Source organism: Streptomyces sp. NPDC020489, assembly GCF_044386545.1.
Taxonomy (GTDB): domain Bacteria; phylum Actinomycetota; class Actinomycetes; order Streptomycetales; family Streptomycetaceae; genus Streptomyces.
The window spans coordinates 56,946-172,288 of record NZ_JBIRUZ010000005.1 but is presented as its reverse complement, the minus strand read 5'-3'; the positions used below and the strand labels follow the sequence as shown (position 1 = coordinate 172,288).

The 115,343-nt window shown below is 70.8% G+C and carries 82 protein-coding genes and 1 pseudogene (2 of these 83 cut by a window edge); 49 read left to right on the top strand and 34 right to left on the bottom strand.

Annotated elements, in window-relative coordinates:
* The 3 genes in view from ACH41F_RS14715 to ACH41F_RS14705 are tightly spaced (at most 37 nt apart) and all read left to right on the top strand, a layout consistent with a single transcriptional unit that may run on beyond the window.
* A protein-coding gene (locus tag ACH41F_RS14715; protein WP_398835616.1) for an amino acid adenylation domain-containing protein crosses the window boundary here: on the top strand, positions 1 to 2,965 show its 3' portion. 4,292 nt of this gene lie to the left of the window's left edge; only the last 2,965 of its 7,257 coding nucleotides appear in the window; its start codon lies beyond the left edge, outside the window; its stop codon occupies positions 2,963 to 2,965.
* Positions 2,962 to 4,191, top strand: coding sequence for a cytochrome P450 (locus tag ACH41F_RS14710; protein ID WP_391231170.1), 1,230 nt, complete (start codon positions 2,962 to 2,964; stop codon positions 4,189 to 4,191). Before ACH41F_RS14715 ends, ACH41F_RS14710 begins: the two co-directional genes overlap by 4 nt.
* Before the next feature lie 37 nt (positions 4,192 to 4,228).
* Positions 4,229 to 5,476 (top strand): MFS transporter, encoded by a 1,248-nt coding sequence (locus ACH41F_RS14705; protein WP_398835611.1) that lies wholly within the window; start codon positions 4,229 to 4,231, stop codon positions 5,474 to 5,476.
* Between the two features lie 14 nt (positions 5,477 to 5,490).
* Here the strand turns inward: ACH41F_RS14705 and ACH41F_RS14700 are convergent, their stop codons facing one another.
* The 3 genes from ACH41F_RS14700 to ACH41F_RS14690 all read right to left on the bottom strand — a co-directional run bounded on the left by ACH41F_RS14700 (position 5,491) and on the right by ACH41F_RS14690 (position 11,949).
* Positions 5,491 to 8,406: an AAA family ATPase gene (locus ACH41F_RS14700; protein WP_391231175.1), complete on the bottom strand. Its 2,916-nt coding sequence runs from the start codon at positions 8,404 to 8,406 to the stop codon at positions 5,491 to 5,493.
* Between the two features lie 190 nt (positions 8,407 to 8,596).
* Positions 8,597 to 8,812: a hypothetical protein gene (locus ACH41F_RS14695; protein WP_391231176.1), complete on the bottom strand. Its 216-nt coding sequence runs from the start codon at positions 8,810 to 8,812 to the stop codon at positions 8,597 to 8,599.
* A 68-nt stretch (positions 8,813 to 8,880) separates the two neighbouring features.
* Positions 8,881 to 11,949 carry a type 2 lanthipeptide synthetase LanM family protein gene (locus tag ACH41F_RS14690; RefSeq protein ID WP_398835608.1) on the bottom strand — a complete coding sequence of 1,023 codons (3,069 nt, stop codon included), beginning with the start codon at positions 11,947 to 11,949 and terminating at the stop codon, positions 8,881 to 8,883.
* Between the two features lie 427 nt (positions 11,950 to 12,376).
* On the opposite strand from ACH41F_RS14690, the gene ACH41F_RS14685 reads away from it, so the two are divergent.
* Both ACH41F_RS14685 and ACH41F_RS14680 read left to right on the top strand, forming a co-directional pair.
* Positions 12,377 to 12,988 carry a LuxR C-terminal-related transcriptional regulator gene (locus tag ACH41F_RS14685; protein ID WP_391231178.1) on the top strand — a complete coding sequence of 204 codons (612 nt, stop codon included), beginning with the start codon at positions 12,377 to 12,379 and terminating at the stop codon, positions 12,986 to 12,988.
* A gap of 47 nt (positions 12,989 to 13,035) precedes the next feature.
* Positions 13,036 to 13,635: a response regulator transcription factor gene (locus ACH41F_RS14680; protein WP_398835605.1), complete on the top strand. Its 600-nt coding sequence runs from the start codon at positions 13,036 to 13,038 to the stop codon at positions 13,633 to 13,635.
* Positions 13,636 to 13,840: 205 nt separating this feature from the next.
* Here the strand turns inward: ACH41F_RS14680 and ACH41F_RS14675 are convergent, their stop codons facing one another.
* From ACH41F_RS14675 to ACH41F_RS14665, 3 genes are all read right to left on the bottom strand, one after another.
* Entirely contained in the window at positions 13,841 to 14,575 is a 735-nt protein-coding gene (locus tag ACH41F_RS14675; protein ID WP_398835603.1) for a Type 1 glutamine amidotransferase-like domain-containing protein, read from the bottom strand.
* A 145-nt stretch (positions 14,576 to 14,720) separates the two neighbouring features.
* Entirely contained in the window at positions 14,721 to 15,539 is an 819-nt protein-coding gene (locus ACH41F_RS14670; protein ID WP_398835601.1) for a 4'-phosphopantetheinyl transferase family protein, read from the bottom strand.
* The gene (locus tag ACH41F_RS14665) at positions 15,532 to 15,729 is read right to left on the bottom strand and encodes an MbtH family NRPS accessory protein (protein ID WP_391231546.1); all 198 of its coding nucleotides are present in this window, start codon (positions 15,727 to 15,729) and stop codon (positions 15,532 to 15,534) included. Before ACH41F_RS14665 ends, ACH41F_RS14670 begins: the two co-directional genes overlap by 8 nt.
* Positions 15,730 to 16,040: 311 nt before the next feature.
* On the opposite strand from ACH41F_RS14665, the gene ACH41F_RS14660 reads away from it, so the two are divergent.
* The 5 genes from ACH41F_RS14660 to ACH41F_RS14640 all read left to right on the top strand — a co-directional run bounded on the left by ACH41F_RS14660 (position 16,041) and on the right by ACH41F_RS14640 (position 23,549).
* Positions 16,041 to 18,362, top strand: a complete 2,322-nt coding sequence (locus tag ACH41F_RS14660; RefSeq protein ID WP_398835599.1) for a lantibiotic dehydratase — start codon at positions 16,041 to 16,043, stop codon at positions 18,360 to 18,362.
* Entirely contained in the window at positions 18,362 to 19,855 is a 1,494-nt protein-coding gene (locus tag ACH41F_RS14655) for an amino acid adenylation domain-containing protein (RefSeq protein WP_398835596.1), read from the top strand. The genes ACH41F_RS14660 and ACH41F_RS14655 overlap by 1 nt, the downstream gene beginning before the upstream one ends.
* Entirely contained in the window at positions 19,852 to 20,862 is a 1,011-nt protein-coding gene (locus ACH41F_RS14650) for a pyridoxal-phosphate dependent enzyme (protein WP_391231185.1), read from the top strand. The genes ACH41F_RS14655 and ACH41F_RS14650 overlap by 4 nt, the downstream gene beginning before the upstream one ends.
* Positions 20,859 to 21,116 carry a phosphopantetheine-binding protein gene (locus tag ACH41F_RS14645; protein ID WP_391231186.1) on the top strand — a complete coding sequence of 86 codons (258 nt, stop codon included), beginning with the start codon at positions 20,859 to 20,861 and terminating at the stop codon, positions 21,114 to 21,116. Before ACH41F_RS14650 ends, ACH41F_RS14645 begins: the two co-directional genes overlap by 4 nt.
* A gap of 150 nt (positions 21,117 to 21,266) precedes the next feature.
* Positions 21,267 to 23,549, top strand: coding sequence for a lantibiotic dehydratase (locus ACH41F_RS14640; protein WP_398835593.1), 2,283 nt, complete (start codon positions 21,267 to 21,269; stop codon positions 23,547 to 23,549).
* 120 nt (positions 23,550 to 23,669) lie between these two features.
* Here ACH41F_RS14640 and ACH41F_RS14635 read toward each other — a convergent pair whose 3' ends face one another.
* The gene (locus tag ACH41F_RS14635; protein ID WP_398835590.1) at positions 23,670 to 25,136 is read right to left on the bottom strand and encodes a non-reducing end alpha-L-arabinofuranosidase family hydrolase; all 1,467 of its coding nucleotides are present in this window, start codon (positions 25,134 to 25,136) and stop codon (positions 23,670 to 23,672) included.
* Positions 25,137 to 25,962: 826 nt separating this feature from the next.
* Between ACH41F_RS14635 and ACH41F_RS14630 the strand changes: the two genes are divergently transcribed.
* The 5 genes from ACH41F_RS14630 to ACH41F_RS14610 all read left to right on the top strand — a co-directional run bounded on the left by ACH41F_RS14630 (position 25,963) and on the right by ACH41F_RS14610 (position 33,539).
* A complete protein-coding gene (locus tag ACH41F_RS14630) occupies positions 25,963 to 27,393 on the top strand; it encodes an endo-1,4-beta-xylanase (protein WP_391231190.1) in 1,431 nt (476 codons plus the stop codon).
* Positions 27,394 to 27,492: 99 nt separating this feature from the next.
* Entirely contained in the window at positions 27,493 to 28,800 is a 1,308-nt protein-coding gene (locus tag ACH41F_RS14625) for an RICIN domain-containing protein (protein WP_398836371.1), read from the top strand.
* Between the two features lie 140 nt (positions 28,801 to 28,940).
* Positions 28,941 to 29,993, top strand: coding sequence for a hypothetical protein (locus tag ACH41F_RS14620; RefSeq protein WP_398835587.1), 1,053 nt, complete (start codon positions 28,941 to 28,943; stop codon positions 29,991 to 29,993).
* A gap of 186 nt (positions 29,994 to 30,179) precedes the next feature.
* Positions 30,180 to 31,703 carry an ABC transporter substrate-binding protein gene (locus tag ACH41F_RS14615; protein WP_398835585.1) on the top strand — a complete coding sequence of 508 codons (1,524 nt, stop codon included), beginning with the start codon at positions 30,180 to 30,182 and terminating at the stop codon, positions 31,701 to 31,703.
* A 6-nt stretch (positions 31,704 to 31,709) separates the two neighbouring features.
* Positions 31,710 to 33,539, top strand: coding sequence for an ABC transporter permease subunit (locus tag ACH41F_RS14610; protein WP_398835582.1), 1,830 nt, complete (start codon positions 31,710 to 31,712; stop codon positions 33,537 to 33,539).
* A gap of 127 nt (positions 33,540 to 33,666) precedes the next feature.
* Here the strand turns inward: ACH41F_RS14610 and ACH41F_RS14605 are convergent, their stop codons facing one another.
* From ACH41F_RS14605 to ACH41F_RS14595, 3 genes are all read right to left on the bottom strand, one after another.
* A complete protein-coding gene (locus ACH41F_RS14605) occupies positions 33,667 to 34,773 on the bottom strand; it encodes a ricin-type beta-trefoil lectin domain protein (protein ID WP_398835579.1) in 1,107 nt (368 codons plus the stop codon).
* 64 nt (positions 34,774 to 34,837) lie between these two features.
* The gene (locus ACH41F_RS14600; protein WP_398835576.1) at positions 34,838 to 36,484 is read right to left on the bottom strand and encodes a glycoside hydrolase family 27 protein; all 1,647 of its coding nucleotides are present in this window, start codon (positions 36,482 to 36,484) and stop codon (positions 34,838 to 34,840) included.
* An 86-nt stretch (positions 36,485 to 36,570) separates the two neighbouring features.
* Complete coding sequence (locus tag ACH41F_RS14595) at positions 36,571 to 37,986, bottom strand: non-reducing end alpha-L-arabinofuranosidase family hydrolase (protein ID WP_398835574.1); 1,416 nt, start codon at positions 37,984 to 37,986, stop codon at positions 36,571 to 36,573.
* A 590-nt stretch (positions 37,987 to 38,576) separates the two neighbouring features.
* Between ACH41F_RS14595 and ACH41F_RS14590 the strand changes: the two genes are divergently transcribed.
* The 5 genes and pseudogenes from ACH41F_RS14590 (at position 38,577) to ACH41F_RS14570 (ending at position 47,262) form a co-directional block, all read left to right on the top strand.
* Positions 38,577 to 40,766 (top strand): WD40/YVTN/BNR-like repeat-containing protein, encoded by a 2,190-nt coding sequence (locus ACH41F_RS14590; protein ID WP_398835571.1) that lies wholly within the window; start codon positions 38,577 to 38,579, stop codon positions 40,764 to 40,766.
* Positions 40,767 to 40,985: 219 nt separating this feature from the next.
* Positions 40,986 to 41,453 (top strand): MarR family transcriptional regulator, encoded by a 468-nt coding sequence (locus tag ACH41F_RS14585; protein ID WP_398835568.1) that lies wholly within the window; start codon positions 40,986 to 40,988, stop codon positions 41,451 to 41,453.
* Between the two features lie 236 nt (positions 41,454 to 41,689).
* Positions 41,690 to 42,186, top strand: a pseudogene (locus tag ACH41F_RS14580) (hypothetical protein); the annotation flags it as partial.
* 493 nt (positions 42,187 to 42,679) lie between these two features.
* Positions 42,680 to 45,520, top strand: coding sequence for a carbohydrate-binding protein (locus ACH41F_RS14575; protein ID WP_398835566.1), 2,841 nt, complete (start codon positions 42,680 to 42,682; stop codon positions 45,518 to 45,520).
* Positions 45,521 to 45,549: 29 nt separating this feature from the next.
* Positions 45,550 to 47,262, top strand: a complete 1,713-nt coding sequence (locus tag ACH41F_RS14570; RefSeq protein WP_398835563.1) for a ThuA domain-containing protein — start codon at positions 45,550 to 45,552, stop codon at positions 47,260 to 47,262.
* Positions 47,263 to 47,363: 101 nt separating this feature from the next.
* Here the strand turns inward: ACH41F_RS14570 and ACH41F_RS14565 are convergent, their stop codons facing one another.
* The 3 genes from ACH41F_RS14565 to ACH41F_RS14555 form a co-directional block, all read right to left on the bottom strand.
* Positions 47,364 to 48,695, bottom strand: coding sequence for a ricin-type beta-trefoil lectin domain protein (locus tag ACH41F_RS14565; RefSeq protein WP_398835561.1), 1,332 nt, complete (start codon positions 48,693 to 48,695; stop codon positions 47,364 to 47,366).
* Positions 48,696 to 48,725: 30 nt separating this feature from the next.
* A complete protein-coding gene (locus ACH41F_RS14560) occupies positions 48,726 to 50,213 on the bottom strand; it encodes an arabinofuranosidase catalytic domain-containing protein (RefSeq protein ID WP_398835558.1) in 1,488 nt (495 codons plus the stop codon).
* 71 nt (positions 50,214 to 50,284) lie between these two features.
* Positions 50,285 to 53,836, bottom strand: a complete 3,552-nt coding sequence (locus ACH41F_RS14555; protein ID WP_398835555.1) for a ThuA domain-containing protein — start codon at positions 53,834 to 53,836, stop codon at positions 50,285 to 50,287.
* A 659-nt stretch (positions 53,837 to 54,495) separates the two neighbouring features.
* On the opposite strand from ACH41F_RS14555, the gene ACH41F_RS14550 reads away from it, so the two are divergent.
* The 6 genes from ACH41F_RS14550 to ACH41F_RS14525 all read left to right on the top strand — a co-directional run bounded on the left by ACH41F_RS14550 (position 54,496) and on the right by ACH41F_RS14525 (position 62,473).
* Positions 54,496 to 56,007, top strand: coding sequence for a sugar ABC transporter ATP-binding protein (locus ACH41F_RS14550; protein WP_398835553.1), 1,512 nt, complete (start codon positions 54,496 to 54,498; stop codon positions 56,005 to 56,007).
* Positions 56,004 to 56,975, top strand: a complete 972-nt coding sequence (locus tag ACH41F_RS14545; protein WP_398835551.1) for an ABC transporter permease — start codon at positions 56,004 to 56,006, stop codon at positions 56,973 to 56,975. Before ACH41F_RS14550 ends, ACH41F_RS14545 begins: the two co-directional genes overlap by 4 nt.
* 1 nt (position 56,976) lies before the next feature.
* The gene (locus tag ACH41F_RS14540; RefSeq protein WP_398835549.1) at positions 56,977 to 57,948 is read left to right on the top strand and encodes an ABC transporter permease; all 972 of its coding nucleotides are present in this window, start codon (positions 56,977 to 56,979) and stop codon (positions 57,946 to 57,948) included.
* A gap of 22 nt (positions 57,949 to 57,970) precedes the next feature.
* Entirely contained in the window at positions 57,971 to 59,143 is a 1,173-nt protein-coding gene (locus tag ACH41F_RS14535) for a substrate-binding domain-containing protein (RefSeq protein ID WP_391231548.1), read from the top strand.
* Between the two features lie 4 nt (positions 59,144 to 59,147).
* Entirely contained in the window at positions 59,148 to 60,053 is a 906-nt protein-coding gene (locus ACH41F_RS14530; RefSeq protein ID WP_398835546.1) for a sugar phosphate isomerase/epimerase family protein, read from the top strand.
* Positions 60,054 to 60,178: 125 nt separating this feature from the next.
* Positions 60,179 to 62,473 carry a ricin-type beta-trefoil lectin domain protein gene (locus tag ACH41F_RS14525; RefSeq protein ID WP_398836368.1) on the top strand — a complete coding sequence of 765 codons (2,295 nt, stop codon included), beginning with the start codon at positions 60,179 to 60,181 and terminating at the stop codon, positions 62,471 to 62,473.
* Between the two features lie 226 nt (positions 62,474 to 62,699).
* On the opposite strand, the gene ACH41F_RS14520 is transcribed toward ACH41F_RS14525, so the two are convergent.
* Positions 62,700 to 63,470 carry a FadR/GntR family transcriptional regulator gene (locus ACH41F_RS14520; protein WP_398835543.1) on the bottom strand — a complete coding sequence of 257 codons (771 nt, stop codon included), beginning with the start codon at positions 63,468 to 63,470 and terminating at the stop codon, positions 62,700 to 62,702.
* Between the two features lie 146 nt (positions 63,471 to 63,616).
* Between ACH41F_RS14520 and ACH41F_RS14515 the strand changes: the two genes are divergently transcribed.
* From ACH41F_RS14515 to ACH41F_RS14485, 7 genes are all read left to right on the top strand, one after another.
* Positions 63,617 to 64,888 carry an ABC transporter substrate-binding protein gene (locus ACH41F_RS14515; protein ID WP_398835540.1) on the top strand — a complete coding sequence of 424 codons (1,272 nt, stop codon included), beginning with the start codon at positions 63,617 to 63,619 and terminating at the stop codon, positions 64,886 to 64,888.
* A gap of 13 nt (positions 64,889 to 64,901) precedes the next feature.
* Positions 64,902 to 65,873 carry a carbohydrate ABC transporter permease gene (locus tag ACH41F_RS14510; RefSeq protein ID WP_398835537.1) on the top strand — a complete coding sequence of 324 codons (972 nt, stop codon included), beginning with the start codon at positions 64,902 to 64,904 and terminating at the stop codon, positions 65,871 to 65,873.
* Complete coding sequence (locus tag ACH41F_RS14505) at positions 65,873 to 66,700, top strand: ABC transporter permease subunit (RefSeq protein ID WP_391231216.1); 828 nt, start codon at positions 65,873 to 65,875, stop codon at positions 66,698 to 66,700. The genes ACH41F_RS14510 and ACH41F_RS14505 overlap by 1 nt, the downstream gene beginning before the upstream one ends.
* 3 nt (positions 66,701 to 66,703) lie before the next feature.
* The gene (locus ACH41F_RS14500; protein WP_391231217.1) at positions 66,704 to 67,906 is read left to right on the top strand and encodes an enolase C-terminal domain-like protein; all 1,203 of its coding nucleotides are present in this window, start codon (positions 66,704 to 66,706) and stop codon (positions 67,904 to 67,906) included.
* A 301-nt stretch (positions 67,907 to 68,207) separates the two neighbouring features.
* On the top strand, positions 68,208 to 69,302 hold the full coding sequence (locus tag ACH41F_RS14495) for an RNA polymerase sigma factor (protein WP_398835533.1): 1,095 nt from the start codon (positions 68,208 to 68,210) through the stop codon (positions 69,300 to 69,302).
* 524 nt (positions 69,303 to 69,826) lie between these two features.
* Positions 69,827 to 71,308, top strand: coding sequence for an RICIN domain-containing protein (locus ACH41F_RS14490; RefSeq protein ID WP_398835531.1), 1,482 nt, complete (start codon positions 69,827 to 69,829; stop codon positions 71,306 to 71,308).
* A 117-nt stretch (positions 71,309 to 71,425) separates the two neighbouring features.
* Positions 71,426 to 74,278 (top strand): glycosyl hydrolase family 95 catalytic domain-containing protein, encoded by a 2,853-nt coding sequence (locus tag ACH41F_RS14485; RefSeq protein ID WP_398835528.1) that lies wholly within the window; start codon positions 71,426 to 71,428, stop codon positions 74,276 to 74,278.
* Positions 74,279 to 74,412: 134 nt separating this feature from the next.
* Here ACH41F_RS14485 and ACH41F_RS14480 read toward each other — a convergent pair whose 3' ends face one another.
* From ACH41F_RS14480 to ACH41F_RS14460, 5 genes are all read right to left on the bottom strand, one after another.
* On the bottom strand, positions 74,413 to 74,943 hold the full coding sequence (locus tag ACH41F_RS14480) for a S1 RNA-binding domain-containing protein (protein WP_398835525.1): 531 nt from the start codon (positions 74,941 to 74,943) through the stop codon (positions 74,413 to 74,415).
* A gap of 185 nt (positions 74,944 to 75,128) precedes the next feature.
* On the bottom strand, positions 75,129 to 76,067 hold the full coding sequence (locus ACH41F_RS14475; protein WP_398835522.1) for a serine protein kinase RIO: 939 nt from the start codon (positions 76,065 to 76,067) through the stop codon (positions 75,129 to 75,131).
* Positions 76,068 to 76,375: 308 nt separating this feature from the next.
* The gene (gene vanX, locus ACH41F_RS14470; RefSeq protein ID WP_398836366.1) at positions 76,376 to 76,984 is read right to left on the bottom strand and encodes a D-Ala-D-Ala dipeptidase VanX; all 609 of its coding nucleotides are present in this window, start codon (positions 76,982 to 76,984) and stop codon (positions 76,376 to 76,378) included.
* A 5-nt stretch (positions 76,985 to 76,989) separates the two neighbouring features.
* Positions 76,990 to 78,030, bottom strand: a complete 1,041-nt coding sequence (gene vanA-Sc / locus ACH41F_RS14465) for a D-alanine--(R)-lactate ligase VanA-Sc (RefSeq protein ID WP_398835519.1) — start codon at positions 78,028 to 78,030, stop codon at positions 76,990 to 76,992.
* A complete protein-coding gene (locus ACH41F_RS14460) occupies positions 78,023 to 79,012 on the bottom strand; it encodes an NAD(P)-dependent oxidoreductase (protein WP_391231225.1) in 990 nt (329 codons plus the stop codon). The genes vanA-Sc and ACH41F_RS14460 overlap by 8 nt, the downstream gene beginning before the upstream one ends.
* A gap of 160 nt (positions 79,013 to 79,172) precedes the next feature.
* On the opposite strand from ACH41F_RS14460, the gene murF reads away from it, so the two are divergent.
* Positions 79,173 to 80,516, top strand: a complete 1,344-nt coding sequence (murF, locus tag ACH41F_RS14455) for a UDP-N-acetylmuramoyl-tripeptide--D-alanyl-D-alanine ligase (RefSeq protein WP_398836363.1) — start codon at positions 79,173 to 79,175, stop codon at positions 80,514 to 80,516.
* 1 nt (position 80,517) lies between these two features.
* Here murF and ACH41F_RS14450 read toward each other — a convergent pair whose 3' ends face one another.
* Complete coding sequence (locus tag ACH41F_RS14450) at positions 80,518 to 81,675, bottom strand: lipid II:glycine glycyltransferase FemX (RefSeq protein ID WP_398835516.1); 1,158 nt, start codon at positions 81,673 to 81,675, stop codon at positions 80,518 to 80,520.
* Positions 81,676 to 82,062: 387 nt separating this feature from the next.
* On the opposite strand from ACH41F_RS14450, the gene ACH41F_RS14445 reads away from it, so the two are divergent.
* Together ACH41F_RS14445 and ACH41F_RS14440 are read left to right on the top strand one after the other, a co-directional pair.
* Positions 82,063 to 83,823, top strand: a complete 1,761-nt coding sequence (locus ACH41F_RS14445; RefSeq protein WP_391231227.1) for a S8 family serine peptidase — start codon at positions 82,063 to 82,065, stop codon at positions 83,821 to 83,823.
* Positions 83,824 to 84,010: 187 nt separating this feature from the next.
* Positions 84,011 to 84,418 (top strand): DUF3224 domain-containing protein, encoded by a 408-nt coding sequence (locus ACH41F_RS14440; RefSeq protein WP_398835513.1) that lies wholly within the window; start codon positions 84,011 to 84,013, stop codon positions 84,416 to 84,418.
* A gap of 66 nt (positions 84,419 to 84,484) precedes the next feature.
* On the opposite strand, the gene ACH41F_RS14435 is transcribed toward ACH41F_RS14440, so the two are convergent.
* The 6 genes from ACH41F_RS14435 to ACH41F_RS14410 form a co-directional block, all read right to left on the bottom strand.
* Positions 84,485 to 86,332: an ABC transporter ATP-binding protein gene (locus ACH41F_RS14435; RefSeq protein ID WP_398835511.1), complete on the bottom strand. Its 1,848-nt coding sequence runs from the start codon at positions 86,330 to 86,332 to the stop codon at positions 84,485 to 84,487.
* Entirely contained in the window at positions 86,329 to 86,772 is a 444-nt protein-coding gene (locus tag ACH41F_RS14430; RefSeq protein WP_391231231.1) for a lasso peptide biosynthesis B2 protein, read from the bottom strand. The genes ACH41F_RS14435 and ACH41F_RS14430 overlap by 4 nt, the downstream gene beginning before the upstream one ends.
* Positions 86,769 to 87,023 (bottom strand): lasso peptide biosynthesis PqqD family chaperone, encoded by a 255-nt coding sequence (locus ACH41F_RS14425; protein ID WP_391231233.1) that lies wholly within the window; start codon positions 87,021 to 87,023, stop codon positions 86,769 to 86,771. The genes ACH41F_RS14430 and ACH41F_RS14425 overlap by 4 nt, the downstream gene beginning before the upstream one ends.
* A gap of 27 nt (positions 87,024 to 87,050) precedes the next feature.
* Entirely contained in the window at positions 87,051 to 88,889 is a 1,839-nt protein-coding gene (locus tag ACH41F_RS14420) for a lasso peptide isopeptide bond-forming cyclase (RefSeq protein WP_391231235.1), read from the bottom strand.
* Positions 88,890 to 88,915: 26 nt separating this feature from the next.
* Entirely contained in the window at positions 88,916 to 89,026 is a 111-nt protein-coding gene (locus ACH41F_RS14415; protein WP_383316586.1) for a keywimysin-related RiPP, read from the bottom strand.
* A 259-nt stretch (positions 89,027 to 89,285) separates the two neighbouring features.
* Positions 89,286 to 89,594: a hypothetical protein gene (locus ACH41F_RS14410; RefSeq protein ID WP_391231236.1), complete on the bottom strand. Its 309-nt coding sequence runs from the start codon at positions 89,592 to 89,594 to the stop codon at positions 89,286 to 89,288.
* 101 nt (positions 89,595 to 89,695) lie between these two features.
* Between ACH41F_RS14410 and ACH41F_RS14405 the strand changes: the two genes are divergently transcribed.
* On the top strand, positions 89,696 to 90,205 hold the full coding sequence (locus ACH41F_RS14405) for a hypothetical protein (RefSeq protein WP_391231237.1): 510 nt from the start codon (positions 89,696 to 89,698) through the stop codon (positions 90,203 to 90,205).
* A 156-nt stretch (positions 90,206 to 90,361) separates the two neighbouring features.
* On the opposite strand, the gene ACH41F_RS14400 is transcribed toward ACH41F_RS14405, so the two are convergent.
* On the bottom strand, positions 90,362 to 91,279 hold the full coding sequence (locus ACH41F_RS14400) for a Scr1 family TA system antitoxin-like transcriptional regulator (RefSeq protein ID WP_391231238.1): 918 nt from the start codon (positions 91,277 to 91,279) through the stop codon (positions 90,362 to 90,364).
* An 848-nt stretch (positions 91,280 to 92,127) separates the two neighbouring features.
* On the opposite strand from ACH41F_RS14400, the gene ACH41F_RS14395 reads away from it, so the two are divergent.
* The 3 genes from ACH41F_RS14395 (at position 92,128) to ACH41F_RS14385 (ending at position 95,366) form a co-directional block, all read left to right on the top strand.
* Positions 92,128 to 93,459, top strand: a complete 1,332-nt coding sequence (locus ACH41F_RS14395; RefSeq protein ID WP_398835505.1) for an ice-binding family protein — start codon at positions 92,128 to 92,130, stop codon at positions 93,457 to 93,459.
* Positions 93,460 to 93,649: 190 nt separating this feature from the next.
* Entirely contained in the window at positions 93,650 to 94,261 is a 612-nt protein-coding gene (locus ACH41F_RS14390) for a DUF5819 family protein (protein WP_398836360.1), read from the top strand.
* Entirely contained in the window at positions 94,251 to 95,366 is a 1,116-nt protein-coding gene (locus ACH41F_RS14385; RefSeq protein WP_398835502.1) for an HTTM domain-containing protein, read from the top strand. Before ACH41F_RS14390 ends, ACH41F_RS14385 begins: the two co-directional genes overlap by 11 nt.
* Positions 95,367 to 95,625: 259 nt before the next feature.
* Here the strand turns inward: ACH41F_RS14385 and ACH41F_RS14380 are convergent, their stop codons facing one another.
* The 5 genes from ACH41F_RS14380 to ACH41F_RS14360 are packed head-to-tail and all read right to left on the bottom strand — an operon-like array spanning position 95,626 to position 101,495.
* Entirely contained in the window at positions 95,626 to 97,032 is a 1,407-nt protein-coding gene (locus ACH41F_RS14380) for an MATE family efflux transporter (protein ID WP_398835499.1), read from the bottom strand.
* Positions 97,033 to 97,038: 6 nt separating this feature from the next.
* Complete coding sequence (locus ACH41F_RS14375; protein WP_398835497.1) at positions 97,039 to 98,067, bottom strand: cysteine synthase family protein; 1,029 nt, start codon at positions 98,065 to 98,067, stop codon at positions 97,039 to 97,041.
* Positions 98,068 to 98,096: 29 nt separating this feature from the next.
* Entirely contained in the window at positions 98,097 to 99,449 is a 1,353-nt protein-coding gene (locus ACH41F_RS14370) for a Y4yA family PLP-dependent enzyme (protein WP_398835495.1), read from the bottom strand.
* Positions 99,440 to 100,471, bottom strand: a complete 1,032-nt coding sequence (locus tag ACH41F_RS14365; RefSeq protein ID WP_398835492.1) for an ornithine cyclodeaminase family protein — start codon at positions 100,469 to 100,471, stop codon at positions 99,440 to 99,442. Before ACH41F_RS14365 ends, ACH41F_RS14370 begins: the two co-directional genes overlap by 10 nt.
* A gap of 34 nt (positions 100,472 to 100,505) precedes the next feature.
* Positions 100,506 to 101,495: a TauD/TfdA family dioxygenase gene (locus tag ACH41F_RS14360; RefSeq protein WP_398835489.1), complete on the bottom strand. Its 990-nt coding sequence runs from the start codon at positions 101,493 to 101,495 to the stop codon at positions 100,506 to 100,508.
* 303 nt (positions 101,496 to 101,798) lie between these two features.
* Between ACH41F_RS14360 and ACH41F_RS14355 the strand changes: the two genes are divergently transcribed.
* From ACH41F_RS14355 to ACH41F_RS14340, 4 genes are read left to right on the top strand one after another with little or no spacing between them, the layout of a single operon-like run.
* Positions 101,799 to 103,352, top strand: coding sequence for an ABC transporter substrate-binding protein (locus tag ACH41F_RS14355; protein WP_398835486.1), 1,554 nt, complete (start codon positions 101,799 to 101,801; stop codon positions 103,350 to 103,352).
* Positions 103,337 to 104,350: an ABC transporter permease subunit gene (locus ACH41F_RS14350; RefSeq protein WP_391231250.1), complete on the top strand. Its 1,014-nt coding sequence runs from the start codon at positions 103,337 to 103,339 to the stop codon at positions 104,348 to 104,350. Before ACH41F_RS14355 ends, ACH41F_RS14350 begins: the two co-directional genes overlap by 16 nt.
* On the top strand, positions 104,347 to 105,174 hold the full coding sequence (locus tag ACH41F_RS14345; protein ID WP_398835484.1) for an ABC transporter permease: 828 nt from the start codon (positions 104,347 to 104,349) through the stop codon (positions 105,172 to 105,174). Before ACH41F_RS14350 ends, ACH41F_RS14345 begins: the two co-directional genes overlap by 4 nt.
* A complete protein-coding gene (locus ACH41F_RS14340) occupies positions 105,171 to 106,727 on the top strand; it encodes an ABC transporter ATP-binding protein (RefSeq protein WP_398835481.1) in 1,557 nt (518 codons plus the stop codon). Before ACH41F_RS14345 ends, ACH41F_RS14340 begins: the two co-directional genes overlap by 4 nt.
* 398 nt (positions 106,728 to 107,125) lie before the next feature.
* Here the strand turns inward: ACH41F_RS14340 and ACH41F_RS14335 are convergent, their stop codons facing one another.
* Together ACH41F_RS14335 and ACH41F_RS14330 are read right to left on the bottom strand one after the other, a co-directional pair.
* Entirely contained in the window at positions 107,126 to 108,262 is a 1,137-nt protein-coding gene (locus tag ACH41F_RS14335; protein ID WP_398835478.1) for a 4-hydroxy-3-methylbut-2-enyl diphosphate reductase, read from the bottom strand.
* A gap of 87 nt (positions 108,263 to 108,349) precedes the next feature.
* Positions 108,350 to 109,717, bottom strand: a complete 1,368-nt coding sequence (locus tag ACH41F_RS14330; protein WP_398835475.1) for a hypothetical protein — start codon at positions 109,715 to 109,717, stop codon at positions 108,350 to 108,352.
* A 222-nt stretch (positions 109,718 to 109,939) separates the two neighbouring features.
* Here ACH41F_RS14330 and ACH41F_RS14325 point away from each other — a divergent pair, with 222 nt between their 5' ends.
* The 5 genes in view from ACH41F_RS14325 to ACH41F_RS14305 are tightly spaced (at most 29 nt apart) and all read left to right on the top strand, a layout consistent with a single transcriptional unit that may run on beyond the window.
* On the top strand, positions 109,940 to 110,920 hold the full coding sequence (locus tag ACH41F_RS14325) for an acyltransferase domain-containing protein (protein ID WP_398835473.1): 981 nt from the start codon (positions 109,940 to 109,942) through the stop codon (positions 110,918 to 110,920).
* Between the two features lie 29 nt (positions 110,921 to 110,949).
* Positions 110,950 to 112,773: an acyl-CoA dehydrogenase gene (locus ACH41F_RS14320; RefSeq protein WP_398835471.1), complete on the top strand. Its 1,824-nt coding sequence runs from the start codon at positions 110,950 to 110,952 to the stop codon at positions 112,771 to 112,773.
* Complete coding sequence (locus ACH41F_RS14315) at positions 112,770 to 113,825, top strand: beta-ketoacyl-ACP synthase 3 (protein ID WP_391231257.1); 1,056 nt, start codon at positions 112,770 to 112,772, stop codon at positions 113,823 to 113,825. Before ACH41F_RS14320 ends, ACH41F_RS14315 begins: the two co-directional genes overlap by 4 nt.
* Positions 113,822 to 114,664 carry an SDR family oxidoreductase gene (locus tag ACH41F_RS14310; protein ID WP_391231258.1) on the top strand — a complete coding sequence of 281 codons (843 nt, stop codon included), beginning with the start codon at positions 113,822 to 113,824 and terminating at the stop codon, positions 114,662 to 114,664. Before ACH41F_RS14315 ends, ACH41F_RS14310 begins: the two co-directional genes overlap by 4 nt.
* Positions 114,661 to 115,343: the 5' portion of a beta-ketoacyl-ACP synthase III gene (locus tag ACH41F_RS14305; RefSeq protein ID WP_398835469.1), read on the top strand. The gene runs 427 nt beyond the window's last position; the window shows 683 of its 1,110 coding nt (coding positions 1-683); the start codon lies at positions 114,661 to 114,663; its stop codon lies beyond the right edge, outside the window. The genes ACH41F_RS14310 and ACH41F_RS14305 overlap by 4 nt, the downstream gene beginning before the upstream one ends.

The following is a 115,343-nucleotide window of genomic DNA, read 5'->3' as shown; positions in this document are numbered from 1 at the left end:
CTACCTGCGGGACGTGTTCGGCGCCGAGCAGGAGATGCTCCCGCACCGCCGGGTGCCACTGGTCCGCATCGCCCAACTGCGCCCCACCGAACCCAACCTGACCGACACCGTCTTCAACTACGTCAACTTCCACCGCCTGGCGCACGACTCCTGGGACGACTCCCTGGAGATCGCCCGCACCATGTTCCCGCTGCTGGTGAACGCCAGCGTCAACGCCTTCACCCTGGACGCCGACCCGGACTACGTCGCCCCCGCCACCGCCGAACAGGTCGCCGACGTGTTCGTGGCGCAACTGGAGGCGATGACGGCCGACCCGTCCGCCCGAGTGAGCCGGCCCGCGGCCGTCGGCGCCGCCCGCTCGACCGTCCTGGGCTGGGCCGCGGGACCGAACCTGCCCTCCTCCCCGCTGCTGTTCCACGAGCACGTCGCCGAACAGGCCGCCCGCACCCCGCACGCGGTCGCCGTCGAACACCGCGGACAGCCGCTGACCTACGCCGAACTGCACGAGCAGGCCGAACAGGTGGCCCGCCGGCTGAGGCTGCTCGGCGTCGGACCGGAGACCGTGGTCGGCATCTGCGTCGACCGGGGCCCGGACTGGGTCCGCGCCGCCCTCGGCGTGCTGCGCTCCGGCGGCGCCTTCGTCCCGCTGGACCCCCAACACCCCACCGAGCGGCTGGCGTTCATGGCCCAGGACAGCGGCATGCGGGTGCTGCTGACCCAGCGGGCCCTGGACGGCGCCGTCCCCTTCGACGGCCCGACCATCCACCTGGACGTGCCCGCCGAGCCGGTCGGACCGGTGCCCGGCCGCGCACCCGACGCCGACACCTTCGCCTACCTGATCTACACCTCCGGCTCCACCGGGGTCCCCAAGGGCGTCGCCATCGCCCACCGCGGCCTGTCCAACATGCTCGAAGGACAGCGCGACCTGGTGAACCCCACCCCCGAGGACCGGATCCTGCAGTTCGCGTCCTTCGGCTTCGACGCCTCCATCCTGGAACTGACCTGGTCCCTCGCCAACGGCGGCTGCCTCGTCACCGCGCCCAAGGAGGACCTGCGGCCCGGACCCGACCTGGCCCGCACCCTGAGCCAGGCGCGGATCACCGGCGGCATGCTGCCGCCCAGCGCCCTGGCCGTCCTCGGCGAGGACACCTTCCCCGACCTGCGCGTGCTCCAGGTGGCCGGTGAGGCCTGCCCCGCCGAACTCGCCGACCGCTGGTCATCCGGCCGCCGCTTCCAGAACGTCTACGGCCTCACCGAGACCACCGTGTGGTCCGTCGCCGCCGACCTCGCCCCCGGCCAGGGCAGGCCGCCCATCGGCACCCCGATCCGCAACACCCGCATCCACGTCCTCGACGACGACCTCCAGCCCGTCCCGGTCGGTGTGCCCGGCGAGATCTACCTCGGTGGTCAGGCCGTCGGCCGCGGCTACCTCGGCCGCCCCACCCTGACCGCCGCCACCTACGTCCCCGACCCCTACGGCGAGCCCGGCGAACGGCTGTGCCGCACCGGCGACCTCGGCGCCTACCGGCCCGACGGCACCGTGGAATGGCTCGGCCGCCGCGACGCCCAGGTGAAACTGCGCGGCTTCCGCATCGAACTCGGCGAGATCGAGCACGCGCTCAGGCAACTGCCGGGCATCCGCCAGGCGGTCGTCCTGCACCGCACCGACCTGCCCGGCGGCGAACCCGCCCTGGTCGCCTACCTCGTCACCGCCGACACCGACCGCCCCACCCCCGAGGACCTGCGGGGCGCGCTGCGGACCAGCCTCCCCGCGTACATGCTGCCCTCACGGTTCGTCGTCCTGGACGAGATGCCCGTCAACCGCAGCGGAAAGATCGACAAGCGGGCGCTGCCCCTGCCGCCGGCCGAACTCGACCAGGACGACACCGAGTACGTCGCGCCCGCCACCCCGGCCGAGCGGATCCTCGCCGAGATCTGGCGCGAGGTGCTGGGCCTGTCCCGCATCGGCGTCCACGACGACTTCTTCTGCATCGGCGGCAGCTCCCTGTCCACCGTCCGGGTGTCGTTGCTGGCCGCCGGACGCGGACTGCCGGTGACGGTGGGCGACTTGATCGAACACCCCACCCTCGCCCGGCTCGCCGCCCACGCCACCCGCGCGGTGGGCGCCGGCCTCCCCGAGACCGTCACCTCCGAGGTGCGGCTGCGCGAGGGCGAGGGAGAACCGCTGTGGTGCGTGCACCCCACCGGGGGCAGCGCCGCCTGGTTCGTACCGCTGGCCCGCGCCCTGCCGCCAGGGCGGCCCGTCCACGCCTTCCAGGCCCGCGGCCTGCTCGGCGGCGTCGACCCCAGCACCGTGACCGGCATCGCCGCCAACTACGCCGCCGAGATCACCGACCGCGGCGTGCCGGGCCCGCACGCCCTGCTCGGCTGGTCCATGGGCGCCAACATCGCCCTGGAGATGGCCACCCAGCTCCACCAGGCCGGACACCCGGTCGCCCCGCTCGTCCTCATCGAGCCGTACCTGCCCAACCCCGCCGCCCGCGCCCGCCTCGAAGGCGTCACTCGCGACCTGCGCGAAGCCCTGCGCCTGCGGGACCGGCTGCGCGAACTGCCCGCCTCCCCACAGCGGGACCAGGCCACCGCCGAACTCACCGCGACCCTCCTGGGCGCCGGGATGAGCCCCGCCGAGGCGGCCCTCGTCGAGGGCGCCCCCATCGAGGTCTGGCACTCCCTGCTCGCGGCGCTGGCCGGGTACGAGGTCCGGCCCTACCCGGGCCACATCCACCTGGTGGTCGGCAGCGAGGCCGCCGGCCTGCCCCGCGGCGTCACGATGCCCGGACTCGACGTCGACTACGACACCTACGTCGCCCGCTGGCGTGCGACCGCACAGGGCGGGCTGACGCTGCACATCAGCGACGGCGATCACATGTCGATGATGGCCGAGCCCCAGGTCACCGGCATCGCCGACCTGCTCGCCGCCCTGGAGAGGGGAGAGTCCCGATGACCACGTACGCCCCCGCCCCCACCGAGCGCTACCTGCTCGCCCCCGACCTCGTCGCCGACCCCTACGGCCACCTCGACGCCTTGCGCGAGAGCGCGCCGGTGAGGTGGAGCCCGCTGCACCGTGCCTGGCTGGTCACCGGCTACGACGAGGTCATGCGCTGCCTGCGCGACCGGGCCGTCTCCGCCGACCGGGTCCGGCCCCTGATGGACGCCGTCCCGCAAGGAGCCCGGGAGGACGCCGAGCGTGCCTTCGGCATCCTGTCGCGCTGGATGGTCTTCAACGACCCGCCCCAGCACCGGCGGCTGCGGCAGGTCTTCCAGGAGGCGTTCGCCGCCCGCGCCGTCGCCCGCTACAGCGCTTTCACCGAGAAGGTGACCCGTGCCGTGCTCGCCCGCAAGGCCGCCCCCGGCCGCACCGGCGACCTCATGGCCGACCTCGCCAAGCCGCTGCCGGCCCTGGTCTTCGCCCGCTGGCTCGGCATCCCGCCCACCGACGGGCCCTCCTTCTGGTACTGGAACACCCGCGTGGCCGATCTCGTGCTCGGCACCGCCCAGGAGGAGAGCGAGTACCGCGCCTCGTTGCAGGCCCTGGTCAGTCTGGAGGACTACCTCGGCGCCCTCGTCGCCCGGCGGCGCGCGGAGCCCGGCGACGACCTGATCAGCCAGGTGCTGGGGGAGGGCCGGGTCGGTGACTCGGTGAGCGAGGAGGAGTTCGTCGGGATGCTCACCCAGATGGCGTTCGCCGGCGGGGAGACCACCAGCAACCTCATCGCCAACACGGTCCTGGCCCTGCACACCCGCCCCGACCAGCTGGCCGCCGTGCGCGCCGAACCGGGGCTGGCCCAGGGCGCGGTGGAGGAGACGCTGCGCCTGGACGGTCCGTCGAAGATGTCGATCCGCACCGCCGCCCAGGACCTCGAACTCGGCGGACAGACGGTACGCGCCGGGGACCGGATCTTCCTGGTGACCGCCGCCGCCAACCGGGACCCCGCCCGCTTCCCCGACCCGGGCCGCTTCGACGTCACCCGCAGCGGCGCGACCCACCTCGGGTTCGGCTTCGGCGCCCACTTCTGCATCGGTGCCGCGCTCGCCCGCCTGGTGGCCGTCTGCGCGGTGCGCACGCTGGTGTGCGAGCGGCCCGGCCTGACGCTGGTCGACCCGGAGCGGCTCACCTGGCAGCCGTCCCTGCTCAACCGCAGCCTCACCGCCCTGCCCGTCCACTACTGACCGGACCGCACACCTCCCTTCGAAGAGAGGCACCCCCATGGCCACCACCCTCGCCGCGGAACGCCCGCGGCTGTGGGCGCCCGCCCGGCACCGTTCCTTCCGCCTGCTGTGGACGGGGCAGGCGCTCTCCCTGCTCGGCGACGGGTTCAGCGTCGTCGCCTTCTCCTGGATCACGCTGAGCCTGACCGGCTCCACCCTCACCCTCGGCTACGTCCTGGCGTTCCAGGCGGTGCCCCGGGCTTTGCTCACCCTGGTGGGCGGAACCCTCGGCGACACCTGGTCCACCCGCACCCTGATGGTGGCCTCCAGCTGGACCCGCGCCGCGCTGATGGCCACGGTCGGCGCCGCCGGGCTCACCGGGCACCTGACGGTGTGGATGCTGTGCGCGGCGGCCGCCGCCTTCGGTGCCGTCGACGCCTTCTTCCAGCCTGCCCGGGTCTCCATCCTGCCGTCGGTGGTCGAGGAGGACCTGCTCGCCCCGGCCAACGCCCTGCTGGGGGCCGGCGCGCGGACGGCGGCCGTCGTGGGTCCGGCCATCGGCGGTGTCGTGATCGCCCTGACGCAGGCGCCGGTCGCTTTCCTCGTCGACGCGGTCTGCTTCGCCCTGTGCGGCGTGTGCGTGGCCCGCATCCGCACCCGGCCGCGGCCCGGCGCCCCCAAGAGCGGCTCCGCCGCGCCGGGTCCGTCCCTCGGCGCCCGCATCCGGGAGGGCGTCACCTTCACCCTGCGCGACCCGCGCCTGCGCACCATCGTCGCCCTCGACACGGCGGTGAACTTCTGTTATGCGGGCCCCTTCACGGTCGGTTTCGCCACGCTCGCCGACCAGGTGCTGCGCGGCGGCTCGGCCACCCTCGGTGTCCTCAACGGAGCCCTGGCCGGGGGAGCGGTGCTCGGGACCCTCGTCGGCGGCGCCGTCGGCGGACGGCCCCGCGTCGGCCTCCTGGTGGCCGCCCTCGCCGGCTGGCTGGGCGCCGGCATGGCCGTGCTCGGCCTGGCACAGAGCACCGCGGTCGTGGTCGCGACCGTACTGGCCATGGGGTTCGCCATCGGTTACCAGGGCGTGTTCGGACTGAGCTGGATCCAGCGCAACATCCCGCAGGACGTCCTGACCCGCGTGGTCTCCGTCGACATGGTCCTCGGCTACGCCGCCGCCCCGCTGTCGCTGATCCTGTGCGGCTTCCTGGCCGGCACGGGGCACCTCGCCCTGTTCGGTGTGGTGGCCGTGGTCCTCGCGGGCACGGGACTGGCGGTGCTCGCCTCACGGGCGGTGCGGGAGATGCGCTGACCCGGTCGAGAGGCTCAGCCGGAGCGCAGAGCGGCCGATCGCGCGCACAGGTCCGCGCGGTTGGCCGCTCCCGTCTTGGTGATGAGACTGGCGATGTGCTTCTCCGCGGTTCGGGGCGAGATGAACAGCCGGTCGGCTATGTCCTTGTTGCTCAGGCGCTCCGCGAGCAGCCGGAACACGTCGAACTCCCGCACGGTCACCCCTTGGGTGCGCAGCTGCTCCGGAATGCCGCTGGTGCCGCTGCGGTGCTGGTGCACCGGGGCACCCAGGCGGCGCAGCCCCGCCCGGCAGGCGCCGGTGACGGCGGCGATGTCCCGTTCGTGGAAGTAGTGCTCGGCGCGCCGCAGCCAGCCCACCGGATCACCCCAGCCGTCCTGCTGCGCGGCGTCCGCGATCAGCCGCAGCCCCAGATGCTGGGCCACCGGATAGGGTTCGGCCACCACCAGGGCCGCCTCCACGGCGGCCGCCGCGTCCGTCCGCGCCCCCTCCCGGCCCAGTAGGACGGCCTCGGCCAGGTGCACGAACTGCCGGTTCCACCGCATGCGGGCCATGGCGGTCGCGGCGACCTCCGCGTGCCGGGCCCGGTGGGCGTCCCCGCCCAGCACGTCCAGCAGGAGCATCAGGCCATGGGTGCCGCTGAGGTGGTACGTGGAGGGGTTGTCCGCCTCCAGGGCCCGCACCGCCGCCAACTCCGCGCGGGCCAGGTCCCGGTTCTCCTCCAGCAGCGCGCAGAAGGCCCGCGCGAGACCCAGGCAGAGCGGCTCCTCCTGCGAACCGGCGCCGTCCCACTCGGTGAAGGCCGCGAGCGCCGCCTCCATCGCGGGCCGGTCCCCTCGGTGGGCCTCCAACGTCGCCTGCGCCATGAGCACATAGCGCACGGCGGGGGCCAGGCGCAGCCGGCGGACGACGGCCAGGCACTCCGCGGCGGCCGAGCGTGCGGCGGCGTCCTCGCCGCGCAGCACGGCATCGAGGACGAGGATGCCGTCGACGGTGTGCACGATGTTCACCGAGCCCAGGCGCAGCGCCTCCTGGCGGGCCGTCAGCAGTCCCGAGGTGTCGCCCTCGGCGAGCCAGGCGTTGCCGCCCATCCGGGTGGCCGCGTACATGCGCTGCAACGGCAGCCGGTGGCGTTCGGCGGCGGACATGGCCTGTCCGAGCATGGCCGCCGACTCCTGCGGGTCCCGCTCGCGTGCCACGGTGGCGAGCAGTTCCCAGGCCTGGCAGGCGACGACGGGCAGTTGGTGCCGCTCGGCGGTGTCGGCGGCGGAGCGTGCCAGCTTCTCGGCGTGCTGGGTGCGGTCCGGGCCGGGCGTGTCCAGGGCGAGATAGGCCGCGGTGACGTCCACGGCGGCCGCGGCGGCTTCGTCGGGAGCGGCGGCCAGCACCTCGCGGGCGCGCAGGATCTGCCGGTTGCCGTCGCTCCACCGGCCCGCGGTGTGGGCCACCTTGGCCAGCCGTGCGTGCAGTGTCGCCAGACGTGCGGCGCTCAGGCCGGCACCGCCGAGCGCGTGCAGGTCGTCCACCAGGTCGAAGGCGCGTGCGAAGTCGCCGGCTTCGGCGAGGGCGGGGAGCAGGTTCTCCAGGACCGCGGCCCGTGCCTGCGGATCGTCCGCGTCGTCGAACAGGGACTCGGCACGGCTGAGGAGGGTCACGGCGGAGTTCAGCGCGCCTGCGGCCAGGGCGCGTCCGCCCGCGTCGGCGTACAGGAGCCCGGCCTCGACCCGGTCCCCGGCCTCGCGGCGCAGGCCTGCGGCCAGGGCGCACCAGTCGCCCTCCAGGGCGGGGTGGAGTTCTTCCACCGCCTGGGCCCCCCGCCGTGCCAGGTCCGCTCGCTGGCCCGGCGTCAGCTGCGTGAACAGGGCTTCGAGGGTGGGGGAGTGGCGGAAGGAGTACCAGTCGGGGGCGGGTTCGTCGGGTACGACGAGCCGGGCGGCGACACCGGCGTGGAGGTGGCCGAGCAGGGTCCGGTCGTCGACGTCGGTCATGCGTTGCAGGACGGAGAGCGGGAAGCGGCGGCCCAGCACCGCCGCGGCGGACAGCAGGGTCAGGCCCTGGGCGCCGAGCCGGTCGATGCGGCGCAGGATGCCGCGGGCCAGCGTTGAGGAAACGTCACGGCGCAGGTCGCCGACGGCGCGCCAGCCACCGGGGCCCTGCACCAGGGTGCCCGAGCCGATCATCGACTGCAGCAGCTCCTCGACGAGGTAGGGGCTGCCCGCGCTGTCCTCCCACAGCTTGCTCAGCACCTCGGCGGGCACGTCGTCAGGGCTGTCCACGCCCAGCTGGGCGGCGATCATCTGGTGCACCTGCGGCTGGGACAGCGGCGCCAGTTCGACCACGGTGGCGGCGCCGCGGCGGCGCGCGGACTGCGCGAGGTCGAGGGCGTCACTGATGTCGGTGCGCACGGTGGCCACCAGCAGGACGGGTGTGTACGCCAGGTTGTCGACCAGGTACTCCAGGACGCCGAGCGTCTCGGGGTCGGCGTCGTGCAGATCCTCCAGGAGCAGCAACTGGCCCTGGCCGCGGCCGGCGGCGATGAGCAGGCGCAGCACGGCCTCGCCGAGGATGACCATGGAACTGCTGTCGCGTTCCCCGGTGTCCCAGTCGGGGATCAGGCGGCCCAGGACCGGACGGTAGGGACCGAGCGGGAGGTCGTCCATGGGCTCGCCGCTGCGGAACAGCGACATCAGCGCCTCGGTGAGCGGCCGGAACGGTACGGCGGGGCCCGTGGTGCTGCTGCGGCCGCGCAGTACGCGCATGCCGGAGCCCAGGGCTCCGCCCACGGCCTCCGCCGCGAGACGGGACTTGCCGACCCCGGCCTCGCCGACCAGGAAGACGACGCTGCCCATGCCCTGCCTCGCGTCGGCCATGGCGCGTTCGAGCTGGGTGAGTTGGGGGTCTCGCCCGACGAGGGAAGGCGTGTGGGAACGCATGAACGCTGATGATAGGCGGCAGATTGCGCCGGGGGCAGGTCGCGCCCTGGTCGAGATCACCTGCGGTCGTCCCGGCGGGAAGGGCACAACGCCCGGCTCCTGGCCGCGAGATGCCGCGCGAACGCGGCGGCGCGGGCCCGCCGCTGCGGGCCCGCGCCATCACGCGGAACGTCCGGGTTCGCCGGTCGGTTCAGTTGGGGGCGGAGACCGAGGTGTCCAGGCTGCTCAGCGTGATGACGATGCCGCTGGTGAGGACCATGCCGGCCAGCACGCGGGCGCGGGCGCAGGCACGGTTGCGGCCGGAGAGGGTGATGCCGCCCGCGGCGTCCTGCTCGGTCTGCGCGGTCTCGGCGGAGTCGGTGGCGGTGAACTCGGCGGAGTCGGCGGCGAAGAGGTGCTTGTCCATGACGGTGGTCCCTTCTGGTGTCCGATGCGAGGCGCTCGGGGTGGGAGGTGGGAGGAGACGCGGGCGGGTCAGTGGTCGGTGTGGTCCAGGAGCAGGATCGACGGGACGGATCCCGGGTCGGCCAGGCGGAGCAGTCCGTAGCCGATGCCGGCCAGGCCGGTCATCAGCGCGGGCGTGGGAACGTGGTCGGGGGTGGCGCACCGGTGGGCCTGGGCCTCGACGAGGGCTAGGACGTGACCGCTGTGCCGTCGCAGGGCCGACCGGGCGGTGGTGTCGCCCTGTTCGGCGAGAGCGGCCAGAGCCTCCAGTCGGCCGAGGGCGCCCTGGTCGAGACTGAGGTCGGGACTGGTGGGGGCGTCCGCGAGGCGGGCGGTGGCCCCCGCGAGTCCGGTGGCGGCCCTTCCGGCCAGCCCCTGCGACCAGGACAGGTCCGCTTCGTCGCCCAGGTGCGGCGTGGCGTCGAGCAGGGCGCGGGCGGCCTTTTCGACACCGGCGGCACGCTCGGGCCGGTGGCCGGCCCAGCGTCGCAGCGCCCACACGATTCCGGCGGTGCCGTCGGCGAGACCGGCGGTGGACGGCAGGTGGCCGTCTGCCGGTGCGGTCGGCAGCAGCTCCGCGATCCGGTCCGCCAGGCCCAGGGCCGCCGGATCTCCGGTGGCCTCGTACGCGGCGACCGCGGCGGCCAGTGCCCCGGCTCGGCCCTGGGCCAGCCCGGGGTCGGGACACGCCACGGTGGCGTGGCCGAGTGCGGTCAGCGCGTCCGGCAGACAGGCCCGCAGGTCCTCGTCGAGGATCTGAGCCAGGCGGACCAGGGCGTACACGATCCCGCCGAGTCCGTCGTAGGCGCCGGGGCCGGCCGCCGCGCTCAGTTCGGGGTCCCCGGCGAGCGCCTTGAGGAGGGCTGGGAGCGGGCGGACCGCCTCCCGGGCTGCCGCGCCGTAGCGCCCGGACCCGGTGAGTGCCTCGGTGTGGGCGAGGAACAGCGCGACCCCGCAGTAGCCCTGGGCCAGGCCCGCCCCCATGGGCAGAACGGCCCAGTGCGCTCCCGACACCCGTTCCAGACCGATCCAGTTGGTGCGCGAGCCGTCCCGCACCGCGCGGGCGGTGATCTCGTCGGCGATCCCGCACGCGGCGGCCAGCAGGCGCGACGGCTCGGGCGCCACCGGCGGCACGGGGGCCGGGGTCAGTTCGGAGCGGGGGCGGTCGAGCGGTGAACTCGCGCCGCGTACCGCGAGGGTGGCCGAGATGATCCATTCCTGGTCGTGGCAGTCGACCTCGTCCATCCGGCCGAGCTTGTCGCGCACCGCTGTCGCGGCGGCCACCGGCAGCACGCCGGGCAGCGAGGTGCCGTCGTCGGCCTGGACCGCGGTGTCGGTGGGGCAGTGGGTGAAGAAGGGGATGTCGCCGCGCCACAGGGCCGCGGTCTCGTGCTCGGTGAGCCGCTGGCGCGCCGTGTCGTGCGCGGACTCCGTCCACAGCACCGCGAACACCCCTTCCCGTGCCAACGCGTCGCCCAGCAGCGCGGGGTGGGTGGACTCCTCCAGGAGCGTGGCGTACAGCCGGGTCGCGCGGGCGATCAGTCGGGCCGGGCGCTTCGCCCAGGGCGCCAACAGGCCGTCGGCGTCGAGCAGTTCGCGGCGGTGCGCGGTGATGGCCGTGTAGGCGGTGCGGAATCCTCCGAGCAGGGCCGCCGTGTGGTCGGCGCCGGCGAGGGAAGTGCCGTGGGGCAGCGGGTGGTTCTGGGCGGCGGGGCTGGGCAGCGGGCCGCGTACCGCCCGCATGGTGTCCTGTCCGCTGTCCTCCCAGCGCAGGCCCTCGCTGGGGAAGGTGCCGTCGGTGTCCCGGCCGAGTGCGGAGATGTCCAGGGCGCCGTGCTCACCGATGAGGAGGTGAGGGAGCAGGCAGGTGCGGTGCACGGAGGCGGCCAGGGCGTCCGCGGCAGGGTCGGCGCCGGCCGTGAGGGCCTGTCCGAGACCGGTGTGCAGCAGTGTCTCGGCGTCCACCAGGACCGGCTGGTCGCCGTGGGCGATGACGTTCTCGTAGTGCATGTCGGCGCCGTCCACCGCGTAGAGCAGGGCCAGCAGGGCGCCCTGGCGGCGGTAGAAGGCGTCGGTCTCGGTGACCGAGGTGCACCAGCGGTGCTCGATGAACTCCAGCCAGCCGTAGGTGTCGCGGCGCAGGGTGCGCGGCGTGCGCAGTCCCAGTCCGGGCACCTTGGCGTTGAGCCAGGCGACCAGGTGGTCGAGGAGGGCGTGCTGGTCGAGCGGGCGGGGCTTGTGGACGATCCGGCTGCCGTCGGCGAAGTGCAGGATCGCCACGGACCGGTTGCCCTGGTGCGCGTCGCCGCGGCCGAGATCGACACGGACGAGCCTGCCCGGCGTACGGCCGTCGAGAAGGGTGGCGGCCAGGGCGGAGCGGTCGGACTGGAAGCGGGCGGCCAGCTCGGCGGCGGCCTGCGTGGCGTCCAGGGCGGTCCGGGTGAGCATCCGGGCCAGCACGGGGTAGGTGGCGAACAGGTCCGCCAGTCCGCGGCGGGTGCCGGCGGCCGCGGCGAAGGAGACGAACCGCTCGCGCGGACCGGCCCCCGTCAGACGCCCGGCGCGGCGGGCGGCGTGCAGTTCCTGGACCAGGGTGCGGGCGGCCTGCCGGACCAGCTGGTGGGTCAGGCGCTGGACGAATCCGTCCCGCCACACGGTGGCCTCCGTGTCCGGGATGCCGGTCATCAGGTCCGCGAGGCGGGCGGCGGCCGTGGCGACCAGCGGCCTGACGACCGGGGCGAACACGTCCGGGCCGTCGCCGCCGACCTCGACCTCGGCGAGGCCCTCGGGCGCGGTGGCCAGCACCTCTTCCGCGAAGGACGCCCAGTCGGGCTTGGCGGTCCGCCGAGCCAGGTGCTCGGCGGGCTCGGCGGCCAGGGCCGCCGCGGTGTCGCCGTCCACGCCCAGGCGGTCCAGCCGCAGTGCGAAGCCCTCCGCGTCCCCGACGGCCCAGGGCATCGGCTCGCGGGCGCCGGTCGCGGCGGCCGGTCCGGGGAGCCCGGGGGCGGCGAGCCGCTCCGTGAGGGTCAGCGCCGGGGCCCACCAGGTGGCGGGGAGTTCGGCGCTCCGGGGAGTCGGGAGGCTGGCGGTGTCGGTCACGAGAAGAAGGTCGCAGACCCCCTGCGGCCCCCACATGGGTAACCGTCCCCCATATTCTCGCCGACCCCCTCCCCATGGGTGGGGGTATGGAGGACGGGAGTGGAGAACCGCAGGTGGGAGGCGTGTGCGTGCGGTGTGTGCGGCGGCCGGACGGAGGGGTGCGGTCGGCCGCATCGGGGTGGGGTGGGTAGCGGATGGGTGCGCATCCCCCATGGCTCCGCGTATGGGGTCGCGTCCGGCCCTTTTCCGGGTTGCCCGGCATGGGCTGCGCCTCCGCCTGCGGGGAGGCACCGGGGGCCGGGGCGCAAATGTGGGGTCCCGCTACCGATGCCGCGCCGGTCGTACCGACGGCACGGTGTTCCCAGTCCCCATGCCAGACCGCCCGCGGACTCTCAGGCCGGGCGCACGATCTTCCAAGGAGCAGCAGATGGGAGCACCCGTACCTGTCAGTGTGGTCGCACTCGACCCGGTGCTGGAGGCAGGCATCCGCGCGACCCTGCTCGTCCGGCCCGAACTGACCGTGTGCGAGCCCGCCGACGCGCGGGTCGCCGTCCTCACCGTGGACCGGCTCGGTCCGGCCGAGCTCGACATGGTGCGTGCCACCCGCACCCAGCCCCACCGTCCCGCTGTCGTCCTGGTGGCGGGCGTCCTCGCCTCCGGGGACGTCCTGCACGCTCTCGCCGCGGGCGCCCGCGGCCTGCTGCTGCGCCGCGAGGCGGACGCCGCCCGCCTGGCCCACGCGGTGCTGGCAGCCGCACGGGACGACTGCACTCTGCCGCCCGGCCTGCTGGAGGAGCTCCTGGACCAACCGGAGGCGTCCGTGCGCGGTTCCGGAGGCTGGAGCGAGGGCATGCTGTCCGACCGGGAGCGTTCCGTGCTGCGCCTGGTGGCCGAGGGGCACGAGACGGCCGAGATCGCCCAGCGGCTCGCCTACTCGCCTCGCACCGTGACCACCGTCGTGCACGACATCACCCAGCGCTTCAGGCTGCGCAACCGCGCCCACGCGGTCGCCTACGCACTGCGGGCGGGCCTGCTGTGACCGCCACGTTGACAGCGCCTCCCGCCGCCCCCGCTGTGACCGCCACGTTGACGGCACCCCCCGCCACCCCCACCGTCGCGGTGCGCCTCGTGCCGGGCCCGGGCGCGGAACGGGTCCGGGTGCTGGCCGAGCGAGCCGGGCTCCGCTGCGGCGGGGACGAGATCGGGCCGGCCGCGACGGTCACGGTGATCGTCGCCGCCGATGCGGACCAGGCGCTCCGGGCGCAACGCACGCGTGGGCCCCTGCTGTTCGTCTGCGACACCGTCAGCCCGGAGGGCCGGCGGCGGGCCCTGCGGGCCGGAGCGGTCGTCGTCGGCGCCGCCGAACTGACCGAGGCCGGTCTCCTGGAGGCCGTCCTTCGGGCAGCGCACCCGCATCCGAGCATCCCCTACCCGGAGTTGTCCGGCGTGCTGAGCACCGGCACCCGCCCGGGCGGGCCGCCCGCCGCCTGCACCCCGGCCCTGACCGCACGGCAGACACAGGTCCTGCGCCTGATGGCCGAGGGGCACGCCAACGCCGACATCGCCCTGCTGCTGGGGTGTTCCGAACACACCGTCAAGAACGTCATCTACGAACTCATGACCCGACTGCAGGCTCGCAACCGCGCTCACGCGGTCGCCCACGCCGTACGCCACGGCCTGGTCTGAGTTCCGGACACACCCGTCCACGACGCGGGGCACGGGAATGCACGGACCTGGTGCCGACCGGCATCAAGGACCGCCCGTCGCCCCGCGCGGTCGTGTGCGTGAAGCCAGGGGCTGACGGGGACGGTCAAGCCGGCCGCAGAAGCCGGCGCGAGCGAGGGGGAGGGTCAGGCCGACGGCAGCAGCCCAGGCGAGTGAGGGGTGACGCTCAGGCCGGCGGCAGCAGCCGTGGCTCGATCCGCTCCTCCACGGCCCGGTCGCCCTCCCGCCGTACCACGTACGCCGCCTTGTGCGGCAACTCCGCGACCGCCTCGACGAGTTCGGTGCCGCGGTAGACCAGGCCCACTCCGTCGTCGGTGCAGTGGGCCTCGCCGAAGGTGCCGTCGGCGACCAGGCGGTGGATCAGCGGGCGGCGGCCCTCGTCGGAGTCGTAGTGCACGCCGTTGCCGTAGGGAAGCAGCGCGAGCCCGTCGGTGACCGCGCGCAGTTCGGGTCCGTAGGAGTCGGTGGCGCCGCCCTGGAACCAGCAGATCGAGCCCGCGCTCACGCCGGCGAGGACCACTCCGGCCCGCCAGGCGCGCCGCATGATCTCGTCCACGCCGTGCACCCGCCACACGGCGAGCAGGTTGGCCACCGATCCGCCTCCCACCCACACCACGTCGTGGTCGAGCACCGTGGCCTCGATGTCCTCGACGTTGGGCATGGGGAACAACTGCAGCGGAGTGAGGTCGTAGCCCGCCACCCGGGCGGCTTCGGAGACCCGCGCCGTGACGAGTTCGGCGTCTCCCGCGGCGGTGGCGACGTGGAGGATGCGCGGGCGTCTGCCGTGCGCGCCGGAGAGGTCGACCGCGTGGTGGACCAGGGCGTCGAAGAGCACCCGTGTGCGTCTGCCGGGTCGGGCACCGCCTGAGGTGGCGACGATGGTGGGTTCGGGTGCGGTCACGCGCGTGATCGTATACCGGTCGTCGCGGGGGGAGGCGTGGGCGATCGGTGAAGGCGGCGCGTGGGTCGGACCTCTCGGGACGCAACGCCTCAGCGCGGCGGGGACCGGTGTCGAACCGGTCCTCGCCGCGCTGTGGTGGTGCGGGTCAGCAGGTACGCAGGCCCACGGCGGCCGCGTAGCCGGACGGGACCAGCACGTCGCGCACCGTCCAGCCCGGTGCCGGATCGGTGGGCGCCGGGCCGGTGCCCAGGTAGTCGAGCGCGGGGTCGCGGACCAGACCCGTGCCCAGCCCTTTGAGGTAGGCCTCCTTGCGTACCCAGGCGCGGGTGAAGGCCGCGGGACGGCTGTAGGCGGGCAGCTGCGCCAACTCGTCCGCCTCCGCACGGTGCAGCGCCGACTGCGCGCTGAGCATGACCTTCACCGTGGCCAGTTCCTCCACGTCGACCCCGACCGGCGCCGGCGCGAGCGCCACCAGCACCAGCCCGCCGCTGTGCGACAGCGAGAAGTGCACTCCTGGCGTGGGCAGCACGGGCCGCCCGTGCGGCCCGCCGCAGCCGGCGCAGGGTTCTCGGGTCAGCGGCAGGGCGTCGGCGCGCACCCCCGTCACGACACTGAGCACACCCCGCAACGCCGCGTGGGCGACCACGTAGGCGTCCCGGTCCCGGTCGTGCCGGAAGGCGCGGGCGCGGGCCCGTTCCTCCCCGTCGAGCACCTCGCGGGCGTGCCGGAGGGTCTGTGCGTCCTGCTCCGCCACCCGCGCCAGGTACAGCTCCAGCGGGGCGCGCAGAGCACGGGGGCCTTGCGCGGGCGGTCCGTCGCGCAGCCCCGACAGGTCCAGCACGGCCGGGCACAGCCGCTGCGGCAGCGCCGGAGCCGGCGCGGGAACGGTCGGCGGCGAGGTACTGGTGGCCGGCGGGTCGTGGGCCGAGGGACCCGGGAGCCTGCCCGGGAGTCCCTCAGGCATCTGCCTCGGCCAGCCGTCGACGCAGGCTCAGCGGACGCATGTCCGTCCAGATCACGCCGATGTGGTCCAGGCACGCCTGCCGGGGGCCGCGCAGCCCCTCCGGGTGCCAGCCCGCGGGCAGTTCGCGGTCCGCCCGCCAGATCGAGTACTGCTCCTCGTCGTTGCGCACCACGAGGTACTCCTCGTCGATGCCCGGGCCCGCCTCCTCGGCGTCCGCGCTCTTGGCGAAGTCGGGTTGCGTCACGGTGAACCTCCCGCGGGTGTTGGGGCCGACCGCAGGTCACGGCCGACGCCGACAGCGTGCCCGGGCCACGAAGGCCGGGGTCAGGGACGAACACGCCGACCCCGTGGCACGTGTTGCTGCCGGATCTTCTCTGTCGGCACGGCCCCGCCGCGCGGGACGGTGCTCTCCGGCCGGAGAACCCGGCGAACCCGGGGCGGACCACCGTCCGCCCCGGGGCCGGTCGCCTCCCCGCACCCCCTTTCCGGAAGGAGCACGCGATGTCGGACGAGCACGCACCTGTCCTGCTGCCGGGCGGAGGCTGGCGGCTGTGGGAACAGTTCGCGCTGCGCGGCCCGGGCTTCCCCGCCGACGGCGTGCTGCGCCTGGCCCCGCCTGGACTGGCCGAGGCCGCCGACAAGTTCGGCCCCGACACCCCCCTGTCCGGCCCCGAGTGGGACGGCTTCACCGAGGAGCTCGCCGCCGCGGCCGTGCACACCGCCCGCCGGTTGCAGGAGGTCGCCGCCCGGCCCCGCTTTCAGGCGGCCCTGGCCTGGCAGAACCCCGCCGTGCTGCGCACCGGCATCGCCCCGTTCCTGCGCTGGAACCCGGACACCGACGCGCGCAGCAGCATGCCCCGTCAGCGGGAGGAGCTCGTCGCGCACTACTGGCAGCGGTTCTGCGTGAAGAACGACACCATCGGCTTTTTCGGACCGGTCGGCTGGGGCCGCTGGGACCTGACCGCGACGGACGCCGTCTCCAGCCGTGCCGGGAACACCTTCCTGGCCGCGAGCGAGGTCTATTTCTCCGGCTGGGCGATCGACGCGCTGGCGAAGGTGCTGGCCGAGGACGGCGCGCTGATGCGCTGGATCCCGCCGCGCCGGGTCTCCATCGTCCGTGTCGCCGGCACCACCGTCCGGGTGCCCGGCCGGCCCGCACAACCGGTGGGCGAGCGTGAAGCGGCGGTGCTCCAGCTGTGCGACGGGACCCTGCCCGTGGCAGGGATCGCCGCCGCAGTCGACCTGCCCGAGGACGACGTCACCGACGTCGTGCGGGAGCTGGCACGCAAGCGCTGGGTGCACTGGCGCCTGGAGGTACCGGCGGCCACCCACCCCGACCGCGCCCTGCGCGCCATCGTGGAGCGGGTCCCCGACGCCGCCGCACGCGACCGTGCGCTGGCCAAGCTCGCCGTCCTGGAGGGCGGGCGCGACGCCGTGCGCGACGCCGGCGACGACGCCGACGCGCTCACCGCCGCGATCAGCGCGCTGGAGGCCGACTTCGCCGCCCTCACCGACACCGAGGCCCAGCGCGCCAAGGGCGCCCGCACCGCGCCCTGCCGCGGCCTGGTCTACTCCGACACCCGCCGGGCGGCCACCGCCACCGCGGGCGCGGGTCTGCTCGCCCACCTCGAACCCCTCCAGCTGTGCCTGACCGCCGCGCGCTGGATGACCAACCGCTTCGCCGACGGCATCCGCGCCCGGCTGCGCACCGTGTACGACCGGCTCGCCGCCGAAGGCCCCGTCGACCTCGCCACCCTGTGGCTGCACACCCTGCCCTCCCCGCACCCCGAGGCAGGCGACCTCATCGACACCGTCCAGGGCGAACTGCGCGCCAAGTGGGCCCGCCTGCTCGACATCCCGCACGGCGCGCGCCACGTCCGGCGGACCACCGCCGACCTCGCCGCCCGGGTCCGCGAGGAGTTCGACGAGCCCGGGGACGGCTGGTCCCTGGCCCGCTACATCAGCCCCGACGTCCTCGTCGTCGCCGAGGACGAGGCGGCGCTGGCACGCGGGGACGTGGAACTGGTCCTGGGCGAGATGCACTGCGCCCTGAACACCATGGGCGCCTCCCTCTTCGTGCACCAGCACCCCGACCGCGACGAACTGATCGCCGAGACCAGCCGCGACTTCCCCGGCCCGCGGCTGCTGCCCATGCTCGCCAAGGAACTGCCGCTGAAGTGGTCCACCCGCAGCCGCCCCTCGCTCGACCGGGACCAGGACCACTACGTGGCGCTGGTCGACCAGACCGGGGACCCGTACCGTCCGCGCACCGCGATGAGCGCCGACGTCCTGGTGGAGGACATCGACGGCCGGCTGACCGCGGTGCTCCCCGACGGCACCCGCTACGACCTCCTCGACGCCTACGCCAACACCCTCACCCAGCGCGTGATGGACCGCTTCACCCTGCGCCCCGAGGGCGACCACACCCCGCGCATCAGCGTCGACCGTATGATCCTGGCCCGTGAGACCTGGCAACTGCCGGTCGCGGACGTCGATTTCGCCGACGAGAAGTCGGAGGCGGCGCGCTTCGTCCGGGCCCGCCACTGGCAGCGCCGCCACGAGCTGCCGCGCTTCGTGTTCGTCGTCTCCCCGACCGAACCCCGCCCGTTCTACGTCGACTTCGACAGCCCCGTCTACACCACCATCCTCGCCAAGGCCGCCCGCCGCCTCGCCCGCAAGGACCCCGGCGCCCGGCTGAAGGTCAGCGAGATGCTGCCCACCCCGGAGCAGGCCTGGCTCGCCGACGCCGACGGCCGGCGCTACACCTCCGAACTGCGCTTCGTCGCCGTCGACCAGACCGTCACCGGTGAGGGGGAGCACTGATGCGCACGCTCGCCGACGACATCGCCGAGCACGCCGCCCGGCACCCGCAGCGGATCGCCCTGGACACCCCGGACGGCCCGGTGACCTACCGGCAACTCCACGACCGGGTCCAGGAGATGACCCGCCTGCTGCGGGCCCACGGTGTGCGGCCGGAGACCGTCTGCGCCGTCGCCGTGGAACACGGCCTGGACGCCGTCGCGGCCATGACGGCCGTCCTGCGCTGCGGCGCGGCCTTCCTCACCCTGGACGTGAGTCAGCCCCGCGACCGGCTGGCGTCCTTCGTCCGCAGCGCCCACGCCCGCCTGCTGCTGACCACCACGGCGCACGCCGCCGCCCTCGACCTCGGCGTCCCCGTCGTCCACCTGGACGCACCCGACGCCGCGGATCCCGCCGACGACCCGCCCCTCCCACCCGTCGACCCCCGTGCCCTGGCCTACGTCAGCCACACCTCCGGCAGCACCGGCGCCCCCAGTCCCGTCCTCGTCGAGCACCACGCTCTCGACGGCTACCTGCGCGACACCGCCCGGGCCTTCGCCCTCGGCCCGGACACGGTCGCCCTGCAGATGGCTCCGCTGGGCTACGACGCCTCGATCCGCGACACCTTCGCGCCCCTGCTGGCCGGCGCCCGCCTCGTCCTCGTGGAGCGCGCCCGGCTGCTGCGCCCGGCCGAGTTCGCCCGCACCGTGCGCGAGCACCGGGTCACCGCCCTGCTCAGCGTCACCCCGTCCTTCCTCGCCCACCTCGCCGGGCAGCGCGACCTCGCCGACCCGCTGGCCGGCGTCACGCTCGTCGCGTCCAGCGGCGAGTCCCTGCGTCCCTTCCTCACCGCGGGCGGTCGTTCCCTCGTCCCCGGCCGCCTCGTCAACCAGTACGGCCCGACCGAGTGCACCATGACGACCACCCGCCACGATGTCGCGCCCGACCCCGACCCGGCCGACGACGTCGTCGGCCCGCCCAGGCCCGGCACCACGATCCGCGTCCTCGGCCCCGACCTCGCACCCGTGCCCGACGGCGTGGTGGGCGAGGTGTACATCGGCGGCACGGGCCTCGCCCGCGGCTACGGCGGACTTCCGGCCCGCACGGCCGCCTCCTTCGTCCCCGACCCCTTCGGACCGCCCGGGTCCCGCATGTACCGCACCGGTGACCTCGGCCGGTGGACGGCCCAGGGGCTGCGCTACGAGGGCCGCGGCGACCGGCAGATCAAGATCCGCGGCTACCGGGTGGACCCTGCCGAGATCGAGGGAGCCCTGCTCGCCCACCCCGCCGTCAGCGGGGCCGTCATCACCCCGCACACCGACGACCGCGGCCGCGTCTACCTGGCGGCGCACGTCACCGGAGACCACACCACCCCGGACGCCGCCCTGCGCGCCCACCTGGCCCGCACCCTGCCACCCCATCTGATGCCGCGCCGCTTCCACCGCCACACCGCCCTGCCCACCACCCGCGGCGGCAAGGCCGACCGCGGCCGCCTGGTCGGCGGGAGCACCGCATGAGCACGACGACCGCCACCAGCCACCCGACCGCGCTCGACACACGGCCCGTGACGCGCTCCATGGGCCCTTTCGGCCCCGCCGGCCTCGCCGTCGCCGCCGACCGCATCGCCCCGTACATCGTGCGCACCCCCTTGCTGCCCGGCCCGCCGACTGCCGCCTGCGGCCCGCACCTGCTGCTCAAGGCCGAACACCGTCAGATCGGCGGCTCGTTCAAGACCCGCGGTGCCGCCAACGCCGTTCTCGCCCTGGGCGCCGACCGCGTCGTCACCGGCTCCTCCGGCAACCACGGCATCGCCCTCGCCCGCATCGCCCGTACCCTCGGCCTGGAACTGACCGTCGTGCTCGCCGCCGGCGCGTCCCCCGCCAAAGCCGCCGCCATCCGCGCCCTGGGCGCGCACACCGTCCAGGTCGGCGGGGGAGTGGCCGAGCGCGAGGACCGCGCCCGGGCTCTCGCCGAGACGACCGGCGCCGTCCTCGTCCCGTCGTCCGACCATCCCCTGGTGATCGCCGGTCAGGGCACGGTCGGCACCGAGGTCCTGACCGACGCCCCCGACACCGAGACGGTGTACGTCCCGGTCGGCGGCGGCGGTCTCCTGGCGGGCGTCTGTCTCGCCGCCGCCGCACACCCCGTCCGGGTCGTCGGTGTCGAACCCGCCCTCACCCCGCGCTACGCCCGCTCCCTGGCCGCCGGACACCCCGTGCAGCTGCCGCCGAGCAACACCGTCGCCGACGGCCTGCGCGGGCAGCGGCCCGGGCACCTCACCTACCCGGTCATCCGCGACCGGGTCGACGACCTCATCGCCGTCGGCGAGGCCGAGATCCTCGCCGCGGCAGCCCTGCTGCGCCGCCACGGCGTCGACGCCGAACCCAGCGGTGCCGTCGCCCTGGCCGGGGCCCTGCGCGCCGGCCGCCGCGAAGCCGCCGTGGCCGTCGTCTCCGGCGGCAACACCGCCGCCCGCCTGCACACCCGCACCGCACCCACCACCCTTCAGGAGGACATGCCATGACCGAGAACACCGCCACCGCCGTCAGCACCCTCGACCTGCTCGTCGACGTCTTCCGCGACGTCCTGGACTACGCCGACCTCACTGCGGACACCGACTTCTACGAGGCGGGGGGCGACTCACTGACCGCCTTCCAGATCACCGGCCGCCTCCAGGAGATCCTCGGTTCCGACGACATCCCGGTCTCCCTGGTCTTCGCCTACCCGACCCCGCGCGACCTCGCCGAGGTCGTCGACGCCGACTTCGGGCGCAGCTGACCCACGGTGCCGTGGCCACGACCGGCTTTCCCCGACGCCCGCGCACCGTGACCCGTGCGCGGGCCGGGGCCACCGGCACGTCGCCGTGGTACCGCGCACCCCTGTCCCACCTCACCTCGTCTCCTCCCGCGCGCGTCAAGGAGTGCCGTCATGCCCGAAGACCTCGTCCCGTTCCTCGGCCGCTGGCGCCTGTGGAACCAGTTCGCGCTGCGCGGCCCGGGCTTCCCGGCCGACGGCGTGCTGCGCCTGGCCCCGCCCGGACTGGCCGAGGCCGCCGACAAGTTCGGCCCCGACACCCCGCTGTCCGGCCCCGACTGGGAGGCTTTCACCGACGAACTGGGCGCGGCGGCCGTGGAGACCGCGCACGTGTTGCAGGACATCGCCCGCACCCCGGCGTTCCGGCAGGCGCTGGCCTGGCAGAACCGGCCCGTGCTGACCACCGGCATTGCCCCGTTTCTGCGCTGGAACCCGGACACCGACGCGCGCAGCAGCATGCCCCGTCAGCGGGAGGAGCTGGTCGCGCACTACTGGCAGCGTTTCTGCGTGAAGAACGACACCATCGGTTTCTTCGGACCGGTCGGCTGGGGCCGCTGGGACACCGCGGCGTCCGGGGCGCAGGTAGACCCCGGGACCGGGCTGACCGCCGACTCCACTGTCTACTGGGCCAGTTGGGGCATCGACGCGCTCGCCAGGATCTTGGACACGGACCCGGCGATGCGCGGTTGGCTGGCCCCGAGGCGGGTGCCGTTCGTCGTGGTGCACGGTGACGAGGTGCGCGTGCCCGGCCGGCGCCCGGCGACATTGTCCGCGGCGGCCGCGGCGGTTCTCGCCCGCTGCGACGGTGTCCGCAGGGCCCGCGACATCGCCGCCGACCTGCCCGGCACCGACGTCGAGGCGACGCTGCACGACCTGGTGACCCGCCGCTATGTGACCTGGCGGGTGGAGGTGCCGGCCGACACCCACCCCGAACGCGCCCTGCGCGCCTGGCTGCTGACCATCGGCGACCCCGGCCTCAGACGACGTGGGCTGGCCGCCCTGGACCTGCTGGAGTCAGGGAAGGAGAAGGTGGCCGCCGCCACCGGCGAGGACGAACTCCTGTCCGCGCTGGCGGAGTTGGAGCGCGACTTCACCGACCTCACCGACACGGCCGCGGTGCGTGAGAAGTCGGCCTCCACCGCGCCCTGCCGCGCTCTGGTGTACAGCGACACCCGCCGCTCGGCCACCGCCCGCCTCGGCCCGGCCGTCGTGGAGGCGCTGTCGCCCCTGCGCATCCTGATGGACAGCGCCGGTTGGCTCACCGCACAACTGGCCGCCACCGTGCGGGCCGAGATCCGCGGCATTCATCACCGGCTCGCCGCGGACGGACCGGTCGACCTGGCGTCCTTCTGGTTCGCGTGCCTGCCGGTCCTGCACGGCACCGCCCGCACGGCGGCCGGGGAGCTTCAGCGGGAGTTCGCCGCACGCTGGCAGCGCATCCTGGCCGTCCCCGACGGGGCCCGCAGGGTCGACCGGCGTGCCTGCGACATCGAGGCAGCGGCGCGGCGGGAGTTCGACGGCGGCGGAGGCTGGACCGCCGCCCGCTATCTCAGCCCGGACGTCATGATCGCCGCCGAGGGTCCCGAGGCAGCCGCCCGCGGCGACTTCACCCTCGTCCTCGGCGAACTCCACCTCGCCGCCAACACCCTGGGTGCCTCGCTCTTCACCCACCAGCACACCGACATCGACGAACTGTTCGCCCTCACCGACCAGGACCACCCCGGCCCGCGACTGCTGCCGCTGATCCCCAAGGAGCATCGGGCTCGCCTCTCCGCCCGAGTCCGCCAGACACTGGTGCGGCCCCAGGACTACCAGGTGGCCCTCACCGACTTCACCGCCGACCCCGCTCGCCCGCGGGCTGTCCGCAGTGCCGACGCCGTCGTCGAGGAGTGCGGCGACGACCTGGTCGTCCGCCTGCCGGACGGTGCGGTCTTCCCCGCGATCGACGTCTTCTCGCACGTCCTGACCACGCTGTCCATGGACCTCTTCCAGCTGCTGCCACCGGCCGACCACACCCCCCGCGTCACCGTCGACCGGATGGTGGTCGCGCGCGAGACCTGGCAACTGCCCGCAGCGGAGGCCGACTTCGCCGACGACAAGGACGAAGCCCGGCGCTTCGTACGGGCCCGCCAGTGGCGCGCCCGACTCGGTCTGCCCCGCTACGTCTTCGTGGTCTCCCCGACGGAGTCCCGCCCCTTCTACGTCGACTTCGACAGTCCGGTCTACGTCACGATCCTCGCCAAGGCCCTGCGCCGCCTGGCCCGCAAGGACCCGAACGGCACCGCCACGTTCACGGAGATGCTCCCGACGCCGGAACAGACCTGGCTCACCGACGACGAAGGGCGGCGCTACACATCGGAGTTGAGGTTCGTCGCCTTCGACACCCAGGAGGAGTGACGGGGGTGGGGAGGCGTACACGCGGGTGGCGTGTCCGCGTCCGACGGCAGAAGGCGGGCTCGACCTCTCGTCGAGCCCGCCGCGCCGGCTCCGTGGCGGAGCCGGAACCACCGTCTGGTGTCAGCGCTGGAGCGTCAGCAGACCCGGGCGGTAGGGCAGGAGGCCGTAGTCCCCGCCGGAGTTGGGGCTGCGCCCCTGGTACAGCAACTGCAGGTTGCAGGGATCGACGGTCATGGTCTGGTCGGGGCTGGTGCGGATCAGCTCGCCGTGGCTGATGTCGTTCGTCCAGGTGGCCCCGCTGTTGGCCTTGCCGGCGAAGGGGTTGCTCTCGGTCGCGGCCTGGGGCGTCCAGGTGCCGTTGAGGCTGGTGGCCGTGAACGAGCGGAAGTAGCGGCCCTGCGAGCCGATCGCCTCGACGATCATGAGGTAGCGGTTCTGGCCCTGCAGTTTGTAGACCTGCGGGGCTTCGAACAGGTTGTTCGTCGTGTCGCTCATGATCGTCGTGTACGACGAGCCGAAGTTGCCCGGGAAGTTCCCTATCGGCATGCTGGCCCGGTAGATCTTGCCGTTGTCACCGGCGAAGAACAGGTACATGTTCGTGCCGTCGGCGATGAGCGTCTGGTCGATGGGTCCGGTTCCGGAGCCGGAGATGCTTCCGGTGAAGAGCGTCTGCTGGGCTGACCAGCCATTGGGGTTGGTGGGGTCGCTCGAGGTCCGGTAGGAGAAGGCGGTCCCGCCCCACTGGTAGGCGAGCACCCAGATGTTCTTCGGCGCGAAGTAGAACAGCGTCGGCGCGACGGTGGAGGTCGACATCGCGTTCTGGCTGGCCGAGGCCATCTCCGACCAGTTGGTGAACAGACCGAAGTTCATCGAGCCCCAGCGCGTCCCCGTGTCGTGCGTCGTCGCGTAGACGAGTTGTTTGCCGTTGTAGGGGACGACGGTGAAGTCCTTGAGCGAGACCCACCCAGCCTTCGGTTGCGCCAGCGCACCCGTGGACGACCAGCGGTATGTCGACGGAAGATCGCACACCCCGGGCGTGCCGCCGCCGACCTTGACGAGCTGCCACTGCTGGTTGGTGCCGCCCCAGTCGTCGTACTGGACGATGTTCGCGTTGTCGGCCGTGGACGCGCCCTGCACTTCGAGGGCCTTGTTGCTGTGCCGCGAGATGAGCCGTACGTAGCCGTCCGAGCTGTCGGCCAGCCGCCACTGCTGGTTGGTGGCGCTCTGGTCGGCCCACTGGACGATCGAACCGCCGTTCGCGGTGGACCAGTTGTAGAGGTCCAGCACCTTGCCCGAGTGGCGGGACTTGATGCGGTAGTAGCCGCCCCCGGAGTCGACGAACTGCCACTGCTGCTGGGCCTGATCGTTTCTGGTCCACTGGGTGATGCGGGCGCCGTCGTTGGTCGCCTGGTTGTAGACGTCCAGCGCTTTGCCGCTGTTTCGGTTGATGAGCACATACGAGGCGTTGGGGTCCACGGTCGCCGCGGCGGCCGGCTGGGCGCCGAGGAACGTGGCCACGAGCAGCAGGGGCGCCAGAGCGGCGAGTAAGCGTCTCAGACTGACCGGGAAGGGGTGGCGAAACCGCATCAGAGAGCCTCCTTGGGGGCGGGTGAGGTGACGCCGATGACCGCAGAGCGGCGCTATCCAGGCAGGAGCATTTCCGAAACATTCGAAGTAGTTCCCGAACCTGTGACGCCACAAGCTAGGAATGCGGAGCCCTCGGGTCAAGGTCTGCTGCCGATCTGTCTACAACGAGTTCCAGCTCAACGGGCCGGACGGAGGGTGAAGTTGGGTGCCATATCCGCGCATACCCCCAGGTCCCGAGTTGTGAGCCATGCCGACTGCGGCGGCGGAAGGTTACGTACCCGGAACGGCCCGACGTCGAAAGTTGCGAGCGAATAACAGAAACTTTCCCTGTGATGTGTATTGACGATCCACCGTCAAGCCCGCACCATCCGTCTCTGGGTGGCCGGACGCAGTTCGAGATATCGAACTGTGGTGGCCCTGGTACACCCGTGCTTCACGGCAGTTCCACGCACACCGCAGATCGGCGCAGCACAACACCGGCGCCACCCCGCTCTGTTCCGGTGAGGCCCACACCAGCGCATCCGTCTCTTCGTGCAGTTGGAGAGGCGCGCGGCGCCGCGTGACGGCCCCCCGGTCGAACCGCGATGGAGTACCCCGTGCCCGTGTCGAAACAGTTCGCCGCCCGCCCTGAGTCACCCGACCGCCGACCGGGCGCCGCCCCGTGACCGCGGGGTCCCGTGCAGCGGGCTGCCTGGCTTTCCGGCGTCCTGCCGGGCGAACTGCTCCCAGGTCTGCTCGGGCGGCTGGCCCGTCCGGCGGGCGGAAGCGGCCGGCACCGTCCCCTGACCTTCCGTCGTTCCGTGATGTCTACCTTGGAGGAACAGCCATGGGCTCGTACGCCCTTCCCAGACCTGTAGCCCGCCGGAGGATCCGCGGCCTGCTGTTGGCGCTGCTCGCCTGCGTACTCGGCGCGGCCGCCGCACTGGCCGCGCCCCCGACGGCACACGCCGCCGAGAGCACGCTCGGCGCCGCGGCGGCGCAGAGCGGCCGTTACTTCGGTACCGCCATCGCCTCCGGCAGGCTGGGCGACTCGGCGTACACGGGGATCGCCGGCCGTGAGTTCAACTCGGTGACGGCCGAGAACGAGATGAAGATCGACGCCACTGAACCGCAGCGCGGCCAGTTCAACTTCACCGCCGGTGACCGTGTCTACAACTGGGCGGTGCAGAACGGCAAGCAGGTGCGCGGGCACACCCTCGCCTGGCACTCGCAGCAGCCCGCCTGGATGCAGAGCCTCAGCGGCAGCACGCTGCGCCAGGCGATGATCAACCACATCAACGGCGTGATGGCCCACTACAAGGGCAAGATCGCCCAGTGGGACGTCGTGAACGAGGCCTTCGCCGACGGCAGTTCGGGAGCCCGGCGGGACTCCAACCTCCAACGCACCGGAAACGACTGGATCGAGGTCGCCTTCCGGACCGCGCGCGCCGCCGACCCGGCCGCCAAGCTCTGCTACAACGACTACAACGTGGAGAACTGGACCTGGGCCAAGACCCAGGCCATGTACGCCATGGTCCGGGACTTCAAGCAGCGTGGCGTGCCGATCGACTGCGTCGGCTTCCAGTCGCACTTCAACAGCGGCAGCCCCTACAACAGCAACTTCCGCACGACGCTCCAGAACTTCGCCGCCCTCGGCGTGGACGTGGCCATCACCGAGCTGGACATCCAGGGCGCCTCGGCCTCGACCTATGCCGCTGTGACCAACGACTGCCTGGCCGTACCGCGCTGCCTCGGCATCACCGTCTGGGGTGTGCGCGACACCGACTCCTGGCGCGCGCAGGACACGCCGCTGCTGTTCAACGGCGACGGCAGCAAGAAGCCCGCGTACACCGCCGTCCTCAACGCACTCAACGGCGGCACCACCACGCCCCCCGGTGACGGAGGAACGATCAAGGGCGTCGGTTCGGGCCGCTGCCTGGACGTGCCCAACGCCAGTACCACCGACGGCACCCAGGTCCAGCTGTGGGACTGCCACAGCGGCACCAACCAGCAGTGGACGGCCACCTCAGCCGGCGAACTCCGGGTCTACGGCAACAAGTGCCTGGACGCCGCGGGCACCGGCAACGGCACCAAAGTCCAGATCTACAGCTGCTGGGGCGGCGACAACCAGAAGTGGCGCCTCAACTCCGACGGATCCATCGTCGGCGTCCAGTCCGGCCTCTGCCTGGACGCCGCCTCGAGCGGCACCGCCAACGGCACCCTGATCCAGCTCTACTCCTGCTCGGGCGGCAGCAACCAACGCTGGACCCGCGCCTAGGGGCTCGGTCACAGACGAAAGGGTGAATCGATGACGACCTACGGTGCGGATTCCCACGCTCCGCCGCGAAGGCCACGCTGGTGGTCCCGCGTCGCCGCCGTGGTGGCGGCGACCCTCGCGATCGGCATGCTCACCGCGGTGGACCCGGTGCCCGCCGAAGCGGCGACGGTGGACACCAACGCCTGGTACGTCCTGGTCAATCGCGGCAGCGGCAAGGCGCTGGACGTCTCCGGCGCGTCCACCGCCGACGGCGCGCGAGTCAACCAGTGGACGCGCGGCGACGGAACCAACCAGCAGTGGCAGTTCGTGGACTCCGGCGGCGGCTTCTACCGCCTCAAGGCCCGGCATTCGAGCAAAGTGCTCGACGTGGCCGGCGCCTCGACCGCCGACGGTGCCGCGATCCAGCAGTGGGCCGACCACAACGGGGCCAACCAGCAGTTCCGCCTGGCCGACTCCGACGCGGGCCACGTCCGGCTGATCAACCGCGGCAGCAACAAGGCGGTGGAGGTGCAGGGCGCCTCGACCGCGGACGGCGCCAACGTCGTCCAGTACAACGACTGGGGCGGCACCAACCAGCAGTGGCAGATGGTGAAGCTGTCGTCCGATGGCGGCGGCACTGGCGCGTGCGGCAGCGCACCGACGCTGACGAGCGGGACGCACACCATCCAGAGCGGCGGCAAGAGCCGCAGCTTCATCCTCCGGGTTCCCGCCAACTACGACAACAGCCACCGCTACCGGCTGATCTTCGCGTTCCACTGGAGGGGCGGCACCGCCGGCGACGTGGCCTCGGGCGGCACGAGCGGTAGCGCCTGGTCCTACTACGGCCAACAGGAACAGTCGAACAACAGCGCCATCCTCGTAGCCCCCCAGGGCCTCGGCAACGGCTGGGCCAACTCGGGCGGCGAGGACATCACCTTCGTCGACGACATGATCCGGCGCATCGAAAGCGGCCTCTGTGTCAACCCGGCACAGCGTTTCGCCACGGGATTCAGCTGGGGCGGCGGCATGAGCTACGCCCTCGCATGCAGTCGGGCGAACGTCTTCAGGGCCGTCGCCGTCATGTCCGGTGCCGAAATCAGCGGATGCAGCGGGGGTACCCAACCCATCGCCTACTTCGGAATCCACGGCATCAGCGACAACGTCCTCAACATCGCACAAGGACGGTCCCTGCGCGACAGGTTCGTCCGCAACAACGGTTGCGCCTCCCAGAGCCCGCGCGAGCCCGCGCCGGGCAGCCGGACGCACGTCACCACCACCTACTCGGGCTGCCGTGCCGGCTACCCGGTCCAGTGGGCCGCGTTCGACGGAGGCCACATCCCCGGTCCGGTCGAGGGCTCCTCCGGTGAAAGCGGCGTCACCACCTGGACCAAGGCAGAGATCTGGAGGTTCTTCGCACAGTTCCAATGACAGGCCCGCACCAAGGAGTGGAGCCGGGATGATCCCGGCTCCACTCGGTCTCTGGTCCGCGTGCCGACCTGGGCCGGCTGAGCGGTGTCGCTGACGTGGATCGGTACGCATTGTCAGACGCTGCTGGCAGCATCCCTGCCATGAATGCCGTCTTCACCACCCCGCCGCGGCCCTTCGACGTCACCGCGCTCTTCCCTCAACTGGCCCCGCTGGCACGCCCGGCGACCCGGCTGCACCCGCGGCCGGGGTCGCCGACCGTGCACGACAGTTCCGTCGGCGGGCCGCTCCTGTGGCCCGCCGACGAGCCGTGGCCGCACTGCGTGGAGCCGCACGACCGTGAGGCGGCAGACGAGATGCACTCCCCGGACGAGATCCGGACCCTGCGTCGCATCCGCTCGGCAGCGGCCCAGCGGCGGCTCCGCGACCCCCAGGCACCCGAGATCACGCCCGAGGAACGGGAGATCGCGCAGCGGCTGCGCCAGGGCCACCCGTGGTTCGACGGCCCGATTCCCATGATCCCCGTGGCCCAGCTCTACGCCCGTGACGTCCCTCTCCCGGTCTGCCCTCCCGGCGCCGACCTGCTCCAGGTCCTGTGGTGCCCTTGTGACCACGAGGAGTTCGCACACCCCCGAACCGCCCTCTTCTGGCGCTCCTCGGCCTCCGTCGCCGATGTCCTCGAGGCCCCGCCCGAGCCGCCCGTGATCCAGTTCGACTGGTACCTGCCGGAACCGTGCCTGCTCGCACCGGAGCAGATCATCGAATACCCCGACCCCCTGGAGCTGAGCAAGGAAGTGCAGCAGCGGTTGGGCGACGTGAGCCTGTGGGAGGCGGCCGGATGTGCGTGGGACAGCACCGGCGCGTTGGACCCGCAGGAGTTCTACTTCCGCAACCTGTGCCACGCCCCTGGGTGGAAGACCGGCGGCTGGACCCGCTGGGGCCTGACCGACCCCATGCCCCGCCCGTGCCCCGCATGCGGCACCGAGACGACTCCGCTGCTCACCATCGCGTCCTCGGAATGGAACGCCGGCAGCAAGAGCTGGATGCCCGAGGAGGAACGGACGAACCCGACTCCGCTCCTCCTCGGCACCCCGCCCTCGAACTTCACTCTCCTCGACATCGCCGGCGCCTACAGCCTGCAACTCCACGTCTGCCCTGCGTCCCCGGAGCATCCCCACATCGAACTGGTCCAGTGAGCCCTCGCGAATGTCCTCCGCGCGTCGACCCGTACCGACCAGGGGAGTCCTCGGACTCGGCGCTCATTGGTTGAGAATTCACTTATCCAGGTAGATCAAGTTAGGCTTGCCTTATATGCTCGCTGAGCCCCCCGCCCCCTTCCGGCATGCCCGGGCTCAGGCCACACCTCGCACGACAGGACCCCCATGCGCACGACGTCCCGCGGTCTCCTCTTGACGCTTGCTCTCACCCCGTTGCTGGCCGGATGTTTCGCGGCGAGCGAGCAGGGCTCTGGTTCGGGCGCCGGGGGCGGCACGGCCGGGCGGCTGAGGGTCGCTCTCGCGGTGCCGCCGGTGCAGGCGCTGTCGCCGTACAGCAACGACGCCACCGTGCTGAGCAAGCTCTCCGTGGCCGAGGGCCTCACCGCCCTGGACAAGAACGGCGCCCCCGCGCCCGCGCTGGCCACGTCCTGGAAGCAGACCGACCCCACCCACTGGACCTTCGAGCTGCGCAAGGCCACCTTCCAGGACGGCACCAAGGTCACCGCCGACTCCGTGGTCAACGCCCTGAACCACGCGGGCGCCGCCGAGCCCAAGCCCCGCGTCCTCAGCGACGTCACCCTCACCGCGAAGGCCGCCGACGCCGACACCGTCACCATCGCCACCAAGACCGCGGACCCGGTGCTCCCGCTGCGCCTGGCCAGCCCGGCGCTGGCCATCCTCTCGGCCAAGGCGTACGGCAAGGACGGCGCCGCCAGCCCGATCGGCACCGGAACCGGCCCCTTCAGGATCACGAAGCTCACCGGCAAGTCCGCGGCTGTCCTGGACCGCTATGACGGCTACTGGGGCGGCAAGGCGAAGGCGCCCGGCATCGACGTGACCTGGATAGCCGACGGCACGGCCCGCGCGAACGCCCTGCGGGGCGGCGAGGTCGACATCGCCGAGTGGATCCCCACCTCCCAGGCGAAGCTGCTGGACGCGAAGACCCGTCACGAGGTGCCGTCCGTGCGGACGGACAGCCTCGTCCTCAACACCGGCAGCGGCCTGTTCACCGATCCGGCGCTGCGCGCGGCCGCCCGTGAGGCTGTCGACGGTTCGGCACTCGTGGACTCGGTCTTCGGCGGCTACGCCGACCCCGCGCAGGGTCTGTTCGGTCCCGCCGTGCCCTGGGCGGCCGACCACCGCGTCCAGGTCACCGGCCGCGCCCGGGCCGCGACCGCGCCGCAGGTCAAGGCCGACACGAAGGGCAAGACCCTGCGCCTGGCCACCTACACCAACCGCGCCGAACTTCCCGAGGCCGCCACGGTCCTGCAGCAGCAGCTGGAGAAGGCCGGGTTCACCGTGAAGCAGGACGTACGCGAGTACACGCAGATGGAGGGCGACCTCCTCGCCGGCAAGTACGACGCCCTCGTCTTCTCCCGGGTCACCCTCCTCGACACCGGTGACGCGGTCGCCTACCTGGCCAGCGACTACACGAGCGACGGCGTGTACAACATCGCCCGTCTGAAGGACTCCAAGGTGGACCGGGCCATCGAGTCCGCCGCGGAGGAGGGCGACACGACGAAGCGCCGACAGAAGATCATGGCCGCCGAGGCGGAGATCCTGCGCACCGACGCCGTCGTGCCGCTGGTGCACGAGAGGGTCGTCCAGGGCATCGCCACCGATGTCGAGGGCGTGCTGCTCGACCCGCGTGAGCGCTCCCTGATCGACGTCGACACGCACCTGAAGTAACGGCCGATGAGCGTCACATCGGCCGCCACCGGGTCCGGCCCGTCGCGATGGCGGGCCGGCCTCGGCCGCCTCGCCGCGGGAGCCGCGCTGATCACGGCCGTGGCCTCGCTGCCCTGGCTGTCCGGCAACGACCCCGCGCTGACGGTCCTGCGGGCCCGTTCCGCCGATCAGGATCCGACGCCTGAGCAACTGACCGCAGTGCGAGAGCAACTGGGGCTGGACGAGGGGCCGTTCGCGCATCTCGCCCACTGGCTGGGCGGGCTGCCGCGGGGCGACGCGGGCACGTCCTGGGTGTCCGGCGACGCTGTGCTGCCCCAGGTGACCGGTGCCTTCGCGGTCTCCCTCACGCTGATGCTCGGGGCGCTCGCGGTCACGGTCGCGGTCGCCGCCCTGGCCTGCGTCCGCACCCTGTACCTCGGCTCCCGGCGACGGTTGCAGCGGGGGAGGGGCGCCATCGGGGTCGCGGTTCTCGCCGCGTTGCCCAAGTTCCTGCTCGCCTCGCTCCTCGCCACCGTGTACGGGGTGTGGCTCGGCTGGTTGCCGTCCAGCGGGTGGCAGGGGCCGGCGTCGATGGTGCTGCCCTCGCTCGCCCTGGGCGTTCCGTCCGGGGCGGTGATCGGCGGTCTTCTCCAGCAGTCGCTCCCCGCGGCCTTCAACGAGCCGTGGGCCCGGACCTGGCACGCGTACGGGTTCGCGCGCGGCCGTGTCGCCCGCCATGCGCTGCGGCGCGCGCTGGCCGGGGTGCTGCCACAGCTCCTGCCGACCGTCGTGGGCCTGGTCGGCGGTGCCGTCGCGGTGGAGAAGATCTTCAACGTTCCCGGCCTCGGCCGCCTCGCCCTGGACGCCGCCATCGCCCAGGACCTCCCACCCCTGCAGACGGCCACCCTGTCCCTCATCCTGCTCGGCGTCGCGGCCGGTCTCCTTATCCAGGCCCTGCGTCGCGCCCTGCTCGGTCCGGCCCTGCGGGACGGTGCCCTGCCCGCGCTGCACGCACCGGCCGCCGCCCGAGGGCGCTTCACCCGCTGGGTCGTGGCGGTGTGCGCGCTGGCCCTGCTCGCCGTGATCACCGCCGGGCTGCTGCGCGATCCGCTCCACGTGGACACCGCGGCCCGGCTGCTCCCGCCCTCGGCAGCCCATCCGCTGGGCACGGACGCGCTCGGCCGTGACCTGCTGGCCCGGCTGGGACACGGCGCGTCCCGCACGGTGGCCCTGGCCCTCGTGGTCACCGCGGTGTGTGCGCTCACCGGGCTGCTGCTCGGCATGACGGCGCAGATCGGCGCGGGGCTCACGGAAGTGGTGTCGACGATGCCCGCGGTCCTGGCCGGGCTGCTGACCACCGCGGTGACCGGCCCGTCGGCCTGGGGCGCCGCGCTGGCGGTCTGCCTGGTCGGCTGGACCCCTTACGCCGCCCAGGCCGCGGCGTTGCTGGAACAGGAGCGCGCCAGCGGCCACATGCTCGCGTCCCTCTCCTTCGGCGCCGGCCCCGGATACCTGCTCCGCCACCACCTGCTGCCCGCCGTGCTGCCCGGCGTCCTGCGCAATGCCCTGCTGCGCCTGCCCACGACGGTCCTCGTCCTGGCCTCCCTCGGCTTCCTCGGTCTGGGCGAGCAACCGCCCACCGCCGAATGGGGCCGCCTGCTCTCGGAGAACCAGCCGTACGTGGAACTGGCGCCCTGGACCGTTCTCGGGCCGGCCTGCGCCCTGGTCCTCCTCTCCGTTCTCGCCCTCAACGGCGCGGACGCCGTGGCCGTGCGCCGCCGCCCCGCGTCGGCCCGCACGCGCCCGTGGTCGCGGGGGACGGGCCTGCGGGTGAAGAGCGGGGTCAGCGCTGGGTGATCGCGTTCCGCTGTCGACATCGAGGCACGGCCGCGCGAGAGCGGCCGTGCCTGTGGCGGCCGGAGCCGTCTGATGCTTGTCCGTCCCGCCCGGGCGTCTGAGTTCGGCTCAGACCTCCGGGCGGAGTTCATCCGGCTGCCAGAGCAGTCCACTTCTGGTTGGAGCCTGAGTGGCAGTCCCACAGCTGGAGCTGGGTGCCGTCCGCTGTGGAGGAGCCCGGAACATCGAGGCAGCGGCCGGAGGCCGGGTTGCGGTAGCCGCCGTTGTAGGGCTGCCAGACCTGGTTGGCACCGCCGTGGCAGGCCCAGAGCTGCACCTTGGTGCCATTGGCGGTGGCCCCGCCGACGGCGTCGAGGCACTTGCCCATGGATCGCAGGGTGCCGTCGGTGTAGGCGGACCAGTACTGGTTGGCGCCGCCACCGCAGCTCCACGTCTGGACGGCGGTCCCGTTGGCGGTGCCGGAGCCGTTGACGTCTATGCACTTGCCGGCGATGCCGGACTGGACGCGCGCGGGAGCGGGGGCGGGGTTCTTCAGCCAGCCGGCGCTGTCCGCGGTCTGGACGCCGCGGTGGAAGGCGTCGGCCATCTTCTGGTAGCCCGCGTCGTTGGGATGCAGGGTGTCGACCAGGTCGGCCGTGGTCAGACTGCTCATGTCGATGAAGCCGACGTGTTTGCCCGCGGCCTGGGCGTCGCTCACGATCTGGCGGGTGGCCTGGTTGTACGCGGCCCGGTACCGCTCCTCCGAGCCGCTGGTGGACACGACCAGGGAGGCGACGAGGACGGTGGCGTCGGGGGCGGCGGCGACGACCTGGTTGACCAGCGACCTCAGTCGGTCGGCGGCGGTGGAGGGCTGGTAATTCCCGTTGAGGTCGTTGGTGCCGATGTGCAGCGTCACCACGTTGGGCCGGTAGCGGGTGAGCGAGGCGTCGGTGAGTGCGGCGATCTGGTCGATGCGGTACCCGGAGTGGCCCTCGTTGTCGGGGTCGGACATCGACCCGCCCCGCACCGTGCCGACGAAGTCCAGCGGGTGGCCGTCCGCTGCGAGCCGGTTCCACAGGGCACCCCGGTAACCGTTGCCCGTGCTGCTGCCCACACCCCACGTGATCGAGTCGCCCAACGGCATGACCCGCAACGGGGTGGTGGGAGCGGCGGAGGCGGGGATCTCAGCTGCCGCGGTGACCCCGAACGTGGTGGCGACCAGGGTGAGCAGGGGCAGGATCCAGGACTTTCTCATGCGGATGTCCTCTTCTGCGAGTCGTGGCTGAGGCAGCGGCCTGATCGCCGCGGGGAACGCGCCGTCACGGCAGTGCTGTCCACTTCTGGTTGCTCTGGCCGTTGCAGCTCCACAGCACCAGCGGGGTGCCGTTGGCGGTGCCGGCTCCGTTGGCGTCGAGGCACAGCCCGGCATTGACGTTGCGGATCGACCCGTCGGCCTGTGTGGTCCACTTCTGGTTGTTCTGACCGTTGCAGGGCCAGATGATGACCCGGGTGCCGTTGGTGGTGCCTTGGTTGTAGGCGTCCAGGCACTTGTCGCCGTAGACGCGGATCTCGCCGCCGGCCCAGGTGGTCCACAGCTGGTTGGCGGCGGTGTGGCAGTCCCAGAGCAGCGCCGCGGACCCGGCCGCGGTGGCGGCGTTGTCGACGTCCAGGCAGCGGCCCGAGGCGTTGCCGCGCAGGCGTGAGGTGGTGGCGGCCAGTGGGGTGCCGCCGCTCACCTTGAACACGGCGACACCGTGCGCGGGGACGCTCGCCGAGATCTGTCCGGACGTACTGGACGTGCCGCCGGTCCACAGGTCCGTGAGGGTGAACGACCCGCCGGACAGGCCCACTTGAGCGGCCGTGGTGGAGACGGTCGCGGTGCCGCCGCCCCGGTTGAACAGTCCTACGGCGACCGAGCCGTCCTTGAGGGGCTTGGCGAACACCTCGGTGTTGCCGTCGTCGCGCACTCGGCGTCCGCCCGCGCCGAGCGAGTCCTGGTTGACGGCCAGCAGGCGGGGGTTGCGCAGGATGGCGCTCACGTCGGCGGACATGGTGCGGATGTCGTTGCCGGCCATGAGCGGGGCACCCATGAGCGCCCACAGGGCGAAGTGGGAGCGCGACTCGGTCAGCGTCAGGCCGGGGCGGCCCACGACGAGCATGTCGGGGTCGTTCCAGTGGCCGGGGCCGGACTGCGCGGCCAGCGGTGCGGTGACGTCCAGGACGTTGCCCACACCCATCGGGTAGCTGTTGGTGTTGCCGTTCTGCCAGATGTCGAGCAGGTCCTCGGTGGTCCGCCAGAGGTCGGCGACCTGCCCCCAGTTGTACTTGTCGCCGGTGGGGGAGTGGAAGCTGTTGGGGTTGATGCTGTAGACGATCGGCCGGCCGGTGGCGCGCAGGGCGTCACGCATGAGGGTGAACTGTGCGATCTGCTCGTTGAGGGTGCCGTTGCCGGAGCACCAGTCGTACTTGAGGTAGTCCACGCCCCAGGAGGCGAACGTGGTGGCGTCCTGCCTCTCGTGGCCCTTGCTGCCGGTGGAGCCGGGGTAGGTGCCCACGCCCTGGGCGCACGTCTTCTCGTTGGGGGCCTGGTAGATGCCGAACTTCAGGCCCTTGCCGTGGATGTAGTCGCCGAGCGCCTTCATCCCGCTGGGGAACTTGGTGGGGTTGGCCCGCAGGTTGCCCGCCGCGTCGCGCTGCGGGTCGAACCAGCAGTCGTCGACCACCACGTACTGGTAGCCGGCGTCCCGCATGCCCGAGGACACCATCGTGTCGGCGGCCTGGCGGACCTGGGCCTCGGTGATCCCGCACCCGAAGCTGTTCCAGCTGTTCCAGCCCAGCGGAGGGGTGAGGGCGGGGCTGCCGGGAGCCGCTTCGGCCGTCGTGGTGGCGGAGGCGGTGACGCAGGCGGTGAGTGTCAGCGCGGTGGCCGCGAGGAGACGCAGCAGTCGTCTGGGGAGGGGGAGCATGGGTTCCTTCCTGGGAGACGAGCCGGAGGCCGCTCGTGACCGTGCCTGTCAGCACGGTCACGAGCTGGTGGTGGCGTGCGTGCGGGTCAGCGCTGGAGGGTGAGCAGGCCCGGTCGGTACGGCAGTTGGATGTAGGGGGTGTTCGACGGTGTGTTGGGGGACAGGCCCTGGTACAGGAATTGAAGGTTGCAGGGGTCGATGGTCATGGTCTGGTCGGGGTTGTTGCGGACCAGGTCGCCGTGGCTGATGTCGTTGGTCCAGGTGGCGCCGCTGTTGGCCTTGCCCGCGAAGGGGGTGGACTCGGTGGCGGCCTGCGGGGTCCACGGACCGTTCAGGCTGGTGGCCGTGAACGAGCGGAAGAAGCGCTGCTCGGTCGCGCCCCGAGCCTCGACGATCATCAGGTACTGGTTCTGGCCCTGGACCTTGTATACCTCGGGCGCCTCGAACAGGTTCTTCACCGTGTCGCTCATGACCGTCGTGTACGACGAGCCGAAGCTGGCCGGGAAGTTGCCTATCGGCATGGTCGACTTGTAGATCTTGCCGTTGTCACCGGCGAAGAACATGTGCATGTTCTGGCCGTCCGCGATCATGGTCGGGTCGATGGCGCTGCCGTCGGGGAGGCTGCCGGTGAACAGCGGTTGCGCCGCCGACCAGCCGTTGGGGTTGGTGGGGTCGCTCGACGTGCGGTAGACGAAGGGCCATTGGGTGCCCCACCCGTTCGAGGTGAGCACCCAGATGTTCTTGGGCGCGAAGTAGAAGAGCTTGGGAGCCACCGCGCCCTGGCTCATCTGGGTCTGGCCGGCCGACGCCATGTCGGACCAGTTCGTGAAGGGGCTGAACCCCATCGACTTCCATGACGATCCGTCGGAGGCGGTCGCGTAGACGAGGTGCTTGCCCTGGTACGTCACGGTGGTGAAGTCCTTCAGCGAGGCCCACCCGCTCCTGGGCTGTGCCAGCGGACCGGTCGAACTCCACCGGTACGTCGAGGGAAGGGTGCAGGTGCCGCCTGGCGGCGTGGACAGGCCGCTCCACTTCTGGTTGCTGCTGCCGGTGCAGTTCCAGAGCTGCACCGCCGTGCCGTTGGCCGTGGCGCCGCCGCTGACGTCCAGACACAGCCCGGACTCCACGGCGACGACGGTGCCGTCGGCGTTGACCCGCCACTGCTGGTTGGTGCCGCCGTTGCAGGACCAGATCACCGGCCGGGTGCCGGCCGTGGTGGCGTGGCCCGGTACATCCAGACACTTGTTGCCGTACACGCTCAGCTGGTTGTCGTCCGTCAGCGTCCACTGCTGGTTGGTTCCGCCCCAGCAGTCGTAGATCTGCAGGTTCGTGCCGTCGGTCTGGGCGGCGCCCGACACGTCGAGACACCGGCCGGAAGCAGTGCCGCGCAGGGCGCCGCTGGTGGCCGCCTGTGCCGGGTTCGCGACGAGTGTCGCCGCCGAGGCGAGCACGGCCGCGAGCACGACGGGCAGGTGTCTGCGGCTGAACGTACGTTTGAGCATGGGGACCTCGTTCCTTGGGAAGAGCGGCTCTGGTCGGCGTCGTCGGGGCTGTGCGGACGGTGGGGCTGCACCTCGGCTCACATGTGCGATATATCGAACGTTGGTCGGAGAGTCGGGCAAGGGAAGGGGTGGAGAAAATCCCCTGGGTCGGGTCCTGACGCCGATTCAGCTCGGACGGGGCTCATCCGGCAAAACCGCCTGGGTGAGGAGGCCGGGCATCCATGGGGACGTCGGCCCCTTCGTTCCTCTCCGTTGATACATGGGATGGATTAAGAGGCATGAATGTTGCCGCTGTCTAGCCTTGCGGCACGAGTTACCGTCTGGTTCAGGTCTTCTGACGGATCATCACCCTGCTGTCAAGTCAGACATTGGATGTTCTGAGAGGCGGATTCCCGCCATGTGGGTGTGAGGGGCAGTCCCCCTGATTGCAGGGTGCCGTGCGGGACGTCGGCCGCACACCGAAAAAAGTTCCCGGATCAAGGCAACCCTGTGAGGGGTCTGTGGCGACAAAGGAGCGGATCTGGCCAGTGCCCCTGCGGGCCGGGATCCGGCTTTCTCTCATGAACACCATGCAAGGAGCTCCTCGCCCCATGAACAACCCCACGAACGGCGGACGCCGCGGGCGTCATCGCCGCCGCTGGACCGCCACCGCCGTACTGCTCGGTGTGCCCGCCGCCGTTGTGCCGTACCTGGTGTTCACACAGGACGACTCGCAGGCCAGCGGTGCGCAGGCCACGGCCGCGGCCGAGCCGTACAGGTGGAAGAACGCCCAGGTGGTGGGCGGCGGTTATGTCACCGGGCTGGTGTTCAACCCGCGGGAGAAGGGGCTGCTGTACGCGCGTACTGACATGGGTGGCGCCTACCGCTGGGACGCCGCGGCCGAGCGGTGGGTCCCGTTGACCGACTGGATCGGTGAGAAGGACTGGAACCTGCTGGGGATCGACTCGGTGGCCACCGACCCCGTCGACCCCAAGCGCCTCTACCTCGGGGCCGGCACCTACACCAACGAGTGGGCCGGCAACGGCGCGATCCTGCGTTCCACTGACAAGGGCCGCACCTTCAAGCGCACCAACCTGCCCTTCAAGCTGGGTGGCAACGAGGACGGCCGCGGGGCGGGCGAGCGGTTGGTGGTCGACCCCGCGGACAACGGCACCCTCCTGCTGGGCAGCCGTAAGAACGGCCTGTGGCGCAGCACCGACCACGGTGTGACATGGCGTCAGGTCTCGTCGTTCCCCGTCAAGGACGGGGCGAGCAGCGGCGCGGGCATCTCCTTCGTGACGTACGGCCCGGCCGGCAGCAAGACGATCTACGTCGGCGTCAACGACAGGTCCACCTCCCTGTACCGCTCCACCGACGGCGGCGCCACCTGGCAGGCCGTCTCCGGGCAACCCACCGGTCAGCTGCCGCAGCACGGCGTGGTCTCCGGCGACGGCTCGCTGTACCTGACGTACACCGACAACCTCGGGCCCAACGGGGTGACGGGGGGCTCGGTGTGGAAGTACACGCCGGCCGGCGGGGCGTGGAAGAACATCTCCCCGTCCCAGGGCAGTTACGGGTTCTCCGGGCTGGCCGTCGACCCGCGCAAGCCGTCCACGGTGATGGTCACCACCCTCGGGCGCTGGTGGCCCGAGGACGAGATCTACCGGACCACCAATGGCGGCAGGACCTGGAAGGCGCTGGCCGACAAGTCGGTGCGCAACGCCTCCGCCGCTCCTTACGTCGGCACGCACACCGGGCACTGGATGACCGCCCTGGCCATCGACCCCTTCAACTCCGGGCACGTGCTGTACGGCACCGGCAACGGCATCCTGCGCAGCGAGGACGCCAATGCCTCCGACAGCGGCGGCACCAGCCACTGGAGCATGGGTGCCCGAGGGCTGGAGGAGACCGCGCTGATGGACGCGATCGCCCCGCCCGGCGGCGCCACCGTCGTCACCGCCATGGGCGACCAGGGCGGTTTCCGGCACGACTCCCTGACCAAGGTGCCCTCCGGGCGGCTGAAGAACCCGCTCATGACCAACAGCACCGACATCGACTTCGCGCAGTCCAAGCCCGCGCTGATGGTCCGCGTCGGCCGTGGCGGTGAGCAGGACGGCGCCTACTCCACCGACGGCGGCCGCACATGGAAGGGCTTCAGGACGGAGCCGGTGGCCAGTGCCCAAGACGGTCACGTCGCGCTCTCGGCGGACGGTTCCGCCATCGTCTGGACCCAGGCCGGTCAGGCCCCGTACCGCTCGACCGACAACGGGTCGAGCTGGTCGAGGGTCAACGGCCTGGGCAACGAGGCCGTGGTCGTCGCCGACCGCGCCTCGGCCAAGACGTTCTACTCGCTGTCCGGCGGCACGCTCCACGCCAGCACCGACGGCGGCGCGACCTTCACCGCCCGCGCCGGCAACCTGCCCGCCGGAAAGCTCACCGCCGTCCCCGGGATCGCCGGTGACCTGTGGATCGCCGGAGGCGGAAAGGGCCTGCTGCACTCCACCGACGGCGGCCGCACCTTCACCACGCTCAGCTCGGTGCAGTCCGCCTCCGCCCTCGGCTTCGGCAAGGCCAAGCCGGGCGCCAACTACCAGGCCCTGTACCTGATCGGCACCGTCAAGAACGTCACCGGAGTCTTCCGCTCCACGGACAAGGGCGCCACCTGGCTCCGCGTCAACGACAACGCCCACCAGTGGGGCGCCATCGGCGGCGTCGGCGTCATCACCGGCGACCCCGACACCTACGGCCGCGTCTACGTCGGCACCAACGGACGCGGCCTCCAGTACGGCGACCCGTCCTGACCCCAGAGCCCGTGCGGAGCCGCAGCCACCATGGCCTGCGGCTCCGCCCAGGCAGAGGGCCATGCGCCGCCGAGAAGTCACAGCAGGGCGCCTCGTCGTCGTGCCGATGTTCGCCGGGGTGCCTCAACTGCTTGCCCTCAACTGCACTTGAGCTTCTACGTTGTTGTCATGACCCGCACGGTGTGCGGGTCCGCCCGAAGTGCTTGGAGGGGGCAACCCATGACGACACAGCAGGTCTCCGACGCCGAACTCGCCGGACAGCCGGCCGCCTACTGGACCGGAGTCGCCTACGAGGCGCTCATCGCGTACACCCGGGCCCAACAGGCTGAAAAGGGCTACACCCAGCCCCAGTTCTGGCTGCTGCGCAATCTGTCCGTGAACGACGTCTCGCCCGACGGCGAGGGAATGACCCTGCTCGAGCTGCGCCGGGCCATGGCCTCCTACATCCGGCCCGAGGACGACCTGGCGGCAGAGGCCGAGGCGCTCCTGCGGCGCGGCTGGCTGGCTCGGGACGCCGAGGGCAAGCTGTGGCTCACGACAGAGGGGGAACAGGCCCGCGTCGACATGGCCCGCAACGCCCCCGCAATCCGCAGCGCCCTCCATGAGGGTATCGACGACGCCGACTACGTCACCACGGTGAAGGTGCTCCAGCGGCTGATCCGCAATGCGGGCGGGACGGTCGGCTGACGGCCCATGAGGGGCGGGGCGCAGCGCCCCGCCCCCTCATGGGCCCGCGGCAGGTCGGACGCCTGTGTGTCACGCCGACTGCCACATGCGGGCGAGCGTCGAGGCGGTGAGCAGCTGATCGGGGTCGCCCTGTCCCAGCAGGCGTCCGTCGTGGAGCAGAAGGCAGGTGTCCGCCGAGCGTGCGCCGTCCAGGTTGACGCCGGTTTCCGGTCTTCAGCGCCGCCGAGCAGACCTTCACCGGCGTCGAGTACAAGGGCAGCAAGCCCGGGCACGTCGTCCTGCACGCCGGCAAGACGGTGCTGTTCACCGACGGCACCGGCGAGGTCAACGTCTTCGACCCCGAGGACCTCGACGGCGGCAAGAAGCCGCAGGGCCGCACTTACACCTCCGCCGAGCCGCACCGCGGCGTCGCCATCGAGCTGAGCGACGGCCACCTCCTCAGCACCCTCGGCACCGAGGAGAAGCGCACCGGCGCCCTCGTCCTGGACAAGAACAACAAGGAGATCAAGCGCAACGAGAAGTGCCCCGGCGTCCACGGCGAGGCCGCGGCCAAGGGCGAGGCCATCGGAATCGGCTGCGAGGACGGCCTGCTGATCTACAAGGACGGCAAGTTCACCAAGGTCGACGCCCCCGACGACTACGGCCGTATCGGCAACCAGCGCGGCAGCGACGCCTCGCCCATCCTCCTCGGTGACTACAGGACGACCCGGAGGCCGAACTAGAGCGACCGAGTGGCCTGCCTGGTGCGCACTGCCGGCAGTGCCGGGATGGTGGGAGGCCTGCGGCGGGCATCCGGAGGCTACGGCCACCGGCAGATGATCGACGCCGTGCGCTGCCCGTCGACAACGGCAGGGAGTGGAGGGCGATGCCTTCGGACTTCGCTCCCTGCCCGCGCGTATGCCGTCTTCTTCGTCGCTTCCTCCGCAAGAGACCGGAAGTCCGGCTGATCCGGAAGGACGTATGGACACATCGGGCCGAGGCCTTCTAGCCTTGTCGGTGGACCGTCATGGTCGTCGATGTGACCCGACAGCGCGGTAGCCATCGACATGTCATGTTTCCGAGCGGTTGCCCCCGCTCGGCGTAGTGGCCCTGCTGAAGCAAACCCAGCACACCCCCGCACACCCAGCGGGCCGAAAGGGCGACCACCACATCCCGCTACGGCATCGGCGCGGCAGCGCGCGCCCCAAGCCTGGCAGCCACCTGTTCAGGAAGGGGATCGCATTGTCATGCTCATGAAAATCAAGAGGGCTCCCGCGCGTTGGCCGGCCATCGCTTCGGCTCTGATCCTGATCGCGGCCGCGCTCAGCGCGGTCTTGTCCGGTGCGACACCGGCGTCGGCACACGCGATCAACCCCGCCGACTTCCAGCAGGTCCAACTGGCGCGCGGGGTGGCGGAGGTCGGTGAGCCGATGTCGCTGGCCGTACTCGCCGACCGGTCGGTGCTGCACACCGCTCGCAACGGGACCGTGCGCCGCACGGACGCGAGCGGCACCACCACGGTGATCGGCAACATCCCCGTGTACACGCACGACGAGGACGGCTTGCAGGGCATCGGCATCGACCCGGGTTTCGCCACCAACCGGCACATCTACCTCTACTACGCCCCGCCGCTGTCCACACCAGGAGGCGACGCCCCGACCACCGGCGGCAACTGGTCGGCGTGGCAGGGCGTCAACCGGCTCTCCCGGTTCACGCTCAACGCCGACTTCACGCTCAACCAGTCCAGCAGAGTGGACATCCTCGACGTGCCGGCCGACCGAGGCATCTGCTGCCACGCCGGCGGAGACATCGACTTCGACGCGGCAGGCAACCTGTACCTGTCCACCGGCGACGACACCAACCCGTTCGAGTCCGCCGGATACGCCCCGCTCGACGAACGGACCAACCGCAACCCGGCGTTCGACGCGCAACGCTCCGCCGCCAACACCAACGACCTGCGCGGCAAGATCCTGCGCATCAAGGTGAACGATAACGGGTCGTACTCGATCCCGGCAGGCAACCTGTTCGCGCCCGGCACGGCAAGGACCAGGCCGGAGATCTACGCGATGGGCCTGCGCAACCCGTTCCGGATGAGCGTCGACAAGGCCACCGGCATCGTCTACGTCGGCGACTACGGCCCCGACGCCGGCGCCACCACGACGCGCGGGCCGCAAGGTCAGGTCGAGTTCAACCGCGTCACCGGCCCGGGCTTCTACGGCTGGCCCTACTGCACCGGCACGAACACCAGCTCCGAGACGTACGCCGAGTGGGACTTCGCCACCAACACGGCAGGCGCGAAGTACAACTGCTCGGGCGGACCGACGAACAACTCGCCCCGCAACACCGGCTTGAGCACACTGCCCCCCGCCAAGGCCGCCTGGATCCGCTACGGCGGCGAGGCCGGCAGCCCGTCGGCGTTCGGCAGCGGCTCGGAGTCGCCGATGGCAGGCCCGGTGTACCGGTACGACCCCGACGTCAGCTCGCCCACGAAGTTCCCCCAGTCGTTCGACGGGCAGTTCTTCGCCACGGAGTTCGGCCGCGGCTGGATCAAGCCGATCCACCTCAACGCCGACGGCTCCCCGGGGACCATCGACAGCTTCCCCTGGAGCGGCAAGCAGGTGATCGACTCGGCGTTCGGCCCGGACGGCTCCTACTACGTGCTGGACTACGGCTCCGGGTTCTACCAGGGCGACCAGTACTCCGCCCTGTACCGCTTCGACCACGTCGGCGCCGGCAACCGGGCGCCCACGGCGGTGGCCTCCGCCAACCGGACCTCCGGCGCGGCGCCGTTGACCGTGACCTTCTCCTCGGCAGGCTCGTCCGACCCCGAGGGCGGGGCATTGACCTACGCCTGGAGCTTCGGTGACGGCACCACCTCCACCGCCGCCAACCCGACGAAGACGTACAGCACGAACGGCGAGTACACGGCCAGGCTGACCGTGCGTGACCCGCAGGGTGCCACCGGCACCGCCGACGTGCGGATCACGGTCGGCAACACCGCGCCGACCGTGACCATCAACAGTCCCGCCGCGGGGGAGATCTTCGCCTTCGGCGACACCGTGCCCTACAGCCTCACCGTCACGGACCCGGAGGACGGCACGGTCGACTGCGCCAAGGTCAAGCTGACGTACATCGTCGGTCACGACAGCCACGGCCATCCGGTCACGTCGAAGACCGGCTGCTCCGGCACGATCACCATCCCGGTCGACGGCGAGCACGACGACGCCGCGAACATCTTCGGGGTCTTCGACGCCGAGTACACCGACAGCGCCGGGCTCACCACGCACACCCAGCACATCCTTCAGCCGAAGCACCGGCAGGCCGAGCACTACAAGACCTCGTCCGGCATCACCATCTACGACAAGTCGACCGCCGAGGGCGGCAAGTCGGTCGGTGACATCGAGAACGGCGACTGGATCGCCTTCGAGCCGTACAAGCTGAGCAACGCCACGTCGTTCAGCGCCCGGGTGTCGTCAGCCGGCGCGGGCGGCACGGTGCAGATCCGGGCCGGCTCGCCGACCGGCACGGTCCTCGGCTCCGCCACCGTCCCGGTCACCGGATCGTGGACGACTTTCGCCACCGTCAGCGGATCAATCTCCGGTGCGCCGGCCGGCACCACCACGCTCTACCTGACCTTCAGCGGCGGCTCCGGATTCCTCTTCGACGTCGACGCGTTCACCTTCAATCCCGGCGCCGGCCCGACACCCGGCACGGGTCCGGTCGTGGGGCTCGCGGGCAAGTGTCTGGATGTCCGTGACGGCAGTTCGGCGGACGGGGCGGCGGTGCAGATCTCGTCGTGCACGGGCTCGGCGCGGCAGCAGTGGACGGTGACGCCGGGCTCGACGGTCAAGGCGCTGGGCAAGTGCCTGGATGTCAGCGGCAACAGCACGGCGGACGGGGCGAAGGTCCAGTTGTGGTCCTGCAACGGCGGCGGCAACCAGAACTGGCAGGCGAACGCGGACGGTTCGCTGCGCAGTCCGCAGTCGGGCAAGTGCCTGGACGTGTCGGGCGCCAACTCCGCGGACGGCACCCTCGTGCACCTGTGGACCTGCAACGGCGGAGCCAACCAGAAATGGACCCTGCCCTGATACCTGTCACCAGGAAGAGAGCGACGGACATGCGCAGACAACCCCGAACCCTGCTCGGTGGGGCGATCGCGACACTCGCCGCACTGGCCCTCCTCGGGCAGCCCAGCCCCGTCAGTGCCGCGGACACGTCCTACGACGTCCTCGTGTTCTCCAAGACCGCCGGATTCCGGCACGACTCGATCCCGGCGGGGATCCAGGCCATCCGCGACCTCGGCGCCGCGAACAGTTTCACGGTGACGGCCACGGAGGACGGCAACCACTTCACCACCGGCAACCTGAGCCGTTACGAGGCGGTGATCTTCCTCAACACCACCGGTGACGTCCTGAACGACACCCAGCAGTCGGCCTTCCAGTCGTACATCGGCTCAGGCGGCGGCTTCGTCGGCGTCCACTCGGCCGCGGACACGGAGTACAACTGGCCGTTCTACGGCGATCTGGTCGGCGCCTACTTCGCCTCTCACCCCGCCGTCCAGCAGGCCAACGTCAAGGTGGAGGGGCGGGCGCACGCGGCGACCGCCCACCTGCCGCAGACCTGGACCCGCACCGACGAGTGGTACAACTTCCGGACCAACCCCCGTACCACCGCGCGCGTGCTCACCACGCTGGACGAGTCCTCGTACTCGGGTGGCTCGATGGGCGCCGACCACCCGCACTCCTGGTGCAAGACCCACTCGGGCGGCCGGGCCTTCTACACCGGCGGCGGGCACAGCCAGGCGTCGTACACGGAGCCGGCGTTCCGGGCGCACCTGCTCGGCGGCATCCGGTACGCGGCAGGCCGGACCAAGGCCGACTGCCGGCCCGAGACCGGCTACACGACCCTCTACAACGGCTCCACCACCGGCTGGTCGCAGGCCGGCCCGGGTGGCTTCACCAACTCGGACGCCACCCTCGCCTCCTACGGCGGCATGGGCATGCTCTGGTACAACGCCCGGCAGTTCACCAACTACTCGCTGAAGCTGGACTGGAGGATGCCCGGCGACGACAACTCCGGCGTGATCGTGGGCTTTCCACCGTCGAGCGACCCACAGTCGGCACTGGACGACGGCTACGAGGTCCAGATCGACGCCACCGACGCGCCCGACCGCACGACCGGGTCGATCTACGCCGTGAAGGCCCCGGACACGGCTGCCCGGGACGCGGCGCTCAACCCACCGGGCGAGTGGAACACCTTCGAGTTGCGGGTGGAGGGCGAGCGGCTTCAGGTCTGGCTCAACGGCGTGAAGATCAATGACTTCACCAACACCGACCCCGCCCGCTCGCTCGCCGGCCACGTCGGCATCCAGAACCACGGCACGGGTGACGAGGTGTCGTTCCGCAACGTCCGGATCAAGGACCTGGGCGGCGGCCCGACGCCCACACCCGGCACGGGTCCGGTCGTGGGGCTCGCGGGCAAGTGTCTTGATGTCCGTGACGGCAGTTCGGCGGACGGGACCGCTGTGCAGATCTCGTCGTGCACGGGATCTGCGCGGCAGCAGTGGACGGTGACACCGGGCTCGACGGTCAAGGCCCTGGGCAAGTGCCTGGATGTCAGCGGTAACAGCACGGCCGACGGGGCGAAGGTCCAGTTGTGGTCCTGCAACGGCGGCGGCAACCAGAACTGGCAGGCGAACGCGGACGGTTCGCTGCGCAGTCCGCAGTCGGGCAAGTGCCTGGACGTGTCGGGCGCCAACTCCGCGGACGGCACCCTCGTGCACCTGTGGACCTGCAACGGCGGCGCCAACCAGAAATGGACCCTGCCCTGAGCTGACGCGGACACGCTGGAAGGGCCACCAGCCCCACGGGGCGGTGGCCCTTCCGGAGTGAGGGCGGTACGTGATGTCACGTACCGCCCTATCTCATGCACTTATGCGCGCGTCCAGCGCTGGTTGGCGCCGTCGTGGCAGGTCCACACGATGACCGCGGAGCCGTTGGCGGTGCTCGCGCCGCTGACATCCAGGCACAGCCCGTTCTGGCCGTTGCGGATCGTGCCGTTGCTGTTGAGAACCCAACTCTGGTTGGCGCCACCGTTGCAGTCCTGGATCTGCACCCGTGTGCCGGCGGCGGCGTCGGCCGGGACGTGCACGCACTTGCCCAGCACCTGCAGCGCCGCACCGTTCTGGGTGAACCGCTGGTTGGCGTTGCTGTGGCAGTCCCAGATGATCATCGGTGTGCCGTTGGCCGCGTTCTCGCCGTTGACGTCCAGGCACCGGCCCGAACCCTGGTTGGTCAGCCGGAACGTGGTCGGGTTCGGCGGGTTGGGCGTCGTGCCGTCGAACTGTGTGAAGAAGTTCCAGACCACCGCCCGGGTCCACGACCTCTCACCCGGTTCGTAGTCGCCGGCCGATCCGTCGACAGGATTGGGGGTGTGCCCGGCGTCGAAGGCGGCCCAGGCCACGGGGTAGCCGGCGCGGCACCCCGAGTAGGTCGTGACGACGTGCGTGAGGCTGCCCCGCGCCGGCTCCGGCGGGTTCTGGGGAGTGCAGCCGTTGTTCCGCACGAACCTGTCCCGCAGCGAACGTCCTGTGGCGATCGGGAGCACCGGGTCCCGCAGGCCGTGCAGTCCGATGTACGCGACCGGCTGGGTGCCGCCGTTGCACCCGCTCAACTGTCCGCCCGCGTAGACGGCGACCGCGCGGAACACTGTCGGCCGGGCGCACGCGAGGGCGAAACTCATGCCGCCTCCGTAGCTGAAACCCGCGGCGAAGCGCCGGTCCGTGTCGACACACAGGCCCGCGTCGATCTGCCTGATCATGTCGTCCACGAAGGTCAGGTCCTCGCCATTGGAGTTGGCCCAGCCGTTCCCGAGGCCCTGGGGTGCGACGAAGATCGCGCTGTCGTTCGAGATCGCCCGCAGGCCGTAGTACGACCAGGGGTATCCGCTGGTTCCGCCCGAGTCGACGTCGCCCGCGGTGCCGCCGTTCCAGTGGAAGCCGAAGACCAGTCGGTACGGGCGGTTGTTGTCGTAGCTGGCGGGCAACCGCAGGATGTAGTTCCGCGTCTTGCCGCTGCTCTGGATCGAGTGCGGACCACTCGACAGCGCGGGCGGTTTGCCACATCCGGCGCTCGCGGTGAGGGAGGCGGCCTCGGCGGCGGCAGACGTGCTCGTGATGCCGCCGATGCCGGCCGCGGCGAGGAGGAGCGTGATGAGCACGGCTATCTGCGCGCGCCATCGGTGACGATCGGTGCCTTGTCGCATCCTGTTTTCTCCGTTCATGGGTGTAGCGACTCAGCGGTAGCCGGCGGCGACGATGTTTGCCTGCACCGCGCTCTCGGTCGCGTCGGAGGGGTATCCGGACACCATCGCGCCCTCGTAGAAGGTGCCGGCGCTGAGGTTCGCGCCGCCGCCGGGCTTGCAGCAGTCACCACCGCTGCCGAGGATGATGGCGCCCTGCTTCTTCATGGGGCTGTAGCCGGGCGGAAGCGCGCCGTCCCAGAGCGTGGTCAGGCTTCCGGTCTGGCCGTTGCCGCCCTTGAGCGCGAAACGGCTCGTCCCGTTGTTCTTCAACATCGCTGTCACGAACTTGCTGGTGAAGGCCCGCTGGTTCGGGTTCCAGGTCTGGCTGCCACCGGAGTAGAGGCCCCATTCGAGGTCGGCCTGGACCCATGGGCCGGAGCCGGCGCAGCCGCCGAACCAGCACTGGGTGCTGAAGTTGATCGCGTCCATCGCCCCGGCCGCGTCGGCCGCTCGGGTCGTCTCACTGTTGCCGTAGTCGAAGCAGCAGCCGCCGTTGACATGGGTGCCGCTGGTCACCATGTACATGCCTTCGGGGGCGCTGCCGGTCGGTACGCCGGTCAGGTGGCCGTCCCGCCAGTAGCTGTTGCCGGGGTTGATGTAGAGCGAGTAGGCCTTGCTGCCGCCGACCGCCAGCGACTCCGACGTCGCGACCGCCGGGCGGCTCTGGCTGGATCCGGGAACGACACTCGATCCCTGGTACCAGAGGTCGTTCCCGCGGCCGGACTGGTCGTAGACGACGGTGACGACACAGGTGGTCCCCGCGCAGAACGAGTCCTGCGTCGCCGCGTCGGCGGTGCCGCCCGCGCTGCGGACGCCGATGTTCCGGGTCGTGCTGTCGGAGGAGCGCCGGACCTGGTAGAGGTTGCCGGTGTAGGTGCCGTAGAGCGCTCGTGCGGTGCTGTGGGCGGCGATGCAGGGGGTGCCGCCCGAGGCGTAGATGTCGCACGTGCCCGCACCGCCCGGCACCGGCGGGTCCGGCGGCGGGGTCGGCGAGTTCCACTGCTGGTTGGTGCCGCCGTGGCAGCTCCAGAGGGTGATTCTGGTGCCGTTGGCGGTGCCTGCGGCGTTGGCGTCGAGGCAGAGTCCGGAGTGGACGCCGGTGATGGTGCCGTTGGGGTTGACGTTCCACTGCTGGTTGTTCTGGCCGTTGCAGTCCCAGACGATGACCGGGGTGCCGCTGGTGGTGCCGCGTCCGCTGGCGTCGAGGCACTTGTTGCCGGAGACGGTCAGTTGTCTGCTCGCGGTGTAGGTCCAGGTCTGGCCGGTCGTGCCGGTGCAGTCCCAGAGGTGGGTCTGGGTGCCGTTGGCGGTGCCGGGGACGGTCAGGCAGCGGCCGGACTGCGCGCCCACGAGGGGTGCGCTCTGCCCGGGCTCGATCGGTGCCGCCACCGCGGTGGCGCCGACCGCGACGAGCACCAGGACGGCACCCAGCGCGGACAGACGCCGGTACCAGCGGGACCGGGGTAGGCGAAACAGCATGGCGGTTCCTCACCTGGTCGTAGGGAGGGATGCCCGGCGCGCAACCGCGCCGGGCATCCCGTCCGGACGGGCTATACGGCGGTGAACCGCCACTGTTGGTTGGTGCCGCCGTGGCAGCTCCACTGCAGGAGTCGTGCGCCGTCAGCCGTAGAGGCGCCGTTGACGTCGACGCACAGACCACTGGGGAGGCTCTTCATCGTGTACACGCCCGCCGTGGTGGTGGGTGTGACGACGAACTTCTGCGGGTTTCCGTTGTCGCAGGTGGACTGTTGCAGGAACGCGCCCTGGGCGGTGGACCCGCCCGCGACGGCGAGGCACTTGCCGCTGTGCACCGCCTTCAGGTGGACGGCGCCGCCACCGGCGTCGATGGCCTGCCACTTCTGGTTGTCCGCGCCGGTGGCCGGCCACTGGACGATCTGGGCGCCGTCAGCAGTCGAGGCGCTGTTGACGTCCATGGATTTGCCGCTGTGCTGCGCCGCGACTGTCCAGGTGCGACCGGCGACGCCACCGCCGCCGCTGCCCGGTTCGCCGACCCCGTTGCCGCCGAAGGTGAGCGAGTCGAGGTCGAACCAGTTGCTCGAGGTGCCCTTGAACACCAGGTAGAGCGAGTGCGAGCCGGCGAGATCGGCCGTGTTCACCGCCGGCGTGGACTGGTAGGTGTTCCAGCCGCCGGTGCTTGGCACGGGTGTCGTGGCCAGGAGCGTGCCGGTCGGGGAGTCGGCGCGCAGCTCGATCGATCCGCCGCCGCTCGGCGACGACAGGCGGTAGCGCACGCTCGTGACACCCGACAGGCTCATCGGTTTGAACGCGATCCAGTCGCCGTCGGAGATGTTGCCGACCCGTTTGCCGCTCTCCGCGCCGGCCTGCTCGACGATCTGCACACCCGACTGGTCGGTGTAGAACTCGGCCTGCTTGTGCTTGGGTTGGAGGATCGCCTGGGCGTAGCCGGTGAGCGGGTTCGCACCGCCGGGGCCGCCGTCGTCGGTGTAGCGGGCGTTGAGGACGTAGTACAGGTTGGCGCCGTCGGGGTGCCCGCCCAGCAGCGTCGTGTCGATGGTGCCCGAGCACCCCGGGTGGTCCGTGGTCTCGTGCTGGTGGTCGTCGTGGCCGAGGGCGGGATTGACGAACACCTTGGCGCAGTCGACGGGCGCGCCGCCGGGGTCCGAGACGGACACCTTGTACGGGACGCGGTCGCCGAAGTCCAGCATGCCGCCGTCGGACGGAATCGTGATGGTGACCTTCGGTGCGGTGTTGCCCACGGTGATCGGCACGTTGGCGAAGGCCGTCTTTCCGGTGTTGTCGGTGACCTTGAGCTGGGCGGTGTAGTTGCCGTTGGCGGTGTAGGTGTGGGACGGGTTGGCCGCCGTGGACGTGGTGCCGTCGCCGAACGTCCAGTGGTAGCCGAGCGTGTTGCCGGGATCCGGGTCCGTGGATCCCGCGCTGCTGAACTGCACGTTCAGTGGCGCGTTCCCGTTGGTGGGTGTTCCGGTGGCTTTGGCGATCGGCGACCGTCCGCCGTGGTTGTAGTCGATGCGGTAGAGACCCGAGTCGTTGTTGCCACCGGAGAAGTTGTTGCCCCATTCGAGCAGGTACAGCGAGCCGTCGGGCCCGAACTCCATGTCCATGGGCTTGAGGAACTTGCCGGCGGGCATGAAGGGGTTGGTCCGGGTGACCGCGGTCGCGGAGTCGAAGTGGACCTCTTTGATGGTGTGGCGCGACCACTCGTAGAAGAAGTGGACCCCGTCGTAGTACGGCGGGAACTTCGTGTCGGACGGGTTCGCGGCGTTGTAGCGGTAGACCGGTCCGCCCATCGGCGCCGAGCCGCCGGAGCCGAGTTCGGGGAAGTCCGGGGAGACGTCGTAGCCGTACCACATGTTCGGCGCGACGATCGGCTTGAGGTTGGTCAGGCCGGTGTTGTTCGGCGAGTTGTTGACCGGCGCGTTGCAGTTGAACTTGGCGCCGACGGCGCCGGTGCTCGGGTTGTAGGGCGCGTAGGCCTGGTTGTTGCCGTGGCAGAACGGCCAGCCGTAGTTGCCCGGGGTCTTGATGACATTGAGCTCGACGAGCCCTTCGGGGCCGCGGTTCGTCGCGGGGCCGCCCCGGTCCGGGCCGTAGTCGGCGAGGTAGACCCACCCGTTGTCCGGGTCGATGGAGAAGCGGAACGGGTTGCGGAAGCCCATCGCGTAGATCTCCGGCCGGGTCTGCGCCGTGCCCTGCGGGTAGAGGTTGCCGGCCGGGACGGTGTAGCCGCCGTCGGCCGACGGCCGGATGCGCAGGAGCTTGCCCCGCAGGTCGTTGGTGTTGCCGGCGGTGCGGGCGGCGTCGAGGTTGGCCTTGCCCGGCCGCCAGTCCAGCGGGGCGTAGCCCTGCCAGTTGGAGTCGAGGTTCGGTGGGACGTCGTCCCCGGTGCCGATGTAGAGGTTCTTGTCGGGGCCGAACTCGATGTATCCGCCGGTGTGTCCGGGTTCGGCGAACGTGCGGTCCCGGGTCGCGGGGATGTCGATGATCGTCACCTGGCTCGACATGTTCAGGGTGTCGCCGGTGAGCGTGAACCGGGAGACCCGGTTGATGTCGGTCGGGACTCCGGCCGGGGAGTGATACAGGTACACGTAGCCGTTGCGGGCGAAGTCGGGGTCGAGTGCCAAGCCGGTGAGACCGTCCTCTCCGCCGGTGTAGACGCTGAGGGTGCCCGCTGTCACGGTGTTGTTCGTGGTCGGTTTGAAGATCTTCAGCTGCCCGGCGCGCTGGACGTAGAGCACCCGCCCGTCCGGGGCGACCGCGAGGGCCATCGGATCTGCGGTGTTGTCGTCGAGGGTGCGTTTTTCGAAGTTGCTCCACACGGTGCCGCCGCAGTCGCCGGGCTCGTTGCCGGCCGCCCACTTGACGCCCCCGAGGACGTGGTTGCGGAAGTGGGTCTCGCTGTAGGCCGCGCTGTCGTGCCCCATGGCGGTGGCCCACACGCGGCCGCCGCCGGTGTTGCGGCACCAGGAGATGGGGTGGTCCGGTCCCATGGCGCGGGAGCCGGGGTTGTACGTGCGCTCGTCCGCGGTGACCAGGACATGGACGTCACCGCGGGGGTTGCGGTCGAAGTTGTACCACTCCTCGCTGCGGTTCCAACGGTCCGGCAGGCCGGCCGTCGAGGGGTGCTTCTTGTCCGCGACGACGGCGGTGCCGGGCAGCACGCCGGGGGAGTGCTCCGGCATGTGTGCGCCGCCGTTGATGGTCTGGTCCCACCACGGGTACTCGTTCTCGATGCCCATGTCGGTGGCGTTGTGGATCGCGACGATGCCCTTGCCGCTGGCGAGATAGCCCTCCACGGCCTGGCGTTGGGCCGTCGTGGTCCACACCATTCCCGAGGTCTGGAACATGATGAGCACGTCGAAGGTGGCGAGGTTGGCCGGGGTGAAAACACTCGAGTCCTCGCTGTGGACCAACTCGAAGTTGTGGGCGGCCGCCTGCTCCCGGAACATCGTGAGGCCGGCGGGGATCGAATCGTGCCGGTAGCCGGTTGTCTTCGTGAAGACCAGGGCTCGGAACGTCGGGGCCGCTGACGCCGGTTGGGCGATGACGAGCGACAGGAGCACGCTCGCGATCGCCCCGAAGATTAATATGATGCGACGCATGCCGTCTCCTATGTCGGCGGAGCAACGATGGCATGACCACGGGCACGCGTCGGCCGCACCTGCGATGCGCCACAGTTCCTGAGCGCGTCGTAGGACCGCATGTGCCGTCAGCTCGTCGTCCCGTCCGCCGTGACGGGCAGTCAAGTCCCTACGGAAGAGAGGGGGGCGTCACACCAGATGCGACCGTCTCCCGTGGTCTGCCGGACAGCATGCAGCGGCCTTTCGAAAGAGTCAATATGCTTCGGGCGCGGCCGATTCCATAACACATTTTGCGTATCAATCATCGTGGTGCGGCGTGCGACCGTCGTCGGGCCGATTCGATAACACATTTCGCGCATCAGTCGTTCAGGGGCGGCACGCGACCGCTGACGGGCCGACTCGATAACAGATTTTGGTGTGTCGATCGCTGTCGGCTGATTGCCGTCCCACATTGCGCAGTTCGAACGGCGAACGTCCTTCTGTGATGTCCGGTGTATTGCCAGGCGCTCATCGAGGCATTTAACCTCGGGGCCGCGATGTCGCCATCACATCCGGCGAGAATTCGCGGCTATTCGACGATGGCTCGCGGGCGGAACCGTCATTTCACGCCGACCGCACCCAAACGATGCAGCTATCGGTGACTCGATCCTGCTGACGACGCGAATGTAGAGGGTCCCACGATGTCTGGCCTGCTGCCGTCACCGCTGCTCGCTCTGCGAGGCATCGGCAAGTCGTTCCTCGGCGTGCGGGTGCTCGACGGTGTCGACCTCCAGGTTCGGCCGGGTGAGGTGCACGCGGTCGTGGGCGAGAACGGCGCGGGCAAGTCCACGCTCATGAAGGTGGTGTCCGGCGTCCACCAACCCGACGAGGGAACGGTCGAGTTCGCCGGCGCACCGCGGACGTTCCGCAGCCCGCGTGAGGCCCGCCAGGCCGGTATCGGCATCGTCTACCAGGAGTTGACCCTGCTGCCCGAGCGCACCGTCGCGGAGAACGTCTGCCTGGGCCGCGAGCCCCTGCGCCGCGGGCTCGTCGACCGCAGGGCGATGCTCAGCCACACCGCGGAACTCCTCGCCTCGATCGGGGAGGGCTCGTTGCCGCCCGGCACGCGCGTGGGACGGCTCGGCGTCGCGCAGCAACAGGTGGTCGAGATCGTCAAGGCGCTCTCCCTGGACGCGCGACTGCTCATCATGGACGAGCCCACCGCGGCTCTCGCCGACCACGAAGTCGACCAGCTCTACGCGCTCGTGCGGCGGTTGCAGGAGCAGGGGATCGGCGTGCTGTACGTCTCGCACCGCCTCAGGGAGGTCTTCGACCTGTCCAGCCGGATCACCGTGCTCAAGGACGGCCGGGCGGTGGCCACCTTGAACACCGCGAATACCAGCGCCGATGAGCTGGTGCGGCACATGGTCGGCCGCGAGCTGTCGAGCTACTACCCCGGCCCGGCGCAGCCGCAGGAGCTGGGCCCGGTGCGGCTGACCGTCCGGGGCGGAGGTAACCGGAAGCTGCACGGCATCGACCTGCGGCTGCGCGCCGGCGAGGTGCTCGGCGTCGGCGGCCTGCAAGGTTCCGGCCGGTCGGCGCTGGCCCGCGCACTGTTCGGCGCCGCACCGTTCAGCACCGGCCAGGTGACCGTCGACGGAGCGCCGGTCCGGCTGCGCTCGCCCCGCGCCGCGATACGGGCCGGTATCGCCTACGTCTCTGAGGACCGCAAGGGCGAGGGGATCGTCGCCGAGCAGTCGGTGCTCGACAACGCGCTGTTGGCCGGCCGCGCCGTCCGCCCGGCACGGCTCGGCCGCGGTGCCCGGACCGCGCGGGTCCGGGAACTGCTCGCTGCCGTCGAGCTTCGCGCCGCGGGGGAAAACCAGGAAGTCCGTTTCCTGTCCGGGGGCAACCAGCAGAAGGTCGTGCTGGCCAGGTGGCTCGCGCTCGCCCCGCGGATCCTGCTCTTCGACGAGCCGACCCGAGGCATCGACGTGGGCGCCAAGTCGGCGATCCACGACCTCGTCCGCCGACTGGCCCGCGACGGCGCCGCCGTGCTGATGGTCTCGTCCGAGCTGCCCGAGCTGCTCGGCATGAGCGACCGGATCGTCGTCATGCGCGACGGCCGGATCGCCGGCGAGCTACCCGCCGGCGCGACCGAGGAGGATGTCGTCGCCCTGGCGGTCGGCACCGCGCGGGAGGCGGCCGGATGAGCGGCGCGCTGTCTTTGCCGGCCCGGCGGACCCCGCCCGGCGTGTTCGTCGCCCTGGTCCTCACCCTGGCGGTCGGCTGGATCGTCGTCACGGTCGACGGCGGCCGGTTGTTCACCCTGCCGACGACGGTGAGCCTGCTGCACGTCGCCGCCGGTCTGGGCCTCGTCGCGGTCGGCCAGACGCTGGTCGTCATCGGGGGCTCGCTGGACCTGTCCGTGGCGTACGTGGTCAGCCTGAGCACCCTCGTCGCCGCCGAGACCATGGCCGGTGACGACGGTGCGCTGCTGCCCGCGATCGGTCTGACGCTCGCCGTCAGCGCCGCGATCGGCCTCGTCAACGGCCTGCTCGTCACCGCCGCGCGGATCAACCCCTTCATCGCGACCGTCGGCGTCGGACTGCTGCTGAAGGGTTACCTCGACCACGGGTACGACGGCCCGGCCGGCAAGACCGCGCCCGCCCTCGTGCAGGGCCTGGGGTACCAGCGCGTCGGCCCGGTGCCGCTGTCGTTCCTGCTGCTGCTCGCCGTAGCCGCCGCGGCCTGGTTCGTGCTGGCGCGCACCCGCTTCGGCCACCACCTCATCGCCGTGGGCGGTGACCCGGAGGTCGCCCGGCTCTCCGGCGTACGGGGCAACCGGGTCCTCGTCACCGCCCATGTGCTGTGCGCCCTGTGCGCCGGCCTCGCCGGGGTCTACCTCGCCAGTCGGCTCGGCGCCGGCGCACCGAGGGTGGGCACCGAGGGACTGTACGACCTGGAGTCGATCGCCGCGGTGGTGCTCGGCGGCACCGCCCTGGCCGGCGGGCGCGGCGGCGTCGTCGGCACGGTCGGCGGGGTGCTGCTGCTCGCGAGCATCGACGCCGTCTTCAACCAGCTCGAGGTCGACGTGTTCTTCAAGCAGGTCATCCGTGGCGTGATCATCATCGCGGCGGTCGCCGTCTACGCCCGCCGGGCGACGCGAAAGGCGTCCTAGCATGAAGATCGCGCGCCCACCGAGGCTCCTCACCTTCCGCTCCGGCGGTCTCGCACCGATCGTCATGATCCTGGCGGTGTTGCTGGTTCTGCTGACCGTCCGCCAACCGGACTTCCTCTCGCCGCCGTCGCTGATGTCGTTCCTCGGCCGCTCCGCGCCGGTCGTCCTGCTCGCCGCCGGCCAGTACTTCGTGATCGTCTCCGGCGAGTTGGACCTGTCCGTCGGCTCCCTGGTCACCGCACAGGTGGTCATCGCGGCCCGGTTGATCGACGGCGATCCGTCGGCCGGCTGGCCCGTCGTCGCGCTCCTGTTCGCGTTCGGCATCGCCGTCGGCCTCGTCAACGGCCTCGTCACCACGCGGCTGCGGGTGCCGTCGTTCATCACGACCCTCGGGATGTTCCTGATCCTCGTCGGCGCCGTGTACCTGTGGACCAACGGTGCCCCCAGGGGCGGCCTCTCCGAGGAGTTCCGCCGGCTCGGCCGGTCGGCGTTCGAGGACGTGCCCGTGCTGGGCCGGATACCGTACGCCCTGCTCATCCTGGTGGCGGCGGCCGCTGTGGCGCTGGTGCTGACGCGTTCGGACTTCGGCCGCACCCTGGTCGCCGTCGGCGGCAACCCGCGCACCGCCGAACTGAGCGGCGTGCGCGTATGGCGCGCCAAGACCATGGCGTTCGTCCTCAGCGGACTCGCCGCCACGCTCGCCGCGGTCCTGATCGGCGGGTACAGCGGAGTGTCGTTCCAGGCCGGTGCCGGCCTGGAGTTCGGCGCGATCACCGCGGCGGTCCTCGGCGGTGTCGCTCTGGGCGGGGGCCGCGGTTCCGTCGTCGGCGCGATGCTGGGCGCGCTGACCCTCGAGACGCTCTTCACGCTCATGAACTTCTACGGCGTCTCCGGCGCCCTCGAACCGACCGTCCAGGGCGCGATCATTCTGCTCGCCGTGGCGTCGGCGTCCTTCCGTCTCCCGTCCAGATGAAGGGGATCCAGTGAGGCACTCCATGACGGTGCTGGCCGTGAGCACCTTGCTGGTGCTGGCCGGCTGCTCCACCGACGAGCCCACCACCCGCGCGTCGGGTTCGCCCTCCGCGGGCACCGGGTCGGGCACCGGGAAGCAGTCGACGTTCTTCGTGCGGGCCGACTACGACAAGCAGCTGGCGCTGCTGGACACCGCGCCCACCGGACCGGCCGGCAAGCCCTGGGAACAGGCGCTCGACCCGGCGATGGTGGAGACCGCGAAGTTCAAGAAGCCCGGGCCGTACAAGATCTGCTTCTCCAACGCGGGGCTGAACAACCCCTGGCGCCAGGTCGGTTTCAAGACCATGCAGGCCGAGGTCGACACGCACCGTGACCGGATCTCCGACTTCGTCCACGTCGATGCCGAAGGCAAGGACCAGAAGCAGATCGCCGACATCAACGACCTGCTCGGCAGGGGCTGCCACGCGCTCATCGTCTCGCCGAACACCACCGCGACGCTCACCCCGGCCGTGGAGGCCGCCTGCCGGAAGGGCCTGCCGGTCATCGTCTTCGACCGCGGCGTCGACACGACCTGCCCGGTGACGTTCATCAACCCGATCGGCGGTTACGGATTCGGTCACGTCGCGGCGGAGTTCGTCACCCAGAAGATGAAGCGGGGCGGCAAGGTGCTCGCGCTGCGCATCCTGCCCGGCGTCGACGTGCTGGAGACCCGTTGGTCCGCGGCGAAGGTCGCGTTCGACAAGGCGGGCGTCGACGTCGTCGGCGTCGAGTTCACCGACGGCGACCCGGCCAGGACGAAGAAGATCGTCAATGACTACATCCAGCGGCACGGCACGATCGACGGCGTCTGGATGGACGCCGGGGCGGTCGCGGGCGCGGCGGTCGAGGCGTTCGAGGACGCGGGAAAGCCCGTGCCGCCGATCAACGGCGAGGACCAGCTCGACTTCCTGAGGCTGTGGAAGGACAAGAAGCTCACGGCGATCGCCCCGACGTACCCGACCTACCAGTGGCGCACCCCGATCATCGCCGCGCTGAAGATCCTCGACGGCGAGCAGGTGCCGAACCCGTGGAAGCTGCCGCAGCCGACCATCACCGAGGACAACCTGGACGAGTACGTCGACCCCGCCATGCCGCCGCTGCACTACGCGATGTGCGGCTGCACGGACCTGCCCGGCTACCCGAAGCGCTGGAAGTAGGCCGGTGTACCCCATCGGTGTCAACCCGTGGGTCTGGGCCTCGCCGGTCGACGACGAGGCCCTGGCCGAACTGGTGCCGCGGATCGCCGGGTTCGGTTTCGACGCGGTCGAGTTGCCGATCGAGCAACCCGGCCACTGGGACCCGGCCCGCACCCGGGACCTGCTGGCGGCGTACGGTCTGCGCGCGGTCGGCGTCTGTGCGGTCACCTCGCCCGGACGTGACCTCGTGAACGCGCCGCCGGAGGTCGTCGCCTCCACCGCGGCGTACCTGAAAACGTGTGTGGACAGTGCGGTGGCCGTCGGCGCGCCCTGTGTCGGCGGCCCGGTCTACGCCGCGGTGGGGCGGACCTGGCGCATGTCACCGGGGGAGCGCGCGGCCTGTTACGCGGACGTCCGCCGAGCCCTGCGGCCGGTGGCCGACCACGCGGGGGAGCGGGGGGTGAGCATCGGAGTGGAGGCCCTCAACCGCTATGAGACGAGCGTCGTCAACACGCTCGCGCAGGCGGTGGAGCTGATCGACGGCCTGCCCGCGAACGTCGGTCTCATGATCGACACCTATCACATGAACATCGAGGAGGCCGATCCCTACGGGGCGCTCGTCGCGGCTGGTCCGCACCTCAAGCACGTCCAGGTCAGCGGGACCGACCGCGGGACCCCGGGTGCCGACCACTTCGACTGGCCACGCTTCTTCGCGGGCCTGGCCAGGACCGGCTACCGCGGCGCGGTGTGCATCGAGTCGTTCACCGCGCGGAACGAGGCCATCGCCACCGCGGCGTCGATCTGGCGGCCGCTCGCCCCGTCGCAGGACGCCCTCGCCCGCGACGGGCTGTCCTACCTCCGAACTGTCCTGCGCGGACTGGACAACGCTCCCGGGAGGGGGGTGAAGCCCGTATCCCCGCACGCCGAGTAGCCCGGTCGCGCCGTCATCCCGCCGCCCGGGAACCGCCATAAGGAGAAGACGTGTTCACAGCTCGCACGATACGAAGGTGGCTTCGGTGCGGAGCCGCCACGGTCGGACTGACCGCGACCGCCGTGATGGCGCTCCCCGCACCCGCATCCGCAGCTCCCCGCATGGTGTACGTCTCGCCGTCCGGCACCGGCACGGACTGTTCCAGCGCGCAGCCGTGCTCACTGGCAGCCGCGCAGGCGGCGGTGCGATCGCTCAACGACACCATGTCGGACGACATCGTGGTGCAGTTGGCCGACGGTCTGTACCGGCTGGCCCAACCCTTGCGGCTGACGGCGGAGGACTCCGGCTCGGGCGGTCACAGGGTGGTGTGGCAGGCCGCCCCGTCGGCGCGTCCGGTGATCACCGGTGCCCGCGCGGTCACCGGCTGGTCGGTGGCCGACGCGACCAAAAACATCTGGCGGGCCGACGTGCCCGCCGGTCTCGATGCCCGACAGCTCTATGTCGACGGCGCCGTGGCCACCCGGGCACGCACGCAGGTGAACAGGGCCGATTTCACGGCCACCAGCGCCGGAATGAGGTTCTCCAGCGGTGCGCTGAGCTATCTGAACAACCTGGCCAATCAGAGCCGGATCGAGGTGGAGAGCGTCAACTCCTTCACCGACCGGTACTCGCCGGTGCAGAGCATCAGCGGGAACTTCATGACCATGCAGCAGCCGGCGTGGAACAACAACAACTTCGGCTACGACACCCTCATGCGGCCGCACCGGGCCGGTCCGTTCTACCTGTCCAACGCGTACGAATTCCTGGACGCACCCGGCGAGTGGTACCTCAACCCCACGGCCGGAGCCTTGTACTACATCCCCCGGGCCGGGCAGAACATGAGCGACGTCAGCGTGGAACTGCCGACGCTGCAGTCGCTGGTGAACCTCGGGGGCACGTACAGCGAGCCGGCGCACCACATCACGTTCAGCGGGATCACCTTCACCGGCACGAGCTGGCTGGGCCCGAGCAGCAACCAGGGTTACGCGGACCAGCAGACCGGCGCGTACATCGCCGGCAACTGGAACTGGCCGGGCTTCGACTCCTGCCACAACGGCTGCACGCAGTTCGAGGCTGCCCGGCCGCACTGGCTGCAGATGCCGTCCGCCGTGCAGATCTCCGCCGCCAACACCGTCACCTTCAGCGACTCCCGGTTCGTCAACCTGGGCCAGACGGCCATCGGTATCGGCAACGACGCGGGCGCGCACGCCAGCGGCGTCGGTCTGGGCGCCCGCGACATCACGGTGACCCGGTCGGAGATCGCCCGGAGTTCGGCCGGCGGCATCCTCGTCGGCGGTGTGCGCGCCGACGCCCACCACCCCAGCGACCAGCGCATGGTCAACAGGGACATCACGATCAGCAACAACCGCATCCACGACCTCGGGGCGGACTACCGGGGCATCGTCTCCGTCCTGACCACGTACGTCACCAACAGCACCGTCGCGCAGAACGAGGTCTACAACATGCCGTACTCCGGCATGTCGATCGGGTACGGCTGGGGCGCCAACGACGCGGGCGGCAGCGACCACTACGCCAACCGGGGCCTGTACAACTACCAGCCGCGCTACACGACGCCGACCACCGCGTCCAACAACCGGCTCATCGGCAACTACATCCACGACGTCATGCAGCAGATGAACGACGGTGGCTGCATCTACACGCTCGGATGGAACCCGAACGCGCTGATCAGCCGGAACCACTGCCTGCGGACCAACGGATATTTCGGCGTGTACTTCGACGAGGGCTCGAAGTACTACACAGCCACCAACAACGTCTTCTCGAACACCGGTACGTGGGCGACGGCCAACTACTGGGGTGGCGAGAACATGGGGAACTGGACCGTCACCAACAACTGGTCCACCAACGGCAGTACGAACATCACCAACGGGGACCGCGGGAACGTGGTCTCCGGCAATGTCACGGTCACCAACGGCAACTGGCCCGCCGGTGCCCAGGACGTCATGGCCTCCGCCGGACCGCAGGGCACGACCCCGCCGCCCACGGGTCAGCAGATCGTGGGCGCGCAGTCCGGCCGCTGCCTGACCGCCCCCGGCACCACCAACGGCACCCAGACCCACCTCTGGGACTGCACCGGCACGACCAGCCAGACCTGGACCTACACCGCCGGCAAACAGCTGACCGTCCCCGGCAACAAGTGCCTGGACGCCAGCGGACGCGGCACCACCAACGGCACCGCCGTCGTCATCTGGGACTGCAACGGCCAGAACAACCAGCAGTGGAACGTCAACCCCAACGGCACCATCACCGGCGTCCACTCCGGACTCTGCCTCGACGCCAACGCCGCAGGCACCGCCAACGGCACCAAAGTCACCCTCTGGGCCTGCCACGGCGGCACCAACCAGCAGTGGGCACTGCGGTAACGGAAGGTCTGTCCTCTCCTTCGGGACAGGAGCGGATGCCGGCGGCGGGGCCCGAGCGGGTGCGGGCCCCGCCGCGCCTCGGCAGCGCCGTCGTCAGCACCGCGGTGGTGCTCGCGACGGCGTCGGTCTGACCGGGGACGTCCGCCGTGATCCTGCCCTGCCGAACCCGCCGACGGCTCACTGGCCGAGGGCCTGAACGTCGAGCCGCAGGACCCGTCAGGCGCCGCTAACGCCGCAGGCGGCTCGGCTCGCCCGGCCCGCTGCGGCGTACCACCCACGCCTCGGTGATGTGGGTGAACATCGCCTCGGCCGCCCCCTGGGGGTCATGCGCGGCGATCCGTTCGTAGATGTGGCGGTGGCCGTGGTTGGACGCGACGCAGAAGGCGCGGCCGGTTCGGCCCGTGTAACGGGCGGTGTTGATGACCTGGCGCTCCAGCGAACGGACCACGGCACGGCCGATGCGGTTGCCCGAGGCCTGCATGACGGTGTCGTGGAACGCCCGGTCCTGTTCGTGGTACGAAGCGGGGTCGTCGACGAGCTGGTCCATCCGCTCCACCAGAACGCGCAGCCGGTCCGTCACCTCGGCGTTCGCCAGGCGGGCGGCGACGTTGGCCATGTCGGACTCCAGGGCGCGGCGGGTCGCGACGAGGTGATCGAGGATGGCCAGGCTCTCGTCCTCGGCGATGGTCGCGCCAAGGACCAGCTCGTCGAGCATGTTCCACATCGCTGACGGGGTGACCATCGTGCCGGCGCCCTGGCGGACCTGCACCAGCCCCTTCTCCTGGAGAATCTTCACCGCCTCGCGGACCACGGTGCGGCTGACCGAGAAGGTCTCGCAGAGCACGGGCTCGGGGGGAAGCGGCGAACCGGACGGATGGACTCCACGCACGATCCGCTCCACCAGCTCAGCCGTGACGGCGGCGGCGAGGTTCGCAGGGCGGCGGCTCCAGGCGGGGGCGTCGGAGGCCTCTGCGGATGACTGCGGTACTGCCGTCATGCATACCCCCCGGGACCCCTGCCGCACTGATTGTATCGCACCCGGTTGACGTCATACGTCATACGAGTTACACACGTCATACGAGTTGCGTTCCTCCTCAACCTCAACTGCCGGATAGCCGGCCACATCAGGAGAGCGGGGCAGCAATGAAGCAGCGAACACTGTGGTCGGCGACCCTTGTTGCCGGGCTCGTCGTCTTGGCCGGCTGCGGAAGCGCCTCCGACCCGGAATCTTCATCCGGTGGTTCGAAGGGCAAACTCGTCGTCTGGGACTGGAAGTCCGGCGACCCCACAGCGTCTTCTTACGTGAAGAAGGCCAAGGCCGACTTCGCCGAGCGGCATCCCGACGTGACGGTCGAGTTCGTCGCCCAGCCGTTCGAGCAGTACTACACCCTGCTCGGGGCCGCCATCCAAGCCGGTAAGGGGCCGGACGTCATGCTCTTCAACGGCGGCGGGCAGATCCGTGACCGCGCGGACTCCCTGCTGGCGTTGGACCAGTACGTCCGTGACGACAAGAAGCGGCTGGCCGGCTGGGAGGCCTTCACCAAGGACAACAAGACCTACGCCGCTCCGGTGACCTTGCAAGGTCACCCGATCTACTACAACAAGTCGCTCTACCGGAAGGCGGGGCTGGACCCGGAGCAACCGGCCACCAGCTGGAACGCGTTCGTCGCCAACTGCCGGACCCTCACCAAGGCGACCGGCGCCAGATGCTTCGCGCAGGGCAACAAGGAAGGCATCGGTATCCAGTTCTTCCTGTCCGGGCTCGGCTCGGGCGTCCTGTCGCCCACGGAGTACGACGACTGGATCGCCGGCAAGCGAGACTGGTCCTCCCCGGCGGTCAAGCGGGTCTTCTCGCTCTGGAAAGAGATCAACGACGAAGGCCTGAACAGCGAAGGGGCGAACTCGACGGCGATGTTCAACGACGCGTTCGCGGTCTTCCAGTCCAACAAGGCCGCCCACGTCATCGGGTTGATGTCGGACGTCGGGCACTGGAAGGACTTCGCCGAATTCCTCGACGCCGACAACGTCGGCGTCATGAAGGCGCCGGTCGTCACGCCCGGCGCCACGCCGAGCCTTCCCTACGACGGCGGCATCGGCTACGCCGTCGCGAAGCGGACCAAGGACCCCCAGGCCGCCGCAGACCTGGTGCGCTCCCTGACCTCGACCGACGCACTGAAGTCGTTCTACGCCGACGCGGGCGCCATCGCGGCCGACCGCACCGTGGACGTCTCGAGCGCCGGCCCGGCCGTGGCCACCATCGTCTCCGAGATCGAGGGCGGCAAGCCCGCCCTGCACGTCGCCCTGCCCTCCAAGACCGTGGACCTGATGGGGCGTTTGTCCCAGCAACTGCTCAGCGGATCGGTCACGGTCGACGCGGCCGTGAAGCAGCTGGCCGCGTCCGATCAGGCGGGCTGAGGCCATGTCACCCATGGATTCGTCGGTCCGCGCTGCTCAAGCAGAGCGGACCGACGGGGCGCGAGCAGGTGAGGCGGCAGCCGGCCGCGGACCCGCGTCGAAACCTCCGCGCGCCCGCGGCGGCCGGCGCGCCGAACGCCTCGCCCCCTACGTCCTGGTCGCCCCCGCTGTCCTGATCATCGTGGTGCTCCGGCTCTGGCCACTGGGGCTGGGCGTCAACTTCTCCTTCACCGGTGACGGCGAACGCAACGGCGCCATGGTGGGGCTCGACAACTACGCGGAACTCCTCGACGACCCGCTGTTCCACACCGCGCTGCGCAACGTCGGACTGCTGGTGCTCCTGCTGCCGGTCGCGGTCGCGATCCCGGGACTGCTCGCCACCTTCATCTACCTGCGGGTGCCCGGACACTCGTTCTTCCGGAGCGTCTACTTCTTCCCGGCTGTACTCTCACCGGTGATCGTCGGCGCGATCTTCAACCTGCTGCTGGCCTTCGACGGCCCGCTGAACGCCGTCCTCGACGGCTCAGGCCTCGGCCCGGTGGACTGGCTCGGCGATCCCGACGTAGCCATCTTCACCGTCGTCGGCGTGCACATCTGGGCGACGGCAGGAATGGCGTTGGTGGTGTTCCTGGCCGGGTTCGCGACCCTGGACCCCGCACTTCTGGACGCCGCACGGGTCGACGGCGCCTCGCTCGCGCGGATGATCTGGCACGTCATCATCCCCGGTCTGTCACGCACCATCCAGTTCGTCGTCGTCACCACGATGATCGGGATGCTGACCTCGATGTTCGGGCTGCTCTACGTCATGACCAGTGGCGGCCCGGAAGGGTCGACCTACCTGCCGGAGTACTACATCTGGATCCAACAGGGGCAGATGAGCCGCCCGGCGCTCGCGTCGGCCGCGTCCACCGCCCTCTTCGTCATCATGCTGGTCGTGGGTCTGCTACAGGTCGGCCTGCTGCGCCGGGCGGGGAGGGAGGACTGATGTCCCGCCTGGGGCCGAGCAGATGGCTGGTCGCCGTGCCGATGGTGATCCTCGCCCTGGCGACGATCTACCCGCTGCTGTTCACCGCCAACGTCGCGATGAAGACCCGCCGGGAGTACGTCCTCGACCGGTTCTCCCTGGCGAGCGCTCTGAGGTGGGACAACCTCAGCACGGCGTGGAACAGCGTCGGCATGGGGCGGTACTTCCTCAACTCCGTGATCGTGGTGGCCTGCGCCGTGGCCCTGCTCCTGCTCATCGGGTCCATGGCCGGGTTCGCGCTGGCCCAGATACGGTTCCGTGGCTCGTCCGCGCTGTATCTGGTCTGCCTCGCGGCACTGTTCATCCCGTTCCAGGTGATCATGGTGCCGCTGGCCAGGATCATGGCCGACGGCGGTCTCATCGACACCTATCCGGGGCTGGTCCTCGCCTACGTCGCACAGTTCCTGCCGTTCACCGTCTTCCTGATGACGAGCTACTACCGAGCGGTGCCCACCGAACTCGTCGACGCGGCACGGATCGACGGCAACACCCTGTACGGCGTCTACCGGCGCATCATGCTGCCGATGGGTGCCCCGGCACTGCTGTCGGTGGGCATCCTCGACGCGCTGTTCTGCTGGAACGACGTACTCATCTCGCTGCTGATGATGCCGTCGGCCGACCACCGCACCCTGATGGTCGGCATCACCTCACTGCGCGGCCAGTACTCCGCCGACATCCCCACCTTCGCAGCCGGTGTCCTGATCGCCGGGCTGCCCGTGTTGGTGACCTACCTGTTCCTGCAGCGCCAGATCGCTGACGGCGTGACGGCCGGCGCGACGAAGGGCTGACGCATGCGCATCACCGGGTACAGAACCCTGACGACCATTCAGCGATGGGGCAGACCTGTCGGGGACGCGAACGGCGTGTACGTCGACGGCGTCGTGCCCGTGCCGCTCGTCATCGTCGAGACCGATGAGGGGATCACCGGAGTCGGCCTGGGACCGCACGTGGAAGCCGAGGCGATGTTCGCCGCCATCGACGGCCAGGACCCGCGCGCGGTGACCGCCCTCTACGACCGCATGCTGCGGCACACCTTCAAAGCCGGGCATGCCGGCGTGGTGTTCGGCACGATCGGCGCGTTCGACACGGCGTTGTGGGACATCAAGGCACAGGCCGTCGGCGAGCCGCTGTGGCGGTTGCTCGGCGGCAACGACCGTACGGTCCACGCTTACGCCTCCGGCCTGGACATCGGCCTCACCGACGACGAACTCGTCGCCACCTACCAGACCTACGCCGAGCGCGGGCTGAGGGCGGCGAAGCTCAAGGGGGGCCTGGACATCGAGCGTGACCGGCACCGGCTGTCGCTCGTACGCGAGGTATTGACCGAGGCCGCGCACGGGAGCCGCCCAGGGCTCATGCTGGACGCGAACGAGTCCTGGAGCCGCAAGCAGGCCGTACGCCACGTCGGCGAGCTGGAACGCACGCTCGACCTGACCTGGATCGAGGAGCCGGTCCGGCGCTGGGACGCCGACGGCCTGGCCGCTGTCAGCCGTGGTGTACGGACGGCGGTCGCCAGCGGGGAGAACCTCACCGGCCTCGAACAGTTCCGTCCGCTGATCGCGGCGGGAGGCGTCGACATCGTCCAGACGGCCGCCGTCTGGGGAGTCACCCACTTCCTGCGTGTCGCCGCGCTGGCGCACGCCTACGACCTGCCGGTCAGCCCGATCGGCAACACCCCTGTCGCGCTGCTGCACGCCGCGACGTCGGTGCCCAACCACCTGGTCAGCGAACTGCAGGACCTGCAGCCGCCGATCGGCGTCGCGGTGGACCTGCACGTCGAGGACGGCGCCTTCGTGCTCGGCGACATGCCGGGGCTAGGCGTCCGGATCGACGAAAAGGTGATGACCGCGGCCCGTCAGCGAACGGCACACGTACCCGACGGACCGCACATACGGCCGGAGCAGGCCGGTCGGCGGCTGCTCGCGGTCACCCCCGGGCCGTGCCGATCCACCGCGGAAGGGACGTTCGGCACCATGGAGATGGAGGATCGATGAAGGTTGTCCACCGCGGGGCCCGCACCCTGAGGATCGAGAGGCCGGTCACCGAGGCGCCGGCCCTGGCGAAGGGGTGGGGCGGGCGCGGCGCCAACACCCTCGCAAGGGGCTGCGTCGCCACACACGACCCTGAGGCGTCACGCGCGGACCCCCAGCGGAACCAGGCGATCCTCGGCAGGATCCCGGCCGGTGGCCGCAGACGCGCCGACGATCTCGCCGGGGCCGCGGTGTTCCTCGCCTTCCCGGCGTCGAACCATGGCAGAGGCCCTGTTCGTCCCGTCGACCGCGGACGGCCGGGGCCATGACGGGCCGCCAGGCATTACCGGCCGGCCGCGCCCGAGTCGGCCCTGCGTGCGAAGCCGCGGGACGCGACGTGCGCGGCCCTTGGGACGGCCTTGCCCGGGGCAACGTGTACGGGCTCGTGATGCGCGCCGGCCCAGCCGACGAGCGGAGCCTGGTCGTCGCCGCGCAGGCCGGCGATCCCCGAGCGCTCGACGACCTGGCCGCGACGTACCTGCCGCTGGTGTACGCGATCGTGCGCAGGGCACTGGGTGAGCTCGCGGACGTCGACGACGTCGTGCAGGAGACGATGCTGCGGGCACTTCCCGAACTGCGTACGCTGCGCGCCCCGGAGTGCATCCGGCCCTGGCTGGCCACGATCGCGACACGACAGATCAGCAACCATCTGCACCGGCGGCAGGCGGACGCCGAACGGACGGCCCCCCTCGACGAGATGACCGACCCGCCGGACGCCGACGCCGACGCCGAGAACCTGGCCCTCATCCACGTCGAGCTGTCCGGTCATCGCCGAAAGACCGTACGCGCCAGTCGATGGCTCGCCCCCGACGCCCGGGCGCTGCTGTCGCTGTGGTGGCTGGAGGCCGCGGGCCGGCTGACGAGGCCGGAGCTCGCGGCGGCGCTGGGAACGAGCGTGGCTCACGCGGCCGTGCGCGTCCAGCGGATGCGCAACCAGCTGGATGCGAGCCGGTCACTCGTCGCCGCGCTGGAAGCCAGCCCCCGGTGCCCCGAGCTGACCGCCGCGCTGGGGGGCTGGGACGGCCTGCCGAGCACGCTGTGGCGCAAGCGCATCACCCGGCACACCCGATCCTGTGCCGACTGCGGCCTGGCCGCCGGCGAACTGGTGCCCCTTGAGCGGCTGATCGTCGCCCTGGCGCTGCTCCCGGTCCCGTCGGCGCGGTCGGCCACGGTGCTAACCAAACCCGCGGTCGCCGCGGCGACCGAGAATTCCGTCATGACGGGAGTCGCCTCGCCCGAGGCCGGCTCGGGGATTTCGGCACGACGACGACTCCGACTTTTCAAGCCGGCCGCCGATAACGAAAACTGCCGAGATCTGCACGCGTCCGTCACTTCAATTCGCCGCATGAAAACGTTATGAGAGGTGGCCGTCAATAGTCCCGCTTCTCTGCTTGGTTGCTCGTCGGTTCAGGTCCATATATATCGATGACTCCCTCTTGAATGGACCATGGCAATCTGTCAATCTTCTAGTCGGCGAGGCATGACGTTCCCCATTCATGACCTGTGAAAGGGGAAGCCACAAGCGATCGTCAGCCATAGGCCGGGCCGACGGCATGAGCGTGCGCGGCCACACACCACCGCGCTGGCACGCCCAGCAGCCCGGCCGGGCGCGTGGCCTGTCCGGCGGCGACCACATCTCCCGCCGCGGCGGACGGGGCTGCTCACCCGGACCGACTCCACGAGGCAGGGGAGTAAGGCTTCCCAGGCGCCACAGCAGCGGCATGACGCTGACATGCTCGCCGCGAGCGATCTGGGAGGGGGCCGGCGCGGTGAGGGCAAGCTCCGCGCCGGCTCGGCCGCCTGCCGCCAGGCGGCCGACCGCAACAGCTGCAACAGCTCCCGCACAGCGCAGACGTGACCAACCGCCACAGGGAAGGCACGACCATGCCCCACACCCATCGCAGGCGCCACCTCGCCCGGGCGCTCGCCTGCGTCCTCACCGCTCTCAGCGCGCTCGCGGTCGGCGAGCAGCAGAGCGCCTCACCTGCTGCCGCCGACACATCCCAGTTCCGCGGCGTCAACTGGGCCCGACTCGGTGACAACTTCCACAATGGACCGCTGGTCCTGCACGGGTTGAGCGGCTCCGACAGCTACCAGACGGTCGTGGCGAAAGCGAACGCCGTCTACACCGGTTTCGAGAACAACCTCGGCGCCAACACCGTCCGGCTCCCGATCAACACCTACACCGTCGGGACGAGTTGGTGGAACGCGTACACGGGCGCGATAGACGCGGCCACCGCGAAGGGATTCAAGGTCGTCCTCTCCTACTGGGACGACGGGGTGGCAGCCCGCGACGGCCGCATCGTCAACCCCGGTGCCTTCGACGCCATGTGGAACACCGTGCTCGCCCGGTACGGCACCAACAACCTCGTCCACTTCGAGCCGATGAACGAACCCGCGGGACACAGCGCCGCCGAGTGGGCGAACGTGGTGAGCAACTGGATCAGCAGCCGCCCGTCGATTCCGCGGAACCGCGTCTTCGTCAGCGGAGCCGGCCTGAACACCGACATCAAGTCCATGTGCGCCGAACGCCGCCTTGACGGGACACTCCTGTCGCTGCACCACTACACGTTCTTCAGCGGCGCGAAGACCTACGACCAGTGGGTGACCTACCTGCGGAACGCGATCGGCTCCTGCGCCGATCGCACCGTCATCGACGAGTTCGGCGCGCCGATGGACACCGGGCTCAACTACCACGACACCGGCAGCACCGACAACTTCGTCCGCTACTTCCGGGCCACCACCACGGTGCTCCGGGAACTGCGGATGGGCTCCGTCTACTGGCCCGGGCTGGGCGGGAAGATACGCGCCGGCCAGAGCGACGACTGGTACGCCATGCAGAAACTGCACGGCACCGGCACCGACCTCACGCTCAGCACCCCCAGCGCCAGCGGCCGTGAACGCCTCCGCCACGGCTGGGGCTTGGACGGCGACGTCCCGGCCCCCGCCGGCCCGCTGCGCAACGTCGGCACCGGGCACTGTCTGGACATCCCCGGCGGGACCACGGCGAACATCCAGGTCCAGGTGTCCCCCTGCGCCGACGCGGCCGGCCAGCAGTGGACCTTGACGCCCGGCGGGCAGATCACGGCACTGGGGGGCCAGAAGTGCCTGGACGCGTACAACGGCGGGACGACGAACGGCACCGTGGTCGGTACGTGGGCGTGCAACGGTGGCGACAACCAGCGGTGGACGGTGGGCACCGACGGCACCATCCGCAGCCTTCGCTCCGGCCTCTGCCTCGACGTGAACACCGCCACCTTCAAGACGCAGCTGTGGGCGTGCTGGGGCGGCGACAACCAGAGGTGGCAGATCCAGAACACTGACGCGCGGCACGACGCCCGGCTCGGCGGGCACGGCGGACGGTGACCTCCGGCGGCGGCCTAGCCGATGGCAACGGCCTGCGGCTCGGTCGCCGCCTTTTTCACCGGCGGTCTGTCCTCACCCAAGTCAGCGACCTGTTCCAGTCCGTGAAGGGAGAACGACATGTCCGAGGTGACACGCAGACGGTTTCTCGCCACCGGGGCGGCGGCTGGAGCAGGGATCGTGCCGGGTGGGTGGACCGCCGCGGCCAGCGTCGGCTCGGCCGCGCCACCGGAGGTCCGGGCCGCGAACGACCTGGCTCTGTGGTACGACAGGCCGGCCGGCACGGACTGGCTGCGGGCGCTGCCGATCGGCAACGGGCGCCTCGGGGCGATGGTGTTCGGCAACGTCGACACCGAACGGCTGCAACTCAACGAGGACACCGTCTGGGCCGGCGGTCCGTACGACTCCGCCAACCCCCGCGGGGCGGCCAACATCGCGGAGATCCGACGGCGGGTCTTCGCCGATCAGTGGGGGCCGGCTCAGGACCTGATCAATCAGACGATGCTGGGCAGCCCGGCCGGACAGCTGGCCTACCAGCCGGTCGGAAACCTTCTGCTCTCCTTCGGCAGCGCTACCGGTGCGTCGCAGTACAACCGGACGCTCGACCTCACGACCGCCACGGCCACCACGACCTACGTGCTGAACGGCGTGCGGTACCAGCGTGAGGTGTTCGCCAGTGCACCGGACCAGGTGATCGTGGTCCGGCTGACGGCCGACCGGGCCAACTCCATCACCTTCAGCGCCACCTTCGACAGTCCGCAACGCACCACGGTGTCCAGCCCGGACGGTGCCACGATCGCCCTCGACGGCACCTCCGGCACCATGGAGGGCATCGCCGGACGGGTCCGCTTCCTCGCCCTGGCCAACGCCACCGTGACGGGCGGCACGCTCAGCAGCTCGGGCGGCACGCTGCGGGTCACCGGCGCCACCAGCGTGACGGTGCTGGTGTCGATCGGCTCCAGCTACGTCACCTTCCAGAACGTCGGAGGCGACTACCAGGGCATCGCGCGCAGCCGCCTCACCGCTGCCCGCAACGTCGGCATCGACGGATTACGCGGTCGCCACCTCACCGACTACCAGGCGCTGTTCAACCGGGTGTCGATCGATCTGGGACGTACGACGGCGGCCGACCAGCCGACCGACGTACGGATCGCACAGCACGCGCAGGCCAACGACCCACAGTTCTCTACCCTGTTGTTCCAGTTCGGCCGGTATCTGCTCATCTCGTCCTCGCGACCGGGCACCCAGCCGGCCAACCTCCAGGGCATCTGGAACGACCAGATGGCTCCGTCCTGGGACTCGAAGTTCACCATCAACGCCAACCTGCCGATGAACTACTGGCCCGCCGACACGACGAACCTGTCCGAATGCTTCCAGCCGGTCTTCGACATGATCGACGACCTGACCGTGACCGGCGCCCGGGTGGCCCAGGCACAGTACGGTGCCGGCGGCTGGGTGACGCACCACAACACCGACGCGTGGCGGGGCGCCTCAGTCGTCGACGGAGCGCAGTGGGGGATGTGGCAGACCGGCGGCGCGTGGCTGGCCACCCTGATCTGGGACCACTACCTGTTCACCGGGGACATCGACTTCCTGCGCTCGAACTATCCGGCCCTGAAGGGCGCCGCGCAGTTCTTCCTCGACACCCTGGTCACCCACCCGACGCTCGGCCACCTGGTCACCAACCCGTCGAACTCCCCGGAGCTCCCTCACCACACGAACGCCACCGTCTGCGCGGGCCCCACCATGGACAACCAGATCCTGCGCGACCTTTTCAACGGCGTCGCCCGTGCCGGCGAACTCCTTGGCGTGGACGCCGCCTTCCGCGCTCAGGCGGTCGCGGCCCGGGACCGGCTGGCGCCGACGCGGGTCGGTTCCAGAGGCAATGTGCAGGAGTGGCTGGCCGACTGGGTAGAGACCGAGCGGACTCACCGGCACGTCTCCCACCTGTACGGGCTGCATCCGAGCAACCAGATCACCAAGCGCGGGACGCCTCAGCTGTACGAGGCCGCGCGGCGGACGCTGGAGCTGCGCGGCGACGACGGGACGGGATGGTCGCTCGCCTGGAAGATCAACTTCTGGGCTCGGTTGGAGGACGGCGCCCGGGCCCACAAGCTGCTCCGGGACCTGGTGCGGACGGACCGGCTCGCGCCCAACATGTTCGACCTGCACCCACCGTTCCAGATCGACGGCAACTTCGGTGCCACCTCGGGCATCGCGGAGATGCTGTTGCAGAGCCACAACGGCGAACTGCACGTACTGCCGGCGCTGCCGGTCGCCTGGCCCGCCGGACGCGTGCGCGGACTGCGTGGCCGCGGTGGATACACCGTCGGCGCCGAGTGGAGCAGCGGCCGGACCGAGTTCGTCGTCAGACCCGACCGGACCGGCGCCGTCCGGGTGCGCAGCCGGATCCTCGCCGGCGACTTCACCCTGAAGGACGATGCGAGCGGCGAGCCGGTCCAGCCGAAGCGGCTCGAGGCCGATCTCATCGAGTTCACCGGCCAGGCCGGGAACACCTACCGCGCGACCGCACTCAGCTCGGGGCCGGTGGAGACCGGCGTGGCCTATCGGCTGGTGGCCCAGCACAGTGGCAAGGCCGCCGACATCAACGGTGCGTCCACGGACGCCGGTGCGCGGCTGATCCAGTGGCAGATCACCGCCGGGCTCAACCAGCACTTCGAGTTCCTGCCCTCCGACGGCGGGCACTACAAGATCCGGGTCCGGCACAGTGGCCTGGTCCTGCACGTCGCCAGTAGCAGCGGCGGCGCCGACGTCACCCAGCAACCGGATACCAACGTCGCAGGCCAGCAGTGGCGGATGGTCGATCACGGCGGTGGCGTGATCAGTCTGGTCAACCGACAGAGCGGCCTCGCTCTGGACGTCTGGGAGGCCTCCACCGCCGACGGCGCTCGCATCTGCCAGTGGGCAGTCACCGGCAGCACCAACCAGCGATTCCAAGCCCAGCGCATCTAGGCGGTTCGGTTCGAATGAGCGGGCGGACCAGATGAGGATGTCTGCGATGCGGAGGCCGAGCGGATGGATGCTGGCGGTCTCCGCATCCGCCGGGACGGGGAGCACTGCCCGGATGCCGCAGGGAGTGTCAGGAGTCACTGGTGGTCGGACAAGCCTTGCCGTCGAGAGAGAACGAGCCTGCGGCGCTCCCGGTCGATCTCAGTGACGACGACCGTGACCTCGTCGCCGGTCTGGACGACGTCTGACGGACTTTCCACGGGCGTCGACGTGAGGTCTCGCAGATGGACCAGTCCCTCGATCCCGTCGGTGACCTGGACGAAGGCGCCGAAGGGGACCAGCTTGGTGACTCGCCCGGAGAGTTTCTGCCCCACCGCAGTGCGGTCGGCGAATGACTGGAAGGGGTCTGGCTGCGTCGCCCGCAAGGACAGTCTCGCCTCCAGGTTCCATGTGTCGAACTGAAGGAACTCCGCTGAGACGCGCTGTCCGACCTGCACGACGTCGAAGGCTGCTTCGATGCGCCGCCAGGACAGCTCGGGGATCGTGATGAACCCGACACCGGGGAAGACCGGGTGGTCCGGGCCCTCGTCCAGCGCCACGAACACGCCGAACCGCTCGATCGCGGTGACGGTGCCGGAAAGGATCTCGCCGCAGTGCAATGACTCCAAGAACGCCCAGAGTTCTGGGTTCTCACGCGCCCCGCCCATCATGTTCCCCAGCCTTTCACGAGGAGTGGCGAACTCGACGGGAAGGGCGGTGACGCTGCGGTCTGGAGAGGGCGCCCGCCCCCGCGATTACCTTTATCGCTGGGGCGGGCGCCGGGGGGCCAAGAAGCTGAGGCCGGTCGCCCGGTTCAGAAGGCGTGTGTCATCAGCTCCGCGAACAGGGCGTGCTCGTCGACCTCGAGGCCTCGCGAGCGGAACCAGCCGCAGATGTTGGCGCAGTCGCGCTGGAGGAAGGTCATCCCGTTGAGGTTGCCGACCAGGTCGACGATCTGCGGCAGGTCGATGATGACCAACCGCTCGCCCGCCGCCAGGATGTTGTACGCCGAGAGGTCGCCGTGCACGACGCCGTTCTGCACCATGGTGGCGAGGGCGTCGGTGAGTTGCTGGAAGTAGGCTGCCAGCAGGTCGGGTGAGGGCCGCGTCTGGGCGAGCCGGGGTGCGGTCTCGGTGGCACCGTCCTCGTTGACGACGGTGATCCACTCCATCAGGATCTCGGTGCCGTCGATCTGGACGGGGTAGGGGACCGGCAGCCCGAGGTTCCAGAGCCGCACCAGTGCGCCCCACTCGGACACCGCCCACTCACCGGCCGCGACCTGCCGGCCGAAGGTGCTCTTGCGCTTGACGGCTCGCTCGTCACGTGAGCGCTTCATCGAGCGGCCCTCGGTGTAGGACGCGGAGCGGTGGAAGTTCCGGTGCTCGGGAGAGCGGTACCGCTTCGCCGCCATGACCACGGCGGCGTCGGGGTCGAGCAGGTCGGCGCGCTCGATGAGGTGGACGTCGGCCTCCTTGCCCGTCTTGAGGACGCCGAGCTCGGTGTCGATCGCGCCCTGCGAGGTCACGACCCAGTCCGGAAGCGGCTCGGGGCCTCGGCAGAGGGGTTCGACGCTGAGCCAGGTCGACCAGCGCTGACCGTCCTCGAGGTCGTCGTAGTAACGGAAGTCGAAGACGAACCGTTCGTCGATGTCGCTCAGGTCCTGCCGCGGCGGGACATAGCGGGACGCGTCGGTGCTGAGGGTGTCAGGAAATGCCGGGTGCTGAGGGTACTGCGAGAGATCGTCGTGAGACATCGCTGGAGGTGCTCCATGAGGCGAGAGAGGGGCGGTCTGCGGACAGGCCGACGACAGTCGTGGTCACAGTCGTGCCTCCTCTCGTGGAGCACCGGGCAGCTCCCGGTGTCTCGCCCATGGTGAGGGGCGGACACCGGGCGGGGCAACCGATTAATCGCGGCCGGCGTCGACGGCGGCGACAGCCGCGGCCGCGTCCCTGCGTGACCCGCCGACCGCTCCGGCGCATCGGCACCGGGATCCTGCTCAGGCGGGCTGGAACGGCAGATCCCCGGTACCCCGCCCGACCTCAGGGCCGCGAGGCAGGAGTCCTAGGCGATGGGGAAGTCGAAGTAGGTGTCTGGATAGGGCTCGTCGTCGAGCGTGTAGTGCCACCACTCGCGCTCGTACGCGCTGAAACCGCAGGTCTCCATCAGGGATCGCAGGTGCTGACGGTTCCGCGCTTCAGCGGGTGTGATTCCTTGTGCGCCGTGGTGCGATATGGAATCCATCAGGTCATGGTGGCCGCCCATGGGCAGGAGTTCACCTGTGGTGAGGTCATAGAGCGTGAGGTCGAGGGTGCTGCCTCGGCTGTGGCCCGACCGGGCGGCCACGTATCCCTTGTCGAACATCTCGGCTCTGCCGATACGGGGATAGTGCCGTGACTTGGTCCGGCCGTCCTCCGGCTGTCGCGACCAGCGCAGAAAGCAGTCGACGGCGTGCTGCGGGCGATAGCCGTCCCAGAGCAGCAGGCCGAATCCCAGCGCTTCGGCCTTCTCCCGTGCCCGCTCCAGGGCCGCACACAGTGCCCTCGTACCGACGACCCGGTTGGCCAGATAGCCGTCGACCGGTTTCCCGGTGAAGTTGTCCCACGTGGCGTACTTGGCATCCCAGCGTATTCCGGGGGCCACCTCGTCCACGAAGACGAAGTCGTCCAGCAACGGCTTCATCGGATCTTCCCTGTCAGGGCGAGGGACACCGTCCGGTCGATCACCTCGGAAAGAGGAAGTCCCGCGGCGGCCATCATCCTCGGATATCGGCTGTACGAGGTCATGCCGGGCAGGGTGTTGACCTCGTTGAGGACGACTTGTCCGTCCTCCTTGAGGAACATGTCCACCCGTGAGAGTCCGCGGCATCCCAGGGCGCGGTACACGGCCTTGGCCGTCTCTTGCACGAGCAGCCGTGACTCTTCTGGAATGTCGGCGGGAACGACGGCTGTGGAGTTCTCGGAACCGGTCTCGGGGGACGCCTCCTGGTGGATCCTGAAGAAACCGTGGGAGAGGGAGATCCGGTCCACCTCGCCCGCGAACAGATCCGTCTCGTTCCCGAGGATGGCGCAGCCGATCTCACTGCCGACGACAGCCGCTTCGATCAGCACCTTCGAGTCGTAGTGCCGTGCCGTTTCGACCGCGCCCGGCAGTTCCTCTGCCCGGGACACCTTGGTGACGCCGAAGGACGATCCCGAACGGGCCGGCTTCACGAACACCGGATAGGTGAACTGGGCGGTATCGATGGTGTCGTCCGCCATCAGGGTCCAGAAGTCCGGCGTGGCGATTCCCGCGCTTCGGGCCATGACGTAGGTCAGGGACTTGTCCATGCACAGAGCGGAACTCTGGATGTCGCAGCCGACGTAGGGGATGCCGGAGAGTTCCAGCAGCCCTTGGACCGCGCCGTCCTCGCCGAGGGTGCCGTGCAGCACGGGCAGCACGACGTCCAGACGGATCGTTCCGTAGCGCCCCTCTGCCAGGGTGAGCAGTCCGTGCACGTTGCTGTCCGGCGACAGTACGACGGGAGGGCAGCTGTCGGTCTCCCACTCGGTGTCGGGCCCGTCGCAGAGCTTCCAGATGCCGCTCTTGGTGATCCCGACGTAGAACGGTTCATACTTCTCGAGATCGAGGTTCCGGGCCACCTCGCGCGCCGACTTGACGGAGACGGGGTGCTCCTCGGAACGGCCACCGAATATGATGCCGACCTTGAGCCTAGCCATGCTGATTCCTGCTTTCGAATGTCAGGCAATTGGTGAGGGAGTTCTTCACGATGTCGTGCAGGGCGCGGTCGGTGTAGTAGGCGGTGTGCGGACTGATGAACGCGTTCGCCAACTCCTGTAGCCGCACCAGTGTTTTGCTTTCTACAGGTTTGTCTCGGCAGTCGGCGTAGAAGATGCCTTCCTCGCCTTCGATGACATCCAGTGCCGCACCGCCCAGCCTGCCGCTTTCCAGTTCCTGCACGAGGGCCTCGGTGTCGATGAGCGCACCACGCCCGGTGTTGACGATGAGCGCGCCGTTCTTCATCTGCGCCAGGCGTCGTCGATTCAGCAGATGGTGCGTGTCCGCGGTGAGGGGCGTGTGCAGCGTGACCAGGTCGCTCCGCCGCAGCAATTCATCGAGTGGAACGTGCTCGACAGCGCTCCCGGGACGCTCGACGGGACGGTTGTCATGGGCGAGGATGCGGCAGCCGAAACCCCGTAGCCGGGTCATGACCGCTGCGCCGATACGACCTGCGCCGATCACCCCGACGGTCAGATCGCGCAGCTCTTTCCCGCGCACGTCGCTCAGCCGGTAATCGTGCAGGTCCGTGCGACGGACGATGGCTTTCGCATCCCGTGCCGCCATCAGCATGAGCATCAGCGTGTAGTCGGCCACGCTGTCCGGCGAGTAGGAGACGTTCTCGACCGTGATGCCGACGCTGTCCGCGTATTCCACGTCGATGTGGTCGTAGCCGATGCTCCGCGTGGAGATGTACAGCACGCCGGTTCGACGGAGTTCACGCAGAGTGGCATGGGTGAGGGGCGTCTTGTGGCCGACGCTGATGCACCGACTGCCGGAGGCCAGTGCGGTATTGGCCTCCGACACCGGTGCGTCGGTGATGGCCGGCAGTACACCGAGGCCGGGTGCCAGTTCGCGGAACAGAACGGCTTCGTCCGGGCCGCACCCGTACATGGTGATGCGGGTCGTTTCGCTGTGGGTCATGCCGTCAGTCAAGGGGGCGTGCTGTTGCCGGAACGTATGTGCTTTTCGATATGCCGGCGATACGTCTCACTGTCTTGACTGGAAACATGACTTACCCACGAGGCATGACTTTCCCACCAGCCATGACTTGCCCATCATGCATGACGTTCAGGGAATCGCGGTGATCCCGCTCAGCCTCGGCGAGATCGCCGATGTCGTCGGGGGAAAGGTCGAGGGCGACAGCTCCGTGACGGTGACCGCGCCGGCCGTGCTCGACAGCCGGCAGGCCGAGCCGGGTGGCCTCTTCGTCGCCTTCACCGGCGAGCGCACCGACGGCCATGACTACGCGGAACAGGCGGGGCGGGCCGGCGCGGTGGCCGTGCTCGGCTGTCGGGCCACGCCGCTGCCCACCGTCGTCGTCCAGGACGCCCGGGCCGCGCTGCAGACGCTCGCCGCCCAGGTCGTGGCCCGGCTGCGCGACGGACTGACCGTCTTCGCGGTGACCGGATCCCAGGGCAAGACCGGCACCAAGGACCTGCTGGCGGCCGCCCTTTCGGCCGCCGGGCCCACGGTTGCCACGGTCGGCTCGCTGAACAACGAACTCGGCGTGCCGCTCACGATGTTGCGCGCCCAGGCGGCAACCCGGTTCCTGGTCCTGGAGATGGGAGCCCGCCATGTCGGCGACATCGCCGCGCTCACCGGTCTGGTCGCGCCCGACATCGCCGTCGTTCTCAACGTCGGCGTGGCCCACCTCGGTGAGTTCGGGTCGCGAGCCGCCATCGCCAGGACCAAGGGCGAACTGGTGCAGGGCCTCGCGCCCGGCGGCACCGCTGTCCTGAACGCCGACGACCCCCGGGTGGTCGCCATGCGCGCGCTCACCGACCGTCCGGTGTCGACCTTCGGCCGGGCGGTCCACGCCGACGTACGGGTACTCGACGTGGCCCTCGATCGGCTCGGTCGGCCGTCCTGCACGCTGCGCACCGTCGCTGCCTCGGCTCACCTCACCCTGCCGCTCGTCGGCGCCCACCAGGCGCTCAACGCTTCGGCTGCCGCGGCGGCAGCACTGGCGGCCGGGGTGCCCCTCGACCGGGCCACGGCGGCGCTGGCCACCGCCTCGCTGTCGCCGTGGCGGATGGAGCCGCGCGACCTCGCCTGCGGCGCGGTGCTGCTGAACGACTCCTACAACGCCAACCCCGACTCCACCCGCGCCGCCTTGGACGCGCTGGCGGCCGTCGAGGGCGGGCGCCGCATCGCCGTACTCGGCGAAATGCTCGAACTCGGCGAGGACAGCGCGGCCGAGCACCACGCCGTCGGGGCGTACGCCGCCGCCCGGGCCGACCTGGTGGTCGCCGTCGGGGAGGCTGCCCGGCCGATCGCCGACGGCGCGGGAGAGGGCGCGATGGTCCTCGCCGACAACGCCACGGCCGTCGACTGGCTGCGTGGCCATCTCACCCGCGACGACGTGGTCCTGGTCAAGGCGTCCCGCGGGGCCCGCCTCGACGAAGTCGCCGCCGCTCTGGCCTAGTTCAGCGCCCGCGCCGGCTCATGTAGAGGGTGAAGGCCCGGTAGACCATCGGCCGCAGCGGCAGGTCCCACTCGCCGACGTACCGCACGGCCCGGCCGCCGGTGCCGACTTTGAACCGGACCAGGCCGACGTGCGGGTCGTCGGCGTCGAGGGTGGGGGTGATGCCGCGCAGGTCGTAGACGTCGCACTGGGCCGCGAGGGCGTCGCGGATCATCGCCCACTGGCAGGCGTTGGAGCCGCGCACCTCGCGCTTGTGAGTGGCGGAGGCGCCGTAGGCGTAGACCGCGTGGGTTCCGACACGGACCAGGACGGTGGCGGCGACCAAGTCACCCTGGTGGTGGGCCAGATAGAGCTTGATCCGCTCAGGGTCCTCGGCGTTCAGCGCCGCGAACATGGTGGCGAAGTAGCGCAGCGGCCGGGGTGTGAAGCGGTCGCGCTCGGCGGTGTGGACGTAGAGGTCGTGGAACGCCTTGAGGTCGTGCGCACTCCCGTCGCCGACCGTGACCTCGACGCCTTCCTTCGCCGCCCTCTTGATGTTGCGGCGCCACTGCTGACTCATGCCCCTGAGCAGTTCGTCCTCGGTCCTGCCTGTCAGCGGGACCTCGTACTTGAACTGAGGATGCCCGACCCCGAACCCGTCCTGTGGGCTCTGCGGCAGCCAGCCCGCGTCCGCGAGGCCGCTGCTCACTCGGGCGCCGACTGGGTCAACTCCCTGTCCCGGTAGGTCGGTCAGCCGCCGGATGCCCGCATTCGCGATGCCCTCCTTGACCTGGGCGGCGCTCCACGTGTCCGTGACGACCGGCGGGCCGAGGCGGATCGCGAACGCGCCGTGCGCCTTGAGGTACGCCGCCAACGGGTCCAGCCACGCACCGATGTCGCCACTCCAGTCGATGACCGGGCCCTCGGGCAGATACGCGAGAGTGAAGCGGTCGAGCCGCGGCACCGGGCGGTACAGGACGAGCCCCGCACCGATCAGGCGCCCGCCGTCGAACCAACCGAGGGACTCGCTGCGCCACTCGGTCTTGACGCGGCCCCACGCCGGGGTCTGCAGAAAGCTGACCGACCGCTGGGCCTGCGTGAACGCCCCATGCTCGGCGGCGCTGATCGGCCTGACGACCGGATTCCGGGCTGCTGCTCGTACTGGTTCGCGGTAGGGCATGCCGCCAGTCAACGCAGGCAGGTGTTGCCCGGGCGTATGCAGTTCTCGATACGCCGACGATATGTCACCACCGGGCGGGGTGCGTGGCGTTGCCCCCATCGCGGCCGCCATCGGCGGCTGGGCGCCGTCGGTGTCCGGCACCAGCCACGCACTCTCCGGCTCCCCAGAAGGGCCCGCGCGGCCCGCACCCGTGCACAGGGGGTTTGTTTTCAGCCATGTCCCTGTAACGTCCCTGCACGGAAAGGTACTTCCGTACCGGGGCATGTACCTGACATCTTGCATCCACCACTTGATTCGTACGACCTGGCCCGTGCCATAAGCGCGGCTGGGCCGTCTTCGGAGGACGCATTGATACCCCACAGATCCAGCCGACCGAGACGCACACTGGTGCTGGCGGCCACCCTCGGTGCCGCCCTCGCGTTCGGCGCCCCGGGCGCCCTCGCGGGCACGCTCCCGGTCGCCCCCTCCACCGCGCCGGCCGCCAAGGCGAAAGCTCCGGCCTCGGTGGCGGCTTCCCAGAGCGCGGACTGGGTGGCCGGCACGCGTGCCTACCTCGTGATCACCGCCCCCGGCGACAGTTCCGCGGTCCGCTCCGCGATCGCCGCGAACGGCGGCACCGTCTTCTCGAGCTTCGACGCCATCGGCGTGATCGTCGCCCACTCGGCGTCCAGCGGGTTCGCCGCCACCATGCGCGGCGTCGCCGGTGTGCAGCAGGTCGGCGCCACGCGTACCTCGGACGTCCCGGCCGACGCCTACAACCCGGCGCTCCCGCCCAATCCGTCCCAGGCCTCGACCCCGACCGGCGAACCGGTCCGGGCCGACATGAGCCAGATCAAGGCCGACCAGGCCTGGGCCGTGAACCCGGGATCCGCCTCGGTCAAGGTCGGCATCCTGGACACCGGTGTGGACGACCAGCACCAGGACCTGGCGCCCAACTTCAACGCGGCCGACTCGGTGTCCTGCGCCTACGGCAAGCCCGACACCCGTGCCGGCGCCTGGCGGGACGTCGACACGCACGGCACCCACGTAGCGGGCACCGTCGCCGCGGCCAAGAACGGCAAGGGCGTCGTCGGCGTGGCCCCCGGGGTGAAGATCTCCGCGGTCCGGGTCGCCGAGCCGGGCAACTCCTTCTTCTTCGCCGAGAACACCATCTGCGGCTTCGTCTGGGCCGGTGACCACGGCTTCAAGGTCACCAACAACAGCTATTACACGGACCCGTGGCAGTTCAACTGCCCGGACAACATCGACCAGGCCGCGATCATCGAGGGCGTCAAACGCGCCCAGGAGTACGCCGAGAGCAAGGGCTCCCTCCAGATCGCCGCCGCGGGCAACGAGAACTACGACCTCGCCCACAAGACGACCGACTCCGCGAGCCCGAACGACTCGACGCCGGTCACCCGCACCATCACCAACGCCTGCCTCGACATCCCGACCGAACTGCCGGGCGTGGTCACGGTCGCGGCCAACGGCACGGGCGTCACCAAGGCCTCGTTCTCCAACTACGGGCAGGGCGTCATCGACGTCGCGGCGCCCGGCAGCAACGTGTACTCCACCGTCCCCGGCGGCGGCTACGGCAGCAAGAGCGGCACCTCCATGGCCACCCCGCACGTGGCCGGTGTAGCAGCGCTCCTCGCCAGCGCCAACCCGGGCATCACCCCGGCGCAACTCCGCGCCAAGCTGGCCGCCCAGGCCAACGACATCGCCTGCCCCTCGGACAGCCGCTGCACGGGCACGACGGCCAACAACTCGTTCTTCGGCGAGGGACAGGTCGACGCCCTCAAGGCCGTCGGGACCACGCCGCCGCCCGGCAAGTACTTCGAGAACCTCGCGGACTTCGCCATCAACGACAACGCGACCGTGGAGAGCCCGATCGCCGTCACCGGCGTGACCGGCAACGCCCCGGCCACCCTCAAGGTGGGGGTCGACATCAAGCACACCTACATCGGTGACCTGAAGATCGACCTGGTGGCTCCGGACGGCAGCGTCTACACGCTGCACAACCACACCGGCGGCAGCGCCGACAACGTCGCCCAGACCTACACCGTGAACGCCTCCTCGGAGGTCGCGAACGGCACCTGGAAGCTGCGCGTCAACGACAACGCCGCCTCCGACACAGGCAAGATCGACGCCTGGAACCTGACCTTCTAGCGCAGGCTCCGGCAACGCCCGCGGGCGACGTGGGGCACATGGGTCCCGGCGGCGATGTACACCGCCGCCGGGGCCACCATGACGGAGGTGCCCAGGACGGCCCGCGCGGCATCGGCTGTGCTGCGGTGTGCGGCGGGACACCGGTCTGCTCGGCACCGATGTCAGTGGTGCGGCTTACGATCCGGGGATGCGAGCTTCGGGAACATTCACAGTGGCCGACTTCACCCCGACTCAGGTGCCCGGCCCGGCGATCGAGACGGCGGTGCCCGTCGGCCTGGCCACCATGAACAAGCAGTACGAAGGCGAGGTCGTCGGGCGCTCCGCCACCCTGTTCACCGCGGCGTTCGACCAGTCCACCGGTACGGGCAGCTATGTCGCGATGGAGTCCTTCGAGGGGGCGCTCCATGACCGGTCGGGTGCCTTCAACTTCGCACACTCCGCGACCACCCTGGGCGAGGGCAGACAGGGCGACTTCTTCATCATCGTTCCGGGCAGCGGAACGGCCGAGTTGGTCGGGATCACCGGGGCCGGAGGCATCGCCGTCGACGAGGACGGCACCCACCGGATCTGGTTCGACTACGACCTCGGACAATAGCCCAGCGACTCAACCCCTCAGCCAGATTCCGGTCGAGGTGACGGCGGAGCCACCTCGACCTCGAGTTCACGGTTGGCTGTGCGGCCGGGCTCTGGACGTGCTCACGGGGGAGGACCGGTGGGCGGCCGGGCGGAGCATCTGTCCGGCGGCGAGTTCGCGGTAGGTGGAGCTGCTGGTGAGCAACTCTTCGTGACGTCCGCAAGCGGTGGCGCGGCCATTGTCCAGTACGACGATCTGGTCCGCGTGCTGGACGGTGGAGAGCCGGTGCGCGATCACCAGGAGGGCGCATTCCTGGGCGATGTCCTTCATCACCGCGGTGAGCGCGGTCTCGTTGATGGCGTCGAGATGGGACGTGGGCTCGTCGAGCAGGAGAAGCCGGGGACGGGCGAGCAGGGCGCGGGCGAGGGCGACGCGCTGGCGCTCGCCTCCCGAGAGGGTGCTGCCGCGTTCGCCGAGCATCCCGGACAGGCCGCCACGCAGTCGGCGTACGACGTCATCGAGTTGGGCGAGTTCGACGGCGCGCCGCACTTCCGCCTCGGTGGCGTCGGGGGCGGCGTAGGTGATGTTGTCGCGCAGGGTGCCGTGGACGACATGGGTGTTCTGGTCGACGACGGCGATGCGTTCGCGGCACTCGGCACGCGTCAACTCGGTGGCGGGTCGGCCGTCGAAGAGGAGGGTGCCCGAGTCCGGTTCGTAGAACCTGGCCACCAGAGCGAAGAGGGTGCTCTTTCCGGCACCCGACCGTCCGACCAGGGCCGTCTGGCACCGGCGCGGCACGGTGAGGGTGACTCCGCGCAGGACGGGCCGGTCAGGGTCGTAGCCGAAGGTGAGATCCCGCAGGGTGAGGGCGGGCTCCTCGTACGAGACGCCCGGCCGGGGGGCACGCTCAGCTGTGCGTGCCCGCGCCGCCGGCCGCTCGGCCGAGGAGCGCTCGACAGGCAGCGCGAGGGCCTGCTCGATGCGCTGGTAGGCGCCCATGCCGCGCTGGATCAGGCCGACCGCGCGGAAGACCGACGACAGGGGCAGCACGAGGTAGGAGGCGTACAGCAGGAAGGCGACGAGGTCGCCGAGGGAGTTGGCGTGGCCGGTGACGCGCAGGCCGCCGATGACCAGGACGAGCAGGAAGGAGCCCTGGACGGCGAGCTCGACGGCCGGACTCATCACCGAGGCGAGTTTCGCCGTCCGTACGCCCGCGTCGTATGCGGACTCGACGCGTGCCCCGATGCGCTCCGCCTCGCGGTCCTCGGCGCGGTGGACCCGCACCATCGGCAGCGCGCCGAGTGCGCGCTCGAGGTCGGCGGCGATCGCACCGACGGAGTTCTGCATGTGTTCGGAAGCCGCCCGGATACCCTTCAGCAGTGACGCCACGACCGCGGCCGCGGTAGCCACGGTCACGGCGACCAGGAGCAGCAGCAGCGGGTCGATCCACAGCATCAGGGCGATGGCCCCGGCGGCGACGAGGGCTCCGGTGACGAGGTCGACGAGGGCCTGGGAGACCACTTCCCTGAGCAGGGTGGTGTCGGCGGTCACCCGGGAGATCAGGTCGCCGCCGCGGTGGCGGTCGTACTCCCTCATCTCCAGCCGCAGCAACCGCGCGACCAGGCCGTGGCGCAGTTGCCGTACGACTCCCTCGCCCATGCGCTCCAGGACGAAGCGGCCGACGGCGCCGGTGCCCGCTTCGGTGAGGAACAGCACGGCGAGCAGGAGCAGCAGGGGCCAGAACGCCCGCCCGTGGCCGCTCGCGTCCACCACCTGCTTGGCGACGAGTGGCTGGGCGAGCCCGAGGGCGGAAGCCACGAGGGTGAGCACGGTGGCCACCGTGACGGCGGCTCGGTGCCCGGAGGTGAGGCGGTACATGCTGGCTACCGCCGCCCGGGTCGAGCGGTCCGGCGACGCCGTCCGGGGGCTCGTCATGGGCGAGGCGGCCGGTTCGTCTCGACGGGCCCCACGGTGAGCAGCCGGGTGAAGTAGCCGTCGGGTACGTCCTCGCCGATGGGCCGGTCCTCCGCCTCGATCCAGGCGTGCGCGTTGAAGGGAGGGACCACGCTCGCCCCGGTGCACCACGTGGGCCAACTGCCCGTCAGCCGGCACAGCAGGGCTGCGCCCAACGAGCGCGGCAGACAGCCTTTCGGCCCGGCGCACAGCAGGCTGACCCCGCACATCGCGTCCCGGGCGTTCTTGGCCTGGGCGGGTGTGGCGGGCGGGGCTCCGCGGCGTACCACGCCGAGGACGGCGCGGATCCGGCGCGGAGGCAGCAGCGACAGCAGGACGGCGACCGGCAGCACGAGACGGGCCGCCAGGCGCCGGGTGAGGGGAACGCCCGTGGGCCGTTCCAGGGCGCTGGGTGTGGTCATGTGGCCAGCCCCGACTTCCGCAGTTCCTGCACGAGCGCGGTGACGTCCTGCTCGGCGCGGGCCCGGTCGATGTCGAACTCCGTGACGAGCGCGTCGACCGCTGCCGCTTCCTCGCCGCCGTCGAGGAGGGTCTGCACCACCAGGGTGCCGGTGGGGTTGAGCTCCCAGTAGTTCCCGCTGCGCTGGTCCAGCAGGACCGTGCCATAGGTGGTCTCCGCGGTGGAGACATCGGGGCCGAACCGCAATGCCATGGTGGGTGACTGCCTTCCGGTAGGGGGCTAGCGGGTACGGGCGGGTGACAGGCCGCGCAGCCATACCTCAGCGGCGATGGTCGAGTAGAGGATGGCGTCGCGCAGTCCGGGGGAGGAGGGCCGCTCGGCGAGGTGACGCAGCGCGTTCCCGTCGACGAGGCCGAGCTGCTCCAGCCGGGAGTCCTCCCACAGCGCCAGCAGGTCGGCGCGGTGGCGACGCAGCCCCTCCGCGGCATCCATGGAGGCGGCGGCCTTGGTGGTGCGCCGAAGGCACGACTCGGGCACGATGCCCCGCATGGCCGCGGTCAGGAGCGGTTTGTACTGCCAGGGCGAGACACGTTCGCTCGGTCGCACGGCGAGGGACGCCTCGATGACGCGGTCGTCCAGGAAGGGTGAGGCCATCGGTACGCCGACGCGGGCGGCCATGCGGTCCCACTGACGGATGATGCGGGTGCAGGAGCGGATCTGCTCCAGGTCGGCGTGCATACCGCGGTCCGGGTGCAACGGCGTGGCCGTCGCGGCCGCCTCGCGCAGTGCCCGTTGTGCCATCCGCTCGGCGTCGGGGGTGATCCAGTCGAAGAGACGTGGGGGCATGCCCCAGCCGAGACTGGTGGTCACGGTGGCGGGGATCGGGTCCCGCAGGTGACCGCTGGAGTCGGCGAGCCACTTCCCGTACGGACGTGAGTCGGCCAGGGTGCGGACCATGTCGCCGAGGGGCCACTGCCACAGGGCCCGGAAGCCGCGAAGTTGCCGCAGTGCGAACGGTGGCCGGGTGCGCAGCAGTCGGTGGTAGTACGCCTCGGAGCACCAGGCCACGTGGTCGCCGCCGATGCCGGTCAGGTGGAGACGGCTGCCCCGCTCGGCCATGCCGGGCAGGTGGTGCAGCACTCGCGAGCGGTCCATCACACCGATGGTCGGTTCGTCCAGCAGGTCGTCGATGCTCAGCAGATCGTCGTACACCAGCGGTGAGGCATCCGCGTCCCACACCACGTGCTCGACGTCCGGCAGGTGCTTCGCCGCTTGCTCGGCCCAGTACAGATCGGTGTCGGCGGGATCGCGCCCGGGCCACGTACTGGCCACCACGCGGGCCGCGGAGCGGTCGGCCAGGAAGCAGATGGAGGTGGAGTCCAGGCCGCCGGAGAGGTCGCAGCTGACCACGCCGCCTTGGCGAGTTCGGGCGTCGACGGCCTCGGTGAGGGCCTCGCGGACCGACGGGGCACCGTCGGTGAGCGTGCGGACCGGCTCCGGTGGGGTCCACCATCGCGAGTGGCGTGCGCTGCGTCCGTCGGCTCCGACGATCAGCGCGTCCTGTGGGGGAACGGCGGTGACCTCACGCCAGAGCGAGGTCTCGAACAGCGGGTAGGGGGCCGGCCACAGCAGTCGTACCGCCAGCTGTTGTGCGTCGGGTTCGGCACCCAGCGCGGCAGCGAGGACGTCGGCGCGGCTGGCGGCCACCTGTACGCCGTCCACGGCAGCGTGGAAGACCAGTCGAAGCCCGGACGCGGTGCCCTGCACCCTGAGTTGCCCGTCGAGGGCGGCGACGAGGTGGAAGCTGCCCGGCAGGGTACGGGCGAGCGCGTCCAGCTCCGCCAGATCACGCAACCGTCCGGTGTGGCGCTCCAGTTCGGCGGCATCGATCGGGCAGCAGCCGAGGACTGCGAGGGAGGCGGAGCCGACGTGCGCGGCGACGATCTCCTGGTCGTCCCAGTGACCTACCAGCCAGGGCCTGCCGGACGGATGCTCGAGGGTTCGGGTGCCGGGGTGGGCGAAGGAGCGGGCCACGGCGGCCGCGTCCTCCCGGTCGGTGAAGACCGTGAAGTGCGCGTCGCCGGGGCCCGTCCCCGCACTTGCGTGCAGTTCAGTCATGACGTCGGGTCAGAAACCGTCGGTCCTCAGTTCTTGCTCAGGATCAGCCGGTCGTTGCCCGAGCTCCGCAGGAGCCCGGTCTTCTTCCGGAACGTCCCGAGCTTGCTGAGCGTCGGCGCTTCGTAAGCCTTCTTCATGACGTCTCCTCAGATGCGGGATTCACGGCCGCGTCCCTGGCCGGCGACGCACCGGTGTCCGATGCGCTGCCGGCCTGCTCAGGGTTCGTCGGGAACCCGGAGCGGAAGCGGGCGCATCACATAGCTAGGTGCAGAACCGGATGGCATGACAAGGGGGTGGAAGAAAAATAGGACAAGATGGAAATTCGCAGGCGGCTGGGCGGTCGCGCCTCCCCACCCCTCTTAGTCAAAAACTGCACAATATCGGAATCGTTCGATTTCAGAGCGGGAGAAACGATCCAACCTGTGCATCGCGGCCGATGGTTGGCCCCTTGCATGGGAAGAGAGGCCGGTAATCGGCCGGAGCCGCCGGGGCGCACTCTGCTCTCGTACTCGCGCTACCCCCTTCGATTTTCTTGCCCGAATGGCTGGGATTCCCCCTGCTCCGCTTGCTCTCTTGCATCACGGCGCATTCGCTGCGACGGGCCGCCGACAGGCGGCCGTCGAAGGTGGTGTCGAGGGACTTCAGTGCGGTATTCCAGTGCATGGTGTAGCGGGCCTGGCCGATACTGGTGGGATCGAGCGACATGACGGCCAGGGCGACACCACCCTGCTTCATCAATCGGGTTACGGGTGGGCTCGGCCACTGCACCCGCCGTCCTCCGGATCCTCTGCGCTACGCTCCGCGCCATGAAGCTGAAGGCTGCGGCCACACTGATCCTCGCCGGCGCGGGCGGCATGGCCATCATCGCGGCAACGGGAGTGTGGGCGCTGTCGGGTGGCCTCTACGGCTGTACCAGGGCTGACGAAGAGCTCGCCCCCACACTGGCGTCCTTGCCCATCCTCGACGCACACCCGAGACAGACACACCCGGTGGACGAGCGGTACTCCGGATGCGACGAGGATGACGGATTCGCCTACGCCGGCCAGTACTACCGACTGACGACGTCCCGGGCCGGCGTGCTGGCCTTTTATCGCGCGGCGGCCGCAGCGGACGGCTGGCGGCTCACGGGCGCCAACCCTTCACCGTCCCCGGCACCCGGCAGCCTGGCCATCGACACGTCGGCGCTCTGCTTGGACAAGCCTGTCGAGGGCACTACCGCCCATCTCGCTGTGTGGTTCCCCGGCGATCTCGGGGACAGCCCCGACACCTACGGCGTGGAAGTCACTGCCAGCCATGACGGCACTGCCTGGTGTTGACCCGGCGTCGCCCCGCTTCACCGACAGCCTTGGCCAGGTCAGCGGCAGCCGCCAAGGCATTCGTGAACACCTTGCAGCCCTCCGCCGACCACGGCGAACCCCCGTCAGCCCGAAGCGCACTGCTGAGCACGGTCACGGCGTCGTCAACTATCCGCGTCAACACCCCTGCCGTGCCGTCTCAGGCCCGGAACCGACAACCCCTTGGGCCCGGCTCGCCGCGGCGATGTACGACTTGATGGCGTCGGTGATGAAGTCGCGGCTGCTGTCAGGGTCGAGCGCCCGGGCCTGGAGCTGGTCATACATTCCGCTGTAGAGCTGCACGTCAGAGGGTTTGTCCAGGCAGAGATCGCTGGTGAAACGTTCCAGATACACCACCTTCGCCGCGGTGCTGTCGGCGGACTGCAGGATGGAGAACTGGCCTGACAGGCCCGGATGGGCGCCCATCGCGTAGGGGAGGACCTGCACCGTGATGTACGGCTCGGCACCAAGCGCGTTCAGGTGCTCCAGCTGTTCGCGCATGACGTCCGGGCTGCCGACGACACGGTGCAGTGCCGACTCGTCCAGTACGACCCACAGGCGCAACGGGCGAACCGGGTCGTAGATCCGGTGCTGACGGCGCAGCAGCACCTTCAGCCGCGTGCCGGCTTCTTCGACCGTGGGCAGCGGGATGGTTTCCCCGATGACCGCGTGGGCGTAGGCAGGAGTCTGCAACAGCCCGGGGATCGCCATGGATTCGTAGGTTCGGAGGGAGGCGGCGTCGGTCTCCAGAGCGACATAGACGCTCTGGGGGATGTCGCCGTAGGCGTGCCACCAGCCCTGTTGCGCGGATTCCCTGGCCATCTGCATGAGGGAGTCGATGACCTGCTGATCCGTCACTTCGTAGAGCGCGCACAGATCGCGTACGTCGCGGGGGCTGATGGCTCGACGGCCGTTCTCCAGGTGACTGATCTTTGGCTGGGAGACCATGAGCCGTTCGGCCACCTCGGCGCTCTTCAGCCCACTGGCCAGCCGAAGCCGACGCAGCTCGGCGCCCAGACGACGTCTCCTGACGGTGGGATTGCTGTTCGCCGCCACGAGCGGTGTACCTCCGGGCTCCAAGTCATCCTGCTGGCCCGCAGATTGCCATGGAACAAGCGTTGTTGATCACGCGCCATGCCGTCGTGTTCCTCGGACTGCGAAAACGGACTGTGACGTTGTCACGTGCCTCTGTGTCGGCCAACCTCGTCGGCTTTATCGGTCGGCGGGGCACGCGTGCTGCACTTCGGGGTTCACGCGTGGAGGGCACGTCCCCGGGCTGCGGCTCGAGGAGTTCGGTCGGACGGTCGCCGGGGCTGCACGGCGACGCGGATGTTGTCGTACGCGGGGACGTTGCCGTTGGCAGGGCGGCGCGGGTGAGGCCGGGCAGGTCGAAGGAGCCTATGCGGATATGCGTGGTGATGGTCATCCGGCATCGTCCCGGTATCGCCGTCGGTGGCGGTGACCGCGAATGCGTCGGAGACACGCCGGGTTGACCCTTCCGGGCGGTTGCGCGGGAGAGTGAACCGGCCCTCAGTTGATACTACTGAGGACGGTGCGGCCCGGGAATGTCCCGAGCAATTTCTCGAATGCACTTTTCCCGCCGCCCGCCGTGCGCCGAATGATGTGATGCGCCGGGCTGACCGTGGGGTGTGCCGCCTCCGGGTGCTCCGCCTTCCTTTCGGCGGCTGTGCGGACGGCCCTCTCTGGCAATACTTCCGATTTTTGACTCACGCGGCCCATTAAGTATTTCTATGCATTTCGCGACTCATTCGGCAATTCCGGATGACCGGCTCGTGTAAATCATCGACCGGCACGCTCCTCAGTAATATTCCACCGTCAGAAACAGGCGATTCTGTGCTGCCGGGAACCGCCAAGACCACCCGTACCAAGGAGTTGGCCCCTCGATGACGCTGAATATCCCTGACGCTCCTCCGCGACGAATCATGTCGGCCTGGGTCGCGGCGGTGACGGCCGTGGTGATCGCCGCTGTCGTCCTCGCGCTGACGCCGACACGCGCAAACGCCATTGCCACACCCGTGCCAATGGGGACGACGCTGGCCACTTACGGCGTACTGGGTGGTGCGACGGTCACCAACACCGGCCCCACGGTGGTCGAAGGTCTCAACGTCGGTGTGAGCCCCGGTACAGCCATCACCGGGTTCCCGCCCGGCATTGTGACCCCGCCCGGGACTCTGCACGCTGCCGATGCCCACGCGGGCCAGGCCAAGGTCGAGCTGACCACGGCGTACAACCAGGCCGCCGGACAGTCGCTGGACCCCGTGGTGTACAACGACGCTCCCCATGAGTTCGGCGGCGAGGTGCTGACGCCGGGCCTCTACAGGGCCACCAGCAGCGCACAGATCACCGGCACACTCACCTTGGACGCCCAGGGCAACCCCAATGCCGTCTGGGTGTTCCAGATCGGTTCGACCCTGACGACGGCAGCCGAGAACAGCACGGTAAGCCTCGTCAACGGTGCATCGCCGTGCAACGTGTTCTGGCAGGTGGGCAGTTCGGCCACGCTCGGTACCAACACCTCGTTCGTGGGCACCATCCTGGCCAACGAGTCGATCAGTGCCACCACGGGAGCGACCATCAACGGCCGACTGCTGGCCGATGCGGGCGGCACCGGTAACGGCGCCGTGACGCTGGACACCAACAGGATCTTCCTGGGACCGTGCGCGGCCGGGGGCACCGGTGGCACGACCGGTGGCTTGGTCACGGGTGGCGTGATCGCCGGTGCTACGTCAGGCGGCACGACAGAGGGCACCACGGGCAGCACCACGGTCGGCGTCATCGGTGGTGTGCCGACGGGTGGTGGAACCGGTGGTGTGCTGGGCGGTGTTCTGGGCGGCGTTCTGACGTCCGGCGGAACCACCGGTGGCGTGCTGGGCGGCGTCGTCGCGGGCGCCACCAGTGGCGGCACCGTCGGCGGCCCGACAGGTGGCCAGACCGGTGGAGCGGTCGGTGGAAACGGTCACGACCACGGCGGGAAGCCCGACGATCACGGTCAGGGTGGGAAGCCCGACGACCACGGTCAAGGTGGGAAGCCCGACGACCACGGTCAAGGTGGGAAGCCGGACGACCACCACCAGGGTGGGAAGCCGGGCGACCACCACCAGGGCGAGAAGCCGGATGACCACCACCAGGGCAAAGAGCCCGAGGACTACGGCTTCGACGGTGAACCCTCAGGCCACGTCAGTGACCACGGAGATCACCACGAGAAGTCCGACTAGCTCCGTGTGAACAATCAGCACCAGCGGCGCGCGCCGGATCGTGGCAGTTCCGTCGCGCGCCGCAGGCGAGATCTCAGGAGAAGCAGTGAGAGAAGCCAGAACGGAGAGGTCCGTGGGGCCCGACCCGACAAGGGAAAAGGTCCGGGGGCGGGAAATCCTCACGCTCCGAGATCCTTCGCAGCCTCCGCCCATCCTCCTGAGAGTCGTGACGAGCGGCGCCGTGGCCCTGTGCCTGGCGACGGCCCTGGTCCACGTCCTCCTCGTGTTCCTGCACGTGGCACCCCCCAACCCGCTCTCCCAGCAGTACAGCCGGCAAGTCAGTGCGTGGGTGTACCCCCTGTTCGAGCAGAACTGGAGACTCTTCGCGCCGGACCCGGAGTCGGTCAACCGACAGATCTCAGCGAGGACCATGCACACCGCCCCGGACGGCACCGTCCGGGTGAGCGGCTGGTTCGACCTGACCGCCGTCGACAACTCAGCGGTGAAACACCATGCCTTCCCGAGCCATACGGCTCAGAACATGCTGCGGCGGGCGTGGAGTTCGTACGTCGAAACCCATGGTGGTGACGGCCGGCCCCGCTCGGAGCGGGCGCTGATGGTGCAGCGGTACCTGACCAACATCGCGGCGGATCGCATCGCCGACCACCGCGGCGGCACTTTCGAATCCGTGCAGCTGCGGGTGATCACCGTGCCCATCGCCGCACCTGCCGCGGCGAGTGGACCCGAAGCGCCCGGCGCGGCGCCGCGGCCTGCCGAAACGCAGTACTTGCCCTGGTGGAAGGTGGACTCCCGTGGAAACTGAGCAGCCCCTCCCGCCGCGTCGGCGCACTCCCGAGGCGGATGCGGGCGCGCCGCGCCATGCATCCGGGCGGATCGGTGAGTTGCTCACCGTCGTGACCGACCGGCCGGTCTCGCTGTACGCCGCCGCGGTCCTCCGGATCGGATACGGCCTGCTTTATTTCGTCTTCCTGCTGCGCGAGTTTCCGCACCGTGACGAGATCTGGGGCCCCGGCTCGCCATGGACACCCGAGCTGGCCAGGCAGCTGTACGAGCAGACGGGGTGGGCCGGCATCCTCACCCTGTCCGACAGCCGGGTGTACTTCGAGAGCTGTTACGTGCTGGCACTCGTCACCTCCGCACTGTTCATGGTGGGTTGGCGGACCAGAGCGGTGTCCGTGCTGTTCGCGGTCGTGGTGGCCTCGTTCCACTCCAGGGCCATCTTCATGACCGACGGCGGAGACAATCTTGTCCTCCTGATGGCCGTGTATCTGGTCTTCACCGCGTGCGGCCGACGCTGGTCGCTGGACGTGCGCAGAAGCCGGCTCCGAGCCTCCACAGGGAAAACCACGCGCTCGCCGGTGATTCCGGCTGTGGCCGGGCTCCGCGATGCCCGCCGGACCCTGACGTCCGTGCTGCACAACTGCGGCATGTTCGTCATCGCGGCTCAGGTCTGCTTCCTCTACGGATCCGCGGGTCTCTACAAAGTGCAGGGCGGCACCTGGGGTAACGGCACCGCTCTCCACTACGTCCTGAACCTCGAGTTGTTCCGGCCCTGGCCCGAGCTGTCCCTCATGGCGGACGAGCACGACGTACTGATCGCCATCGCCTGCTACCTGACGGTGCTGCTACAGGTCGCCTTCCCGTTCGTCCTGTTCGGGCGGCTCAAGTACCCGGTTCTGACCATGCTGTTGGGCATGCATCTGGGCATCGCCGTCCTTATGGGACTGCCACTCTTCTCCGGCGCGATGATCATCGCCGACGCCGTGTTCCTGCCGGACCGCTTCTACCGGTCACTGGGACGACTGTGGCGGAGCATGAGCAGGCGGCCGGACGCCCGGGGCACGGGGGCCCCATCGCGCGAAGAGCCGGCACTCGTGCCGTCACAGCTCGCACCGTCGAACAACTGAAGGCTCTACAGTCTGGCGGGTCTGCTCGACCCGCCACCCGGAGCGACCGACTGGTGCATGTGCTCGGTCGTCGCCATCCGGTACCGCGCCGGCACCCGGCCACCACCGCCCGCAGTCACATGCTGCATCGGCGCGCCCTCCTCACCCCCCGTCCACCTTCCCAGGAAGGGGGACGGGGGGTGAGGGTCTGCCTCGGGGATGGGTGACCAGCGCGTCCACCGGCGAGGCCGGCCCCCCGCAGGGCGGCATTCTGGAACGATCAGTAAGCCGCGGATTGCTCCTTGGCACCTCGTAGCGCCAGTGACTGGTTGTACCGGCGCAGCAGGAGGAACGCGGTGGCGGCGAGGCCTGTCAGGAGACCGAGCCAGACACCCAGGGTCTCCAGGCCCGCGAGATGCCCGAGCAGCCAGGCGGCCGGCAGGCCGATGAGCCAGTAGCCGACGAGGGTGATGCGGAAGCCGCTCTTGGTGTCGTCCAGGCCGCGTAGCAGGCCGACGCCGATGTTCTGGGCGCAGTCGAAGAACTGCAGCACCGCTGCGACCAGGAGCAGGTTCGTGGCGATGTCCGTCGCGCTGCGCCCGTCCTGGGCCGAGGGGTCGAGGAAAGGCCGTAGCACCAGGCCAGGGACGGCGAGGTAGAGGACGCCGACCACCGCCATCACGGCCGCCGCGCAGGCCAGTGCCGTGTTCTTGATGCGCCGCGCCGCTGGGACGCGGTCCAGGGCGAGTTCGCGGCTGACGTTGAGGGACGCGGCGTGGGACAGGCCGACGGCTATCTGGAAGACGATGTAGATGAGCTGGTTGACGGCGGTGTGCGCGGCCAGGGCGGCGCTGCCGAAGGTGCCGATGATCAGGGCGACGACGGAGAAGAACCCGGCCTCGGAGCCGTAGGTGGCGGCGATGGGCACGCCCAGTCCGGTCAGGCGGCGCACCGTGGCGGGGCGGGCTTTCCAGATGCGGATGTCCAGCAGCGGGGCGAGCTTCGGGTCCCGGCGTGCCGAGGCGTAGAGGGCCAGGCAGGTCAGCGCGTACACGCATGACGTGGCGACGCCGATGCCGGGCAGGCCCAGTTTCGGCAGGAACCAAGTGCCGTGGATCAGACCCCAGTTGAGGGCCGCGTTGACGGCGACCGAGGCGATGGTGATCTGCAGCAGGGCCTGCGGTCTGCGCATCCCGACCGTGAATTGCCGTATCGCCTGGAACCAGAGACAGGGGATCAGGCCGGGTGCGAGCGCGAGCAGCACCGGCCAGGCCGTGTCGACGACATCGGGGTCCTGGCCGAGGAAGGCGACGGCCTGGCCGAGCAGCAGGATGACGATCGCACCGGCGACGCCGGACAGGGTGGCCAGCGCCAGTGCGGCGCGGGCGATGTCGCGGACCTCCTCGCGTGCCTCGTCGGTGAGTTCGGCGTCCTCGTCGGCGCGGGCGGAGGCGGCGGAGACCTGGTTGCCGACGGCGGTGACCATGCCGACGCCCATGGTGCGGAGCTGGTTGAAGATGACCAGCGCCAGGCCGCCGCCGGCGAGTGCCTCGGCGCCCATCACGCCCATCATCACGGTGTCGGTGGTGGTCAGGGCGACCTGGGCGAGCTGGGTCAGGGCGAGCGGGACGGCCAGGGTGGCCAGGTTACGGCTGTCGCGGAGCAGTGTGGTGAGCGGTGTCGGCATCGGGGTTCAGTTCTCGCGGAGTTTGGTGAGCAGCTCGTCGATCTCACGCTCGACGGCAGGGTCGATCAGGTCGCGGGCGTGCATCCAGTCGTCGTTGAAGACGGTGTCCATGTACTTCTCGCCTCCGTCGTTGATCAGCGCGACCATAGTCGTGCCCGGGGCGAGGGAGGACATCCGGGTCAGGGCCTCGTACACGACCCCGCCCGCGGAGCCGCCGATGAGGAGGCCGAGACGGCGGGCCAGCACCCGCGCGGTGGCGAACGCCTCGATGTCGCCGACCTTGGCGCCCTCGTCCAGCAGGGTGTAGTCGACCATGGCGCCGATGGTGGCGCCCTCGGGTGTGCCGGTGCCGGACTGGTAGTAGTCATGGGCGGGCGGCCCGAAGGCGATCGACCCCTTGGGCTCGACCCCGACGATCTGCACGTCCGGCACGGTCTTGCGGAGTTCCCCGCCGGTTCCGAAGAGCCCGCCGCCCGTTCCCACTGCGCCGATCAGGATGTCGATACGGCCGTCCAGGGCGGCGTCGAGTTCATGCGCCACGGGCCGGTAGCCGTCCCCGTTGGCCATGTTGTTGTGCTGCTCGGTGAAATAGACGTTGTCGCTCTCGGCGGCCAGTTTCTCGGCGAAGTCCTCGCGGGCGGCGGTGGCCAGTTCCTCGTCGCCCTCGTCGGCGACGTAGATGAGTTCGGCGCCGAGCGCCTTCATGCCGCGCAGTTTGTCGGCGGCGGCGTGATGGTCGACGACCGCGGTGAAGGTGTAGCCGCGCTCGGCGGCGATGACGGCGAGTCCGAGGCCGGTGTTGCCGGACGTCGACTCGACGATCCGGCCGCCGGGGCGCAGCAGTCCGCGGTCCTCGGCGTCGAGGACCATCTGCCGGGCCATGCGGATCTTCGCGGTGCCGGTCGGGTTGAACTGCTCCAGTTTGAGCAGCAGTCGGCTGCCGGTGTCGGTGCGGCACAGTTCGAAGAGCGGGGTGTGGCCGATCAGGTCGGAGACGCGGCTGACCACGGTGGGACGCGAAAGCGCCTTGTCCATCGGATGGCTCCAGGTCGGGGAGGGAAGAGTCAGGCGAGTGGATGGCGGTCGAGCCGCCAGCGGGTCGTACCGCCGGCGGTGTCGAGGACGACCTTCGGGGGGAGCGGCAGTTCGTGGAAGGGGGACTCGTTGGAGTCCATCTGGTATCCGGCGGTGTTGGGGTAGACGAGCAGATCGCCGACGGCCGGCCGGCGGGGGAACCGGACCTTGCGCCAGGTGACCATGTCGGATTCCAGGCAGGTGGCTCCGCCCACGCACGCGGCGTACGGCCCACCGTGCGGCTCGCGTTCGGGCAGCAGTACCGGGTCCGGCAGGTACTCGCTGTTGAACCACTGCTCGGACAGGCTCAGGCTGCTCCCGTCCACGGTGACGATGCCGTAGCCGTCGCGGTCCTTGACGCCCTGCACGCGGAACACCGTGCACCCGGCCCGGTCCAGCAACGCCCGGCCCGGCTCCAGCAGGAGCCTGACGCCCGCCTCGCGCAGTCGCTGGGCGAGAGCGTCCGTGGTGAGGACGGCGCGCAGAGCGTCGGGGCCCGCCACGGGGGAGTGGTAGGGGTAGAAGTCGCCCGGGTGGAAGGACTTGCCCGCGTGATAGTGCTCGGGCCGTTGCTCGCGCAGAAAACGTTGCCAGTGCTCGGTGTCGGTGTAGTCGACGGCGAAGCCGCCGCCGATGCTGATGCGGTCCGCCCGCAGTCCGGTGGTCCGGGCCTTGAGGCACAGCTCGATGAGTTCGCCCGCCAACTCGGCACGCGGCAGCGGGTCATAGCCGGACAGGTGGAAGGAGAAGCCTTCCATCACGATGGCGTCCGGGGCCTGCGCGCAACGGGCGAGGGCGGCGTCCAACTGTCCGTCGTCGAGGCCGAAGCGGCTGTGCTGTTGTGCCGGCGGCAGTCGCCGCAGCAGCACGCGCGCCGGGCGGGCCAGGGCTCGGGCCTGTGCGAGGACGCTCTCCAGCTCGTCGAGCGCGTCCACGGCGATCAGGCAGCCGTGCAGGACGGCGACCCGCAGCAGACCCTCGGCCTTGGCAGGCCCGGTGACCACCACGTCCTCGCCGCGCACCCCGTGCCCGAGCGCGTCCCGCAGCTCCCCGGAGCTGGCCACGTCCACGCCCCTGCCGGACAGCGCGCAGCGGTCCATCCACACGGCTGCCTTGTTGGCCTTCTTCGCGTAGTACACGCGGCCCTCGACACCGGCCTCGCGCAACACGCGCTCGAAAGCGGCCGCGTTGGCGTCGAAGCGCTCGGGCAGCAGCAGGTGGAAGGGGCCGCCGAGCGCGTACGACAGCTCGTGCGGCAGTCCGCTGCCCAGGACCGTGTCGAGATGGGGATCCGGGTGGGCGGGCAGCCGCGACGCTGCCACGCCGACGGGGGTCACTGCCACAGCGACACCCGCGTTCCCAGCCCCTGCTCGACCGCCAGCTGTGCGAACCGGTGCCCGAGCGCGATGTCGGTGACGACCAGGCCGCTGTTGTAGGCGAAGATCCGCTCGTCCGCTGAGCGCCGGCCCGTCGTCCGTCCCGCGACGACCTCGGGGAACTCCGCGTCGACAGGCGGGAAGCCGCCGTCGGCGTCGGCCATGTCGGTGCCGGTGACCTTCATCTGCGCCTCACTGGTGGCGATCACCCGGTCCGCCTCGTGCAGTGTGGAGGGCGCGATGCCGTGGCCGACCAGGATGGACAGCGCGCCCGGCTTGAGATCGGCCGACTCGACCGCGGCGGGGGTGTGCTGGCCGGCGGTGGCGACCACCACGTCAGCCTCGGCAGCGGCGGCCCGCACGTCGTCCACGACCTCCAACTCCCGGTCGGGGAAGTAGTGGTGGAGCCGCTCGCGGACCGCCGCGAGACCGTCGGGATGGGTGCCGTAGACCATGAGCCGGTCGAGCTGGGGCAGCGTGGTGAGCAGGAACGGCAGGGCGAGCCGGCCCTGGGTGCCGGTGCCGATGACCAGTGCGCTGCGGCTGCCGGGCGCCGCCAGCTCGCGGGCGAGCAGCGCGGTGACGGCCGGGGTGCGCAGCGAGCCCACGCGAGAGCAGTCCATCATGGCGACCGGCAGGCCGGTGACATCGTCGTAGATGGTCAGGGTCGTGTAGTAGTGCTGCTCGTCGCGGCCCTTGTCGAGGCCGTGCTTGTACGACGTCTTGATCGCGACGACTTCGCGGACGCCGTCGCGGCCGAGCATGGCGTACGAGACGGAGTGGCCGTCCGCGGGCTTCACGGTGAGTTTGCGCGGGTTGGCCGACTTGCCGTCGGCGAGGGTGCGGTACGCCTGCTCGACCACGTCGACGACATCGGCGAGGGAGACGTCGAGGCCCGCGATGTCGCTGGTGCTGAGGATGCGCAGGGTCTTGTCGGCCGCGGGGGTGTGGGCCGGGGCGTTGTCCGTGGGTGCGGTGGTGCCGGTCACGGTTGGTCCCTTCGGATGCGGGGGAGGCTGGCGATCAGAGGTGGGCCACGAGCGCGCTCTGGCCGTAGCCGTGTTCGTCGGCTTCGGTCAGTGGGCGGCTGCGGCGTCCGGGGACGCGTACCGAGGCGCGCTTGAGCCAGCGGTCGGTGCCGTCGTAGCGGGCCTTGAACGGCACCCGGCCGTGGACGACCACGTCGTTGTCGACGACGAGGACGTCACCGGGTCGCAGGGCGACCGCGACCGATACGCGTTCCAGCTCGGCGGTCAGCCGGTCGTAGGCGGCGCGGTAGTCGGCGGGAGCCTCGTCGAGCGGGGTGTAGGCGGGGTCGTAGCGCAGCGTCGGACCGTTCTCGGTCTGCCACAGGGCGGCAACCTTCGGCGGCTCCTCCCCGAAGCCCTGCGCCTCGGCGTAGGCGTCGTCGGGGAGGATCGGCAGCGCGGGGCGGGACAGCAGAGCCATGTCGTCCGCATCGAGGCGGACCTTGCGGATGCTCGCGGCGGTGGTGGCGACGGCGTCGTGGTTGCGCATGCAGGCGAGCAGCAGCAGGTGGGCGCGGCTGGGGTGGAAGGCGTCCTCGGTGTGCGGGCTGAGCAGCACGGTGCTGCTCGCGCCGGTCTGTTCCACCTCGTGGCCGGGGGAGGGCACGATGTTGTGCACGAAGCGGCCGTCCTGCTGTCCCTCCCAGGCGATCGGGTGGCCCATGGAGGTGGCGAGCAGGAGCAGGATCAGGTCCCATTCGGCTGCGCTGTCCCCGGCTGTGGCCCAACTGGCGGGCGTGGGGCCGGCGCCGCCGTCGTCGACGGGCAGGCCGCGCAGGACGTACAGGCCGTCATCGGTGTCGACGGGGCGACACTGGTGGCGAATCGTTTCGTCAAGGCGGGCGGCAGAGCGTGCGATCGTGCGGAGCAGTTCGGGACGCGCGGCCGAGCTGCCGAAGTCGGCAAGGATCTTCTGGGCGGTGGAGGTCAGCTCGTCGACCGCGTGCGGAGTGAGCTGCCGTATGGGTGCGGCTCCCGTGGGCATGGCGGAGTCATCCCTTTCGGGTGAGGGTGCGGCGTGACGGGTGCGGGACGGATACGCGTTCCTGTGGGCTCTCTGTGCCTCGGCCGCCGAAACGTATCAGTGGGAATTAGGTTAGGCAAGCCTTAGTTGACCTTGTGCTCCCGTTGGTGCGCTGACGCGCCCGCCGGCCGACTTGTGCTCCCGTGCGCCGCTTTGACGCTCCGCCAGGAACCCGCATGAGCCGCCTCATGGGTTGCGCAAACGATCTTCTTAGGGTAGGCACACCTAAGCAATCTGCCCCGCGTGAGTGGAACGAGGACGTACGTGAACTGGAACAGACGCCAAGTGCTGTGGGCCGGCGGTGGGCTGGGTGCGGCCGCACTCCTGGCTGCCTGTGGCGGGGGCGACGACACCTCGTCCAAGTCACCGGCGAAGGGGAGCGAGAAGCCCCGGCGTGGCGGCACCCTCCGGGTCGGCGCACTCGGCCGCGCCTCGGCCATCACCCGTGACCCGCACGGCACCCAGGCCAACGAGAGCGACTACCTCGTCATCTCGCTGGTGTACGACACGCTCACCGTCCCCGGCGCCAAGCCCAACACCGTCCCCCGCCTCGCCGCATCCTGGAAGGCATCGGACGACCTCAAGACCTGGAGCTTCACCCTCGCGAAGGGGGCGAAGTTCCACGACGGCACCCCGGTCACCGCCCAGGACGTGGTCTGGTCGCTGAAGCGGCTGCGCAACACCCCCTCGGGAGCGTCCCGGCTGCCGGGCATCAAGCCCGAGAACATCAAGGCCGAGGGCGACGACACCGTGGTTCTGGTGTCCGACTACGCCAACGCCGAACTGCCGCAGCTGACCCGGCTGACGACGTTCGTGCTGAAGAAGGACACGGCGGACAAGGATCTCGGCAAGGCCCCCGGTACGGGCCCGTTCAAGCTGGAATGGTTCCGCTCCGGCAACGCCCGCCTGGTCCGCAACGACGACTGGTACGGCGGTGACGTCCTCCTCGACGCCATCGAGGTCAAGATCTTCGAAAGCCCCCAGGCGATGGCCAACGCACTGCTGGCCGGGCAGATCGACGTCGCCTCCAACGTCGGCGCGGTGGCGGCTCGCACGGCCGAGCAGCGCGGCGACGTCCAGGTCGTGCGCCGTCCCAACGACATGGCGATGCCCATCGTCATGCGTACGACCGACGGACCGTTCGCCGACGCGAAGGTGCGTGAGGCGCTGCGGCTCGCCGTGGACCGCGAGGCCATGGTCAAGCAGGTGCTCTCCGGCTACGGCACGGTCGCCAACGACATCCTCGGCACCGGCGACCCCGCCTACGCCAAGGACATCCCGCAGCGCACACGCGACCTCGCCAAGGCCAAGTCCCTGCTGGCCGAGGCGAAGTTCGACACCTCCAAGACGTACGAGCTGCTCACCACCGAGGACATCGCGGGCCTCGCCGAGGCGGCCACCCTGTTCGCCTCCCAGGTCCGCGAGGCCGGCGTCAAGGTGAAGGTGGTCAAGCAGGAGTCCGCCACCTTCTGGGACAAGACGTGGCTCAAGGGCGACCTCTACACCACCTACTGGGGCACCAACGACTCCGTGGTGTTCTTCGCCAGCAAGACCATGGTCTCCGACTCCGGTCAGAACGAGGCCGGTTGGAAGAACGCCGAGTTCGACGCCGCCTACAAGAAGGCCATGGCGACGAAGGACGCGGTGGCGCGGGCGAAGGTGCTGCGCGAGCTCCAGCAGATCGAGTACGACGAGTCCGGCTACCTGCTGTGGGGCATGGCCGACGGCATCGACCTCGCAGGCGCGGCCGTGCGTGACCTCCCGACCCTGCCCGGCTACGGGCGCGTCCAGCTCGAGTCAGCATGGCTGGCTCGCTGACCGAGGCCGTGCGACGCGGGCCGGCCGGGGATCATGAACCCCGGCCGGCCCCGGCGGTCGTACGTCTTCTGCTGCGTGTGACCGGGGTGCTGGCACGCCGGTCGCTGCTGCTGGCCGTGCTGCTCGCCTTCGTCTTCGCTTCCGTGGAGCTGCTGCCGGGCGATGCCGCCAACGCCACCTCCGAGCGCGGGGAGAGCGCGGCCGACCTCGCCGAGCGGCGCCGCCTGCTGGGCCTGAACCGCCCGGTCCTGGAACGCTTCTGGGAGTGGATGACCGGCCTGCCCACCGGCGACCTCGGCACCTCCGCGCGCGGCGAGCCCGTCGCCGATCTGCTCTCCCGTCCGTTCCCCAACACCCTGCTGCTCGGCGGGCTCGCGCTGCTGGTGACGCTGGTCGCCTCGGTCACGCTCGGCTGCTGGGCGGCGGCCCGACCCGGCGGGAAGACCGACCGTGCCGTGTCGGCGAGTGCCACCGGGGTGCTGGCGCTGCCCGAGTTCGTCGTCGCGGTGGCCCTGGTACTGGTGTTCGCCCTGTGGACCGACTGGCTGCCCGCCGTCACGCTGACCGACGCGGATGGCTCGCCCGCCTCCTGGGAGATGCTCGTGCTACCGGTCCTCGCGCTGGCCATCCCGCAGATCGGCTGGAACACCCGGATCGTACGAGCCGCGCTCGCCGACGAGGCCAAGGCCCCGCACCTCGAGACCGCCGTACTCGACGGACTGCCCCCGCACCGGATCCTCACCCACCACCTGCTGCCCGGCGCCCTCCCCACCATCGCGGCCGGGCTCGCCACCTCGGCCGGCATGCTGCTGGGCGGCGCGGTCGTCGTGGAGACCATCTTCAACTATCCCGGCATCGGCTCGGTTCTCGCCGGCGCCGTGACCGACCGGGACAGCCCCCTCATCGCCGGCGTCGTCGCCGTCACCGGAGCGGTCCTCACGGGCGTCCTGCTGCTTGCCGACCTCGTACGCGCCTGGGCCTCCGGAGGCCGGACATGACCGTATCCACCGTGATCGCGCGCCGCCGACTGATCGTGCGGGTGCTTCCGGCGCTGCTGCTCACCGCTCTCGCCCTGGCCGGACCCTGGCTCGCCCCGCACGCCATCGACGCCCCGGTCACCGCCCCGTTCGCGGCGCCCGGAGGCGACGCCCCCGTAGGAGGTGACCAGTTGGGCCGGGACGTGCTCAGCCGGATGCTGGCGGGTGGACGCGAACTCGTCGTCACATCCCTGCTCGTGGCCCTCCTGGTGACGGCGGCGGCCGCCGTCCTCGGCGCGGTCAGCGTTCTGCGCCCTGGAGTGGGCCGGATCATCGAACGCACCGCGGACGTCGTCATGCTGCTCCCGGCCGTCCTCGGCATTCTGCTGGTGACCCTGTCCTGGCCGGACGGCGGACGCCTCGCCGTCGTCACCGCGTCCGTCGTCCTGGGCGTCCCCTACGCGGTGCGCCTGGTGGCGGGCGCCGCCGCGCCCGTGGCGGCCTCCGGATACGTGGAGGCGGCGGCCGTCGGCGGTGAACGGCTGTGGCACCTCGTCGTCCGCGAGGTACTGCCCAACCTGCGATCCACCCTGCTCGCCCTGTTCGGCCTGCGCTTTGTCGCCGCGGTCTACCTGGTGGCCACCGCGGGCTTCCTCCAGGTGGGCCCGCAACCTCCCGCGGCCGACTGGGCGTTGATGATCCGCGAGAACTCCCCGGGCATCCTCCTCAACCCCTGGGCCGTCCTCGCCCCCAGCATCGCCATCGGCCTGCTCGCCATGAGTGTCAACCTGGCGGCGGCCGCCCTGATCCCCGCATCCGGCCGGAAAGTGGTACCCGCGCTGTGAACCACATGCCTGACTGGCACTCCGACAGCCAGCCGCCAGAAGGCGCGGGCGCGGTCCAGGTCACCGGCCTGACCATCGCCGCCCCCGGTGGCCGACTCCTCCTCGACCGGGCGGACCTGCGGCTGACTCCTGGCCGGGTCACCGCTGTCGTCGGCCCCTCCGGCTGCGGCAAGACCACCCTGCTGCGCGCGGTGGCGGGTGCCCTGCCGCCGGGCGCCGAACGCACCGCCGGCACCGTCACCGTCCTCGGCCAGGACCCCCTCACCCTGCCCGCCCCCGCCCTGCGCGGCCTGCGCCGCCATCGCCTCGCCTACGTCGGCCAAGACCCCGGCTCCGGCCTCAACCCGCGGATGAGGGTGCGCCGCCTGATCGCCGAAGTCGCCGTGGACAGCGGCCGCGAGGCGATCCGGGCCCAGCTGACCGAGGTACGACTGCCCGTTGACGACGGCCTGCCGGACCGCCGTATCGGCGCCCTCTCCGGTGGCCAGCAGCGCCGGGTCGCGTTGGCCCGGGCCCTGGCCCGCCGCCCGGCCGTCCTGCTGCTGGACGAACCCACGGCCGGACTCGACCCGGCGCTGCGCGACGAGATCGCGGACCTGCTGCGTCACCTCGCCGAGAACCACCGCATCGCCATCGCCCTGTCCTGCCACGACACCGATCTGGTCGCCCGGCTCGCCGACGAGGTCGTGGACCTCAGCGGCCCGCGCCACAAGGCGGATCTGCCTGCGCCCCGGACGGCGAAGGACCGCACCCCAGCCGACGCCCCGCCCGTCCTCACGGTGTCCGCCCCGCCCGTCCTCACGGTGTCAGCCCTGCGCGCCGCTCACCTCCACCGCGGTCGGCACGTCCCCGTCCTCCACGGCATCGACCTCTCCCTCCGCGCCGGGACCAGCCTCGGCATCGTCGGCGCCTCGGGCTCCGGCAAGACCACCCTGCTGCGCACACTCGTCGGCCTGCACCGACCCACGGCCGGCGTGGTCGCCCTGGAGGACGCGCGCCTGGCGCCCACCGCTCATCGCCGCTCCCGCGAGCAACGCCGCCGCCTGCAACTCGTACCGCAGGACCCGCTCGGCACGCTCAATCCCAGTCGCACAGTAGGAGCGACCCTGCGGCGCCCCCTGCTGCTGCACGGCCAGGCGGGCCGTGCCGAGGCACCTGCCCGGGTCCTGGAACTTCTGGAACAGGTCGGCCTGCCCGCCGCCACCGCCGACCGCTACCCCCACGAACTGTCCGGCGGACAACGCCAACGCGTCTCCATCGCCCGCGCGTTGGCCGCCGACCCCGACGTGCTGTTCTGCGACGAGGTCACCTCCGCACTGGACGCGGACACCGCCGCGGCCGTCATGGACCTGCTGACGCGACTCCGCGACCAACGGAAGCTGTCCCTGGTCCTCGTCAGTCACGACCTACGCCTGGTCGCCGACCGCACGGACTTCCTGGTCGTCATGTCCGAGGGGCGCGCGGTCGAGTCGGGTTCCACCGCACAGCTGTTCAGCTCACCGGCGCATGCCGTGACCGCGGCACTGGCAACGGGCGTCCCGATGGGTGGCTGACGATCCCGCTGCGGCGAGTGACGGGCAGCTCGTCATCGACGTGCGCTCCCACCTGCGGGACGCCGGGCACGTCGACACTCAGCGCGCGATGCTCGGCTGGGTCGCCGTCCGGGCCGAACTGTGTTCATGGCGGAGGCACCGAACCGGCGGCCTGCCCAACTGGCTGGGAACTGATTCCTCCGGTGCGCCCCGTCATCGAACTGCGTTGGCGCTCGGTGACCCCGGCCGGGCTCCCGGCTCGACCCGCGCTGGAACCACCGTCTCGGCGGCATCGAGGTGGAAGTGCCGCGCCGAGGGCAGGTATCGCCCCGCTCGGCGGCCACGGTCCCCGCACCCCGCGCAGCTTGGCGCGCCGGTCAAGAGCAGGTGGTGTCCCCGGTCCGGGCCCGGAGCCAGGTTCAGCCTGAGGAGAGCGGGCGAAAGGCGGGCCGTGGCGTTTCCTTGGCAGAGTGCGCCTGCCGCCGGACGTGACTGGCGGGGCCCAGGCCGTCCAGGACTTGACGGAGTTCCCTGAGGTCCCGCCCGTCGGATGTGGCGTCCACGACCGTGATCGTCGCCGCGTCGACGTCGTCCGGGCGTAGGCGGTCCAGTGTGGTCACGGCGCGGACCGGTAAGGGGATGCGGGCTACCTGGGTGATCGCCGTCCGGGTGACGGGGGTGGTGTCATGGCCGACGACCAGGAGCCTGTCGGACTGGGCGAGTGCTGCCCCGACCACCGTGTGCAGGTCGTCCATGGTGTAGCACCACTCGTGTGGGTGCTGGCCCCGCAGGCGCGGATGGCGACGGCGCAGCACCTTGAGGATGTCCGCGGCCTCGGACACGACGGCACCGGGAGCGACGACGAACGCGAGGCGGTCGGGGTCGGTGACGGCGAGGGTCTCGGCTTGTTGCGGGGTGCTGACGGTTCTGAGGTTGCCGTGGACGGGGCGGCCGGCCCCGGCGCCGGGGCCGGCGGCGGGTGGGGTTACGACGACCACGTCGTCCCCCCGCTCCAGGAACCGGTGCAGTGCGCGTTCGGTGTTCTCGGCCGAAGGGCACCTGACGCTGGCGGGGCAGCCGCAGACCCGCCACCGGTGGGTGGCGTCTGCGGCAGTCTGCGCCGGTACCGAGGCGTTCGGCGGGCAGTTCGACGGACCCGGGGCGAGGGGGTCGGAGGCGGTCACGTGGAGCACGCGCCGGGTGCGCAGTACCGCTCGCCAGGACTCGATCTGACGGCGGGCGAAGGAGATCGCGGTGGCATCGTCGCTGTGGGCCGCGAGGGCGAGGCCGCGGTGTCCGCCTTCGGGCCGTTCGTAGGAGACGGTGAAGACGGTCGTCGGCGCCGTCGGGAGGTCGCCGCGGAGGTCCTCGTTGGATAAGGAGCGGGAGGCGGTCCCGAGGCCGGCCTGGCGGGCGTGTGCGGAGAGCAGGCGGTGGGCCGGGCAGTCGACCAGGCCGCGTGTGGGGTGCCACCAGCTGGTGGCCACGGTGAGGCTGCCGGGGGCGACGTGGAGCGTGGGGGAGTGGAGTACTTCCGTGAGGACGCTTCGGTTCATCTTCCTGGCGGGGGTCGAGGGGGCGCGGGGACGGCAACGACATCCAACACGTCTGCGTGGCTCCGCCCCTCCTCGTGCCCGCGGTTGTCACTCCGATGGACCCCCGCGCGGTCTCCGTGGGTGCATCTGGCGTGCTCGTGCGAGGAGTGCCGCGGCAGCGGGGTTCGTGGCGTTCGGGCGGAGGGCGGCGGTCAGGGTGCGTATGCGGTCGTCGGCGCGGGCGCTGCGGATGTTCGGAAGGATGTCGAGGAAGTCGTGCCAGGTCCGGCATGCCTGTTCCAGGTGGCCGGACATCAGCTGGGTCTCGGCCAGTTCGGCGAGGCCGAGGGCCCGGGAGCGGCGTTCGTCGGCGGGCCGGTGGCGCAGCGAGAGGGAGAGGGCCCGGGCGGCCGTACGGTGGTCTCCCTGGCTCTTGGCCACGGCCGCCCGCTGGAGCGCGAGTGAACCGGCGTGGAAGGCGCCGACGGCGGAGGCGCCGTCTGCCGACTTCTCCAGGCACCGCTCGGCCGCCAGGAGGTGGCGGGTGTGGCGGCGGTCGCCTCGGCCCGCCTGAGTGACTGCCAACTGGCCGAGAAAGAAGGCTTGTTGGTGTGGCGGTGCATGGTGGGCGCCGATCTGGACGGCGTGTTCGGCGAGTTGGTCCGCCTCCGTGAGGTGCCCCAGTTCGTGGGCCTGCACGCTGAGTCCGCGCAGGGCGACAGCTTGGCCGACGGTGTCGCCTGCCTCGCGGGCGAGTTCGAGGCTCGTGAGATAGAGACGCTGCGCCGCCGCGTGGCGGTTCATGTCGAAGTGGGCGAACGCGCAGAGATAGGTCAGCTGTGCGGCGACCGTGAACAGGTCGCGCCGGATGGCGGGTTTCGTGTCGCTTCTGAGCCAGGGGAGCAGGGTGGTGGACAGGTACTGGCGCAGGGGTTCGCGTACCGATCCGGCCCCGAAGACGATGTCGCTGCGGGAGAAGACCATGAGCAGTTCCCGCGCGGCGGAGACGTGCGCGGCGCCGACCGGCACCGGTGTGGCGAAGGCGGCGGGCCGGCCGTCTCCGGCGGGCGGTGCACCGGTGGGAATCGCCAGTGCCGCCAGCGAGTAGGCGCCGACGAGGGCGAGGCTGCGGCGGTCGGTGTCCCGCAGTATCCGGTCGAGGCGTTCCACGGCGCTCCCTTCACCGGGCGGCGTCCCGGCGCCGTGTCCCGGCTGCCTGGTGTCGAGCAGTCCAGTGTCCTGTAACAGGACCGGTCTGCCGAGACGTCGGGACAGAGCTTCCGCGACGAGAGCGGGCACCGGTGGGCGGGGGCGGCTCCCGGCCAGCCAGTGGGCGACTGTGGTGCGGTCGTAGTGCAGCGGGGTGCCCCGCTCGGCGCCGAGTGCGTTGACCTGGCGCGCGAGTTGGGCGCCGCTCCACCCGGCCTCGGCCAGGAGGCGACGCAGGGGCTGATTCGGCGTTCGGGGCGATCGCACACCCCTCTCCTTTTCCCGCTCATCCGTTCGTGAGTGCTCGGGTTCAACGTCCGCATGTGTTCAACACGCTTGCCTGCCGCATAGGCGCTGGGAGCGCTTTCCTTCAGGCAGGCTCAGGGTGCGACGCGATGCGGGGCGGCACACAGTGCGCACCGCAGGCGCATCCGGGGCCGCCCGTACGCCCCTTGTGCACTACTGGCCCGTCCCGAACGGAAGGACGAGATGCGCACAAGCCCTCCACCTGAGCCGGAGCCCGCGTCCCGCTGGCGGCGCGCGGCCCATCTGTTCCCCGGGCAGGGGGACTTCTCCGTCGGATCCCTGATCCGTGCCGCCCGGGCCGGCAGCGTGGGCGCGGCCGTCCGTGAGGTCTTCGGGCAGATCGACGAGGTGGCGGTCGAGCGCGGTCTGCGACCCCTGGGGCCCTGGCTGCTGGGCCGGCAGCCGCCCAGCGGACGCGAGTTGGCGCAGGCCGCCACGGGCACCTCTCAACTCGCCCTGTACGGCGCCTCGATCGCGATCCACCGGGCACTGAGCACGTCCTACGGGGCACCCTCGGTGGTCGTCGGGGTGAGTTTCGGGGAGATCGCCGCGCTGACCGCAGCCGGCGCCCTCACCGTCCGCGACGGCGCGCGGGTGGCCCATGACCTCGCCGTCGTGCTGGCCCGCTGTCCCGGCGGGCTGAGTCTGCTCGGCTGCTCGGAGCAGTCGGCTCACCGGCTGCTGGAACGGGCCGGGGCGCCGGACGCGGTCGTGGCGGTGGTCAACGACGACCGGTCCGCGGTGATCGCGGGTCCGGTGCCGGCGCTGGCCCGGGTCGAGAAGGTGGCCGGCGACGAGGGGGTGAGCACCATGCGGCTGCGGCTGCCGTTCTCCTCCCACCATCCGGCGCTGGCCGAGCAGTCCGCGGTGTTCGCCGCGTCGGTCCGCGCCTATCCGCTGACCGAAACGCGCGTGCCCGTGTACTCGGCCGTGGCCGGACGCCGCTACCGCCCCGACGACGACCTTCCCCGCCGCCTGGCGGACTGCCTGGTGCGGCCGGCCGTGGTGCCCACTGTGCTGCGCCAGGCGGCGCGGCACCGGCCGGACGTCTTCTTCGAAGCGGGTACGGGCGACGCCCTGGCCTCCAGCGCCCGCACGGTCCTGTCCACGAACCCCGCCCTGCCCGTCCACGCCCCACTGGCCGAACCCGACTTCCCCTGGTGACGCCCACTCCCGGTCCTGGAGGATCAGCGATGCCCCTTGCGCCCCTGCCGACGGCCACCCACGACGAGATACGGCGGCTCGTCCACGGCCCCTGTGACTCCGCTTTCCTCTCCGACCTCCACCAGGCCCTCACCGCTGACGTCCCTGCCGACGGCAGAGGCAGACAACTGCTGCACCGCTTACGCCTGTTGGGCGAGACACTGCCGCACGATCTCTTCGACGATCCGCCAAGGCTGGCCACCGCCCACGCCTGGGCGGCGGCATCCGACCCCTCCCTCTGCCTGGCGGCACTCGTCCACCACCTGCTCTGCCTGGGATCCCTCACCCAACTCGGCGACGGATCCGAGGACGTGATGTCCCGGGTGAAGGCCCTGCGGTCCGGCCGGGCCAAGGGCGTCTACCTGATCACCGAGGCCGGCGGGGCCAACAGCCACCTCGCGACCCGGACCCTGGCCGAACTCGACCCGTCCACCGGAGAGTTCGTCCTGCACACCCCGGACGCGCGGGCCGCCAAGTTCGGCAGCGCCGGGACCCTGGACGTACCGCAGACGGCGGTGGTGCTCGCACGGCTGGTCACCGAGGGCGCCGACCGCGGGGTCTTCGCGTTCGTCGCCGATCTCACCGACGACGAGGGGCTGTTGCCAGGCATCGAGGTCTCCTCGCCCATCGCCCTGGGCGCGCTGCCCCTCGACTACGTCCAGGTCCACTTCCATCACGTCCGGCTGCCACACACTCACTGGCTCGCCGACGGCGCCCGCATCGCACCCGACGGCACCTTCCACGACCCCGCGGGGTCCGCGGAGCGGCGCCTGCAACGCACCCTGCGCGTGGGCCAGGGGCTGTGGGCGACCATGCCGGCGGTCGCGGCCGCCACCAGCCGCCAGTCCGCCGTCCAGGCCGTCACCTACGCCCAAGGGCGCAGCACCCAGGGAACGTTGGCGCCCGGGGTGCCGTTGCTCACCTACCGGACCCAGCAGCGCGCCGTGCTGGGAGCCATGGCGGACGCGTTTGCCCTGACCTGCGCCGCTCACGGCGCCCTCGCCCTGTGGGAGGAGTCCCGCGCGGCCCCCGCCGACCGGCACGGGACGGAGATGGGCTTCACCCCGTGGACCGCCGTCAACCAGCCGCTGGCCGCGTACAAGGCCGCGGCGGTCCGGCTGGCCGCCCGCGTCAGCGCCGAATGCCAGCGCCGCTGCGGCTTCTCCGGACACCTGGACGTGAACCGGCTGGCCGCGTACCACGGCTTCCACCACGCCTTCGACCCGGCCGGCGGGGACAGCCAGCTCATCTTCTACGACATCGGACGCGCCCTCGTCGAAGGCGGAACGACCGGGCAGGCGGCGGAACCCCCGCCGCGCACAGCCGACACACCACCCACGTCAGCGCACTGGTGGCCTGCGGTCGTACGACGCCACCAGCACGACCTGACCCGGCACCTCGGCGAGTCGGCGCACGCCACGGGCACCGGCACCCCGTTCGAGCGGTGGAACCCCCTGCTGGAGGACGCCGGTACCCTCGGCGAGATCTATGCGAACGCGCTCGTGGCCGAGGACGTCACCCGCACGCTCGCCGGGACCCAGGACCGCGACCTGGCCCGCGCCCTGCGGGCGTTGGCGGCCCTGCACGGCGTCACGGCGGCCCGCCGATGGTCGGGTTCACTGCTCGCCCTCGAAACGCTGGGTCCTGCGGACATCCAGGCGCTGTCCGGTGCCGCCGACGAGCTGTGCGACGAGATCCTTCCCCATCTGCCGCTGCTGACCGAGGCGTTCGCCCACCCCGACGGCATCGCCCCCGCCGACTGCGACATCGCGCCTCGGACCACCCTCACCTGGACCCGGGGAGGCACGGCATGACGGGCGAGCATCGTATCGGGGTCCTCGGCATGGGTACCCACCTGCCGCCCACGGTGCGCACCAACGCCGAAGTGGCGCGCGGTGCCGGAGTGACGGCCGAATGGATCAGCGAACGCACCGGAGTCCTCAAACGCCATGTGGCAGGTCCCGACGAGGCGGCCTCCGACCTGGCGGCGCACGCTGTCCGCTCGGCGGCGGAGGCAGCCGGCGTCGACCTGGCCGACATCGGCCTGCTGGTCTGCGGCACCTCGACCCCTGACGAGCTCGGGCCGTCGACCGCCTGCCGCATCCAGACGGCGGTGGGCGCGGGCAACGCGGTCGCCCTCGACGTCGCCGCGGCCTGCTCGGGCTGGTTGTTCGCGGCCAAGGTGGCGCACGACTGGCTGCGCGGCAGCCCGGAGATCCGGTACGCGGCCGTGGTCGGCGTCGAGGCGTACTCGAAGTTCCTCGACCCGGCCGACCGGGGCACCGCGGTCCTGTTCGCCGACGGGGCCGCCGCCGCCATCCTGGGGCCGGTACCGGACGACCAGGGCTTCACGCACTTCAGTCTCGGCTCCGACGGCGCCCTCGCCGACCGCGTCCTGATCCCGGCCGGCGGCAGCCGCCTCCCGGCGAGCGCGGCCACTCTCACCGGCAACGGCCACCGCATCCACATGGACGGCCGCACCATCAGCCGGTTCATCACCGACGTCTTCCCCCGACTCATCACCGACGCCCTCGAACGGGGCGGGCTGGGCATCCAGGACATCGACTGCGTCGTCGCCCACCAGCCCAACCCCGTCCTGCTCAGGCGCATCGGCGCCGACCTCGGTATCCCCGCCGACCGCCTGGTGGTCGTCGGCGACGAGGTCGGCAACATCGGCGCCGCCAGCGCACCCTACGCACTCGCCCGTGCCGCCGGACAGCGGCTGCGGGCCGGTGACCGCGTCCTGCTGGCCGTCTTCGGCGCCGGCATGACCTGGGGCAGCGCTCTCCTCACCTGGAGCGGAGCCCCCGCCCGCACCTCGACACAACCCGCCGCACGTCCCGCATCCGAAGGAGTGCTCCGATGAACGCCCTGGACCTGTTCCGCCTGGACGGCGCACGCGCGCTGGTGACCGGCGCGTCCCGTGGTATCGGCAAGGCAGTCGCCGAGGCCCTGGCCGACGCGGGCTGCGACCTGGCGGTCACCGCCCGCACCCTGCCCGCGCTCGACGACACCCTCAAGGCCGTGGAGGAAAGGGGCCGCAAGGCGGTGGCCCTCGACGGGGACCTCGCCCTGCCGGGTGCCGGAGCCGACCTGGTCGACCGGGCGGCCGCCGCACTCGGCGGCCTCGACGTCATCGTCCACAACGCGGGCACCCTGCCCACAGCCGAGGACGGCAGCCCCCAGCTGGCGCCACTCCAGCACGCCCGCCAGCAGGACTGGGACACGGTCGTCACCGTCAACCTCAACGCCACCGCCGCCCTGTGCCGGGCCGCCCACCCCCACCTCGCCGACTCCCGCCGCGCCAGCCTGATCCTGATGTCCTCCGTCGCCGGGCTCGTCGGCACCCCCATGATGGAGGCGTACGCCGCCACCAAGGCCGCGCAGCTCTCCCTCACCCGCAGTCTCGCGGTCGGCTGGGCCCGGCACGGCATCCGCGTCAACGCCCTGTGCCCCGGCTGGACCCGCACCGACATGACCGCCTTCGCCAGCGAGACGGGCCCGCTGTCCGACTGGCTCACCAGCCACGTCCCCATGGGCCGCTGGGCCACCGCGGACGAGGTCGTCGGAGCCACGCTCTTCCTCGCCTCTCCGGCCTCCTCGTTCGTCACCGGACACGCGCTCGTCGTCGACGGCGGACTCGCCGTACCGGACGGCGGCCTGGCCGGCCACCCCAAGCCCGCATCCCCCTTCGCGGCGGCATGAACACTCCTGCGTCCACCGGCAGTTCCACCGCGGTGATCGCGGGAATCGGCGCCTGCCTGCCGCCACGCGTCGTCGACAACGACACGGTCATCGCACGCGGCGGCCTGCGCACCGACGACACCTGGATCCGGGACCGCACCGGCATCGCCCACCGCCGCCACGCCGAGCCCGGCACCAGTACCGGCGACCTCGCGGTCGGCGCCGGCCGGGCCGCGCTCACCTCCGCCGGGGATCTACGCCCCGACATGCTGCTGCTCGCCACCAGCACACCCGACCAGCCCTGCCCGGCCACTGCTCCCGCCGTGGCCCACCGGCTGGGCCTGGGCACCATCCCCGCCTTCGACCTCGTGGCCGTCTGCTCGGGCTTCCTGTACGGGCTGGCCACGGCGACCGCACTCATCCGCGGCACCGCATGCGCCACGGCCCTGGTCATCGGAGCCGACACCTACACCACCATCGTCGACCCCACCGACCGCGAGACCGCACCGATCTTCGGCGACGGCGCCGGAGCGGTCCTGCTGCGCCCCGGCACCCCGGACGAACCCGGGGCCGTGATCGCCACCGACCTCGGCGCCGACGGCAGCGGCAACGACCTCATCACCGTCCCGCACGGCGGCTCCCGCCACCCGCAACACCTGCCGCCCGCCGACCCGGCCGCACGCCACTTCCGCATGCAGGG

What these genes read in the sequence shown, in the direction of transcription:
- ACH41F_RS14710 (WP_391231170.1), top strand. Translation starts at nt 2,962, where the DNA reads ATGACCACGTACGCCCCCGCCCCCACCGAGCGCTACCTGCTCGCCCCC.
- ACH41F_RS14705 (WP_398835611.1), top strand. Translation starts at nt 4,229, where the DNA reads ATGGCCACCACCCTCGCCGCGGAACGCCCGCGGCTGTGGGCGCCCGCC.
- ACH41F_RS14700 (WP_391231175.1), bottom strand. Translation starts at nt 8,406, where the DNA reads ATGCGTTCCCACACGCCTTCCCTCGTCGGGCGAGACCCCCAACTCACC.
- ACH41F_RS14695 (WP_391231176.1), bottom strand. Translation starts at nt 8,812, where the DNA reads ATGGACAAGCACCTCTTCGCCGCCGACTCCGCCGAGTTCACCGCCACC.
- ACH41F_RS14685 (WP_391231178.1), top strand. Translation starts at nt 12,377, where the DNA reads ATGGGAGCACCCGTACCTGTCAGTGTGGTCGCACTCGACCCGGTGCTG.
- ACH41F_RS14670 (WP_398835601.1), bottom strand. Translation starts at nt 15,539, where the DNA reads ATGCCTGAGGGACTCCCGGGCAGGCTCCCGGGTCCCTCGGCCCACGAC.
- ACH41F_RS14660 (WP_398835599.1), top strand. Translation starts at nt 16,041, where the DNA reads ATGTCGGACGAGCACGCACCTGTCCTGCTGCCGGGCGGAGGCTGGCGG.
- ACH41F_RS14655 (WP_398835596.1), top strand. Translation starts at nt 18,362, where the DNA reads ATGCGCACGCTCGCCGACGACATCGCCGAGCACGCCGCCCGGCACCCG.
- ACH41F_RS14650 (WP_391231185.1), top strand. Translation starts at nt 19,852, where the DNA reads ATGAGCACGACGACCGCCACCAGCCACCCGACCGCGCTCGACACACGG.
- ACH41F_RS14645 (WP_391231186.1), top strand. Translation starts at nt 20,859, where the DNA reads ATGACCGAGAACACCGCCACCGCCGTCAGCACCCTCGACCTGCTCGTC.
- ACH41F_RS14640 (WP_398835593.1), top strand. Translation starts at nt 21,267, where the DNA reads ATGCCCGAAGACCTCGTCCCGTTCCTCGGCCGCTGGCGCCTGTGGAAC.
- ACH41F_RS14635 (WP_398835590.1), bottom strand. Translation starts at nt 25,136, where the DNA reads ATGCGGTTTCGCCACCCCTTCCCGGTCAGTCTGAGACGCTTACTCGCC.
- ACH41F_RS14630 (WP_391231190.1), top strand. Translation starts at nt 25,963, where the DNA reads ATGGGCTCGTACGCCCTTCCCAGACCTGTAGCCCGCCGGAGGATCCGC.
- ACH41F_RS14620 (WP_398835587.1), top strand. Translation starts at nt 28,941, where the DNA reads ATGAATGCCGTCTTCACCACCCCGCCGCGGCCCTTCGACGTCACCGCG.
- ACH41F_RS14615 (WP_398835585.1), top strand. Translation starts at nt 30,180, where the DNA reads ATGCGCACGACGTCCCGCGGTCTCCTCTTGACGCTTGCTCTCACCCCG.
- ACH41F_RS14610 (WP_398835582.1), top strand. Translation starts at nt 31,710, where the DNA reads ATGAGCGTCACATCGGCCGCCACCGGGTCCGGCCCGTCGCGATGGCGG.
- ACH41F_RS14605 (WP_398835579.1), bottom strand. Translation starts at nt 34,773, where the DNA reads ATGAGAAAGTCCTGGATCCTGCCCCTGCTCACCCTGGTCGCCACCACG.
- ACH41F_RS14600 (WP_398835576.1), bottom strand. Translation starts at nt 36,484, where the DNA reads ATGCTCCCCCTCCCCAGACGACTGCTGCGTCTCCTCGCGGCCACCGCG.
- ACH41F_RS14595 (WP_398835574.1), bottom strand. Translation starts at nt 37,986, where the DNA reads ATGCTCAAACGTACGTTCAGCCGCAGACACCTGCCCGTCGTGCTCGCG.
- ACH41F_RS14590 (WP_398835571.1), top strand. Translation starts at nt 38,577, where the DNA reads ATGAACAACCCCACGAACGGCGGACGCCGCGGGCGTCATCGCCGCCGC.
- ACH41F_RS14585 (WP_398835568.1), top strand. Translation starts at nt 40,986, where the DNA reads ATGACGACACAGCAGGTCTCCGACGCCGAACTCGCCGGACAGCCGGCC.
- ACH41F_RS14575 (WP_398835566.1), top strand. Translation starts at nt 42,680, where the DNA reads ATGCTCATGAAAATCAAGAGGGCTCCCGCGCGTTGGCCGGCCATCGCT.
- ACH41F_RS14570 (WP_398835563.1), top strand. Translation starts at nt 45,550, where the DNA reads ATGCGCAGACAACCCCGAACCCTGCTCGGTGGGGCGATCGCGACACTC.
- ACH41F_RS14565 (WP_398835561.1), bottom strand. Translation starts at nt 48,695, where the DNA reads ATGCGACAAGGCACCGATCGTCACCGATGGCGCGCGCAGATAGCCGTG.
- ACH41F_RS14560 (WP_398835558.1), bottom strand. Translation starts at nt 50,213, where the DNA reads ATGCTGTTTCGCCTACCCCGGTCCCGCTGGTACCGGCGTCTGTCCGCG.
- ACH41F_RS14555 (WP_398835555.1), bottom strand. Translation starts at nt 53,836, where the DNA reads ATGCGTCGCATCATATTAATCTTCGGGGCGATCGCGAGCGTGCTCCTG.
- ACH41F_RS14550 (WP_398835553.1), top strand. Translation starts at nt 54,496, where the DNA reads ATGTCTGGCCTGCTGCCGTCACCGCTGCTCGCTCTGCGAGGCATCGGC.
- ACH41F_RS14545 (WP_398835551.1), top strand. Translation starts at nt 56,004, where the DNA reads ATGAGCGGCGCGCTGTCTTTGCCGGCCCGGCGGACCCCGCCCGGCGTG.
- ACH41F_RS14540 (WP_398835549.1), top strand. Translation starts at nt 56,977, where the DNA reads ATGAAGATCGCGCGCCCACCGAGGCTCCTCACCTTCCGCTCCGGCGGT.
- ACH41F_RS14535 (WP_391231548.1), top strand. Translation starts at nt 57,971, where the DNA reads ATGACGGTGCTGGCCGTGAGCACCTTGCTGGTGCTGGCCGGCTGCTCC.
- ACH41F_RS14525 (WP_398836368.1), top strand. Translation starts at nt 60,179, where the DNA reads ATGGCGCTCCCCGCACCCGCATCCGCAGCTCCCCGCATGGTGTACGTC.
- ACH41F_RS14520 (WP_398835543.1), bottom strand. Translation starts at nt 63,470, where the DNA reads ATGACGGCAGTACCGCAGTCATCCGCAGAGGCCTCCGACGCCCCCGCC.
- ACH41F_RS14515 (WP_398835540.1), top strand. Translation starts at nt 63,617, where the DNA reads ATGAAGCAGCGAACACTGTGGTCGGCGACCCTTGTTGCCGGGCTCGTC.
- ACH41F_RS14510 (WP_398835537.1), top strand. Translation starts at nt 64,902, where the DNA reads ATGGATTCGTCGGTCCGCGCTGCTCAAGCAGAGCGGACCGACGGGGCG.
- ACH41F_RS14505 (WP_391231216.1), top strand. Translation starts at nt 65,873, where the DNA reads ATGTCCCGCCTGGGGCCGAGCAGATGGCTGGTCGCCGTGCCGATGGTG.
- ACH41F_RS14500 (WP_391231217.1), top strand. Translation starts at nt 66,704, where the DNA reads ATGCGCATCACCGGGTACAGAACCCTGACGACCATTCAGCGATGGGGC.
- ACH41F_RS14495 (WP_398835533.1), top strand. Translation starts at nt 68,208, where the DNA reads ATGACGGGCCGCCAGGCATTACCGGCCGGCCGCGCCCGAGTCGGCCCT.
- ACH41F_RS14490 (WP_398835531.1), top strand. Translation starts at nt 69,827, where the DNA reads ATGCCCCACACCCATCGCAGGCGCCACCTCGCCCGGGCGCTCGCCTGC.
- ACH41F_RS14485 (WP_398835528.1), top strand. Translation starts at nt 71,426, where the DNA reads ATGTCCGAGGTGACACGCAGACGGTTTCTCGCCACCGGGGCGGCGGCT.
- ACH41F_RS14475 (WP_398835522.1), bottom strand. Translation starts at nt 76,067, where the DNA reads ATGTCTCACGACGATCTCTCGCAGTACCCTCAGCACCCGGCATTTCCT.
- vanA-Sc (WP_398835519.1), bottom strand. Translation starts at nt 78,030, where the DNA reads ATGGCTAGGCTCAAGGTCGGCATCATATTCGGTGGCCGTTCCGAGGAG.
- ACH41F_RS14460 (WP_391231225.1), bottom strand. Translation starts at nt 79,012, where the DNA reads ATGACCCACAGCGAAACGACCCGCATCACCATGTACGGGTGCGGCCCG.
- ACH41F_RS14450 (WP_398835516.1), bottom strand. Translation starts at nt 81,675, where the DNA reads ATGCCCTACCGCGAACCAGTACGAGCAGCAGCCCGGAATCCGGTCGTC.
- ACH41F_RS14440 (WP_398835513.1), top strand. Translation starts at nt 84,011, where the DNA reads ATGCGAGCTTCGGGAACATTCACAGTGGCCGACTTCACCCCGACTCAG.
- ACH41F_RS14435 (WP_398835511.1), bottom strand. Translation starts at nt 86,332, where the DNA reads ATGACGAGCCCCCGGACGGCGTCGCCGGACCGCTCGACCCGGGCGGCG.
- ACH41F_RS14430 (WP_391231231.1), bottom strand. Translation starts at nt 86,772, where the DNA reads ATGACCACACCCAGCGCCCTGGAACGGCCCACGGGCGTTCCCCTCACC.
- ACH41F_RS14425 (WP_391231233.1), bottom strand. Translation starts at nt 87,023, where the DNA reads ATGGCATTGCGGTTCGGCCCCGATGTCTCCACCGCGGAGACCACCTAT.
- ACH41F_RS14420 (WP_391231235.1), bottom strand. Translation starts at nt 88,889, where the DNA reads ATGACTGAACTGCACGCAAGTGCGGGGACGGGCCCCGGCGACGCGCAC.
- ACH41F_RS14415 (WP_383316586.1), bottom strand. Translation starts at nt 89,026, where the DNA reads ATGAAGAAGGCTTACGAAGCGCCGACGCTCAGCAAGCTCGGGACGTTC.
- ACH41F_RS14410 (WP_391231236.1), bottom strand. Translation starts at nt 89,594, where the DNA reads ATGTCGCTCGATCCCACCAGTATCGGCCAGGCCCGCTACACCATGCAC.
- ACH41F_RS14405 (WP_391231237.1), top strand. Translation starts at nt 89,696, where the DNA reads ATGAAGCTGAAGGCTGCGGCCACACTGATCCTCGCCGGCGCGGGCGGC.
- ACH41F_RS14395 (WP_398835505.1), top strand. Translation starts at nt 92,128, where the DNA reads ATGACGCTGAATATCCCTGACGCTCCTCCGCGACGAATCATGTCGGCC.
- ACH41F_RS14380 (WP_398835499.1), bottom strand. Translation starts at nt 97,032, where the DNA reads ATGCCGACACCGCTCACCACACTGCTCCGCGACAGCCGTAACCTGGCC.
- ACH41F_RS14375 (WP_398835497.1), bottom strand. Translation starts at nt 98,067, where the DNA reads ATGGACAAGGCGCTTTCGCGTCCCACCGTGGTCAGCCGCGTCTCCGAC.
- ACH41F_RS14360 (WP_398835489.1), bottom strand. Translation starts at nt 101,495, where the DNA reads ATGCCCACGGGAGCCGCACCCATACGGCAGCTCACTCCGCACGCGGTC.
- ACH41F_RS14350 (WP_391231250.1), top strand. Translation starts at nt 103,337, where the DNA reads ATGGCTGGCTCGCTGACCGAGGCCGTGCGACGCGGGCCGGCCGGGGAT.
- ACH41F_RS14345 (WP_398835484.1), top strand. Translation starts at nt 104,347, where the DNA reads ATGACCGTATCCACCGTGATCGCGCGCCGCCGACTGATCGTGCGGGTG.
- ACH41F_RS14335 (WP_398835478.1), bottom strand. Translation starts at nt 108,262, where the DNA reads ATGAACCGAAGCGTCCTCACGGAAGTACTCCACTCCCCCACGCTCCAC.
- ACH41F_RS14325 (WP_398835473.1), top strand. Translation starts at nt 109,940, where the DNA reads ATGCGCACAAGCCCTCCACCTGAGCCGGAGCCCGCGTCCCGCTGGCGG.
- ACH41F_RS14320 (WP_398835471.1), top strand. Translation starts at nt 110,950, where the DNA reads ATGCCCCTTGCGCCCCTGCCGACGGCCACCCACGACGAGATACGGCGG.
- ACH41F_RS14315 (WP_391231257.1), top strand. Translation starts at nt 112,770, where the DNA reads ATGACGGGCGAGCATCGTATCGGGGTCCTCGGCATGGGTACCCACCTG.
- ACH41F_RS14310 (WP_391231258.1), top strand. Translation starts at nt 113,822, where the DNA reads ATGAACGCCCTGGACCTGTTCCGCCTGGACGGCGCACGCGCGCTGGTG.